The following is an 85,096-nucleotide window of genomic DNA, read 5'->3' as shown; positions in this document are numbered from 1 at the left end:
GGCGACGCCAACGACCACGACTCGCTGGGCCTGTTCCAGCAGCGCCCCTCCTCCGGTTGGGGCACCCCGGAGCAGATCACCAACCCGGAGTACTCGACGACCGCGTTCCTCAAGGGCCTGCGTCAGGTTGACGGCTGGCAGGACATGCCGCTGACCGAGGCCGCGCAGACCGTCCAGGTCTCCGCCTACCCCGACGCCTACGCCCAGTGGGAGCAGCAGGCCACCGACCTCGTCGGCCAGCACTGGAACAGCTGACCCACCGCACGATCCCGACCGACTGGCCGGCACCCGAACCCGGGTGCCGGCCAGCGGCATGCCCGGCCACCGGCCACTGACCTGCCGCCATCCCGAGCCCGGGACGTCGGCCACCGGCGCACCCAGCCCCAGCCCGCCAACCTGGCCGGCGCCTCGGCCTCGCCTTCCCCCAGATCTTGGACAGTTTCCGTCAGGGCCGAACGGAAAGTGTCCAAGATCTGAAGCACGCGACCACCTACGGCCGGCGTTTCTGAGACACGGGATGGGCTGGCGGCACACGAGCGGCGAGGGACCCACAGCAGAACTCGCAGCCGCCGGACCGGGGCCTCTCGAAATCGGCGGTAACCACGACACCGGCCCGGCGCTCGACGCGCTGCCTACCGGGGCCACGCAACGAGGCCGTCCCCGCACCGGAGGGGTCAGAAGAGGACCGTGGCGAGCGTGCCGACCGGCTGGAAGCCGCACCGCTCGTACACCCGGCGGGCCGGCAGGTTGAAGTCGTTGACGTACAGGCTGACGGTGGGGGCGACCCGGAGCAGGGCGTCACGTACGACTGCGGCCATCGCGGCGGCGGCGATGCCGCGGCCTCTCCACTCCGGCGCGACCCAGACGCCCTGGACCTGGGCGGTCCGTTTGGTCACGACTGCCAACTCGGCCTTGAACACGACCTTGCCGTCGACGAACCGGGCGTACGCGCGGCCGGCGCGGACCAGGTCGTTGACCCGGCGGCGGTAGCTGCGGCCGGCGTCCTCGGCGAGTGGGGAGACGCCGACCTCCTCGGTGTACATGGCGACGGCCGCAGGAAAGAGCCTGTCGACCTCGCCGGAGCGGACGCGGCGTACCTGCGGGTCGGCCGGTACGGGAGGCATCGCGTCGGTCGCCAGCAGTGGCTGGTTGGGGCGGACGTCGCGGGCGGGGCCCCACGTGGCGGAGAGCCGGTCCCAGAGGCCGAGGACGGCGTCGGCGCGGCCGACGATGGAGGAGCACAGCCGCTCCTCCCCGGCGAGCAGGTCGGCGAAGGCGGAGACGGCGGCGTCGGTGGCGAGCACCGGTGTCAGGTTGCCGCCGAGCCAGCACAGCGATTCGAGGTTGCGCCGGGCGCCGTACCCCAGGATCCGCCCTTCGGCCCGCCACCAGGAGAGCCCGCGCGCGGCGATGCGCTCGGCGACCTGCGCGCCCGCGAACGGGTCACGGTCGAGCAGGCGCTCGACCGCGCGGCGCTCCGATTCCCCCAGTTGCCGTACCGGCACCGTCAGCACGACTACCAGCCTGCCAGATCGACCCCCCGCCCCGCCGGCCGAGTGGCGAGCCCGCCGTCAGACGGTCAGCGGCTCGGTGACCGGGCTGGCCGGTCGGGTCCGGTCGGCCCACCGGACGACCGGGGGCACCAGGGCACCGAGCAGGAGGAACAGCCCGCCCAGCGCGAGCCATCCCGGTACGCCCCAACCGAGGGCGAGGCTGGTCACCACGACGGGCGCGAGCATCTTGCCCAGCTCGTAACCCATGCCGTACGTCCCCTGATACTGCCCCTGCGCGTCGGCGGGCGCCAGCCCGAAGGAGATGCCCCAGCCGGCGGCGGAGTGCCACAGCTCCCCGATCACGTGCGCGAGCGAACCGCAGCAGAGCAGGCCGATGGCGCCCGGTGTGGGCAGCGCGCCGCTGGCGGCGAACAGTACGCAGGCCAGGGCGATGACGACCCCCGCCCGGCGGGACGCGCGGGCGGCCCCCGGCAGGGTGACGGCGCTGCGTGCCGCGCGTACCTGCAGGAGCACCACCAGCGCGGTGTTGACAAGCGTCAACACCGAGATCATCCAGGCCGGCGCGGTGGTGTGCCCGACGATCCACAACGGCAGGGCGAGGGTGAGCAGGCTGAAGTGCATGGACATCAGCCCGTCGAGCAGGGTGAAGGTGAGGAACGGGCGGTCCCGTAGGGCGACCAGACGGGGTCCTCGCGTCGGGGCGGCGACGGGTGCGACGGTGGGCAGCCGGACGAAGATCGCCGCCGCGGCCAGCGACGCCGCCGCCGTGGTCAGGATCAGCGTGAGGTAGCCGGCGCGGGTGTCGGCGGCGATGGCGAAGCCGCCGAGGACGGCGCCGACGGAGATCCCGACGTTGGTGGTGGCCCGCAGGTAGGCGCGAGTGTGCACCCGCTGGTCGGCCGGGATCGCGCCGGCGATCAGCGCTCCGCGGGCACCGCGCTCGACCGCGTCGGCGAGTGCGGTGGCGGCGCCGACCAGCAGGAAGGCGGGGAACGATCGGACGGTGATCAGCCCGACGGTCAGGGTGCCGGCCGCGATCAGCCCGCCGACCTGTGCGCCACGGGGGCCGATGCGGTCGGCCAGATAGCCGCTCGGCGCGCTCGCGAGCACGCCAACGAGGGCCGAGATGGTGAGCCCGACACCGACCTGGGCGGCCGAGAGGCCGACCGAACGGGTGAGGAAGAGCGCGCTGGCGACCAGCCAGAGGCCCCGCCCGACGGTCTTGACCAGGGTGCCGAGGGTGAGGATCCGGGCCGGGCCGGGCGGTGGGAGCAGGCGCATGTCCGACACTCTAACAAGACGTACGTACGGTTTGGATGTAGGCCTTGTCGGCGATGCGTTGCCGATATATCGTTGATGCATCAGCGACAGTACGCAGAGAGGAAGAACCCCATGAGGTTCCAACGACAGCACCACCCGATGCACGAGGCCCGGATGCGTGGGTTCGGCTTCCCGCCGGTCCCGCCCGGCCCCCATGGCCCGCACGGTCACGAGCACGGCGGCCCCTGGGGCGGACGCGGTCGCGGACGAGGCAGGGGCCGACGCCCCAACGTCCGTGGTGCGGTGTTGGCCCTGCTCACCGAGCGGCCGATGCACGGTTACGAGATGATCCAGGAGATCGACTCCCGCACCGGCGGGGCGTGGCGACCGAGCCCCGGCTCGATCTACCCCACGCTCCAACTCCTGGAGGACGAGGGTGCGATCGTCGCCAGCACCGAGGAGGCCGGCGGCGGACGCAAGCGCTTCACGGTCACCGAGGCCGGTCAGGCCGAGGCCACCGAGGCGGCGCAGACCCCTCCGTGGGCGGACGTCGCCCAGGGCACGGTGAGCAGCTGGCACGACATCCGCGACTCCGGCGCGCAGGCGATGAACGCCCTGCGTCAGGTCATGATGAACGGCACCGACGACCAGCGTGAGCGGGCCGCCAAGGTGCTCGACGAGACGCGGCGCAAGCTGTACGCGATCCTCGCCGAATCGGAGTGACGCGCGAAGCCGGCACAGACGAAAGCGGCCGTCTCCCCGAGGGGAGGCGGCCGCTTTTCCGAATGGAGGATCAGTGCACGGTGACGGTCGGGCCGGTGACCAGCCCGCGCAGCTCCTCGGGAAGCTCGGCGCCCATCTCGTCGGCGATGCGGAGCGCCTCCTCGATCAGGGTCTCGACGATCTGCGCCTCGGGCACCGTCTTGACGACCTGACCCTTGACGAAGATCTGGCCCTTGCCGTTGCCGGAGGCGACGCCGAGGTCGGCCTCGCGGGCCTCGCCCGGACCGTTGACGACGCAGCCCATGACGGCCACCCGCAGCGGCACCGGCAGCCCTTCCAGGCCGGCGGTGACCTCCTCGGCGAGCTTGTAGACGTCCACCTGGGCGCGTCCACAGGACGGGCAGGAGACGATTTCCAGGCCACGCTCACGCAGGCCCAGCGACTCCAGGATCTGGTTGCCGACCTTGATCTCCTCGACCGGCGGGGCGGACAGCGACACCCGGATGGTGTCGCCGATGCCCTCGGCGAGCAGGGCGCCGAAGGCGACCGCCGACTTGATCGTCCCCTGGAAGGCCGGCCCGGCCTCGGTGACGCCGAGGTGCAGCGGGTAGTCGCACTGCTCGGCCAACTGCCGGTACGCGCGGATCATCACGACCGGGTCGTTGTGCTTGACCGAGATCTTGATGTCGCGGAAGTCGTGCTCCTCGAACAGCGAGCACTCCCACAGCGCCGACTCGACGAGCGCCTCGGCGGTGGCCTTGCCGTACTTGCTCAGCAGGCGCTTGTCCAGCGACCCGGCGTTGACGCCGATCCGGATCGGCACCCCCGCCGCGCCCGCGGCACGAGCGATCTCCTTGACCTTGTCGTCGAACTGGCGGATGTTGCCCGGGTTGACCCGGACGGCCGCGCAGCCGGCGTCGATCGCCGCGAAGACGTACTTGGGCTGGAAGTGGATGTCGGCGATCACCGGGATCTGCGACTTCTTGGCGATCGCGGGCAGCGCTTCGACGTCGTCCTGAGACGGCACCGCCACCCGGACGATCTGGCAGCCGGACGCGGTCAGCTCGGCGATCTGCTGGAGCGTGGCGTTGATGTCGGAGGTGAGGGTGGTGGTCATCGACTGCACGGACACCGGCGCACCACCACCCACCGGCACCGAACCGACCATGATCTGGCGGCTGGCCCGGCGGGGAGCGAGCGGCGGGGGCGGCACGGCGGGCATACCGAGACTGATAGCTGTCACTTCAGGCACTCACCTTGAGAAGAGCGTGATCGGGTTGACGACGTCCGCGGCGATGGTGAGCAGCGTGAACGCGCCACCGATCAGGATCACCGCGTACGTGAAGGGCATCAGTTTGAGGTAGTCGACCCGGCCCGGGTCGGCCCGACCGATCCGCGCGTAGACCCAGGAGCGGGCCCGCTCGAACCAGGCGATGGCGATGTGCCCCCCGTCCACGGGAAGCAGCGGCAGCAGATTGAACACGCCGATGAAGAAGTTCAGCGACACGAACAGCATGAAGAAGACCAGCCAGGCGTCGTTCTGCACGGCCTCCCCGCCGAGCCGGCTGGCGCCGACGACGCTGATCGGGGTGTCCACGTCCCGCTCGCCGCCGGTGAGGGCGGTCCACAGGGCGGGCACCTTCTGCGGGATGCGCTGCAACGCCTGCGCGGTGCCGACGGCCAGTTGGCCGGTGAAGTCGGCGGTGGCCCCGAAGGCGCCGACCGGGCCGTACGTCACGCGGGTGGGCGTACTGGGCACCACACCGACGCCGAGGGCGGCCACCGGCCCGACGGCGCCCTTCGGATCGTCCAGGGGCGGACGCTGGGTCTGCGCGAGCACCGTGCTGGCGCTGGCCGTCTGACCGTCGCGGACGTACTCGATCCGTGCGGTCTCCCCCGGCTTGAGATTGCGCAGCGTGGTGAGCAGGTCGCCGTAGGTGCCGATCGGGGTGCCGTTGACCGAGGTGATCCGGTCCCCGCTGCGCAGTTGCCCCTGGGCGGCGGGGCTGGCGGCGTCGCCGGGCCTGCACTCCCGCACCGCGTTCTCCGGCACCACGCACGGCCTGAGCTCGATGACGGCGGGCTCCTTGCGGGCCTGCGCCTCGGTGGTCGGGAAGTCCGGGTTGGGCAGGCCGGCGGAGACGGCGAGAATCCAGATCGTGATCAGAGCGAGCGCGAAATGCGTGATCGACCCGGCGGCCATCACGATCGTCCGCTTCCACACCGGGTAGCGCCACATCACCCGCGACTCGTCGCCCGGCTCGACGTCGTCATCCTGCGGTGTCATCCCGACGATCTTGCAGAAACCGCCGAGCGGAATGCCCTTGACGCCGTACTCGGTCTCGCCCCGCTGGAACGACCAGATGGTGGGGCCGAAGCCGACGAAGTACTTGGTGACCTTCATCCCGAACATCTTGGCGGTCAGCAGGTGCCCCGCCTCGTGCAGACTCACCGAGATGAGGATGGCCAGGGCGAAGAGGACCACCCCGAGCAGGTACGACATCAAGCTCCTTCCACCGAACCCGCGATGATCTTCTGCGCGTGTGCGCGCGCCCACGACTCGGCCGCGAGCACGTCCTCGACGGTACCTGGTTCGGTGAAGTCCGGAGCGTCCTCCAACACGCGTTCGAGGGTGTCGACGATGCCGAGGAACGGCAGCCGGCCCGCCACGAACGCGGCCACGCATTCCTCGTTGGCCGCGTTGTAGATCGCCGGTCGGCAGCGCCCCGCCTCCCCGGCGGCCTTGGCCAGGGCCACGGCCGGGAACGCCACGTCGTCGAGCGGCGCGAACTCCCAGGTGTGCGCCGCCGTCCAGTCGACGGCGCTGGCGGCCTCGGGCACCCGGTCCGGCCAGCCGATGCCGAGCGCGATCGGCAGCCGCATGTCCGGTGGGCTGGCCTGGGCGATCGTCGACCCGTCGACGAACTCGACCATCGAGTGGATCACCGACTGCGGGTGCACCATCACTGTGATGTCGGCGTAGGGCACGTCGAACAGCTCGTGCGCCTCGATCACCTCCAGCGCCTTGTTGACCATGGTCGCGGAGTTGATCGTGACGACCGGCCCCATGTTCCAGGTCGGGTGCGCGAGCGCCTGCTCCGGTGTGACTCGCGTCAACTCGTCGCGCCGCCGACCCCGGAACGGACCGCCGCTGGCCGTCACGATCAGCCGCCGCACCTCACCGCGCGACCCGGACCGCAGGCACTGGGCCAGCGCCGAATGCTCCGAGTCGACAGGCACGATCTGCCCCGGCCGCGTCACCGCGGCCCTGACCAGCGGGCCGCCGGCCACCAGCGACTCCTTGTTGGCCAACGCGAGAGTACGACCACCACGCAGCGCGGCCAGCGTAGGAGCGAGGCCCAGCGAGCCGACCACGCCGTTGAGCACGATGTCGCACGGCCACTGCGCCAACTCGGTCATGGCGTCCGGACCGGCCACGATCTTGGGAAGTTTGAAGTCGCCGGTGGCCCAGCCACGCCGACTCGCCTCGGCGTAGAACGCGAGTTGCAGGTCCTGCGCGGCGGACGCCTTGGCCACCCCGACCGCCTCGACGCCCAGTTCGAGGGCCTGCGCGGCGAGCAGCTCGACGTTGCCGCCACCGGCGCCGAGCGCCACCACCCGGAACCGGTCCGGGTTGCGCCGGACGATGTCGATGGCCTGCGTGCCTATCGAACCGGTGGACCCGAGCAGGACGAGGTCGCGGGGTGAAGTCACGAAGCCATTCTCCCCCACCGTCACTGAGCGCCCGCTGGGAGCCTCAGCCCTCCCCGCCCACCGCCCGCGCCGCGCGCCGATGATCGACTCGCCTTCAAGGAAGTCGCGCTATCCCCGGCACCCGGACAGCCCGACTTCAACGAACCCGTGTCGATCAAGCGCCTGAGGAAGAAGGGCACTCTGACGGCTGCGTACTCACGAGGGCGGTCGATCGCGTCCTCGCGCCTTTCGTCCGCCGAAACGATCTCCCCCAACAACACCGTGCCTGATGCTCATCGCCGTTCGCCTGCCGCCGGGGACCTTCAGCACGGTAATCGCCGGAATGAACAGGTCGTCATCCGAGACGACGTTCACCTCGTGACAGGACCACAGCCCTGCCCGTCAGGCTGCCTGTTTCAGCAGGTAGCCAAGCTCCCGCTGAACCGTCCGGCCCGACGCCGACCATGGCTGACCGTCATGATCATGCGCCTGATCAACGGATGGCCCGGGCTGTCCTGTTCCGCGAGCATCAGCGGCGATCACGGTCAAACACGGAGGGGACCACATGAACCAGAAGCTTCAGACCCGCGCGTTCGAGCGGGTGGCGTCGATCCTGCAACCCGGGGAACAGCCGGTCACCGCGACCCGGGCGTTGGTCGGGAGCTTCTCGGCCGGTCGACTCGGAACAGTCGTGTCGCAGGGACTGATCACCGCGGGTGCCGGGGCGGTGGGCCACGCGCTGACGCGGACCAAGAAGCAGTTCGTCGTCCTCACCGACCGGCGACTGATCTTCCTGCCGCAGACCTTCCTCGGCGGGCCCGGCACCGGTGTGCTCGCCGAGGTGCCTCGGGAGCAGGTCGCACTCGCCGAGGCGAAGATGGGCATCGTGAGCCTGCTGCGCATCGCCTTCGGCGCCGCGGGAGACGGCGTCGCACTGACCTTTCCCCGGGTGGACAAGAAGAACGCCGAGGCCCTCGCGGCGGCCCTGGTGCCGGTGCCGACCGCCTGACCGGCCCCACCCCGCCGGGCCGGGCCGCGCCACGACGGGCCGCACCAGGCCGGGCCGCACCAGGCCGGGCCGCACCAGGCCGGGCCGCGCCAGGCCGGGCCGGGCCGCGCCACGATGGGCCGCGCCACGACGGGCCGCGCCACGACGGGCCGCGCCACGACGGGCCGCGCCACGATGGGCCGCGCCAGGCCGGGCCGCGCCAGGCCGGGCCGGGCCGGGCCGCGCCACGATGGGCCGCGCCACGACGGGCCGCGCCACGATGGGCCGCGCCAGGCCGGGCCGCGCCAGGCTGGGACCGCGCCAGGCCACGGTGATCGACTCGGGTTCATGGAAGTCGGGGTGTCCGCGGCCTGCGGACACCCCGACTTCACTGGAACCGTGTTGATCAAGCGGTGACCGGGATCAGCCGCCGTTGATGACGAACTGTGAGCCCGGCTGGATGACGATGTTGCCGTCGGCCGAGTTGGTGATTGTCACGTTCGTCAGGTTGGCGTTGCCGCGCGCCCCGCTCATCGCGAGGATGCCGGCACCGTTGTTCGACCTGTCGATGCGTACGTTGGTGATGGCGACGTTCGGCATGTTGCCGCCGCCGTTCTTGAACTGGATGCCGTCGTACGTGGAGTCGATGATGTCGGTGTCGCGGATCGTGACCCCGGTGATGTCCCTGGTCGAGGGGAAGAGCGTGATGGCGCCGAACTCCTGGTCCTCGTTCCAGAACGCGCCACCGGTGCGGTAGAGGCCGTTGTTGGCGATCAGCGTCGTTCCGGAGAACGGCAGCGGGTCGTGGTCGGTCGCCAGCATGATGCCCGGGTAGTTGGCGGTGTCGTAGATCAGGTTGTTCTCGATCGAGTTGTCGTAGCCGCCGTAGATGGCGATGCCGTTCGCCCGCCAGGGCAGCTGGATGGTGTTGTTGACGAAGTGGTTGTCGTGGGCGATGTCGACGCTGCGATCCTTGACGTACGGGTTGGCCCAGACGGCCAGCGCGTCGTCGCCCGTGGTGCGGAACGACGAGTTGAAGACCCGCGAGTTGCGCGTGCCGTTGCTGAAGTTGATGCCGTCGGCGTACGTGTCGCGGATCCGCATTCCGGTGAACTCCAGCCCGTCGGCCGGCCCCCACAGGTCGGGGATGTTGTCGTAGTCGCGGCCCACCCAGACGCCCACGTTGGCGTGCTCGATCCAGACGTTACTGATCTTCGTGCCGGTGCCGAAGCGACCGTTCAGACCCACGCCACCCTCGGCGTTGCCGTCACCGCCGCGGATCCGGCCGGAGCCGAAGATGGCGATGTCGGAGATCTGGGTGTTCTTGTCGATGTCGAAGCCGAAGTTGCCCTCGTGCGGGTGGTTGATGCCACCCACCACGTTCTGCGGCTCGGTGAGCGTGTAGAGCTGCGAGTGCCACATGCCGGCGCCCCGGATGGTGACGTTGCTGATGCCGACCTGGTTGTGCGTACCCCGGTTCAGCGGGTCGTCGGTCAGGATCTTCTGCTCCTGCCGCCACTGACCGGCGGGGATCCAGACGCAGCCGATGACACCGTTCTGGTCGTCGGTCACCGCCCGCTGGATGGCGGCGGTGTCGTCGAGCCCGTCGTTCGGGATCGCGCCGTACGCGGTGATCGAGGTGCAGCCGGCCGGCTGGCCCGCCGCCGGTGCCACCTGCTCCAGGTCGATCATGTCGATGACGTAGAAGGAGGCGGTGTCACCCGAGTCGCGCTGCAACTTGAACCGGGTGCCGGCCGGGTACGACTGCGCCAGCAGCGCGTTCGACTCGTCGAAGAGCCGTCGGGCGTCGGCCTGCGGGGTGTTGGTCAGGGCCTCCGGCCCGTCGGTGTTGCCGTAGAGCCAGCTGTGCTTCGACGACAGCGTCAGCTTGCGGGAGAAGACGTCGTTGACGTAGAGGCTGATGGTCGCCTCGATGCCGCCGCCACCGGGCGCGTCCGGGATGGAGTTGCGCACCACGATGGAGTTGGCCTGGTTGGCCGAGGTGAACTCGACGAACTGGCCGGTGCTGGTGAGCCGTACCGACTTGCGACCCGACGACTCGCTGGCGAAGTTGGTGTGCCCGAAGGTGCGCAGCGCGTCGGGCTCCAGCAGCGTGCCCTGGTAACGGCCGGCCTCGGCCTCGTAGGAGACGAACGGGACGGCGGCGCCACGGCCGACCACTATCGCCTGGCTGAACGCGTTGTTGCTCTCGTTGGTCTCGGTGACCACATTCGTCGCGTCGGCGGTGGCGGTGATGGTGGCCCCGCCGCTGGTGGCGGTCCAGCTACCGGTGACGGCCACGGTGGCCGTCGCGCCGGCCGCGATCGAGGCGGTGCTGGTGTTGAGCGTGGTGCTGCCCACCACCAGCCGGGTGACGGTGGTCGCCCCGGTCGCGGTGGTGCCCCGGTTGCGGACCGCCACGGTGAAGGTGACCAACGCCCCGACGGCCGGGTTCGGCGGGTTCGACGCGATGCTGAGCACCTGGAGGTCCGGCCCGGGGGCCTGCGTCACCACAAGCGGCGACGCCGCCGTGAGGCTGTTGTTGCCGTTGTTCTGCTCCACGATCGTGTTCGTCGGGTCGACCACCGCCGAGACGGCGTAGCTGCCCATCGGCCGCGTACCGGCATTGAACGACACGGTGGTCGAGCCGCCCGCGGCGAGCGCGCCCACGGTGGCGCTGCCGACGACCGCGCCGGCCAGGCTGAAGTTGACTGTGGTCGCGGCGGCGGACGCCGAGCCGATGTTCTGCACCACTGCGGAGAGCGTGACCGCGCTGGCCTCACTGGGCGACGTGGGTGACCAGGTCACCGAGCTGACGACCAGGTCCGGGTTGGGCGCCGGCGTGCCGCACACCTCCAGCTCGGCCACCTGGCCGGACGGTGCGCCGGTGTTGCCGGTGAAGCGCAACTGCACGTCCGCGGTGGTGGCGCTGACCGGGATGGTCACCGCGTTGGTGCCCTGGACGAACTGGTAGGCCGCCGTCGACACCAGACTGGTGTACGCGGACGACGCCTGGTCGCGGCCGAGGACCTGGATGGTCTGGGTACGGGTGCCCCACGACGAGTCCGGGTTGAGCTTCACGGTGACGGCGGAGATGGAGTGGTTCGCGCCCAGCGCCACGGTCAGGTTCTGCGGGTAGCTCGCCGCGCCCTCCCAGTAGGTGGCGAGCTGCCCGTCGTTCGCCTTGTCGGGGGTGAAGCTGAACGTGGAGCCGCTCGCCGTCATGCTCTTGCCCTGCGCCACGTTGGTGCAGGCGGGCGGGTTGCTGCCGGTCCGGGTAACGGTGTTGCTGGTGCCGGACAGGTTGCCCGCGCCGTCGCGTGCCCGGACGTAGTACGACACGGTCGCCGTCGCCGGCTGGGTGTCCTGATAGGTCAGGACCGTGCCCAGCGTCGCGATCAGGCTGCCGCCCCGGTAGACGTTGTAGCCCGCGAGCCCGCTGCCGCCGGAGTCGGTGGAGGCCCCCCAGGTGAGCGTGATGGTGCTGCCCGACGTGCTCTGCGACAGCGTCCCCGGCACGCTCGGCGCGGTGGTGTCGCCGCTGCCCGTACGGGTGACCGTGTTGCTGTTGCCGGAGAGGTTGCCGGCGGCGTCGCGGGCCCGGACGTAGTAGGAGACGGTGGCCGTGGTCGGCTGGGTGTCGTTGAAGGTGGTCACGTTTCCGACGGACTGGAGGAACGCGCCATTGCGGTAGACGTCGTAGCCGGCGATGCCGCTGCCGCCCGCGTTGTCGGTCGACGCGACCCAGTTCAGGCTGATGGTGCTGCCCGACTGGGTGTACGACAGGTTGCCCGGAACGCTCGGCGCGGTGGTGTCCGGGGTGGTGGTGCCGCTGCCGTACACCTCCAGCTCGGAGAGCTGCCCGGCAGGCCAGCCGCTGTTGGCGGTGACGGTGATCCGGACGTAGCGGGTGGAGGTCGCGCTGACGTTGATCGTGACCGTGTTGCCGCTGGCCGGGTTGAAGGTGTACGTCTGCGACCCGACCAGGTCGGTGAACGACGACCCGTTGGCGCTGCCCCGCACGCTCAACGTCTGCGTGCGGGTGCCCCAGCCGGAGGTCGGCAGCTTCAGCACGACCTGGTTGATCGACTGTGACGAGCCGAGGTCGACCTGCACCCACTGGGGGAACGAGTTGTTGAGGCTCTCCCAGTAGCTGCCCGCGTTGCCGTCGACGACCTTCGACGAGTCGTACACGTCGGCGTGGCCGCTCTCCTGGGTGGGACGACCCTGGGCGAGGTTGGTGGCGGCAGCCGCGTAGGCGCTGCCGGACGCGGCGGTCGTCTCGACGGGGCGGGCGGCGGCCGGTGTCGCCACGGCCGTCGCGCCTGCCGCCGCGATCATCGTGGCCGCGACTGTCGTCGCCACCATCCGGAACAGATTCGTTCGTCTCATGACTGTCCTGTCGTTGGGGGACGGCGCCGCGGGTGGCGGGACCACGGGGTAGAGCAGGTGGTGGGTGCGGGGGCACCACGAAAGCGGTTCACGGGGTTTTCCGAGCAGATGCAAGAAACCAGACACGCGATTGTCCAAATCTTGCATGACTTTGGCCAAAGGTTACTGACGTGCTACGGGAGCGTCAACACTTCGACAGCCGTGACTATTGGCGGCCCTTGTTACGTACGGCCCCGGTCGCCGGGCGACCGGGGCCGTCGCCTCCGCGAGAACTCAGCCGCTCGGCGCCGTCAGGACGAAGGTCTCCAGCAGCTCGCCGCCGTACCAGTCGGTGCGTCGGCCCACGTGGGTCATGCCCAACCTCCGAGCGACAGCCATCGACGGCTCGTTGCCCGGCGACACGACCGCGTAGATCTCCCGGGTACCGGTGGCGAACTCCCGTGCCAGGAGCGCACGAGCGGCCTCGGTGGCGTAGCCGTGACCCCACGAATCCGGGTGCAGGTGCCAACCCGTCTCGATGTCCTCGGTACGCACCGCCTCGTCGCGCCCCGGCAGCGGCTTGAGCAACGCCGTCCCGGCCACCAGGCCTGTCTCGCGAACCTCGATCGCCCAGGTGCCGTACCGTCCGTGGTCGGCGGCGTGCCGCTCCCGCCACAGTCGCAACCTGTCGACGGCCTGCGCCGGGTCGGTCAGCGGCAGGCCCGGTGCCGCGCCCAGCCAGCGGGTGATCTCCGGGCGTCGGTAGATGTCGTAGATCCGGGCCAGGTCGGCCGGATCGTCGGTCCAGTCCCGCAGGATGAGGCGTTCGGTGGTGAGAACAGTCATGGGCGGCGATCTTAAGGAGTGACCGCCCCGACGACGGGGAAGGAGGTCACGATGGGCAGCGGATGGCAGCGCGCGAAACGGATCATCAGTGCCGCGTTCCGTCCGGTGCGTGGGCGGGATCTGTCGCTGCACGCCGCCGCGATCACCTTCTACGGGGCGATCGCCGTGGTCCCGGTGGCGCTGCTGGCCCTCTGGCTCACCTCGCTGATCGCCGGAGCCGATCGGGTACGCCGGCTCACCTCGTACGCCGTGGACGCCCTTCCGACGGCGATCGGCGCGCCCCGGGCGGTGGCCGCGCTCGTCGACGCCGGGGTGGAGTTGACCCCGGTGCTGGCCCTCGCCTCGCTGCTGCCCGCGTCGCTGTACGGCGAGGGGCTGCGCCGGGCGTTCGTGTCGGTGGCGGCCCCGCGCAGCGACGAGCACCTGGTCGGTTGGCGAGGTCGCCTGCTGCTGCTGCCGCTGCTCGCGCCGGCGCCCGCGCTGCTGTTGTCGATCCTGCTGGCGCTCCCGGTCACCACCCACCTGGTCACCCAGGGCGGCTGGGTCGGCGCGCTGGGCGTGGTGCTGTCGTTCCTGGCCGTGTGGCTGGTGCTCACGCCGGTGCTGGTGTGGGTGTTCCGGGTGGTGGGGCCGGCCTCGCCGGACTGGCTCTCCACCCTCGGGATCGGGTCGTTCACCGCGGCGAACCTGTCCGGGTTCCTGCACGGCTTCGTGCTCTTCGCGTCCCTGCCGCTGGACCTGGGCGTGCCGTTCGGCGGCTTCGACGAGATCGGCGCCGGTGTGGCAGTGCTCCTGTGGCTGTACCTGTTCCACGTGATCGTCCTGGCCGGCTACTCGGCGACCCTGGCGCTCTCCCGTTGGCGCGCCCAACGGGCGGCCTCACGGGGCGGCGAGGGCGTCGGTGGGAGTTAGGCGGGCGGCCCGGATCGACGGGTAGACACCGGCCACCATGCCGACGAGCAGCGCGCCGCCGATGCCGCCGGCAACCGAGGTCACCGGGATCGTCGGCGGCCAGCCCTGATAACCCGCGTAGCCGGTCGTCGCGAGCACACCGAGGAGCGCCCCGGCCGCGCCACCGAGCACGGACAGCAGCACCGACTCGGTGAGGAACTGCACCCGGATCTGGCCCCGGTTCGCGCCGAGCGCCCGACGCAGACCGATCTCCCGACGGCGCTCCAGCACCGAGATGACCATCGTGTTGGCCACCCCGATCCCGCCTACCAGCAGGGCCACGGCGGCCAGCCCGAGAAACAGGGCGGAGAAGGTGCTCTCGGTGGCCCGTTTCGCGGCGAGCGCGTCGGAGGGGCGGCTCACCTGGACCATTCCCGGTAGCTGCGGGTCGAGGGTGGCCGGCAGCACCGCCCGGACGTCCTCCAACGCGTCCTCGCGGGCCCGCACGTACACGACTGTGGGATGGCCGTCGAAGCCGAGCAGGTCTCGGGCGGCCTCCCAGCCGACAAGCACCGACCGGTCGAGATCCGGGGCGATGGGCGACGGCTCCAGTACGCCGATCACGGTGAACCACCGCTCCGCGATGAGCACCTGGGGTGGCCGAGCCGGGTCCACGGTGGCGAACCCGAGCCGGCTCGCGGCCACGTAGCCGAGGACGGCGGTCGGGAGGCTCGCCGTTCCGGAGTCGAGGAACCGGCCGGTGCGGACCCGGCCGTTGACCGTCTCCAGCAGGTCGGGGCGCGCGGCCAGCGTGCTGAGTCCCGCCGTGTCGTACCTGTCCACCAGGTCGTTGCGGCGGACCGTGGCGTGGGTGTTCGCCACCGCGCTCACCGTCTCGACCGGGCCGATCCGGTCCACCATCGCGACGGAGTCCTCCGGCAGAAGCACCGGCGGGTCCCGATCCGGTACGGGCTCGGCGCGCAGCAGATTGGTGCCGAGAGCCGAGAGCTGGTTCATCAGGTCACGCTGGCTGGACGCCGGGATGCCCACCACGACGATCATCGTGGCGATGCCGATGGAGATGCCCAGGGCGGACAGGACCGCCCGCATCCGCCGGCTGGTGAGCCCCAGCAGACCGAGCCGGAGTACGTCGGTCGGGGCGAGCCGGGGCAGCCGACCGCCGGATGCCTGCTTCGGTGTGCTCATCATCGACTCCTGTCAACGGTGTCGGAGACGATCCGCCCGTCGCGGATCTCCACCTGTCGGGCCGTCCGGGCGGCGAGGTCCCGGTCATGGGTGATGACGGCGATGGTCGTGCCCTCCGCGTGCAACGCCAGCAGGAGCGCCAGGACCGCCTCCCCGTTGGCGGTGTCCAGAGCGCCGGTCGGCTCGTCGGCCAGGACCAACGCGGGGTCGTTGACAAGTGCGCGCGCTATCGCCACCCGCTGCCGCTCCCCACCGGAGAGCTGGTGCGGCAGGTGGCCGACCCGGTGCGCGAGGCCGACCCGGGCCAACGCGTCGGTCGCCGTCTGCCGTCGGCGACGACGGGGCACGCCGGCGTAGAGCAGCCCGGTGGCGACGTTCTCGGCGGCGTCCAGCCCGCCGACGAGGTGGAACTGCTGGAACACGAATCCGAGCCAGCGGCCGCGCAGCGCCGAGAGCCGACGGTCGGACAGTTCGGTCACCTCCTGCCCGGCGACGCGTACCCGCCCGCTGGTCGGCAGGTCGAGCGTGCCCATGATGTTCAGCAGTGTCGACTTGCCGGACCCGGACGGTCCGACGATGGCGAGCAGCTCACCGGCGCGGACGGTCAGCGAGACGTCGTCCAACGCGGTGACACCGCCCGGGTACGTCCGGCTCACCCTCTCCAGGTGCAGGACCGGTTCCGCGTACACCGGGATCACCTCGGTCGGCGCGTTCCGGGCCCGGAAGGGGATGACGGTGCTCACGCCGCGGTCACCACCGTGAGGCCCTCGGTGACGCCGGTACCGCTGACCTCGACGAGCCCTCGGGAGAACATCCCGGTCTCCACGGCCAGCAGCCCGCCGTCGGGCAGTTGGAGGGCGTGGCCGCCCTCGCGGAGCGCCACCAGCGCGCCGACCGGCACCGTGAGCACGTTCTTCCGGGTGCTCGTGGTGAACGTGACCTGGACCGACGCCGCGTCCAGTTTCGCCACGTCCACCGCCCTGGCCGGTGTGACGAGGACGTCCACCGTGGGCGGGCCGCTCTGACCGGCCCCCGCGTCCGGGCCGCCACCCTGCACGGTGTGGGAGATCGACGCAATCCGGCCGGGAATCTCCGAGCTGTCCGGAAGGGTGACCGTCACGGGTGCGCCCACCCGGACGGTGCCGACCTCGGTCGCCTCCACCGCGACGGTCACCAGCTTGACCTTCTCGGTGACGGCCAGCAGCTCGCCGGCGACCGGGTCACCGGGCACCGCCTTCACCGCGCTGACCCGGACCGGCCCGGTCAGCACCACGGCCTGCCCGACCTCGATGCGGCCGGAGGCTTCCAGGCCGAGCGCCTGCTGCCACTTCTTGATCGCGGCCATGAGGGTGTCGGTGAGCAGGGCACGGCCCGCGCCGATCTTGGTGCCGTCCTTGGCCCGGGTCGGCTGCGACCCGGTGTGGTAGCCGAGCGCCGTCAGGTTGTCCCACACGATCCGCACGTCGCTGCCGACCAGGCCGGGCTTGTCGAGCGTACGGAAGAGCGGGGTGTCGCCGAACAGCACAGGTACCGGACGGTCGTCGACCCGGTAGAGCGGCTTGCCCCGGGCCACCGTGTCGCCGACCTTGGGCAGTCGGGTGACGACGCCCTCACCCGCCCCCTTGACCACCCGCTCCGGACCGAAGCCGAGCGTCCCGCCCAGCGACCGGCTGTCCGACAGGTCGGTACGGGTCACAGTCGTCGTGGTCACCGGCGGCGGGGCGCTCGCCGCGTCGTCCGCGCCGTCGCGACGCAGCGTCAGCACCGCGACCCCGGCACCGACGGCGACCACCACAGTCACCAGCGCCACCAGGATCGCGGTCCGCGGGGTCGGCTTACTTCTTGCCACGGAACGCCTCCATCGTGCATTCCTTCTCGGCCTTGTCGTACGCCGCACCCTGGAGACCGCCCGACGGGTCCGCGACGCCGTCGTCGTACGTCCAGCCGGAGCCGTCCGGCAGCGAGTGGATCTTCATCCCACGTCCGCGCAGGCACTGCACGTAGTCGTTCCACTGGGCCGCGTAGTTCGGGTTCTTCTCCTCGTCCAGCTCGGGCGGCTGGAGTGGCAGCTTGTCGGCGCACGCCACGTACGCCGCCTTCGGTTCGCCACTCTGGTCGAGGGAGATGATGCGCTTGCCCTCGGCGGCGGCCCCGGCCGAGCGCTCCTTGAACTCCTTCACGCCGTTGTCCCGAAGACAGACTTGGTACGTGTACCAGAACCGCTCCTCCTCCTCCTCGGTCATGTCCAGGCGCAGCTGCGGACGACCGGTCGCGGTCCCGCCGGAGGCGGACGCGGTGGGCGCGGCGGAACCCGTGGCCAGGGACGCGACATCGGCCGTGCGTGCGGCGTCGTCGGACTCAGCGCCGCCGCAACCGCCCAGTGCGGTGGTGATCAGAGTGAGCGCGGCCAGTCCGACTCGTCGTGCGTTCGTCATGCCGGAAGCGTCACGGCCAGTTGTCAGAGACCTGTCAGGAACCGATGCTCATCCGGTAGTCCCAGCTCAGCGGCACCGTCGGCGGCGACCCGTCGACGTACAGTCGCTGCCGTGGGTGCGCTGGTGCTGATAGCCGAGGACGACGAGAAGCAGGCCGAGTTGGCACGCCGCTACCTCGAACGGGAGGGCCACGCGGTCGTCGTCGTCGGCGACGGGCGGGCCGCCCTGGAGCAGATCCGTCAACGCCCACCGGCGCTGCTGATCCTCGATGTGATGATGCCGAAGGTCGACGGCCTGGACGTCTGCCGCATTCTGCGCCGCGACTCCGACCTGCCGGTGCTCATGCTGACCGCCCGGTCGACCGAGGACGACCTGCTGCTCGGCCTCGATCTCGGCGCCGACGACTACATGACGAAGCCGTACAGCCCGCGCGAGCTGGTGGCCCGCGTGCGGACGCTGCTGCGACGGGGCCAGCGGTCGGCGCACGTGGCCGACCCGGTGCTTCGCGTCGGCGCCCTGCACGTCGACCCGATCCGCCACGAGGTACGCGTCGACGGACGACGCGTCGACTGCACGCCCGGCGAGTTCCAGCTGCTCCAGGCGATGGCCGCCCAGCCCGGACGGGTCTTCACCCGCGACCAGCTCCTCGGCTGCCTGCACGGTTTCGACAGGTACATCACCGGCCGGACCGTCGACGTCCACGTCATGAACCTGCGCCGGAAGATCGAGCCCAGCCCCCGCAAGCCGACCCGCCTGGTGACCGTCTACGGCGTCGGATACAAGCTGGCCGAGCAGGGTCACCATGCGGCGTGAGGTGCCGCTGCGCCGCAGCCTGCTGCTCCGGCTGCTGACGCTGGCCGTCCTCATCGCCGTCGGCTCGATCGCGTCCACCGCCTGGCTGGCCGTCCGCACCACGACCGGGGCGATCCGACAGGAACAGGGGCAGGCGCTCGCCGACGACGCGCGCATCTACGACACGCTGATCGGCTACGCGGCGACCCACCCGAGCTGGGACGGCGTCGACGCGACAATCCAACCGCTCGCCGCGCAGGTCGGCCGGCGCATCGCCCTGATCACCGGAACCGCCACACCGGTCGCCGACTCCGCCCCGCAGGCCGGTCCGCTGCCCTCGAAGCCGTCCGCCACCGTCGACGCCCTCTCCGTGGACACCGCCCTGACCCCGGGATTCGCCACTGTCGGCGGCGGCGCTGGAAACGCCCGCATCGATCCCCGCGCCGCAGGCCCGTACCTGCTCCCACCCGACGAGCGCCGGACGCTGCACGACAGGGCGATCAAGGCCGTCAACTGCCTGACGGCGCGGGCGAAGGTCGAGGCAGCCGTCGCGGACGGCCCCACCGGCCGTCCACGCATCGACACCCCCGGCACCGACCTGACCGACACCATCGCCTGTCTCCAGTACCGATCCGACCTGGCGGTCCCCACGGCAACCGAACGCAAGGCGCTGGCGCAGCTCAACGCACTGGTGAACACCTGTCTGGCTCGCCGCCAACTGCCCGCCGTGCGGGTCGCGGGAGACTGGACCTGGGCACGGCAACCGACCGCCGGACGCGACGACTCCCGGGACGCCGCCGAGGTCGACCAGGACCACAATCGCGCGGCCAGCGCCTGTGTCGGCACCAGCCGGCGCGAACAACTCCTTCCGTACGTCGCCCCGGCGGCGACCCTGTTCGTCGCCGATCCCGGTGGTCGCCCCACGAGCACCTTCGACCTGTCCCGGACCAACCAGGCCCGCATCGCGGCGGTCGCCGGTCTCGTCCTGCTGGTGACGGTCGGCGTCACAGTGCTCGCCGGCATCCGACTGACCCGGCCGCTGCACGCGCTGACCGGGGCCGCGCAACGGATGCGCGACGGCGACGGATCCGCCCGCGTCCGGGTCACCGGCCGGGACGAGATCGCCCGGCTGGCCGAGGCGTTCAACGACATGTCCGAGCGGCGCGAACGCCTGGAACAGCTGCGCCGGGCGATGGTCAGCGACATCGCCCACGAGATGCGGACCCCGGTCACCAACATCCGGGGCTGGTTGGAGGCCGCCGAGGACGGCGTCGCCGCCCTGGACCAGCGGTTGGTGTCGTCGCTGCTGGAGGAGGCCACGCTGCTCCAACACGTCATCGCCGATCTGCAGGACCTCGCACAGGCCGACGCCGGCGCCCTGCGTCTGCACCCGGAACAGGTCTACCTCGCCGACCTGCTGCCGCAGGTGGCGGAGGCCCACCGCGTCCAGGCCGACCGTGCCGCCGTCGACCTCTCGGTGCGGATCGACGCCGACCCGCGGGTGTACGCCGACCCGGTACGACTGCGGCAGGCCGTCGGCAACCTCGTCGCCAACGCCGTACGCCACACGCCTGCGGGTGGCAGCGTGACGATCAGCGCCCGGACGGCGAACGGCGAGGTGACCATCGCGGTCGCCGACACCGGCAGCGGCATCAGCGCCGAGGACCTGCCCCGGGTGTTCGACCGCTTCTGGCGGGCAGAGAGGTCGCGTAGTCGCCAGACCGGAGGCAGCGGCTTGGGCCTGGCCATCGTCCGCAAACTGGCCGAGGCCCACAACGGCACGGTGAACGCCGCCAGCACCCCCACCCAAGGCACCACATTCACGCTCCACCTCCCCGCCGACCCTTGGTGATCAAGAGGTTTGCGTCGTCCCGACGGCGTCTGCTGACGCAAGCCTCTTGATCACCGCGGGCAAGGGCGGCACGGACTAGGCTGCGGCGGCATGAGCAGCGAACTTCCTGGCCGGGTCGATGTCGTCGTCGTCGGCGCCGGGCACAACGGTCTGGTCTCCGCGATTCTGCTGGCCCGCGCCGGCCTCGACGTGCTCGTGCTGGAGGCGGCCGACGTCATAGGCGGCGCGACCCGCACCGAGAACCCGTTCCCGAAGGTGCCGGGGCTGCGCCACTCCACCGGGTCGTACCTGCTCGGGCTCATGCCCCCGGAGCTGCTCGCCACGCTCGACGTGCGGATCCCGGTGCTGCGCCGCGACCCGCACTACTTCCTGCCCACGCCCGGCGGCCTCGGCTCGCCGTACCTGCTCTTCGGCCGCGACACCGCCGCCACCCGGGCGCAGCTCGCCGAGTTCTTCTCCCCCGCCGACGTGGCCGCCGACGACGCCATGCAGGCCGAGCTGGCCGCGCTGCGCGAGGACCTCGCCCCCGCCTGGCTGGCCGAGCCGCTGACCGCCGAGGAGACCGCCGAGCGGCACGTCCGCCCGGCGCTGCGGCAGGTCTTCGTCGACCTCGTCCGCGGCTCGGTCGCGGACTACCTGGCCCGGTTCGAATTCCGCTCCGAGCTGCTGGTCAGCATGTACGCGGTCACCGACGGGCTGTCCGGCCTGAACGCGGGCCCGGACGACCCCGGCACCGGCCACAACTTCCTCGTGCACAACATGTGCCGGCTGCCCGGCTCCGGCGGCACCTGGATGATCGCCGAGGGCGGGATGGGCACCGTCTCCCGCACGTTCGCGGACGCCGCGCGCGCCGCCGGGGCCACCATCCTGACCGGTACGCCGGTGAGCGCGGTGACACTCGACGGCGGCGCGGCCAGCGGAGTCGTGCTGGCCGACGGCCGAGAGGTCGCCGCGCGTGTGGTGCTCGGCGCGTGTGACCCGTACCGGCTGATGGACCTGGTGCCCGACGGCGCGCTCCCGGCACGACTCGGCGAGCGGATGGCGGCGGTCCGCCGGCCCGGCACCACCCTCAAGCTCAACCTGGCGCTCACCGGGCTGCCGACGTTCTCCTGCCTGCCGCCCGGCACGCCGAGCCCGTTCGGCTCCACCATCCACCTGCTGCCCGGGTCCGCGTCGCTTGTCGGTGGGGACACCACCTCGCCGATGACCGCCCTGCGCGACATGTGGGCCGACGTGCGGGCCGGGCGACTGCCGGCCGAGCCCACCATCGAGTGGTACCTGCACACCACAGTCGACCCGTCGCTCTCCGACGCCGCCGGGCACCACTCGTCGGCGCTGTTCGTCCAGTCGGTCCCGTACGAGCTGGACGGCACCACCTGGGACGCGGAACTGCCCGGCTACGTCGACCGGCTCGTCGAGATCGTCGAGCGGTACGCCCCCGGCACCGCAGACCTGATCGCCGACGCGGTGCCGCTGCCCCCGCCGGGCATCGAGGCGCACTTCGGCATCACCGGCGGGCACATCCACCACGTCGACAACACCGTCTCGTTCACCGACCGCATGCCGTACGCCACAGGCATCGACGGCGTGTACGCGGGCAGCGCCGGCTGCCACCCGGCCGGCAGCGTGATCGGCGCCGCCGGCCACAACGCCGCCCGCCGAATCCTGGCGGACCTGTCGACCTGACCCCCACCCACCCCAGACCCCGTTGATAATGAAGTTATTGCCTGCCGCAGCGGCGTGTCGCGGCAATAACTTCATGATCAACGGGGTGGGTGGGGGTTAGATCACGGCCTCGCCTGCCGGGGCCGGAGACTCCGCGTCTACGCGGTGGGCTCGCACCTTGTGGCCCACGCTTGTCAGGCAGCGGCCAGAGGGCAGGTCGAAGCGCCAGCCGTGCAGTTGGCAGGTGAGCTGGTCACCCTCGACGATGCCGAACCGGGTCAGGTCCGCCTTCAGGTGCGGGCAGCGCCGCTGCACCACCCAGTCGCCCAGCGTGATGTCCTCGGCGTCGGTGCTGCGCTCGTGCTCGTCGTACCAGCCCTCGGCGTACTGGAGGCGCTCCTCCGAGAGGCACTTGAAGAACGCGTAGACGAACTCGTTGTACTGGCCGATCCGGGCCGCCGAGAACCGGCAGGACAGGAAGAGCGAGTTGACCCAGTCCACCTCGTCGATGAAGAGCAGGTGCTCGATAAGCGACCGCTCGGTCCGGAAGCGGTAGCGGACCTTCTCGTCCGCGTACGGCCGGACCTCCTTGCCCGGGAAGTCCACCACGATGGACTCGACGCTTTCACCGTCGTACCCCACCAGGTCGAAACGGACCGGGCCGCCCACGCCCTTGGCCAGGTAGATCGACTCGTCGAGCAGCGGCTCGATCCGGCGCTTCATCTCGCCCAGGACGTCCACCTCGGGGTGCCGCCAGGACGCCTTCTCCGCCTCGATGATCGGGCGCTTGCGCTCCCGCATCTCCTCCAGGTGGGCGACCTTGTTGGCGAAGAACTCCTCCACCGGCACCGGGTGGGTCGTGCTCGCGCCCTCGGTGGTGACCTCGGCGACGCTGCCCGGCAGCAGCACGATGCCGTTGGTGCCGCCGACCTTCGCGTACTCGCTCAGGAAGACCGACTGGTCCGGGAAGATGTTGCCCTCATCGCCGTGGATGTCGTTGAACTGCCACAGCGCGTCATCGAGGAAACACGGCGGGCCGGCGATCGGGAAGACGTGGTCGGCCTTCAGGTCGTCGATGTAGCGCCACGTCCGGTCGAACTGCCGGTCGCGCTTCTGCTTGCCGAACGCGGTCTTCGCCGCCTGCGGAAGCTCGTAGACCATCGGGTACCAGATGGCGCCGGAGAACTGGAGCAGGTGCGCGTGCACGTGCCCCAACTCGGCGAAGACGCTCAGGTCGGTGGGGCGGGCGTCGTTCTGGTTGAGCAGCCGCACCCCGTCGTACTCGACCCAGAGCGAGGAGTCGCCGATCGGGCCGTCGGTGGGGCTGGTCAGCGCCTGGATCATGATCTTCAGGCCGCCGTCGAGCTCCACGACCTGCTCGTTCGGCGCCTTCAGGAACTTCGTGAAGCCCAGCGCCCGGAACTCGTCCTCCATCTCCGAGGTCGGGAACTCGGGGAGCAGGACTGTGGCGTCCTTCGAGACGAAGTCCCGCAGGTGCTTCGCGTCGAAGTGGTCCCGGTGCAGGTGCGAGACGTACAGGTAGTCGACCTGGCCCAGGGTCTCCCAGTCGAGCAGGGAATTGTCCGGGAAAGGGAACCAGGAGGCGAAGTAGGCCGGGTTGACCCACGGGTCGCACAGGATGCTGCCCGCGGCCGTGTCGATCCGCATGCTGGCGTGCCCGGTTCCGGTCACTCGCACCGCACAGTCCCCCTCAAACAGACAATCAGGTGTACGCCAAACGCTACCGGAGGCAGTCTGACCGCCACCCCGCGACGCCCGTAGTGCGTTCCGCCCGGCCCGGCGGGACGAACCCTTGGACCCGGCCAGGTCAGGTAGTGGCCGGGAACGCCCAGCTTCGCACTGTCGGGGCGGCCGCACACCAACCATCCAGGAGCCGGGGAACCTCGTCGACCGGGGCCGCCACGTTGACCTGCTGCCCGCCACCGACCTGGTGGTCGCGATCCTGCCGCACGCTGCCCTCACTACAGCAGGAGCAGATGATCCGCACACCGCTGGCCGGCTCGGCCGCGTACCCGTGCTCGTCGAACAGCTCGGCCAGCGCCCGGACGTCCTCCGGGGTCGCGGCCGTGACCTCGACCGTCGTGGTCGGCAGCGTCGAGGCGCGGAACAGCAGCAGCTCGTCGAAGACCGAGTACGCCTGCCCGTTCACCTCCCGCTCCCCGTTGGGCGCTCCGTCGTGCACCACGACCTCGCCGAAGCGGCGGCCCGACTCGGGGGTCGGCACGTTCAGCACCCGCGCTCGGGCCGGACACAGCCGCTGCGCCCAGACCACCTCACCGGTACCGGCCGGATCGAGCCGGATCGGCGTGACGCCGAAGTCGGCGACGATCTCGCCGTCGCCGTCCGGCACGGTCAGTCCGAAGCCGCGCCACGCGGCCCGGGCGGTCTCCCAGTCCTCCATGATCGTCGCCGCGATGCCCAGGTTCCAGAACGCCGGGTCCTGCGCGTTCGGGTCGGCACGGGCGGCAGCCTCGCGGCCCAACTCGTACGCCTTGGCCCAGTTACGCAGGAACTTGTACGCCAGCGCCGCGTCGTACCACCAGACACCGGCCCTGGGGTGGTCGGGGTGCCGCCGCGCCAGTCGTTCCAGCAGCTCGCCCGCCAGCGGCCACTTCTCCGACTCCCACGCCTCGTACGCCGCCTTCAGCAGTTCCCGGTCGTCCTCGCGGGTCATGCCGTCCCCCATCTGGTCGGACCCTGCGCCGGGCTCGGCACGAGGCGTGCCAGACTAACCAAAGATCCGATCGCGAGGGAAGGACCGACAGTGGCAGGAAGCGAGCCGGTAACGTCGCCGGACCAGCACAAGCCCGGGCACCGCAAGTCGGGGCGCATCGGCGCCGTGCTGTCCGCGCTGGCGCTGGTCGTCATGGCGTTCTGCGGCAACCACGAGGGCAGGGTCGAGGACATCTGGCTGGTCGGCCTGGCCGCGCTGCTGCTGGTCATCGTGATCGGCGACACCGTGCTGCGGCGCAACGGCCTGCGCTCCTGACCCGACCGGCCGCCGAACGACCGGCCGACGTACGCCGAGGGCCCGCCCCCACCCGGGGACGGGCCCTCGTTCGCGTCCGTGGCGGGGTCAGCGCCCGAAGAGAATGTCCTGCACGTCCTTGAGCGCGGCGTCGACCTCGGCCTCGAAGTAGCCGCCGGGCACCAGGCCGAACCGAAGCGTGTCCAGATCCTTCGGGTCGACAGGCATCGGGTTGCGGCGCTGCATACCGCCGAGCAGGGTGTCGAAGAACCGGTCCACCTGATCCGGGTCGTACCCGCTGCCGAACCGGCGTACCTGGAAGCTACGGCGGATCTGGTCGACCCGGTACAGGTCGCTGCCGGGCGGGCCGGCCATCGGCGGGCCGACCATCGGAGGACCGCCCATCGGCGGGCCAGCCACGGCGGGCGGGCCAGCCATCGGCGGGCCACCCATGCCCTGCTGCGGCATCGGGGGCGGGCCGGCCGGGCCACGGCGCAGGTCGCGCAGGTCCCGCTCGGGCATCCGGATCTCGGCGGTCATGTCCGCGCGGCCGTGCCGACCGGCCTCGAAGCCGTCGAAGCGGGGCTCCTCCGGCGGGTAGCCGCCGCCGGGCCCACGCTGGTCGTCGGGCGGGCCGTAACCGCCGGGCATGCGCTGGTCGTCGGGCGGACCGTAACCGCCAGGCCCACGCTGATCGTCGGGCGGACCGTAACCGCCAGGCCCACGCTGATCGTCGGGCGGACCGTAACCGCCAGGCCCACGCTGGTCGTCAGGTGGACCGTAACCCCCCGGACCGGCGGGCAGGCCACGCGGCGGGACGCCGTGGCCACCCATCGGACCGCCGGGCCCCATCGGAGGAGGGCCGCCGGGGCCGCGCTGCGCGTCATAGCCGCCGCGGGGAGCGTCATACCCGCCGGCGAAGGCGCCGGTGGGCTCGTCGTACCGGCCGTACCGGTCGGCGGGCGGACCGGCCTGCGCCGGCATCGGCCGGGGTGGCATCGGCTGCGGAACCATGCCCCCACGGTCGTCGCGCAGCGGCGGGCCCAGCCGGTCCGGCGGACCCAGCCGGTCACCCATCCGAGGGTCGCCGCCGCGCCCGGCGCTCGTACGCTCCTCCAGCTCGGCCAGCTGTCGCTCGACCCGGTCCAGGTGCAGGTCGACCTGCCACTCGTCGTAGCCATTGAACCGGACCCGGAAGACGACGTCGTGGACCTCCTGGGAGGCCACCGGCGCACCCACCTGCCGGCCGTCGAGCGTCGCCTCGACACGGTCGAGGAAGGCATCCACCTCGTCGACCTTGTATCCCCGGCGGAGCGCCTTGCGCCGGAAACGCTGACCCTGACTCGCCACTATGTCTCCTGGTCTCGTTCGCCACGCCCGGTCACGCCGGTGCCTCTCCGGCGCGGTCGGTGAAGGTGTCGGTGTCCTCGGCGGCGGCGAGCTGGCCACACGCGCCGTCGATCTCGCGACCCCGGGTGTCCCGTACGGTGGTGGACACTCCCGCGTCACGCAAGCGCCGGACGAACTCCCGCTCGACCGGCTTCGGGCTCGCATCCCAGCGGCTGCCCGGCGTCGGATTGAGCGGGATGAGGTTCACGTGCGCCAACTTGCCGGCCAACAGCCGCCCGAGCAGGTCAGCTCGCCACGGCTGGTCGTTCACGTCCCTGATCATTGCGTACTCGATGGACACGCGACGGCCCGTCCGGGCGGCATAGTCCCACGCTGCGTCCAGCACCTCGGCTACCTTCCAGCGCTGGTTTACCGGCACGAGTTCGTCGCGCAGATCATCATCGGGCGCGTGCAACGACAACGCAAGGGTCACAGAGAGGTCTTCGCTGGCCAGTCGGCGGATGGCCGGAACCAGGCCGACCGTGGAAACGGTGATGTGCCGCTGGGACAGACCCAGGCCCTCCGGAGCGGGGCTGACCAGCCGACGGATCGCCGCGATGACCCGGTTGTAGTTGGCCAGCGGCTCACCCATGCCCATGAACACGACGTGCGACAGCCGCGGCGGCGAGCCGGCGACAGCGCCGGAGGCCGCCACCCCCGCCAGGTAGACCGCCTGGTCGACGATCTCGGCCGTGGACAGGTTGCGGGTCAGCCCCGCCTGGCCGGTGGCGCAGAACGGGCAGGCCATGCCGCAACCCGCCTGGCTGGAGATGCAGACCGTGACCCGGTCCGGGTAGCCCATCAGCACGCTCTCCACGAGCGCGCCGTCGTGCAGCTTCCAGAGCGCCTTGCGGGTCGCGCCGTCGTCACAGGCCAGCTCGCGCACCGGGTTGAGCAGCTTGGGCAGCAGCTGGTCGGCCAGCCGCTCACGTGTCGCCGCGGGGAGGTCGGTCATCGCCTGCGGGTCGCGAACCAGCCGCCCGAAGTAGTGGTTGGAGATCTGCTTGGCACGGAATGCGGGCTCACCCAACCCGGCGACCAGCGCCTGGCGGCCGGCCAGATCCAGGTCGGCGAGGTGCTGCGGCGGCATGGAGGCCCGGCGTGCGGCGGGGGCGTCCGAGAGGGCGGGGATCAACGGCAGGCTCGTCATGGCTGGTCCAGTGTGTCACGCCTCCGGCGTCGGACACCCGTCCGGAGGTGTGGAACCGGCCCCGGCCGTCGGTCGGGAACGCTCCGGCCACGGTGATCCATGCCTCACCCCACCACCGGCACGAAGATCGCCAACAGCAGGTACGCGGTCGGCACCGCGAACAGGATCGAGTCCAGACGGTCCATCAGGCCACCATGCCCGGGCAGCAGGTTACTCATGTCCTTGATTCCGAGGTCCCGCTTGATCATCGATTCGGCGAGGTCGCCGAGGACCGCCGCGCAGGAGACGGCCACCCCGAACACGGCACCCCACCAGGGGGCCACCTCGAACATCAGCCACAGCAGCAGGGCACTGCCCAACGCCGCCGCGGTGACCGAGCCGGCGAAACCCTCCCAGGACTTCTTCGGGCTGATCGACGGGGCCATCGGATGGCGGCCGAAGGAGACTCCGGCCGCGTACCCGCCGGTGTCGGAGAGGACCACCGCGATCAGCGTGGCCAGGATGCGCAGCCGGCCGTCGTCAGGGGCCGCCGCCAGCAACGCCGCGAAACCGCCGAGGAACGGCACGTAGACCGCGATCAGGGTGGCCGCGGTGAGATCCCGCTGGAAGCCGGCCGGGCCGTCGCCCAACCGCCAGATCATCGTGCCCAGCACGGTGACCAGCAGGCCCAGGCTCAGCGCGTCCGGGCCGGCGAACCACGCCAGCCCGATCGTCAGCACGCCACCGGCGAGCAGTGGCAGCAGCGGCGGGTGGGCGCCGCTACGGCGGACCGCCCGGGCCATCTCCCAGATGCCGACCGCGATGGCCGCGGCGATCACCGGCAGGAACGCCAGCGGGTAGAAGACCAGCGGAACCACGATCAGGACGCCGAGGCCGAGCCCGACCCCGATCGCCGCCGGCAGGTTCCGGCCGGCCCGCCCGGTGCCCACCTGCTGGGTCGCCGGCCGGTCGAGGCTGGCCCGTCGCCGGCCCTTCGGCCGCCGGCCGGCCGGCGGCTCCGGCTCGACCACCGGGTCATCGTCCGGCAGAATCTCGGCGCCGATCGGCGCGAGCTGCGCGGTCGGGTAACCGGCGTCGTCGTCGAAGCGCGGCGGGGCGTCACGGTCGTCGAAGCGGGACGGCGCGTCACCGTTGTCGAAGCGCGACGGCGCGTCCCGGTCGTCGTAACGCTGGCCTATACCGGGGTCGGCGTAACGGGGCGGGGCGTCACCCGCCGCCGGGCCGTCGCCGTAGCGGCCGGGGCGACCCCGATCGTCGTACCGGTCGGGTTGGTTCCGATCGTCGTCGTAGCGGTCCCGGTCGTCGAATCGGTCGCGCCGCTCCCGGTCCTCGAAGCGGTCCCGGTCGTCCGGGCGGACCGCCCGGCCCCGCTCGTCGTACGGGTCTGCCGGGTACGGCTCGGCGTACGGGCGGGTGCGTGGCTCGGCGTACAACTCCGGCCCGGCGGCCGGACGGCGGCTCCACTGGCCCGCCTCAAGCTCCTGCTCGGGCCAGGGCAGGGCGACCGGACGCTCGGGCCGGTCCCAGCCGCGCGGCTCGTCGGTGTAGGGGTCGGGGTGGGACATCACGCACCGCGACGCGGCACGAGTACCACCACATGACGCAAGACCACAAGCATCCCCTACAAGCGCGACTGTGTTCCTCCGGCTCGACCGGCCCGACGGCCGGTCGATTCCCGGTGTGCACCGCCCGGTGGCCGGGAATCCTGCCGAGCCTACTGCACCCGCCGCCGGGGCGAGGCGGACGCTGGCGCCCCTGACCGTCAGGGCTCCTCCGGGGTCGCTGTGGACGAGATCCGGCGAGTTGCCGCGCTGCCGTGACGGCGGTGGCGGGCCGCCGGGCACGAGGATCTCGGCCGCCGCCCGCACGAGCGCCGGCGGCGCACCGACGCCTATCCGACCGCGCATCCGGGCGAACAGGGGATGACTCGCGCCGCCCATCGATGGTCGGCTGTCGGTGTGCCGGCATCCGCCGGCGGCTTGCACCACATCAACGGGGAAGGAGCGCTCGTGCGCAGAATCAGCCTGGCGGTGTTGACGATGGCCGCACTCGTCCTGGCGGTGGCCTCACCAGCCACCGCGGCGACACGGAACGCCAGCATCAGGATCGACCACCGCACCAGCGAGATCTACCTGTACGACGGAAGCCCTGACGGAACCGGGCCGGCGTTCCCGGCCACGATCGCCCGGGGGGAGGTGCGCAACTGCCCGGCCGGCGTGTACTTCCTGTCGGCGTCACTGACCCAGGACGGCCTGCCGACCTACTGGGCCACCGGCGGCCTCGGCGCCGGCGAGATCGTCTGCGACGGCGGCACGGCCAGCATCTCGATGGGTTTCTACCGGGGTGGCCCGGTGCTGCACCCGGGTCGGGCGACAGTGCGCTTCGAACTGCACGACGCGTACGTCGGAACGACCCTGACCGAGACGACCCGGAGCGTCCGGATCCCCCGCTGACGCGCGGACGGCACGAGGCCCGTCCCCGGATCGGGGGCGGGCCTCACGTCGGCTGCTGCTCACCCGGCGTACGCCGGGTGCGGCCTCAGACCTCCAACAGCTCGGTCTCCTTGTGCTTGACCAGGTCGTCGATGTTGGCGACGTACCGCTGGGTCAGATCGTCGAGTTCCTTCTCGGCGCGGCGGCCGTCGTCCTCGCCGGCCTCGCCGTCCTTGACGATCCGGTCCAGCTCCTCCTTGCCGCGGCGGCGGACGTTGCGGATGGCCACCTTGGCCTCCTCGCCCTTGTTCTTGGCCACCTTGATCATGTCGCGGCGGCGCTCCTCGGTCATCTGCGGGAGCAGGATGCGCAACTGGTTGCCCTCGTTGTTCGGGTTGACCCCGAGGTCCGAGTCGCGGATCGCCTTCTCCATCGCGTTGATCTGCGAGTTGTCGTACGGCTTGATGATGGCCATCCGCGGCTCGGGGACCGCGATCGACGCCATCTGGGTCAGCGGCGTGGGCGTGCCGTAGTAGTCGATGATGACCTTGGAGAACATGGCGGCGTTGGCGCGACCGGTACGGATGGCGCCGAACTCCTCCTTGGCGTGCTCAACCGCACGCTCCATCTTCTCCTCGGCCTCGAGGAGGGTGTCGTCGATCACCGGTCTCCTCGCCTCCTTCTGTGCTCGTCGTGGGCTCTGCTGAAAGTCGTCAGGACCGCCGTGGCCGTCGCCCCGGGCGGGGCGGGCTCAGGCGGTGATCAGGGTGCCGATCTTGTCGCCACCCACCGCGCGGATGATGGTGTCGTCACCCTGCGCACCGAAGACCAGCATCGGCAGGCCGTTCTCCATGCAGAGGCTGAACGCTGCGGCGTCGGCCACCCGCAGGTTGCGGCGCAGCACCTCGGAGAAGGTGATCGAGTCGAGCTTGCTGGCGGTGGGGTCGATCCGCGGGTCGGCGGTGTAGACGCCGTCCACCCCGTTCTTGCTCATCAGCACCACGTCGGCCCGGATCTCCAGCGCCCGCTGGGCGGCCACGGTGTCGGTGGAGAAGTACGGCATGCCCGCGCCAGCGCCGAAGATGACCACACGGCCCTTCTCCAGGTGCCGGATCGCCCGCAGCGGGATGTACGGCTCGGCGACCTGGGCCATCGTGATGGCGCTCTGCACCCGGGTCTCGATGCCCTCCTTCTCCAGGAAGTCCTGCAGCGCGAGGCAGTTCATCACGGTGCCGAGCATGCCCATGTAGTCGGCGCGGGCGCGGTCCATCCCGCGCTTCTGCAGCTCCGCGCCGCGGAAGAAGTTGCCCCCACCGACCACCACGGAGACCTGCACCCCGCGACGGACCACGGTGGCGATCTGCCGGGCGATGGCCTGCACGACATCCGGGTCGACGCCTATCGCGCCACCACCGAACACCTCACCGGAGAGCTTCAGCACCACCCGGCGGGCCCGCCCCGGCGGCGGCGCCGTCGGATCGTCCACCGCCAGCGTCCGGTCACTCACAACCTGCGTCATCCGCCCCGCCTTCCCCCACGCGCACGCCCCGCGCGACGCGTTACCGCGAACCTGCCGCTGCCGACCCTATGTGACGAGGAGGCCGCGGTGCCTGTCACGTACACCGGCGGCCTCCTCGTCGACGTCTCCTGCCCACGGGCGCACGCGGCGCCCGGTGGCGGCTCAGGCCTGGCCGACCTCGAACCGCACGAAGCGGGTGACCTCGATGCCGGCCTCGGCCAGCACCTGCTTCACGGTCTTCTTGTTGTCGGCCACGGACGACTGCTCGACGAGGACGTAGTCCTTGAAGAAGGAGTTCACCCGACCGTCGACGATCTTCGGCAGGGCCGCCTCGGGCTTGTTCTCCTCGCGGGCGGTCTGCTCGGCGATGCGCCGCTCGGACTCGACGACCTCGGCCGGAACCTCGTCCCGGGTGAGGTACTTCGGCCGCATGGCGGCGATCTGCATGGCGACCCCACGGGCGTCGGCGTCGCCCGCCTCGTCGGACTTGCCGGTGTACGACACCAGCACGCCGACGGCCGGCGGCAGGTCCTGCGCCTTGCGGTGCAGGTAGACCGCGGTGGTGCCCTCGACCTTGGCGAACCGGTTGAGCACCAGCTTCTCGCCGATCTTGGCGGACTGCTCCTGGACCAGGTCCGCGACGACCTTGCCGTCGAGCTCGGAGGCGAGCAGCTCCTCGGCGCTGTTCACGCCGGTACGCTCGCCGTGCTCCACCAGCTGCTGGGCCAGCGCGATGAACGAGTCGGTCTTGGCGACGAAGTCGGTCTCGCAGTTGAGCTCGAGAAGCGCCTTGCCGGAGTGGGCGACCAGGCCGTTGGCGGCCGTACGGCCGGCCCGCTTGCCGACGTCCTTGGCGCCCTTGACGCGCAGGATCTCGATGGCCTTGTCGAAGTCGCCCTCGGCCTCGGTCAGCGCCTTCTTGCTGTCCATCATGCCGGCGCCGGTGAGGTCGCGGAGCTTCTTGACGTCCGCGGCGGTGATTTGGGACATGGCTCTCTCTTCGGTGTTGAGACGGCGTGTGGATGGTCAGAGGTGCCGGTTACCCGGATCCGGGCGGATCGTGCCCGGCGTACCGCCACTGCCCGCCGTTCGCGAAAACGGACGGCGGGCAGCGACGGTACGGGTCACTCCGCGGTGGCGGCCGCCGGCTGCTCGGTGGCGGCCTGCGCCGGCTGCTCCGGGGTGGCGGCCTGCTCGGCGGCGGGCTGCTCGGCGGCGGCAGCGGCGGGCTGCTCGGCCGGGGCGGCCGACTCGTCAGCCTTCTTCGGCTCCAGCAGCTCGCGCTCCCACTCGGTCAGCGGCTCGTCGCTCGCGACACCCTCGGGCTTCTCGTCGTTGCCCCGGCGACGGCCGGAACGCGCGATCAGACCGTCCGCGACGGCGGCAGCGACGACCTTGGTCAGCAGCTCGGCCGAGCGGATCGCGTCGTCGTTACCCGGGATCGGGAAGTCGACCTCGTCCGGGTCACAGTTGGTGTCGAGGACGGCGATCACCGGGATGCCCAGCTTGCGGGCCTCGTCGACGGCGATGTGCTCCTTCTTGGTGTCGACGATCCAGACCGCGGCCGGCAGCTTCTGCATGTCCCGCAGACCACCCAGCGTGCGGGTCAGCTTGATCTTCTCGCGGGAGAGCTGCAGGGTCTCCTTCTTGGTGTAACCGGCGGCGGTGCCGCTGAGGTCACCCAGACCCTCCAGCTCCTTCATCCGCTGGAGCCGCTTGTACACCGTCTGGAAGTTGGTCAGCATGCCACCGAGCCAGCGGTGGTTGACGTACGGCTGACCGACCCGGGTCGCCTGCTCGGCGATGGCCTCCTGGGCCTGCTTCTTGGTGCCGACGAAGAGGATGCTGCCACCCTCCGCGACGGTTCCACGCACGAACTCGTACGCCTTCTCGATGTAGTCGAGAGTCTGGCGCAGGTCGATGATGTAGATGCCGTTGCGCTCGGTCATGATGAAGCGCTTCATCTTCGGGTTCCAGCGCCGGGTCTGGTGCCCGAAGTGGACACCGCTCTCCAGCAGCTGACGCATGGTCACGACGGCCATGGGTGGGTACTCCTCAAGATCCCTGGTTGTCACGCCCGGCCGGTGGCCGGGCGTCCTGGCGCCTGGTCGCCGACCCATGGTGGACCCGATCAAGATCGGGACCAGGGAGGCCGTCGCTCCACGACGATTCGTGAAGAGGGCGCGCGAGGTCGACCGCGCGAGGCGGTCGCCAGTTGGCCAGTGTACGCCCCTTCCCCGCCCCCCGACCTCCGGGTGCGCGCGGCGGGGTGGTGGCGCGGGGATGAGGCGCCGGGCCGGCTGCGCGGGGTCAGCCGGCGGGTCGTCCGCGCGGGGTCAGCCGGTGGGTCGCTGCGCGAGGTCGCCCGGCGGGTCGTCCGCGCGGGGTCAGCCGGTGGGTCGCTGCGCGAGGTCGCCCGGCGGGTCGTCCGCGCGGGGTCAGCCGGCGGGTCGGCCGCGCGGGGTCAGCCGGCGGCGAGGGCGGCGGCGACGAAGAGCACCAGGCCGACGGTCAGGTACGCCGTCGGAGGGCGCAACCAGCCCCGCCCGCTGTCGGAGAGCGCCAGTCCGCCGGTTCTGAGCCCGTACAGCCCCGATGCGAAGATCGGCAGCCCGGCGACCAGGCAGATCCCCACCACGACGTTGCCGGAGTCCAGCGGGTCGCCTGTCACGCCCGCCAGCAACACCCGCAGCGCCGGAACCTCGAAGATCAACGCCAGCAGGGCGAAGAGCGCGGCCAACGCCGGCCGGCGGGTCCGGTAGACACCGTCGGCCGGCGAGGGGTACGCCGGAGGCTCGCCAACGGGCAGGTCGGGACGGGGGCCGATCCCCGGCATCGGGCCGGTCGGCATCTCCAGCGGGTGCGGTTGCTCCCCACCGCCCCGGGTCGGCTCGATGATCGGATATCCGGCGAGCGGGGCGGGCCGGGCCGGGTCGGCGAGCATCCCGGCTGCCGGCCCGGTGTCTCCGGGGGCGGCTGGCACGGTGTCTCGGAGGGCCGCTGGCCCGGTGTCTCGAAGGGCCGCTGGCCCGGCGTCTCGAGCGGCTTCCGGCGTTGCGGTGGTCAGCGACTCTCGGGCGGCCCGACGACCGGGCAGCTCACCCGAGATCTCCGAGGGGTCCCGATCCGCTCGGCGCGAGCGCGTCGCCCGGTAACCGTCCCCGTCCGTACGCGCGTCACCCAGCGGGTCGACCGCGCCGAAGCGTCCCGAGTCGGGCTCGGTGCCGCCGAACCTCCCGGGCTGGGCGTCGACGGCGCGAAACCGCCCGGAGTCCGACTCGGGCCGGCCCACCTCCCGCGCGCTCAGACGACCCGAGTCCGACTCCGGCCGGCCTACGTCCAGCGCGCTCAGACGACCCGAGTCCGGCTCCGGCCGGCCCACGTCCAGCGCGCTCAGACGACCCGAGTCCGACTCGGGCGTACCGCCGAAGCGGCCCGCGTCCACCGCACCGAAGCGGCCCGAGCCCGGCTCCGGCGTACCGCCGAAACGCCCCGAATCCGGCTCCCGGCGTCGGCCGGCGCCGGTGTCCTCCAGGGACCGGCTGTCGTCCACGCCGCGCTGGTCGGGGATCTCGCTGTCCCGGTATCGCGGCTCACCCGCACCGCGCCACTCGGAATCGCCGTAACCGCGAGCCCGCTCGTCGGAGTACCAGCGCGACTCCTGATCTTCCGGAAAGCTCCGTCGTCCGTCCACGTCAGGCACCGTATGCGACAGCCCACGCCCGCGCCATTTCAGCCCGCCCGGCCGCCCGCCGAACGCCCGGAAGCGTGGGGCACGAGGTGCCTTCGGATAGCGCTGCGGCGCTGCGGTGCCTTGATCAGGTGATGAAAAGTAGGTCGGCAGCGGTCCTGACACCTATTTCTCATCACCTGATCAAGGCGGGCCCAAATGGAGCGCGGCCAGCCCGTGCTGCCGCCCTCGGTCCGAGGCTCAGGCCCTAGCACAGCGCGGGCTTGATCGTCCGGTTGTCCACAGGTCACCCGTCGTCCACAGCCGGGCCGTCGCCGGGTCGCGACGCGCGTACCCGGACGGGCAGCGTCGCGGCCATGACGAAGCGGAACCAGGCGGTCGGCGCGTACGGCGAGCGGTGCGCCGCCCAGCACCTGAGCGAGGCGGGGCTACGCCCGATCGTCCGGAACTGGCGCTGCCCGCAGGGCGAGATCGACATCATCGCCTGGGACGGGCCGGTGCTCGCGTTCTGCGAGGTGAAGACGCGTCGGGGCGACATGTTCGGCACACCGGCCGAGGCCGTCGTACCGGCCAAGGCCCGTCGCCTGCGCGGGCTCGCCGCGCGCTGGCTCGCCGAGACCGGCACGAGCGCCGACGAGGTGCGGTTCGACGTGCTGTCGGTACGACTGCCCGACGCCGGTCCCGCGCAGGTCGACCACCTGAAGGGCGCGTTCTGAGATGCGCCGCCGACGGATCGGTGACGCGCCGTGAGCTACGCGAAGGTGCTCTGCGTGGGGCTGGTCGGCGTCACCGGCCACCTCGTCGAGGTCGAGGCGGATCTGGCCGCCGGCCTGCCGGCCGTGGTGATCTCCGGCCTGCCGGACACCGCCCTGCACGAGGCCCGCGACCGGGTCCGCGCCGCCGTCGTCAACTCGGGTCAACGCTGGCCGAACCGGCGGATCACGCTGAACCTGCTGCCCGCGACGCTGCCGAAGTTCGGCTCGGCGTTCGACCTGGCCATCGCCGCCGCGCTACTGGGCGGCTCGGGTGAGCTGCCGCTGCTTCCGCTGGAGGGTGTCGTGGTCCTCGGCGAGCTGGGCCTGGACGGGACGGTCCGACCGGTGCGCGGGGTGCTGCCGATGGTCGCCGCTGCCGCCAGGGCCGGCGTCGAGCGGGTCATCGTGCCGACCGGCAACGCCGCCGAGGCCGCGGTCATCCCCGGTGTACGGGTGCGAGCGGTGGACACGCTGCACCGGTTGGTCGCCTTCGTGCGCGACGGCACTCCGCTGATCGAACCACCGCCGGACGCCCCGGCACCGGCTCCCGTCGGCCCGGACCTCGCCGAGGTCGCCGGGCAGGCGCTGGGCCGGCGCGCGCTGGAGGTCGCCGCGGCGGGTGGGCACCACATCGCTCTGCTCGGCCCTCCCGGTGCGGGCAAGACGATGCTTGCCGAGCGGCTGCCGTCACTCCTGCCCGAGCTGGACGACGACGCGGCGCTGGAGGTGACCGCGCTGCACTCGATCGCCGGGCTGTTGCCGCCGGGCGGTCGACTGCTGCGCCGCCCGCCTTTCCAGGCACCGCACCACACCGCGACGGTCCCGTCCCTCGTCGGCGGCGGTTCCGGGATGGCCCGCCCCGGCGCGGTGTCCCTGGCCCACCGTGGGGTGCTCTTTCTGGACGAGGCGCCGGAGTTCAGCAAGGGCGCGCTGGAGGCGCTGCGCCAGCCGCTGGAGGACGGTCGCATCCTCCTCAGCCGCAGCGGGGGCGGCACCGAGTACCCGGCCCGCACCCAACTGGTGCTGGCCGCCAATCCGTGCCCCTGCGCGAAGCCGTCCGGCGACTCGTACTGCGAGTGCTCGCCGCTGGCCCGCCGCCGCTACCTGGGCAAGCTCTCCGGGCCGTTGCTCGACCGGATCGACGTGCAGGTGCGGCTGATGCCCGTGCGGGCGGCAGAGCTGATGGCGTCCGGTGGCGACGCCGAGTCCTCGGCCACAGTCGCCACCCGGGTCGCTGCGGCCCGTCGCGCGGCGGCCAGCCGCTGGGCCGGCCTCGGACGGCGACTCAACGCCGAGGTGGACGGCCCGCTCCTGCGCCGCCCGCCGTGGCGACTACCGGCGCTGGTCACCGCCGAGCTGCGCGGCCGGCTCGACTCGGGCTCGCTCTCGGCGCGGGGCTTCGACCGGGTGATCCGGATGGCGTGGACCATCGCGGACCTGGACGGCCGGGACCGGCCCGACCGCGAGGACGTACGAGAGGCGATCCAACTACGGACAGGGGAGGCGGCGTGAGCGCCGACAAGGAGAGCAGGCTGGCCCGGGTGGCGTTGACCTGGTTGGCCGAGCCGGGCACCCGTGCGGTGCACCAGTTGGTCGACCGGCTGGGTCCGGTGGCGACACTGGAGCTGTTGCTCGACGGCGGCAGCCCCGATGGCTGGCTGCACAGCACGGTGGCCGCCCGGTCGGCCGCAGGTGACGCGCGGGCGGTCGCCGCCGAAGCGTTGGAGAGGGCCGACCGGCTCGGCGCCCGCCTGGTCACCCCCGACGACGAGGAGTGGCCGGCCCGGGTCGACGGTCTGAAAACGCTCCGATTGCCGGACGGCACCCGCCGGGTGGACGTTGAGACCGCGCCGCCGCTCTGCTTCTGGGTACGCGGTGCCTGGCCGCTGGGCGAGGCGTTGGAGCGCTCGGTGGCGGTGGTCGGCGCGCGGGCGGCCACCGGTTACGGTCAGCACGTCGCCACGGAACTGGGGTACGGCCTGGCCGAGCGGGACTGGACAGTCGTCTCCGGTGGCGCGTTCGGCATCGACGCCGCCGCGCACCGGGGTGCCCTCAACGCCGGCGGGTTGACCGTCGCGGTGCTGGCCTGCGGGGTGGACCGGCCCTATCCCATGGGCAACACCGCGCTCTTCGACCGGATCGCCGACACCGGGCTGCTGGTCAGCGAGTGGCCACCCGGTGCCGAGCCGCTACGCCCCCGGTTCCTGATCCGCAACCGGGTCATCGCCGGGGGCACCCTCGGCACCGTCGTGGTGGAGGCGTCGGCACGCAGCGGCGCGACGCAGACCGCCCGGCGGGCCATCCACACCGGGCGGGTCGCGATGGTGGTGCCCGGGCCGGTGACCTCGGCGATGTCCGTCGGTGCCCACGAGCTGCTACGGGAGTGCTCCAAGGCGCGGCTGGTCACCGGGTTGGCGCACGTACTCGAGGAGGTAGGCCGGATCGGCGCGGACCTGGCCCCGCTGGCCCGTGGCCCGCAACGGCCCGGCGACGACCTGGACGACGACGCTCGGTCGATGTTGGAGGCGCTGCCCCGCCGGGGCGTACGGGGTGTGGACGCGCTCGCCGCACGCGCCGGCCTGAACGTGCGTACCGCGCTGCGCAAGCTGTCGTTGCTGGAGGAACTGTCCATGGTGGTGCGCCGCGACGACGGCTACGCCCTCGCCCCGACCACCAAACCGAAGGGCGGTGCATGAGCGGTCACGGATGGCGACACCGGCACCAGAGTGACGCCGACGCTGGCGTGGCCGGCTATGCGGGACTCTCGGCCGTACGCTGGTGCCGTGCCAGCTGTCAGTGAGGGTGCACAGGCCGCGGGGCGGACAACCACCGCGCCGCCCCCATCGGCGCGGCAGCCGTGAGCCGGCCCAGCCGGGGCACCCGGGTCACTCACCAGGAGCTACCGCCGGCGCTGCGGGACGCGGTCGACGACTTCGCCGAGCACCTCGCCCAGGTCCGCAACCGGTCGGCGCACACCGTCCGCGCGTACGTGACCGACGTGGTCGCGATGCTCGACCACGCCGTGCGGATGGGCTGCCTGGAACTGGCCGAGCTGGACCTCTCGGTGCTGCGGAGCTGGCTGGCCCGGCAACGAACCACCGGCGCCGCCCGTACGTCGCTGGCCCGCCGGGCCGCCTCGGCACGGGCGTTCAGCGCGTGGGCGCACCGCGCCGGGCTGCTCCCCGCCGACGTGGGCGCCGCACTGGCCAGCCCTCGTGCCCACCGGGAGCTGCCCGGCGTCCTCCGCGCCGACCAGGCCGCCGCCCTGATGGAGGCACCGGCCCGGAAGCCGACGACCGCACACGGCACGACCTCGACGGAACCGCCCGCCTACGGCACCACCCCGACCGGAACGACCGCCCATGACACGGCCGCGACGGGTGCGCCCACGGATGCCACGGCCACGGCGGGGAAGACCGCAGACGCCACGGCCACGACGGGAAAGACTGCGGACAACACGGCGACAACGGATGCGGCGCCGGCCGGGGCAGCGACGACGGGAGCCGCCGTCGACGCGACGGATACGGCGGCCGCCGAGGCGGTGCTGTTGCGCGACCGGGTGCTGCTGGAGCTGCTGTACGCGACAGGCGTGCGGGTCAGCGAGGCGTGCGGGCTGGACGTCGGGGACGTCGACCACGGCCGCCGGGTGATCCGGGTGTTGGGCAAGGGCGGGCGGGAGCGTGCGGTGCCCTACGGCGTGCCCGCGCAGCGGGCGTTGGACGACTGGCTGCGCGGGGGCCGACCGGTGCTGGCGATCCCCCGCTCCGACGACGCGCTGCTGCTCGGGGCCCGCGGTGGCCGGCTCAACCCGACGACGGCGCGACAGATCGTCGGTGGGTACGCCGAGACGGCCGGCCTCCCACGCACCAGCCCGCACGGGTTGCGCCACTCCGCCGCCACCCACCTGCTGGAGGGCGGCGCCGACCTGCGCGCCGTGCAGGAGCTGCTCGGCCACTCGTCGTTGGCCAGCACGCAGATCTACACCCACGTCTCGGTGGAACGGTTGCGCGCCGCCTACCGGCAGGCACACCCCCGCGCCTGATCAGAGGCCGAGAGGTCGGGCCGCTCGACGGTTACGATCATCGGGTGAGCGTCCCGCAGCCCCCCGAGCCGATCCCGGGCGCCCGCCTGCTCTTCTCCCTGGACCCGGCGGTCAGCCATCTCAACCACGGCTCGTTCGGCGCGGTGCCGATCGGCGTGCAGCGCGCTCAGCAGCGGCTGCGCGACGAGATGGAGGCGAACCCGCTGCGCTTTTTCACCCAGGGGCTCGTCGACCGGATCGCGCACACCCGCCGGCATCTCGCCGGGTTCCTGGGCGCCGACCCGGACGGCAGTGCGCTGATCGGCAACACCACCACCGGCGTCGCCGTGGTGCTCCAGTCGGTGGGCCTGCAACCCGGTGACGAGGTGCTCAGCACCGACCACGGGTACGGGGCGGTGAGCCTGGCCATCCAGCGGGAGTGCCGCCGCACCGGCGCGGTCAGCCGCGTTCTGCCCATCCCGCTGGCCGCCACCGACGAAGAGATCGTGCAGATCATCCGGGCCGGCCTGCGCCCGGGGCAGACGCGACTGCTCGTCGTCGACCAGCTCACCTCCGCCACCGCCAAGCTCTTCCCGATCGCCGCCATCGTGGGGGTGGCCCACGAGAACGGCGTGCCCGTCCTGGTGGACGCGGCACACGCCCCCGGCATGCTCTCCACCACGGTCGCGAGCATCGGCGCGGACTTCTGGGCGGGCAACCTGCACAAGTGGGGCTACGCCCCGCGCGGCACCGCGCTGCTGGCGGTGGCCCCGCAGTGGCGGGACCGGATCGAGCCACTGGTGGTCTCGTGGGAGCAGGAAGCCGGCTTCCCGGCCCGAATCGAATGGCAGGCCACCCTCGACTACACCTCCTGGCTGGCGGCCCCGGCGGGCCTGTTCACGCTGCGCAGCCTCGGCGTCGACCGGGTCCGGGAGCACAACGCCGCGCTCGCCGCGTACGGCCAGCGGGTGGTGGGGGACGCCCTGGGGGTGGCGCCCTCCGATCTGCCCGACCCCGGCGGGCCGGGGGTGGCTCTGCGTCTCATCCCGCTGCCGGCCGGCACGGGCACCACGATCGACGCGGCGCGTGCGTTGCAGGCGCGGATCGGTGAGCGGCTCGCCGCCGAGGTCGCGGTGATGAGCTGGGCCGGCCGGGGATGGCTGCGGCTCACCGGCCAGGTCTACAACGCCGCCGACGAGTACGAACGGCTGGCCGTGCGGCTGCCGGCGCTGCTCGCCCAGCGCTGACCCGACCCCGCTCACCGAGCGGAAGCAGGCGCACCGGGCCGAGGCCGAGCAGGGCCAGCGGGTCGAGATATTCCTCGCCCCGCCGCAGGCCCCAGTGCAGGCACGCCTCGGCCGGGCAACCCGGATGCCCGGGCAGCAGCTCGCCCAGCGGCGTGCCGGTGGTGACCGGCTGGCCGGGGCGTACCGCCGGTTGAACCGGTTCGTGGGTGGTCCGAAGCCCGTTTGTGTGCCCCACGGTGACCACCGGGCGGCCGGCCACCAGGCCGGCGAAGAGCACGGTGCCCGGCCCGGCGCTGCGGACCACCGCTCCGGCCGGGGCGGCCAGATCGACGCCACGGTGCCCCGGCAGCCACGGTCGGGGCGGCGGGTCGAACCGGCGCACCGGACGAGGCGGCCCGTCGACCGGCCAGCGGAACCGTTCAGTGGGCATCGGGTCGGTGGTCGCCGGGTCGGCGACCGGGACGGTCCGGGCGGCGACCGGCACGATCGGCGTCGGTGGTTGGCCCGGCACCGCAGCCACCAGCACCGCCAGCCCGCAGAGCTGGACGGTCAGGGCGAACGGAAGCGCGGCGCAGAGCAGCAGTGTGCGGCGGATCGAACGGACGAATGGCTGTCGCATGACGGCAGCCTCCGGCCGAGGCGGGGCGTCCGCGACCCCGACCGAGGGAACTGTGGACAACCGGAGGTGCTGTGGACGACCACCCAACGGCTCCGGTGATCTGTTAGGTGGACGCTGTCCCCCGGCCCGACCAGCTCACCACCACTGGGCGGTCAGACAGGGCCTAGGCTGGGCCGGGTACGGCGGGTGCCGCCGTCTGCACCGGGGAGGCCGCGCATGACCACTGTCGATGACCGGACGCCGAGGGCGGCCGACGTGAGCGGCCCGTCGCGGCTCGCCGGCCCCGACGAGGCGATCAGTGCCGACGAGTTGCAGCTCGCCGCCCGCAACCACGGCCTTCCGCTGGAGGCGCTGCGCTACGACGTCACCCCGGCCGGGCTGCACTATCTGCTGATCCACTACGACATCCCGGAGGTGGATCCGGCGACGCACGCCCTGACGCTCGCCGGCGCGGTCGACAGGCCGCTGACCGTCACCCTGGCCGACGTGCGCGAGCGACCACGGGTAACCCACCGGGTCACCCTGGAGTGCGCCGGCAACGGCCGGGCTCTGCTGCATCCCCGGCCGGTGAGCCAGCCCTGGCTGGTCGAGGCGGTAGGCAACGCCGAGTGGACCGGCACGCCCCTCGCTCCGCTGCTGCGCGAGGCGGGCCTGGGCGCCGACGCGGTCGACGTGGTGTTCACCGGCGCCGACCACGGCGTCGAGCGCGGTGTCGAGCAGGACTACCAGCGGGCGCTGCCGGTGGCCGACGCGCTGCGCGAGGAGGTGCTGCTGGCGTACGAGATGAATGGCGCTCCCCTGCTGCCGCAGCACGGCGCCCCGCTACGGCTGATCGTGCCGGGCTGGTACGGCATGGCGCACGTCAAGTGGCTGCACTCGATCGAGGTCCGGACGGAGCCGTTCGAGGGCTACCAGAACGCGGTGGCGTACCGGCTGCGTCGCGACGCCGACGACCCGGGCGTGCCGGTCACCCGGATCGAGCCGCGCGCGCTGGTCCGCCCGCCGGGCTTTCCCGACTTCATGACGCGCCGCCGGGTGCTGCCTCCGGGACCGTGCACTCTGGACGGTCGGGCGTGGTCGGGGCACGCACCGGTGGTCGCGGTGGAGGTGAGCGTCGACGGCGGGGCGAGCTGGGCGCCGGCCGAGCTGGACCCGGCGACGGGCGGGGAGTTCGCCTGGCGGCGGTGGCGACACGAGTGGACGGCGACGCCCGGCCGGTACGTCCTCAGCGCACGGGCGACCGACGCGTCCGGGCGGACCCAGCCGGTCGAGCAGCCGTGGAACCGTGGTGGCTTCGCCAACAACCTGGTGCAGCGCGTCGAGGTCGTGGTGCCGGCCGAGTGACCGGCGCGGTGGGCAGCGCCACGGATGGGGGGACCGTGGCGTGGCCGAGGGTCGTCAGCCGCCGAAGCCGGAGTCGGCGGGCAGCGAGATGTCGGGCTTCTCCAGCTCCTCGACGTTGACGTCCTTGAAGGTCATCACCCGGACGTTCTTCACGAAGCGGGCCGGACGATACATGTCCCACACCCAGGCGTCGTGCATCTCGACCTCGAAGTAGACCTCGCCGTCGGAGTTGCGCACGTGCAGGTCGACCTGGTTGGCCAGGTAGAACCGGCGCTCCGTCTCCACCACGTAGGAGAACTGGCGGACAATGTCGCGGTACTCCCGGTAGAGCTGCAGCTCCATCTCGGTCTCGTACTTCTCGAGATCTTCCGCGCTCATCGCACTCCGCCTTCCATGACCACATCTTCCCCCACCGGCGCCGGAGGCCGAGCCTGCTCGCCCAACGCCACGCCGACGGTACCCCCTGACGCCCAGGAGCGCTCCATCGGCTCGTCCGACGCCGGGCCGACGGGCCGTCGGGCGCGCGGCGGTCGGCCGTCACGGCCGGAGACGGCGGCGACATTGACGTACGAGAAGCGGTGCTCCCGGCACGGTCCGTGCTCCCGCAGCGCCGCGCTGTGCTCCGGGGTGATGTAGCCCTTGTGCTCGGCGAAGCCGTACGACGGGAACACCCCGTCCAGCTCCACCATGATCCGGTCCCTGGTGACCTTGGCGAGCACGCTGGCCGCCGCCACACACGCGGCCACCCGGTCGCCCTTCCACACCGCGAGCCCCGGCACCCCGAGACCGTCCACGCCGAAGCCGTCGGTCAACACGTACTCCGGGCGGGTGGTGAGCGAGGCGAGCGCCCGGCGCATCGCGGCGAGGTTGCACACGTGCAGCCCCCGGGCGTCGACCTCGTCGGCCGGGATGACCACCACGGCGTACGCCAGGGCACGGTCCACGACCTCGGCGTACACCCGCTCCCGGCTGGCCGGGGTGAGCAGCTTGGAGTCGGCCAGCCCGTCGATCTCGCCGCGTCGCCCCTCCGGCAGCACCGCCGCGGCGGCGACCAGCGGGCCGGCGCAGGCACCCCGGCCGGCCTCGTCGGCGCCGGCCACGTGCCGGAAGCCGCGCCGTTGCAGCGCCCGCTCCAGCGCGTACAGGCCGGCTTCCCGGCGCACGACTGTGCGCGGCGGGGTCAGCACGGTCCCTCTTCGGAGCGTGCCTCGGCGGCCGGCGGCAGGAGCCGGGCCAGCAGGTCGGTCAGCTCGGGCGGGTAGTACCGGTCGCCGCTGGCGGCCAGCTCGGCCGGCAACCACCAGCGGTGACCGGCGATGCTGCGCTGCTCGACGTCGGTGAAGCCGACGGTGTCGACCTGCCACGACGGCACCCGCAGCAGAAAGAAGTCCTGCTCCTGGCGGTACCAGCCGCCGTCGAACGGAAACTCGGTCGTGTCGGAGAAGACGGGCTCGCCCAGGTCGGCGGGGGCGACCCGCAGCCCGGTCTCCTCGGTCAGCTCCCGTGCCGCGCCGGACGCCGGGGACTCCGCCTCGTCGAGCCCGCCGCCCGGCGTGAACCAGTAGCGATGCTCGGGGCGGGCCGGGTCGAAGCCCGCGAACAGCAGGACCCGACCGGCCCCGTCGACGAGCAGCACCCGGGCCGCGCGTCGAGGGGTGTAGACACGGTCGGCACTGTTCGCGCCTGCGGGGCTCGCAAGCTCACTCCTCGCGCTCACGGTCACCGCACCAGCCTGCCAGACGCGCGGTCGATCGCCCATGCCCCCGCCGGTTCTACGGCTTGGGGATGCCGTCGAACCCGTCGGGCACGGTGAGCCAGGTGGCCCTGTTCACGGGCCAGAAGACGGTGAACGCCCGCCCGACGACCTCACCCTCGGGGATGGTGGCCTCGGTGATGTTCTGGTTGGACTGCTGCCAGTGCTCCAGCGAGTCACCCGAGGCCGACCGGTGGTCGCCCATCACCCACAGCCGCCCCTTCGGCACGGTGATGTCGAACTCCTGGTCGGCCGGCTTGTCGCGGACCCCGTCGATCGAGAAGATGTACGGCTCGTCGAGCGACTTTCCATTGATCATCAACCGTTCCTGCGGGTCGCAGCAGACCACGTGGTCGCCGCCGACGCCGATCACCCGCTTGATGAAGTCCTCACCGTCGGGGTTGCCGCTCCACTCGGTGGGCGCCTTGAACACGATCACCTCGCCGCGATGCGGTGAGCGGAAGTCGTAGACCAGCTTGTTGACCAACACCCGGTCATCGATCTTGAGAGTGTTCTCCATGGACGGGGAGGGGATGAAGAAGGTCTGCAGCACGAAGGCGCGGACCAGCACCGCGACCAGGATCGCCACACCCAGCAGGATCGGCAGTTCCTTCCAGAAGGAGCTGCGCGGCTTGTCGGTCTGCTCGTCAATCACGCCAAGGAGCCTACGTTGCCGGACCGGACGGCACCGTCCGGAACGCGCGGGAACCCCTCAGCGCGGCCACCAACGGGAGTATCAGCAGCACACCGCCCTGTGGGGACGGCCGGACCGGAGGCGCACCGGAGGCGGCCGTGGCCGGCGCGGCCACGTCGTCGAAGGTCGACGGCACCGACAGCCCGGCCCAGCGCGACGACGGCCAGACCACCATGAACGCCCGGCCGACCACGTTGTCGATCGGCACCGGCCCCTGGCAGCGCGCGTCCTGGGAGACCTCGCGGTGATCGCCCATCACGAAGATCTGCCCCGGGGGTACGACCACCTCGTCGAAGCGCCGGGACCGGCACTCCTGCGGATTCGGTGGCAGATCCAGCGGGGAGTCGCGCAGCACGTACGGCTCGTTGAGCGGGGTCCCGTTCACGGTGACCCGGCCCTGGGAGTCGCAGCACTTCACCCGGTCACCGGGCACGCCGATCACCCGCTTGATGAAGTCCTTCTCGCCGGGACGGCTCACCCCGACCAGATCCCCGACGGTGCGGGCCACCTTGCCGGCGAACCCGGGCTCCGGCTGCTCGTCGACCTGCGGCGCCCAGCGGTCGGTGCCCCGGAACACCACCACCTCGCCGCGCTCCGGATCCCGAACGTCGTAGACGACCTTGTTGACCAGCACCCGATCGCCGATCAGGAGGGTGTCCTCCATCGAACCGGACGGGATGAAGAACGCCTGGAGCAGGAACGTGCGGATCAGCACCGCGAGGCAGAACGCCACCACCAGTAGCAGTGGAAGCTCCTGCCAGAGGGGCATCTGGCGGCGGCCGCGGCGCACCCGCCGGCGCCACGGATCGACGGTGCCGTCCTCGTCAAGCGTCTGCACCACGCCACTCCCCGGTCCACAGAAACACCACCGCCCGGGAGCCTCGTCGAGGCTCCACGGGCGGTAGTGGACGGCTGCCCGCCACATTGGCGGGGTCGCCGCCTGGCTGCGCCCGTACGACCAGGGTAGTGCGGTCCGGTCGGTACGGCATACGCGCAGCTCAGGCGGCGTGGCGAGCGGGAAGTCAGCTGGGCTGCTTCTCCCGCTTCTCCTTGATCTTGGCCTTCTTGCCGCGCAGCTCGCGCAGGTAGTAGAGCTTGGCGCGACGCACGTCACCGCGGGTCACGATCTCGATCCGGTCGATGCCCGGGCCGTTGAGCGGGTAGGTCCGCTCGACGCCGACGCCGAAGCTGACCTTGCGGACCGAGAAGGTCTCGCGCAGACCGTCACCCTGGCGGCGGATCACGACGCCCTGGAAGATCTGGACACGGGACCTGTTGCCCTCGACGACCCGCGCGTGCACCTTGACGGTGTCACCGGCACGGAAGTCGGGAAGGTCGGTCCGCTTCGACTGGGCGTCAAGGGCGTCCAGGATGTTCATCGCTGCGTCCTCGTAAGGCTCACGGCGCACCGTCACTCGGTGCGCGGGTGGGTGATTCTGATTCCCGGGTGGTGGTCGGCGAACCGACCCCGGTCGGGGATCCTCGCAGCCGCCCGCGGGCGCGGACGGATGCGGCAACCCCCCTACTTTGCCACATCCCCCGGTGGTGGCTGAAATCCGGCCCGTTCCAGCGCCGCGATGTCCCGTTTGTCGAGCCGCTCGGGCGGCAGCGCGGCCAGCAGGTCCGGGCGCTGGGCCGCGGTCCGCAGCAGCCCCTCCTCGCGCCGCCAGCGCGCGATCTTGCCGTGGTCGCCGGAGCGGAGCACCTCCGGGACGTCGTGTCCGCGCCAGCTCGGCGGCTTCGTGTAGATCGGGGCCTCCAGCAGCCCGTGCGCGTGCGACTCCTCGTCCAGCGAGCCGGCGTTGCCCAGCACCCCGGGCAGCAGCCGGGTGACCGCCTCGAGGATCACCAGCACCGCGACCTCGCCGCCGAAGAGGACGTAGTCGCCGAGCGACACCTCGGTGACCGGCATCCGGGTGGCGGCGTGCGCCAACACCCGCTGGTCGATCCCCTCGTACCTGCCGCAGGCGAAGAGCAGGTGCGGCTCGGCGGCCAGCTCGTGCGCCATGGCCTGGGTGAACGGGACGCCCGCCGGGGACGGCACGAGCAGCCGGGGTGGCGGGGCCTCGGCCGGGGCGAGGGCGTCCAGCGCCGCGCCCCACGGCTCGGGGCGCATCACCATGCCCGGGCCGCCGCCGTAGGGGGTGTCGTCGACCGTGCGGTGCACATCGTGGGTCCAGGACCGCAGGTCGTGCACGGCGAGCTGGAGTACGTCGTTGGCCCGGGCACGACCGATCAGCGACAGGTCCAGTGGGGCGAAGTACTCCGGAAAGATCGACACGACGTCGACGCGCATGCGGGGTGGTCCTAAAGGTCGAGCAGTCCGGCCGGCGGGTCGACGATCACGCGTCCACCGGCCAGGTCGACCTCCGGGACGATCGCCCGGACGAACGGGATCAACGCGGTACGCCCCTCGGGGCGCCGCAGCACCAGCAGGTCGGACGAGGGCGCGTGGTCGATCCGGGCGACCTCGCCGAGCTGCTCGCCGGCAGGGGTGACCACGGCCAGACCCACCAACTGGTGGTCGTGGAACTCCTCCGGGTCCTCCGGAGGCGCCACGTCGGCGCTGTCCACCACGAGCAGGGTCCCGCGCAGCGCCTCGGCGGTGTTGCGGTCCAGGATGCCCTCGAAAGCGATAAGCACCCGACCCTGGTGGAAGCGGGCTTCCTCGATGGTCAGCTTCGCGGGAACCCGGAACGGCACCCCGGGCTCGTCGGTGGTGGGAGGGGGTGTCGCCCCCGGCTCGGTGCGCAGCACCGCACCGGGGGCGAACCGTGCTTCGGGTTCGTCGGTCCGCACTTCCACGGTGACCTCACCGCGGACACCGTGCGGCTTGCCGATCCTTCCGACGACGAGCTGCATCAGTACGAGTCGACGATGTCGACGCGTACCCCGCGCCCGCCGATGGAGCCGATCACCTGACGCAGTGCCTTGGCGGTCCGGCCGGACCGCCCGATCACCGTGCCGAGGTCCTCGGGGTGCACGCGGACTTCCAGCCGCTTGCCCCGACGGGAATCGACCATCCGGACCCGGACGTCATCCGGGTGATCGACGATGCCCTTGACCAGGTGCTCCAACGCCGGACGCAGAGGCATGTCAGGCCTGCTCACCGGCGTCGGCAGCGGGGGTCTCGGCCGGAGCCTCGGTCGCCGGAGCGGCCTCGGCCTTCGGGGCCTCGGCCGGAGCCTCGGCAGCCTTGGCGGCCTTCTTGGCCGGCTTGGCCGGGGTCTCCGGGGCGAGACCGGCGGCGGCCTTCGCCTCAGCCTCGTACGCCGCCTTGCGGTCGGCCCGCTCGGGGGCGACCTTCAGCGGCGGCGGGGCCGGCAGGCCCTTGTACTTCTGCCAGTCACCGGTCAGCTCCAGCAGCCGCTGCACCGCCTCGCTCGGCTGAGCGCCGACGGACAGCCAGTACTGGACCCGCTCCGACTTGACCTCGATGATCGAGGGGTCTTCCTTGGGCTGGTAAACCCCGACGAACTCGATCGCCCGGCCGTCGCGCTTGGTGCGCGAGTCGGCAATGACGATGCGGTACTGCGGGTTGCGGATCTTGCCCATCCGCAGGAGCCGGATCTTTACGGCCACAGTTGTTTCGCTCCTGTTGCGATCTCACCAGCCCGCTATGGGCGGTGTGCGTGGGTGAGCGCCGACCGGACCCGTGGGGTTGGGCCGGAGACTACTCGGTGGACTAGCGACGTGCCCGGGTTAGAGGGCGCCGGACGCGCGCCGGATACCAGCGACCCATTCTGCCAGATCCGATGCCGATGTCTCGCATCGGACCCGGACACCGCGCCGCCGGTGACCCGGAACACCTCTCAGCGCACCGGCGGACGGGCCCAGCCGGGCGGAAGTTCGTCCGGTACGTCCCACTCCGCCGGCGGGGTGAAATCGCACCAGGTGCCGTCGAACGGAAACTCACCCGCCTCGGCGAGCGCGATCACCCGCTCCCCCTCGGCGCGGACCGCCTTCTCGTCGGTCACCCAGTAGTCCTCCGGGAAGGCGAGACGTTCGACGAACTCGTCCTCGTCCTTCCACTGCCAGGTGCGGTCCGGGGTGACCACCACGTCCAGGTCCTGGTCGATCACGTCGACGCCGGCCACCGGTCCGTCGTCCCAGCGGACGCCGGGCTCCTCCAGGTTGACGTACCAGTGGCTGAACCGGCCCGCCGCGTCGCGGAACCACCAGACGGAGTGCGCCGCGCCGGTGGGCAGGAACTTCAACAGCGGCGGCCCGTTCCAGCGCCCCTGCGCGAGCTGGTAAGTAGGCGTGATCCAGTCGGCGAACGGCAGCCCCCGCATGGTCCGGCCGACCTCGTTCACCTCGTGCGCCACCGGCGAGCCCTCCGCGACCCATAGCAGCAGCCCCCGCTCGTCGTCGAGGACGACCCGCGCCGGCCGGACCCACCCGATCCGCCCCCGCCGCACGTTCCGGTGCAGGATCAGCCGGCCTGACTCGAAACGGTCGGCGGTCACCTCAGTAGGCGCGGGCGAGGATGGCGACCAGGTCGGGCTCGTCCTCCGAGTCCGGTACCGAGCCGTCGGCGCGCAGCAGGCAGCGCACCGTCACGCCCTGAGCGTTCGCCTCGGCCTCGCCGGCCACGCCGACAGCCGACCACGGCACCCGCGCCCAGCCGGTCGCGGCCGCCTCGATCGCCTCGGCCAGGGTGGCCACCTCGACCGTGCGCGACAACCGGTGGGCGAGCGCCTGGTCGTGCAGCACCTGCTGATCGGCCTCCAACGCCGCCAGCACCGCGCCGACCACGTCGGCCACCGGCGTCGGCGACTTCGACCCGTCGGTACGACGGACCACAGTCGCGTTGCCGACGGCCAGGTCACGGGGGCCGACCTCCACGCGTACCGGATAGCCGCGCAGCTCGGCGTCGACGGCCCGGCGGCCGAACGCGGTGTCGGTCCGCTCGTCGAGCGCGACCCGGACACCGGCGTCGCGCAGGCCGTCGCGCAGCTTGGCCGCCGCCTCCGCGACGCCCTCGCCGTCCTTGACGATCATGATGTACGCCTGGATGGGGGCCAGCCTGGGCGGCACCCGCAGGCCGTTGTCGTCGCCGTGGGCCATGATCAGACCGCCGAGCATCCGGGTCGACGTGCCCCAGGAGGTCGTCCACGCGTGCTCGCGACCGCCCTCCTTGGCGGAGTAGCTGATGTCGAACGCCTTGGCGAAGTTCTGACCCAGCTCGTGGCTGGTGCCCAACTGCAGCGCCTTGCCGTCGCCCATCATGCCTTCGCAGGTGTACGTGGCGGTGGCCCCGGCGAAGCGCTCACGGGTCGTCTTCAGGCCCACCACCACCGGAATGCCGAGCACGTTGACCATCAGATCCTCGTACGCCTCGTGCAGGATCCGCCGCGCGTAGGCGCGGGCGTCCTCGCGGGTGGCGTGCGCGGTGTGCCCCTCCTGCCAGAGGAACTCGCTGGTGCGCAGGAAGATCCGCGGACGCAGCTCCCACCGGACCACGTTCGCCCACTGGTTGAGCAGCAGCGGCAGGTCCCGGTACGAGTCGATCCACTTGGCCATGAACTCGCCGATCACCGTCTCGCTGGTGGGGCGCACCACCACCGGCTCGGCGAGCGGCTTGCCACCACCGTGGGTGACGACCGCCAGCTCCGGCGAGAAGCCCTCGACGTGCTGGGCCTCACGCTTGAGGTAGCTCTCCGGGATGAACAGCGGGAAGTACGCGTTCTCCGCCCCGGCGGCCTTGATCCGGGCATCCATCTCGAGCTGCATGCGCTCCCAGATGGCGTAGCCGGCCGGACGGATGACCATGGTGCCGCGGACTGGGCCGTTGTCGGCCAGCTTCGCCTTGGCGATCAGGTCCTGGTACCAGCGGGGGAAATCCTCCGCACGGGGAGTGAGCACGCGTGCCATGACCGCACATCCTATGCGCCACGCGGGGCGCCCCGCGCCCGGGAGTCGCCACGCCGCGCAACGCGCCCTCCGGGCAGCGCTCACCCCGCACCCCGCACCCCGCACCCCGCACCCCGCACCCCGCACCAAGATCCGCGCAACTTCCCGGATGTTGCTGCCTCGGGCGCGCGGGAGGCAGCAACATCCCCGATGTTGCGCGGATCTTCCTGATTGGCCCGCCGTTGGTCTCGCCGCCCATCACGATCGTGCTCGATCCTGGATGTAGTGGTCTCCCCTCGATGCCGAGGCCACTACATCCTGGTTCGGGCGCGATCTTGCGCCGCACACGGCGCGGCGTGACCCGACCCGGCGCGGCGTGACCCGACCCGGCGCGGCGTGACCCGACCCGGCGCGGCGCGACCCGACCCGGCGCGGCGCGACCCGACGCGGCGCGACCCGACGCGGCGCGACCCGACGCGGCGCGGCGCGGCGCGGCGTGACCCGACCCGGCGCGGCGCGACCCGACGCGGCGCGGCGCGGCGCGGCGTGACCCGACCCGGCGCGGCGCGCCACTCCTGAGGATCAGCGGACGACGCGACCGCGCAGGATCGTGCGGGACGGGGCACGGACGACGCGCAGGTCGTGGCGGGGGTCCTCGGGGTAGACGGTCAGGTCGGCGAGGCCGCCCTCGACCAGGCCCGGGAAGCCGAGCCATTCGCGGGCGCCCCAGGAGGCGGCGGCGAGCACGTCGATCGGCGTCATGCCGGCCCGGTCGTGCAGCAGCAGCATCTCCTCGGCAGCCAGCCCGTGGTCGATGCCACCACCGGCGTCGGTGCCCACGTAGATCGGTACGCCCGCCTCGTGCGCGGCCCGCACCACCTCGGGAAAACGGTCGCGCAGCGCGAGCATGTGCTCGGCGTACCCGGGAAACTTGGCGCGCGCCTGCTCGGCGATGCCCCCGAAGGTCGCGATGTTGATCATCGTGGGGACCAGCGCGGTGCCCTGGCGAGCCATCTCGTCGATCAGGTCGAGACTCAGGCCGGTGCCGTGTTCCACCGAGTCCACCCCGGCGCGCACCATGATCTCGACGGCCGACTCGGAGAAGGTGTGCACCGCGGCGCGTACCCCGGCGTCGTGCGCCGCCCGCACGGCGGCGGTGAGGGTGTCGGCGTCCCAGGCCGGCGCGAGGTCGCCCACGCCCCGGTCGATCCAGTCGCCGACCAGCTTGACCCAGCCGTTGCCGGCCCGCGCCTGCGCGGCCACCGTCGCGGCCACCTCGGCCGCGCCGACCTCGACCCCGATATCGCGCAGGTAGCGCTTCGGGGGCGCGACGTGCCGGCCGGCGCGAGCCAGTCGCGGCAGGTCCGGTTCGTCGTCCAATTCGGGGTACGGGTACGGCGAGCCGGCGTCGCGGATCGCCAGCACCCCGGCGTCCCGGTCGACGTGGGCCAGCTCGCGGGCCTGGTCGAGCGAGGTGATCGGGGCGCCACCGCGGGCGATGCCGATGTGGCAGTGCGCGTCGACAAGCCCCGGCAGCACGTAGCCGCCGTCCACGACGGTCTCCGCGCCGGCCACGGGGGTGAAGGTCACCCGGTCGCCGACCAGCCAGAGATCCCGGACCTCGTCGTCGGGGAGCAGCACACCGCGCACATGAAGAGCCATGCGCACAGTCCTACCCGATCACCTCTTCGCCCGTTCGAGGACCTCCTGTCGGCGGCGCGACATGACCCTAAGCAACGAGCACGTCGCCCACCGTCACCGACACGCGTCAGCGCGGGCCCTTGTCGCCGCCCTTGCCGAGCTTGTTGAAGTCGATCTTCGGAAGCTTGAAGCCGGGCGGCAGGCCCTGGCCGCCAGCGAGGTCGTTCGGGTCCATTCCCGGCGGGAGCTGCGGCATGCCACCTGGGAACCCGCCCGGAAGGCCGGCGCCGGCGCCCGTACGCGGACGACCGCCGCCCTTGGTGCCCTTGCGCTTGTTCTTCGGGGACTTGGTCGCCTTGCGCCGGCCGCCGCCGGGCAGGCCCATCATGCCGCCCATCTGCTTCATCATCTTCTGCGCGTCGGCGAAGCGGTTGAGCAGCTGGTTGACGTCCATCACTGTGACACCGGAGCCGTTGGCGATGCGCGCCCGGCGGGAACCGTTGATGATCTTCGGGTTGGTGCGCTCGCCCGGGGTCATCGACCGGATGATCGCGGTGACCCTGTCGAAGTGGCTGTCGTCCAGCTCGGCGAGCTGGTCCTTCATCTGCCCCATGCCCGGCATCATGGCCAGCACGTTGGCGATCGGACCCATCCGCCGCACCGCGATGAGCTGATCGAGGAAGTCGTCAAGCGTGAACTGCTCGCCGCCCATCAGCTTGGCGGTCATCTTCTCCTTCTGATCGGAGTCGAAGGCCTGCTCGGCCTGCTCGATCAGAGTGAGGACGTCGCCCATGCCGAGGATCCGGCTGGCCATCCGGTCGGGGTGGAAGACGTCGAAGTCCTCCAACTTCTCACCGGTGGACGCGAACAGGATCGGCTGCCCGGTCACCTCGCGCACGGAGAGCGCGGCGCCACCACGGGCGTCGCCGTCGAGCTTGGAGAGCACCACGCCGGTGATGCCGACGCCGTCGCGGAACGCCTCGGCCGTGCGGACGGCGTCCTGACCGACCATCGCGTCGATGACGAAGATGACCTCGTCCGGGTTGACGGCGTCGCGGATGTCGGCGGCCTGCTGCATCATCTCGGCGTCGATGCCGAGGCGGCCGGCGGTGTCGACGATGACGATGTCGCGGGCGGCGCGCTTCGCGTGCTCGATCGAGGCGCGGGCCACCTGCACCGGGTCGCCGGTGCCGTTGCCGGGCTCCGGGGCGTACACCTCGACGCCGGCCCGACCACCGAGCACCTGGAGCTGCCCGACGGCGTTGGGGCGCTGGAGGTCGGCGGCGACCAGCAGCGGCTGGTGTCCCTGACCCTTGAGCCAGCGGGCCAGCTTGCCGGCCAGGGTGGTCTTACCGGAACCCTGGAGACCGGCCAGCATGATCACGGTCGGCGGCTGCTTGGCGAACTGGAGCCGCCGGCCCTCACCGCCGAGGACGTTGATCAGCTCTTCGTTGACGATCTTGATGATCTGCTGGGCGGGGTTGAGCGCCTGGGAGACCTCGGAGCTGCGGGCCCGCTCCTTGACGGCCGCGATGAAGCCCTTGACCACCGGCAGCGCGACGTCCGCCTCCAGCAGCGCGAGGCGGATCTCGCGCGCGGTGGCGTCGATGTCGGCGTCGGTGAGCCGCCCCTTGCCGCGGAGCTTGGTGAAGATCCCGGACAGGCGGTCACTCAAGGTGTCAAACACGCGAACATCCCGTTTGTCAGTGTTCCGGCGGGCACAACGCGGCCGGCACTGCGGAGTCCGACCACCGCTAGGGTAACCGCCCAGCCGCAGGGCCGCTCTCGCCCGGCCCGGCCCGCTTCCCGGGCCTTATTCCACGACCAGACCCGACTGGTACGCGAAAACCACGAGCTGGGCCCGGTCCCGGGCTCCCAGCTTGCCCATCGCCCGGCTGACGTGGGTCCGCGCGGTCGCCGGGCTGACCACCAACCGGGCGGCGATCTCCTCGTTGTTCAGGCCCTCACCGACCAGGCCGACAACCTGACGCTCCCGATCGGTGAGGGTGTCCAGCCGCGGGTGCGGCCGGGGCGCCCGCGACGGCCTGGTGGCGAACTCCCGCACCACCCGCCGGGTCACCGACGGCGACAGCAGCGCCTCCCCCTCGGCGACCAGCCGGATGGCGCGCAGCAGCTCCGGCGGCCGGGTGTCCTTGGTGAGGAACCCGCTCGCGCCGTGCCGCAGCGCGTCGAAGACGTACTCGTCCAGCTCGAAGGTGGTGAGCACCACCACCCGCGTACCGGTCAGGTCGGGATCGGCGACGATCCGGCGCGTCGCCTCGATCCCGTCGATACCGGGCATCCGGATGTCCATCAGCACCACGTCCGGCCGAATCTGGCGGGCCAGCTCCACGGCTCGCAGCCCGTCGGCAGCCTCACCGGCGAGCGCCAGGTCGTCCTCGCTCTCCACAAGCGCGCGCAGACCGAGGCGGACCAGGTCCTGGTCGTCGGCGATCAGCACCCGGATCACGCGGGCGGCTCCACGGGCAGCCGGGCCAGGACGCGGAACCCGCCGTCCGGACGCGGCCCGATCGTCAGCCGCCCGCCCAGCGCGGCCACCCGCTCCCGCATACCGGCCAGGCCGTGCCCCCCGCCCTCCTCGTCGGTCGCGTCGAACGAACCGGCAGGGACCCCGACGCCACGGTCGGCGACCTCCACCGTCACCTCGTCGGCCCGGTAGCCGACGGTCACCTCCGCGCGGGCCACCCCGGCGTGCCGCAGCACGTTGGTCAACGCCTCCTGCACCACCCGGTACGCGGCCAGGTCCACCGCCGCTGGCAACTCCCGAGGCTCGCCGTCGTGGCGCAGGTCGACGGCGAGACCGGCGCCGGCCAACCGGTCGCACAGCGCCGGGAGCCGGGCCAGCCCCGGCACCGGCTCGCGTTCCGCGCCGCGGCGCACCGCGCCCAACGTGACCCGGAGCTCGTCGAGCGCCTCCCGGCTGGTGCGACCGATCGCGGTCAGCGCGACCTCCGCCTGCTCCGGCCGTTTCGGCAGCAGATGCAGGGCGATCTCCGCCTGCATGCTGATCGCGGCCAACCCGTGCCCCACCACGTCGTGCACCTCCTGTGCGATGCGCAGCCGCTCCTCGTCGGCCTGCCGCCGGGCCTGCGCGACACGATCACGTGCCTGCTCGGCGCGGCTGCGAGCGGCGGCCTCGCGGTTGACCCGCACCACCACGCCCGCAGCGAACGGTACGACAGCCCAGGCCGACGCGGGGAGCACTCCGGTCCAGCCCGGCGCCGGGCCTCGGGACCAGAAGACGTGCGCCAGCAGCACCACGAACGCGCCGACGGTGGCGAGCGCCGCCGGGCGCACCGGCAGCCGCAGGGCCACGGTGAACACCGCGACCAGGAACGTGAGCAGGATCGGCCCGTACGGATAGCCGAGCACCAGGTACGTCGTGGTGGCCAGGGTGACCACGGCGAGGACGGCGACCGGTGCGCGCCGCCGACCGACGAGCGCCAGCGCCGCGACGGCGATCAGCACCCGACAGACGGCGTCCACAGGCCTCGACCCCGGCTGGTTGGCCCCCGCGAGCCCGCTGGCGAGTTGGCCGAACCCGAGCAGCGCCAGGGCGAGCACGGCGTCACCCGCCACGTCCGGCCACGCCCGCCACCCGTTCCATCGCATGGCCGTCATTCTGCCCGCGGCCACGCCCTCTGACGTGCGTCCACGAGCGGCACCGCCCGTACGCCCCCGGGCGTACCACCCACTCAGACGGCGGCGAGGATGGCCGCCTCCAGGCGGGCCCGGGTGGCGTCGTCCGGCCAGCCACCCACCAGGTAGAACGCGTCGACCACGTCGGCGCCCAGCGTGGAGATGCGCGCCGCGCGGACCAGGGCGCCCGCCTCGTCGAGCGCGCAGGCGACCCGGTAGAGCAGCCCGGCGGCGTCGGCCGCGCGAAGTTCGAGCAGCACGGCGTCGGTGGCGGCCTCGCGGTGCCAGACGACCCGGGGGGCGGCACCGCTGCCCCGGGCGGCGAGCGCTCGACCGCGCAGCCGTTGGGTGACGGACACGTCGCCGGCGACCGCGCGACGGAGGTCGGCGCGCAGCGGGACCGGATCGGCCGGCAGGCCGTAGCGGGGTTGCACCCGGCACTCGACCAGGGCTCGGCCGTCGACCACGGAGGCGTCCGCGGAGAGCACCTCCAGTCGGTGCAGGGCCAGGCATCCGGCCACCGTGGCGAGCAGGCCCCGTCGGTCGGCGGCGGCCACCGCCACCCGGTCCCCGGTCAGGTGGACGACAGGCAACGGGCCGGCCAGCAGCGCCGGATCCGGGGCGGGTGGCTCGGGCAGCACGCCGGTGTCCAGGGCGGTGCGGACGCGGGCGACAAGCTCGGCGACCAGCCGGCCCTTCCAGTCCGACCAGGCGGCCGGTCCGGTGGCCGCGGCGTCCGCCCGGACCAGCGCGTGCAGCAGGTCGAGGGTGCCGGTGTCGCCCACCGCCTCGGCGACCGACGCGATGGTGACCGGGTCGCCGAGGTCCCTGCGGGTGGCCACGTCGGGCAGCAGCAGGTGCAGCCGGACCAGCGTGCCGATCAGCTCGACCTCAGGGGCGGGCAGCCCGACCCGGGTCGCCACCGTCTCGGCCAGCGGCACCCCGACGGTGCTGTGGTCACCGGGCAGGCCCTTGCCGATGTCGTGCAGCAGAGCGCCGAGCAGCAGCAGGTCGGGGCGGTCCACCTCGCGGGCGTGCCGGCTGGCCTCGTGGGCGGCCTGCACGAGATGCCGGTCCAGGGTGTAGCGGTGCACCGGGTTGTGCTGGGGCAGGCTGCGCAGCCTGGTCCACTCGGGCAGCCAGCCGTCCACCAGCCCGTACCGGTCGCAGGTCTCCCAGGCCGGGACCAGGCCGGGACCGGCGCCGAGCAGCGTGGTCAGCGCGGCCCGGGCCTCGGCCGGCCAGGGCGCGGGCAGCGGCGGGCAGTACGCCGCCAGCCACTCGCAGGTGGCCCGGGCGATCGGCAGCCGGGTCGTGGCCGCCGCGGCGGCCACCCGCAGCGACAGGCTCGGGTCGGGGCGGGCGCCGATCGCCGTACGGGCCAGCACCAGCTCTCCGTCGTGTTCGACCACGTCCCGGGCCACGGGCCGGCGCACGGGAGGGCCGTTCCCGCCCCGGGATCGGCCGGAGCGCAGCCGGTCGGCGGCGCGGAAGGCGTCATCGAGGGCGTGGCTGACCGTGCGCGCGTCCCCGGCCACCCGACGGAGGAGTGCGTCGCCGTCCTCCACGCCGAGCAGCGCGGCGACACCCTCGCGTTCCTGGGCGACCAGCCGGTCGACCCGGCGACCGACCTGCTGGTGCAGGGCGTCGCGAGTGTCCAGCAGGCGCAGGTGGGCGGCGCGGACGGCGGGGCGCAGCGCGTCGGTGATGCCGGCTGCGGAGATCGCGCGCAGCAGTCCCACGTCGCGCAGCCCGCCGGCGGCCTCCTTCAGGTCACCTTCGAGGAGGAAGGCCAGTTCGCCGTGTGCCTGCCAGCGGGCGACGGTGACCTCCCGCAGGCCCGGCAGCTGCCGGACGGCGGTACGCCGCCAGTGGTCGGCGGCGGTGCGGATCAGGGCGTCCGCGAGCGCCTGGTCGCCGACCACCAGGCGGGCGTCGAGCAGCCCGAGGGCGACCTTGACGTCGTCCTGGGCCACCGACAGAGCCTCGGAGACGGTCCGCACCGAGTGGTCCAGGCGCAGGCCGGCGTCCCAGATCGGGTACCAGACCGAGGCCGCCAACTCGTCCGTGCCGGGCACCCCGGCGTGCAGCAGCACCAGGTCGAGGTCGCCGTAGGGGGCGCACTGCCGCCGCCCCAACCCCCCGACCGCCATCAGCGCGACCCCGTCGCGCGCCGGCAGCAGGCCGCGCAGAAATTCGTCGTACGCGGCCGCCCGCGCCCGGCGGGCGGCCTCCCCGATCCCCCCGGGTACGCCGACGACCTCGTTGATCAAGAGGTTCGCGTCGCCGTCACCGGCGTGCCCTGACGCGTCCTTCTTGATCAACGAGGTCATGTCGTCGTGGCCCGGATCAGAGGGCGTCGAGGCCGCGCTCGCCGGTACGCACCCGGACGACCTCCTCGACACCCGTGACCCACACCTTGCCGTCGCCGATCTTGCCCGTACGGGCGGCGCCGACGATGGCGTCCACGATCTTTTCCACGTCGATCTCGTCGGTGAGCACCTCGACCCGGATCTTGGGCAGGAACTCGACCGTGTACTCGGCACCCCGGTAGACCTCGGTGTGCCCCTTCTGCCGTCCGTACCCCTGGACCTCGCTGACGGTCAGCCCGGCGACGCCCAGGGCGTGCAGAGCCTCCTTCACCGCGTCCAGCTGGTACGGCTTGATGACCGCGGTCACCAGCTTCATGTCCAACCCCTCCATCCCAGGAACGTTAACCGGCGACCTTGGCGCTGACCGGCTCGGTGGGCTCGGCCTCCGGCGTGGCACTGCTCGGCGTGCCACCACCGGGGGTGCCGATGCCGGCCATCGCGAACGCGCCGCCCGTGCCGCCGCCGGCCGGGGACAGGTCGTAGCTGCTCTCGGCGTGCTCGGCGATGTCGATGCCCTCGACCTCGGCCTCACCCTTGACGCGGAAGCCGATCGTCTTCTCGATGACGAAGGCGAGCACCCAGGCGATACCGAACGACCAGGCGGTGACGATCAGGCCGGCGAGGGCCTGCCGACCGAGCTGGGTCGCCCCGCCGCCGTAGAACAGGCCGTCGGAGCCGCCCACCACGTCGCTGATCGCGGCGTTCACCGAGTTGGTGGCGAACAGGCCGAGCCAGAGCGAGCCGATCCAGCCGCCGACGAAGTGCACGCCGACCACGTCGAGGGAGTCGTCGTAGCCGAGCCGGTACTTGAGGCTTACCGCGAGCGCGCACACGACCCCGGCGACGATGCCGAGCAGCACGGACGCCCACGGGGCGATGAAACCACAGGCCGGGGTGATCGCGACCAGACCGGCTACCGCGCCGGAGGACGCGCCGACCATTGTCGGCTTGCGGTCCTTGAACCACTCGACCGCGATCCAGCCGAGCACCGCGGCGGCGGTGGCGAGCTGGGTGTTGATGAAGGCGAGACCGGCGACCGAGTCGACGGTCAGCTCCGAGCCGGCGTTGAACCCGAACCACCCGAACCACAGCAGGCCGGCGCCGAGCGCGACCAGCGGGATGTTGTGCGGCTTCATGCCCTCGCGGGGCCAGCCGAGCCGCTTGCCGAGCACCAGCGCCACGGCCAGGGCCGCCGCACCGGCGTTGATGTGCACCGCGGTGCCACCTGCGAAGTCCAGCGCGTGGATGTCGGCGCCGATGAAGCCGCCGCCCCACACCCAGTGGGCGACCGGGAAGTAGACCAGGGTGGCCCAGCCGAACGCGAACAGCAGCCAACCGGCGAACTTGGCCCGGTCGGCGATGGCGCCGCTGATCAGCGCGACGGTGATCACCGCGAAGACCATCTGGAAGGCCATGAACACGTAGAGCGGAATCCCGATGCCGCTGGGGTTTTCCGTCGTGGCGCCCCACAGGTCGGTCTCGGCGAGGAACGTCTTGGTGCCGAGGTACGCGCCCGGGTCACCGATGATGCCGTTCTGATCGGTGCCGAAGGCGACGCTGAAGCCGTAGAACCACCACAGAACAGAGATGAGCCCGATTGCCGAGAAGCTCATCATCATCATGTTGAGTACGCCCTTGGCCCGGTTGAGGCCGCCGTAGAACAGCGCCAGTCCGGGGGTCATGAGCAGCACGAGCGCGGTCGAAACCAGCAGCCATGTGGTATTGGCGCCGTCGATCGTCGGTGCTTCAGGCACGCTGGCCTCCTAAAGGTGAAGTCCTCCTTCGCGGCTTTCCGGGGCAGCGTCGCCCGTAGGCCGGTTGCGCGGAAGCCTCGCGGCCGGCTGTTTCACCCAGGGTCCCGTGCGGGTTTCCGTTTCGTGACCAGTTGTTTCGGACGTGTCACGAACTCCGCACAGTCATCAGCATGGACGATCGTGGATCGACCGGACGGCGAACGTCGATGACTGACCGGCCAGCGGCATCGACCGGTGCGCGTGAGGGGCCCGGCCGAGCATCGACCGATCGGCGCTCAGCGGAGGGCGTTCTCCAGCGCGTGCCGCTCGTAGTCGAGCAGCCGCAGATCGCGCATCGGCCGCCGCAGGTGCCCCTTGTGCACGATCCGCACGAACGCCGGCTCACCGGCCGCGGCCATCCGGCGGATGCCCTCGACGTGGTCCACGATCCGCTTGCGGATGGTGCGGATCAGCCGGTGCCGGTCCCGCGGGATCAGCCCGTACGCGTCGGCGAAGAGCCGCAGCCGGCGCGGCCGGTCCGGACGCTTCCAGCCCAGCGTGATCGAGTCCCGGTCGGCGAAGATCGGCACCCACGTCCACGCGGCGTACGCCACGTCGTAGATCCGGGCGCCGGGCGAGGCGAGGTCGAAGTCGATCAGCCCGAGGGTGCCGTCCGGCCGCCAGATCACGTTGTGCGGCGCGGCGTCGTGGTGGCAGATCACCTCGGTGTCCGGCGGCGGAGGCCCGAACGAGCGCCAGACCGCATTCGGCGGCGGGGCGAAGCCGTACTGCGCGTCGTGGAACATCCGCAGCATGGTGGCGACGGTGACCAGCGCCTCGTCGGTCACCCAGTGCGGGGCGAGCGGGTACTCCCCGCACTCCCCCTCCAGGTACGACAGCACCTCGCGGTTGCGCTCGTCCATCCCGAGCGCCCGGGGAGCGCCGGTGAACCCGACGTACTCCAGGTGCCGCAGCAGAGCGTGCACGGAAGGGGTCCACGGGCCGGCGTTACGACGGACCGTGTCACCGACCCGGACCACGGTGCTCACGTTGCCGCCGTGCAGCGGGATCTCCTGCGAAGTCACGTACGGTCTCCCGAGGCGCTGCGAGGGGTGGCCGGGGTCGCGCCAGCCCGTGTACGCGCGATCGTCAGTGGTCACCCGAGACTACGCGTCCCGTCCGGCGGGTTCGGTGCCCAGCAGCGCGTCGACGAACTGCGCCGGGTCGAACGGTGCGAGATCGTCCTTGCCCTCACCGAGGCCGACGAGCTTGACCGGGATGCCGAGCTTGCGCTGCACGGCGATCACGATGCCACCCTTCGCGGTGCCGTCGAGCTTGGTCAGCACCACGCCCGTCACGTTGACGACCTCGGTGAACACCCGAGCCTGCTCCAGACCGTTCTGGCCGGTCGTGGCGTCGAGGATGAGCAGCGTCTCGTCGATGGGCCCCTGCTTCTCCACCACGCGCTTGACCTTGCCCAGCTCGTCCATCAGGCCGACCTTGTTCTGCAGGCGGCCTGCGGTGTCGATGAGCACGGTGTCCACGCCGGTGTCGATGCCCCGTTTGACGGCGTCGAAGGCGACGCTGGCCGGGTCGGCGGCCTCGGGCCCCCGGACGGTCTCCGCGCCGACCCGCTCACCCCAGGTCTGCAACTGGTCGGCGGCGGCGGCCCGGAAGGTGTCGGCGGCGCCGAGCAGCACGGTACGGCCGTCGGCGACCAGCACCCGGGCGATCTTGCCGCAGGTGGTGGTCTTGCCGGCGCCGTTGACGCCGACGACGAGCACCACCGCCGGCACGCCGTCCTTCGGAGCGGTCCGCAGCGAACGGTCCATGCCGGGGTCGAGGGCGTTGACCAGCTCGGCGGCGAGCAGCGCCCGCAGCTCACCGGCCGAGCGGGTGCCCAGCACCCGGGTGCGCTCACGCAGCCGGTCGACGATGTCGCGGGTCGCGTCGACGCCCACGTCGGCGGTGATCAGGCTGTCCTCGATCTCCTCCCAGGCGTCCTCGTCGAGGTGGTCGCGGGCGAGCAGGCCGAGCAGGCCCTTGCCGAAGACGTTCTGCGAGCGCGACAGCCGCGAGCGGAGCCGGACCAGGCGGCCGGCGGTCGGCTCGGGCACCTCCACGGTCGGGGCGGGCGCCTCGATGACAGGTGGCGGCTCGACCAGGACGCCTGTGGATAGATCGGACTCCGGTGCCTCGACCGGCGGGCCGGCGAGATCCTCCTCGGCGCGGGTGTCGACCTCGGTGTGCGGCAGCGGGGGCTCGGGCCGCCGCCGCAGGCGCGGCACGACCAGCCCGACTGTGCCGGCGATCAGCACACCGAGCAGGACCAGAGCGAGGACGAGATATTCGGCCATGCCGGAATCCTGTCAGATGCCGGCGGCGGCGTCCCAGCCACCGCACCCCGGGCGTTGCCCGGAGTCTCAGCCACCGCACCCGGCTGGTCTCACGAACCGGCGGTAGGCTCGCCGCATGCCCGCCGCACACCTCCTGATCGGCCCACTTCTGCGGCGAGTGGTCGACACCCGGGCGACGATCTGGGTGGAGACCGCCGCGCCCGCCGTGGTCACCGTCCGCACCGCCCACGGCGCCACCGGCACCGCACCCACCTTCTCGGCGTACGACCACCACTACGCCCTCGTCGTGGTGGAGGGGCTCACCCCGGACAGCGCGACGACCTACGAGGTGCTTGTCGACGACGAGCTGGTCTGGCCGGTTCCGAGCAGCGGGTTCCCGCCCAGCGTGATCCGCACCCGGGCGGTCGACGACCTGGACCAGCCGGTCAACCTGATCTTCGGGTCCTGTCGGGAGACCACCCAGCACGCCACCACCCGCAAGCTGCCGCCGGACGCGCTGGACGCGTACGCCCGCCGGTTGATGGCCGACCCCGAGTCGAACGCTCTGCCCGACCTGCTGGTGCTGCTCGGTGACCAGGTCTACGCCGACGTCACCTCGCCGACGGTACGGCGGCTGCTGCGCCGACGGCGGCGGCGTCCCAAGGGCGCACCGGCCGACCAGGTGGTGAGCTTCGACGAGTACACCAAGCTGTATCTGGAGTCGTGGCGTGATCCGGAGATCCGCTGGCTGCTCTCCACCGTGCCGAGTGTGATGATCTTCGACGATCACGAGATCATCGACGACTGGAACACCTCGGCGGCGTGGCGTGCCGAGATGCGCGAAGAGCCGTGGTGGGCCGAACGGATCGGCAGTGGGTTGGCCTCGTACTGGGTCTACCAGCACCTGGGCAACCTCTCCCCGGACGAGATCGCCGCCGACCCGGTCTTCGCCAAGGTCGCCGCCGCGGAGGACGCCACGAGCGTGCTGCGCGAGTTCGGGCACCGGGTCGACCAGGAATCCGACCTGGCGCACGACACCGAACGCTGGCGCGCGGTGCAGTACCAGTGGAGTTACGCGCTCGATCTGGGGCGTACCCGGCTGGTCATGCTCGACAACCGGTGCAGTCGGGTGCTGGAGTCGGGCAGCCGGGCCATGCTGCCGCCGGGTGAGTGGTCGTGGTTCCTGGACCAGGCGCACGGGGTCTACGACCACCTGGTGGTCGGCGCCTCGCTGCCCTGGCTGCTGCCGCAGGGCATCCATCACATCGAGGCGTGGAACGAGAAGCTGGCCGACTCGCGCCGGCCCTGGGTGGCCCGGGGGGCCGAGAAGCTGCGCCGCGCCCTCGACCTGGAGCACTGGGCGGCGTTCCGGCGCTCCTTCGAGGCGCTCGGGGAGACCTTCGCCCGGATCGGCACCGGCACCCCGAGGCAGTCCGGCGCCCGGGTCGGCGCCGGGCCGGCGTACGCCCCACCGGCGTCGATAAGCGTGCTCTCCGGGGACGTGCACCACTCGTACGTGGCCCGGGCCCGGTTCGCCGATCCCGCGGTGGTCACCCCGGTGCACCAGCTCACCTGCTCACCGATCCACAACCAGGTGCCGGCCGGCATCCGTCCGTTGATGCGGTTGGGCTGGTCGTCCGGGCCGGCGGGCGCCACCCGGGCGCTGGCCCGTTCGGCGGGTGTCCGCCGCCCGACGGTGCGCTGGCGCAAGCTGGCAGGTCCCTACTTCGGCAATGCCGTGGCCACCCTCACCCACCGGGGCCGGCGGGCCGAGGTGACCATCGAGGGCACCACGAGCGACGGGCACCTACGGCCGGTGATGAGCCGCCGCCTCTCCGGCGACGACTGACCGGGCCCCGCCGTACTCTCTAGCCCGTGGACGAGCACCTGCCGGAGCCGATCCGGGCCGTCGAGCACGAGCTGACCGCGTTGCTGCGCCGGGGACGGGCGGTTTCCTGGGAGATCGCCCGGGAGGTGCACCCGCACCTCGAACCGAACACGTACGGGCTGCTGCTGTGGTTGCGGCGCAGCGGATCGATCCGGTTGACCGAGCTGGCGGCGCGGCTCGGCGTCGGCAAGGGGACGCTGAGCCGACAGATCAACGGCCTGGAGGCGCTCGGTCTGGTGCACCGCGACCCCGATCCGAGTGACCGGCGGGCGGCGCAGATCAGCCTCACCGAGGAGGGCCAGCGCCGATTCGACGTCGCCCGCTCCGCCCGGCTGGGCGAGTTCCTGCGTGCTCTGGACGACTGGCCGGTCCGGGACGTCGAAGAGTTCGCCCGGCTGCTCGGCCGGTTCAACGAATCCTGGAGATGACCTCGCGAGGGTGGGGAATGTCCCAGTCGTCCGTCTGGTTGTTGCTCAGGGCAACCAAAAACGTACGGTTGCCTCGGGCAACTCCCAGGCGGGACCCGCAGTGCGGGACGCCGCCCCACCACCTCTACTCCGCTCGGAGGCACTAAACGATGAGCCAGGCGACAGCGTCTCGAGCGCCCGCCGTCGACATGACCCACCGGCAGATCCTGGAGGCCCTCTCCGGCCTGCTGCTGGGCCTGTTCGTCGCGATCCTCTCGTCCACGGTCATCTCGAACGCGCTGCCGCGCATCATCACCGAACTGCACGGCGGCCAGTCCGCGTACACCTGGGTGGTCACTTCGGCCCTGCTCGCGACCACCGCGACCACCCCCATCTGGGGCAAGCTCGCCGACCTGACCAGCAAGAAGACCCTGGTCCAGCTGGCCCTGGGGATCTACGTGCTGGGCTCGGTGCTGGCCGGCCTCGCCCAGGGCACCGGCGAGCTGATCGCGTGCCGGGTGGTCCAGGGCATCGGCGCCGGTGGCCTCACCGCACTCGCCCAGGTAATCATGGCGACGATGATCGCGCCGCGCGAGCGGGGCCGCTACAGCGGCTACCTCGGCGCCGTGATGGCCGTCGGCACCATCGGCGGACCGCTGATCGGCGGCGTTATCGTCGACACCTCGTGGCTCGGCTGGCGCTGGTGCTTCTACGTCGGCGTGCCGTTCGCCATCGCCGCGCTGGTAGTGCTCCAGAAGACCCTGCACCTGCCGGTGATCAAGCGCAAGGCGCAGATCGACTGGTGGGGCGCCACCCTGATCACCGCGGCCGTCTCGGTGCTGCTGATCTGGGTCTCCCTCGCCGGCGACCAGTTCGCCTGGGGCTCCTGGCAGACCGTCGCCATGGTCCTCGGCGCACTGCTCCTCGGCGCGCTCGCCATCCGGGTGGAGACCCGGGCCGCCGAGCCGATGATCCCGCCGCGACTGTTCCGCAGCCGCACGATCACCCTCGCCGTCGTCGCCAGCGTCGCGGTGGGCGTGGGCCTGTTCGGCGCGTCGATCTTCCTCGGCCAGTACTTCCAGATCAGCCGGGGCGAGTCCCCGACCATGGCCGGCCTGATGACCCTGCCGATGATCCTCGGCCTGCTGGTCGCCTCGACCGTCGGCGGGCGGATCATCACGAGGACCGGCCGCTGGAAGCGCTTCCTGGTGCTCGGCTCGGCGCTGCTCACCGTCGGCTTCGCGCTCATGGGCACGCTGCGCGCGGACACCAGCTTCACCCTGCTCAGCGTCTACATGGCGCTGATCGGCGTCGGCCTGGGCCTGACCATGCAGAACCTCGTCCTCGCCGTGCAGAACACGGTCGGCCCGCAGGAACTGGGCGCGGCCAGCTCGGTGGTGGCGTTCTTCCGCAGTCTGGGCGGCGCGATCGGTGTCTCCGCCCTCGGCGCGGTGCTCGCCCACAAGGTCAAGGACTACACCGCCGACGGGCTGGCCCAGCTCGGCATCCCGGCGTCCAGCTCCGGCAGCGGCGGCACACTGCCCGACGTGCACGCCCTGCCCGGTCCGCTGCGGGCGGTGGTGGAGAGCGCGTACGGCCACGGCGCCGGTGACATCTTCCTGGCCGCCGCTCCCTTCGCGCTGATCGCGCTGATCGCGGTGAGCTTCATCAAGGAGGTGCCGCTGCGGCAACACAGCGGCAACCCGGTTTCCGCTGCGGCCGACGGGGAATCGAACCTCGTCTCCGGTGTGGTCCGGGCCGGCGAGCAGAGGTGAGGTAGAGCCATGAGCGTGGGAGCGCCGGACCGCGAGGAGTACGGCCCTCGGATCAACCCGCTGCCCTTCGAACGGGGCACGGACGGCCCGCGGGTGGTCATGGCGGGCGTGGACGGCACCCGTACGTCCGCGCGGGCCGGTGCCTACGCCGCCGGGCTGGCCCGTCGGCAGGGCGCGACCCTGGTGGTGGTCTTCGTCGGCTCGTCGAGCGGGATCACCTCCCTCGTGCCCGGCATGGACGCCGGCGCGGTCCAGCGCACCCACGACGAGTTGGCCGACGAACTACGCCGGGAGTGCCGGCGTGCCGCCGAGCAGTTGGGCATCCCGGTGACCTTCCTGTGCCGGCGCGGCGACGCGTACGCCGAGCTGTGCGCGGCGGCCGACGAGTTCCAGGCCGACATGGTGGTCGTGGGCGCGTCCGAGCAGGCCGGTCACCGGTTGGTCGGCTCGGTCGCCACCCGGCTGGTCCGTAAGGGTCACTGGCCCGTCGTCGTGGTGCCCTGAAATCCGGTCGCCACTGTCGTACCCGAGCCGCAGGATGGCCGGATGACGACATGGAAAGCACCGGCCATCGACCGCACCGAGGAGCCGCTGGTCGCCGATGAGCGCACCATGCTGGAGGGCTGGCTCGGCTACCACCGCGACACCCTGCTGCACAAGTGCGCCGGCCTGACCACCGAGCAGTTGCGCGTGGCGAGCGTCGAGCCGTCCGGCCTGAGCCTGCTCGGGTTGGTCCTGCACATGACCGACGTGGAGCGGTCCTGGTTCCGCCAGCGCTTCGCCGGCCAGGACCTGCCCGACCTCTACGACTTCGACGCCGACAACGACGCCGATTTCCACGCCGCGGCCGACGCCGACGCGGAGGCCGCCTTCACCGCCTTCCGCGCCGAGGTCGACGCGGCCCGCGCGGTCACCGACGGACGCTCCCTGGACGAGACGTTCACGCTGAGCCGCCGCGACGGCACCCGCACCTTCAGCCTGCGCTGGGTGTACGTGCACATGATCGAGGAGTACGCCCGGCACAACGGGCACGCCGACCTGATCCGGGAGCGCATCGACGGCGTCACCGGCGACTGAGCGGTCTCAGTAGTTGAGCGCCGCCCGCAGGTAACGCAGGTCGGCGTGGCCGCCCCAGCGGTGCGCCGACAGCCCTGCGGACCGGGCGCCCCGTACGGCCCAGTCCTCGTCGTCGACGAAGAGCACCCGGGCCGGCGGGGTGGCCAGCGCCTGGCAGGCGGCCTGGAAGTACTCCGGGGCCGGCTTGTGCACCCCGAGCGCCGAGGAGTTGACCACCACGTCAAGTTCGCCGACCAGGCCGAGCGTGGTGAGGTCGGCGTCGAGCAGGTCGGTGGCGTTGGTGGCCAGCCCGACCCGGACACCGGCGGCGCGCACCTCCCGGACGAAGTCGAGCACCTCGGTGTCGACCTCACCCCGGTAGCGCTGCCACTGCTGCACCGCCGACCGGGCGCGGTCCGGGCCACCGGCCGGCTCGGCCAGGGCCTCGGCCACACTGCTCATCCAGTCGGCGTGGCTGACCTGGCCGGTGAGCACCGGCTGGAGACGGCCCCACTGCATGGCGATCTCGCTGAGCACACCGTCGGCGAGGCCGTACTCCCGCTCCACTCCGGCGGCCACCGCCGGGTCGAACCGACGCAGTACGCCGTCCAGATCCAGCAGGAGCGCCGTCGCGCGTTCCCGAGCCACTACCCGTTCTCCTCGCCGCGGCGGTGCCGCCTGTCGTCCTCGTCGGCCCGGTTGAGCCGTTGGCTGATCACCTGGGTGACCCCGCTGCGCATGGTCACCCCGTAGAGCGCGTCGGCGATCTCCATCGTCCGCTTCTGGTGCGTGATGACGATCAGCTGACTCTTCTCCCGCAACTGTGCCAGCAACGTGATCAGCCGGCCCAGGTTCACGTCGTCCAGGGCCGCCTCCACCTCGTCCATGATGTAGAACGGGCTCGGCCGGGCACGGAAGATCGCCACCAGCATGGCCACCGCGGTCAACGACCGCTCGCCACCGGAGAGCAGCGACAGCCGCTTGATCTTCTTACCCGGCGGGCGGGCCTCGACCTCGACGCCCGTGGTGAGCAGGTCCTCGGGGTCGGTGAGGATCAGCCGCCCCTCACCGCCGGGGAAGAGCACGGTGAACACCTGCTCGAACTCCCGGGCCGTGTCCTCGAACGCGCTGGCGAAGACCTCCAGGATCCGCTCGTCGACGTCCTTGACCACGGTGAGCAGGTCCCGGCGGGTCGCCTTGAGGTCCTCCAGCTGCTCGGAGAGGAACTTGAAACGCTCCTCCAGCGCGGCGAACTCCTCCAGCGCGAGCGGGTTGACCTTGCCGAGCAGAGCCAGTTCGCGTTCCGCCTTGGCGGCCCGCTTCTCCTGCACGGGCCGCTCGTAGCGGACCGGCTCGGGCACCGGCAGCCCGTCGCGCTCGGCCGCCGCCACGTCCGCCTGGGTCGGCGGAACGGGCTGGGTGGGGCCGTACTCGGCGACAAGCGTCTCCACGTCCAACCCGAAGTCCTCGGCTGCCTTCGCCTCCAACTGCTCGATCCGCAGGCGCTGCTCCGCGCGGGCCACCTCGTCGCGGTGCACCTGGCTGGTCAGCCGCTCCAGCTCCGCGCCGAGCCGCTTGGCGGCTCCGCGTACCTCCTGGAGCTCGGCCTCGCGGGCGGCGCGCTCCCGCGCGACGGCGTCGCGGTGCTCCTCGGCCGCCGCGATCGACGTGGTGAGTCGGGTGAGCGCCTCGCGGGCGCCGCCGGCGACGGCCCGGGCGATGCCCGCCCCACGGGTGCGCGCGGCCCGCCGGGCCGCGGCGCGTTCCCGCGCGGCCCGCTCCGCGGTGGCTTGCCGGGCCAGCGAGTCGGCCCGACCGGCGATCGAGGAGACCCGCTCCTCGGCGGTACGCACGGCGAGCCGGACCTCCATCTCGTTCTGCCGTGCCTGCGGCACCATCGCGGCGAGCTGGTCGCGCTCCTCGGTGGAGGGCTCGGCGTCGATCGGGGTGTCCTCAGCCAGTCGCAGCCGCTCCTCCAGCTCGTCGAGCGTGGTGAGGTCCCGCTGCCGGGCAGCCTCGGCGCGGGCCCGGGACTCGCCCAGCCGGTCGGTCTCCGCCTTGGCCGAGCGGGCTGCCGCGCCCAGCTCGGCGAGCCGGCGGGCGGCCGCGTTGCGGTGGCTCTCCGCCTCGCGCTTCTCGGCGGCGGCGTGCTGCACGGCCTCCTTGGCTGCGGCCACCTCGGCGCGCGCCTCGACGAGCTGGTCGCGCAGCTCCGCGCCGGAGCGTTCGGCGGCGAGCCGGTTGGTGCGGGCCTCCTCGACGGCCGCCTGCACCTCGATGTAGCTGGGGGCCTTGGCCGACCCGCCGGCCGCCGCGTACGCCCCGACCACGTCCCCGTCCGGGGTGACGGCCCGCAGCTCGGGGTTGCCGGCGACCAGCTCGGCCGCGGCGGCGAGATCGTCGACCAGAGCCACGTCCCGCAGCGCCCGGTGCACGGCGGGGCGCAGCTCGGCACCGCACTCCACGAGGTCGGGGGCCCAGCGGGCGCCGTCGGGCAGCTTCGGGCGCAGCGCGTCGGCGGAGCCGGTCATGCCCGGTCCGGCTGGGCTGCCGACCAGCAGACCGGCCCGGCCGGCGTCGGAGATCTTGAGCAGTCGCATCGCCTCGACGGCCTCGTCGACCCCGCTGACGGCGACCGCGTCGGCGAGCCCGCCGAGCGCGGCGGCCAGCGCGGCCTCGTGCCCCGGCGCGACGGTGAGCAGCCCGGCGAGACTGCCGAGCAGGCCGGGTACGTCGCCGGCTCGGGCGAGCAGCGCTCCCGCGCCGTCCTTGCGCCGCAGCCCGAGGGCGAGCGCCTCCTCGCGGGCCTTCCAGGTGGCGGCGTCCTTCTCGGCGGCGCGCTCGGCGTCGGCCAGCGACCGAACGGTCGCCTGCGCCCGCTCCTGGACGGCGACCGCCTCGGCGTGCCGGGCATCCAGGTCGGCGTTGTCCCGGTCCGCCTCGGTGGACTGCGCGGCCACCGCGTCCAGGTCGGCCTGCGCCTGCTCGGCGCGGCCCAGCGCGTCGGCGTGCGCGACGGCGAGGCGTTCGATCTCCTCGCCGGCGCTCGTGGTCCGGGCGCGGGCCGAGTTGACCTGGCCGGTGAGGCGAGCCATGCCCTCACGCCTGTCGGCGATGGCCTTGGCGGCGGCGACCAGCTCCCGTTCGGCGGCGGCGAGCTGCCGTTCCAGCTCCTGGCGGTGCTCGACCGCCTCGGCGAGGCGGATCTGGTCGTCGGTCAGCGCCGCGCGCAGCTCCTCCTCCTGCTCGCGGACCCGCTCGGCCTCGGCCTCCAGCTGGTCGGGGTCGCGGCCGGGCCGCTCGTCGTCGCCGGTCGCGCTGAGGTGCCGCAGCCGCTCCCGGGCCAACTGCTCGATGGAACGGAAGCGCTCCTGGAGGGCGGACAACCTGTACCAGGTGTCCTGGGCGGCGGCGAGCAGCGGAGCGTCCTCGGCGAGGGCGGCCTCCAACTCGCCGAGCCGGCCCTGCACCTCGGCGTGCTCGCCCTCGAACTGCTCGCGCCGCTCCCGCAGCGCGGTCTCGTCGGCGATCTCCCGGTCCAGGGTGGTGCGCAGGGTGGCCAGGTCGTCGGCGAGCAGTCGCAGCCGGGCGTCACGCAGGTTGGCCTGGATGGCGGCGGCACGCCGGGCCACCTCCGCCTGCCGGCCCAGCGGCTTGAGCTGGCGGCGCAGCTCGGCCGTGAGGTCGGTGAGCCGGTTGAGGTTCACCTGCATGGCGTCGAGCTTGCGCAGCGCCTTTTCCTTGCGCTTGCGGTGCTTGAGGACGCCTGCCGCCTCCTCGATGAACGAGCGGCGGTCCTCCGGCTTGGCGTGCAGCATGCCGTCGAGCCGGCCCTGCCCGACGATGATGTGCATCTCCCGGCCGATGCCGGAGTCGGACAGCAGCTCCTGGATGTCGAGCAGGCGGCAGGAGTTGCCGTTGATCTCGTACTCGCTCTCGCCGGAGCGGAACATCCGGCGGGTGATGGAGACCTCGGTGTACTCGATGGGCAGCGCGCCGTCGGTGTTGTCGATGGTGAGGGTGACCTCGGCCCGGCCCAGCGGCGCACGGCCTGCGGTGCCGGCGAAGATGACGTCCTCCATCTTGCCGCCGCGCAGCGCCTTGGCACCCTGCTCACCGAGCACCCAGGCGATGGCGTCGACGACGTTGGACTTGCCGGAGCCGTTCGGGCCCACCACGCAGGTGATCCCGGGCTCCAGCTTCAACGTCGTGGCGGAGGCGAAGGATTTGAAGCCCTTCACCGTCAGGCTCTTGAGATACACCTACTCGATCCTCGTCCGGTGGCCGCCGTACCGTCGCCGGCTGCGGGGACCTGGGTGAACCCGCAGACTAACCCGGTGGCGGGACCGACCCGGCACGCGACCCGCCCCGGGCCGTGTCGGCGGCGGGCACGGGCCGAGCGCGGTGTTGTCGCGGCGACGACGAGAAAGACAAACGCCTTTCATGATCGGCCCACCGGTCGGCGCGATTCGGCGAAACCCTGGGTGCGGTTATCGCGAGGCCAGCCACAAGATCACAAATGGTCGGGCGCGAAAGGCGCCGGACAGCGTTGCGCGCCGGCACAGAGGTGTCGGCGCGCATTTTTGCGGTGGTGCTGCGATTCAGTTTTCCGACCCGAAGATCAGGTCAGCGCCGGCTCGGCGAGACGGAGCAGATCGTCCGCTTCCGCCGCAGCCGCCGCGAGCCGATCATTGTCGGCACGCAGACGCGTGATCTCGAACTCCAGTGCCTGAACCCTGGCACGCAGTCGGGTGACCTCGTCGAGCAGACGCCGGTCGGGCGCTGCACCTACGTGGCCGTAGAGGGCCTTCGCCATGCTGACTCCTTGATATGCGCTGCCGGAAAGGCCGGCCAAACGCGCGCCCAATTTTGTACGCGGCTGTCATTCCAGCTGTATCTGGGCATGACCGGGCGCGACTGGCGACACCTATATATTGAGCCGCAAACCCCTCCTTCGTCAAGTTCTCGCAGGCCGTAGATCATCTCTACGTCGACCTGTCCACTTGTCGGGGGGCTGCCGCAAGGCACGGACACGCTCTGTCCGGACACCTTTACTGTACGCCCGGATTCGGGGAAGTCAGCGCCTTGACGTCCGACTTGCTCTTAACTCTTCCTTAGCCACGTTGCCGCAGGTCGCGGGCGAGTCGTAGCGTCACCCCGGCCCGCAACCGACCCGTGGAGGCAAAGGCGTGTACGGCTGGACCGACCCGATGGACCCGAACGGCGCCCCCCGGCGCGCCGAGCGGCCGACCGACGAGCCGGACTGGCTGCGCGACCGCCCGGAGCCCCGCTCGGCCTACCTCTTCGGGGACGACCCCGACCAGCCCGGCGACGAGTGGCACCGCGCGGAGCCCACCTCCCGCTGGCAGCCCGCGCCCCCGGCCGCGCCGGTCGAGGCGCCCCGCACCGGCTGGCCGGGCCACGAACGCGGTGACGAGGCGACCGGCGGCTGGCGCGCCGACCCCCGGCCCGCCGAGATCGACGACGCCTGGCGCAACGAGGCCGACGCGCAGCCCACCGACGGCTGGCGTACCGAGACCGCGCAGACGGGCGGCTGGCGTACCGAGGCCGACGCGCAGCCCACTGGCGGCCGGAGCGGTGCCGGTCGGGCCGGCGAGGGGCGACATCGCTCGCCCCGGCGCTGGCGTCGGCCGTTCATGATCGGCGGCGCCGCCGCGGCAGCCACCCTCGTGGTGAGCGTCGGCGTCGGCGCGCTCGCGATGCCCCGTGGCGACGGCCCGGCCGACGAGCCGACAGCCGTCGACGACACCGTCGCCGCCGCGCCCGCGGTCCCGACCGACCAGCCGGCGGGCGACACACCGGTCGCACCCTCCCCGACCGGCTCGCCCAGCCCGGCACGGCCGAGCCCGTCGCCGAGCAAGGTGGTCAAGCCCACCCCGGCCGCCTCACGCACCACCGCCACGTCCCGGCGCACCGCCGCGCGCAGCAAGGCACCGAACACCACAGGTGGCTCCGGGGGCACCGTCAGCACCCAGGCCCAACAGGTGGTGGACCTGGTCAACGCCGAGCGGGCCAAGGCCGGCTGCAAGGCGCTGAGCGTCGACGACAAGCTGATGACCGCCGCCCAGCGGCACAGCCAGGACCAGGCCGACCACCAGACCATGACGCACACCGGCAGCGATGGCAGCGACACCGGCGTCCGGCTGGACCGCGTCGGCTACGCCTGGCGCACCTACGGCGAGAACGTGGCGTGGAACCAGAAGACGCCGGCCGCCGTGATGGACGCCTGGATGAACAGCTCCGGGCACCGCGCCAACATCCTGAACTGCGCGTTCACCGAGATCGGCGTCGGCATCGCCAACAGCAACGGGCCGTACTGGACGCAGGTCTTCGCGGCGCCGCGCTGAGGGCGCGTCTCCCGCGCTCGCGCGCTCGTTGGACCCGGTGAGGTACGCCGGACCGGACGTGGGGGCGGCGTACCGGTGAGGGTGGCGACGGGCCGCCCGGGACCCGGGAGCTGCCGATGCGGATCCGGCCGCGGCGACGTGCCGCCGTACGCCCGCTGCGCCGGATCGTGTCGGCCGGCGTCGCGCTCGTCCTGGTGGTGCCGGCGTACGGATGCCGGCGCGAGCTGACCCCGCCGGGCGCGCCCACCCCGTGGCCAGCCACGCAGGCCCGCCACTGGCGGTGGCAGTGGCAGCTCGACGGCCCGCTCGACCCGACTGTGGACGCCGACGTCTTCCTGCTCGACCCGGTGGCCACCACCGCCGCGCAGACGGCCGAGCTGCGCTCTCGTGACCGGCGGCTGATCTGCCGGGTGCCCGTCGGCTCGCTGCGCGCGACCGACCCGGACGCCAGCCGGGTGCCCGCCGCCGTGCGGGGCGCGGCGGGCCCACAGCCCGGCAGCCGGTGGCTGGACGTGCGGCTGTGGGACGCGTTGGAGCCGGTGCTGGCCGACCGGTTCCGGCTGTGCCGGGGCAAGGGTTTCGGCGCGGTGGCGCTGGCCGACGCCGACGGGTACGCCCACCACACCGGATTCCCCCTCGGCTTCGACGACCAACTGCTGTTCAACCGCCGACTGGCCCAGTTGGCGCGCTCACTGGAGCTCTCCCCCGGGTTGGTCAACGACGTGCCGCAGCTCGCGGCGCTGGCGCCGGACTTCGACTTCGTGGTCAACGAGGAGTGCGTCCGGCTGGACCAGTGCGCGAAGCTGCTGCCGTTCGTGGACGCGGGCAAGCCGGTCTTCCACGTCGAGTACACCGGGTCGACCGACGACTTCTGCGTCACCACTGTCGGCTACGGCTTCGCGTCGATCCGCAAGGAGCGGGCGCTGGACGCCTGGCGGGAACCCTGCGCGCTGCCGTGACCCGCGATCGCGTCGAGCACGCGGTGGGGGCGACGCGGTGGTGCCCCCGTCCGCGTCACGAACGGGGGCACCGACGGTGAGGTCAGCCGGTGGTGGGGTCAGCCGGTGGTGGACGGGCTGCGCTCGGCCGGCGTGCGGGGGGACGGCACCTCGGCCTGTTCCGCGCTGAGCGGGGTGGCCAGGTTCTCCAGTGACTGCCCCTCGGCCCGGACGCCGAGCGCCATCTCGACGAGCCCACCGATGATCATCACGATGGCGCCGATCACGAAGGCCAGCACCGTGTCGTCGACCTTGCCGGTGCCGACCAGCTTCGAGAAGAGCAGCGGGCCGGTGATGCCACCGGCGGCCGTGCCGATCGCGTAGAAGAACGCGATGGCCATGGCGCGGGTCTCCATCGGGAAGATCTCGCTCACCGTCAGGTACGCCGCGCTCGCGCCGGCGGAGGCGAAGAAGAGCACGATCCACCAGCAGGCGGTCATCGTGGTGGCGCTGAGCGAGCCGTTGTGGAACAGCCACGCGGTGCCCAGCAGCAGAAGGCCGGAGAGCACGTACGTGCCGGCGATCATCGGCACCCGGCCCACCGTGTCGAAGAGCCGACCCAGCAGCAGCGGACCGGCCAGGTTGCCCACCGCGATCACGGCGAAGTAGTAGCCGCTGTTGCCCGGCTGCACGTCGAAGAACGTCTCCAGGATCTGGGCGAACCCGAACGTGATCGCGTTGTAGAGGAACGCCTGCCCGATGAACAGCGAGAAGCCCAGGATCGCGCGCTTCGGGTAGCGGGCGAAGAGCGTCCTCGCGATCGACACGAAGTTCGTGCTGCGACGCTGCCGGACGGTGATGTAGTCGTCCGCCTCGGTGAGCTCCCGGCCGGTCTCCCGGCGCACCTCGGCCTCCACGGAGTCGACCAGCTCGTTCGCCTCGTCCGCCCGGCCGTGGATGAACAGCCAGCGTGGACTCTCCGGAACGTGTCGGCGGACCAGCAGGACCACCACGCCGAGGATGGCGCCCAGGCCGAAGGCCACCCGCCAGCCGAGATTGGTCGGCAGGCCGTTGAGCAGTGGCACCGTCAGCAGGGCCCCCATCGCGGCGCCCAGCCAGAAGGTCCCGTTGATGATGATGTCGATCCGGCCGCGGTGCCGGGCCGGGATCAGCTCGTCGATCGCGGAGTTGATCGCCGCGTACTCGCCGCCGATGCCCATGCCGGTCAGGAACCGGAACAGGAAGAACCACCAGGTGTCGAAGGAGAGCGCGGTCAGCGCGGTGGCGACCAGGTACAGCCCCAGGGTCAGCAGGAACAGCTTCTTGCGACCGAACCGGTCCGTGAGCCAGCCGAAGAAGAGCGCGCCGGTGCAGGCGCCGGCCACGTAGAGCGCGGCGGCGAGCCCGGTGACCTGGCTCTGGGTGATGTCCAGGCCGCTACCGGGCTCGGCGAGCTTGCCGGACAGGTTGCCGACGATGGTCACCTCGAGGCCGTCGAGGATCCACACCGTGCCCAGACCGATGACGATCATCCAGTGCCAGCGGGACCACGGGAGGCGGTCGAGCCGGGCGGGAACGTTTGTGCGTACGGTGCCGGTCTGCACGGTGCTCATGGCGTACTCCGGCGGGGTTCGGTATCCCCCGGCGCGTCGGCCCGCGGGAGGGCCGCCGGGGTGCGCTGTTCGTCCATGCGGGGCCAGATGCCCCGCTCCACGCCGGGTTAATCCTGCGGTTCCGGTGCGCCGGCTGAGGCCGGGCCGCGGTCGCGGCCCGGCCTCAGCGGGGTGAATCAGGACACCGGCACCAGCTCCGGCGCGGGCGCCGGCGGCTCGGTGGGGGCGGGCGCCGGGCGTCGCCGCAGGAACCGCGGGGCCCACCAGTTGGCGTCGCCGAGCATGGTCATCAGGGCCGGCAGGACCACTCCCCGGATGATCGTGGCGTCCAGCAGGATCGCCGCCGCCAGGCCGATGCCGAGCTGCTTCATGTCGATGGTGCTCAGCGTGGCGAAGATCGAGAACACCCCGACCATGACGATCGCCGCGCTGGTCACCACCCCGGCCGACGAGGTGATGCCGTACGACACCGCGTCGCGGTTGGACATGCCGGCCCGGACCCCCTCGCGGATCCGGCTCACCACGAAGACGTGGTAGTCCATCGAGAGGCCGAAGAGCACCACGAACAGGAACAGCGGCAGCCAGGAGACGATCGCGCCCATCGACGTGAAGCCCAGCAGTCCCTCGGCCCACTCCCCCTGGAAGATCAGCACCAGCAGCCCGTACGCGGCGCCGGCGGAGAGCAGGTTCAGCGCGATCGAGCTGGCCGCCACCACCACCGAGCGGAACGTGAAGGTCATGACCAGGAACGTGAGCACCAGCACGAAGCCCATCACCAGCGGCAGCTTGTCGCGCACGTGCGACGCGTAGTCCTCGCTGTCCGCCACGCTCCCGCCGACCGCGTACTCGATCCCGGGAATCCCCCGCAGCTCGGCCGGGACCAGGTCGGCCCGCAACTTCTCCAGCGACTTCACCGACCTGTCGTCCCGGCTGGCGTACGGGGTGGCGACGTCCAGCACCGACACCCGCCGGTCCGCCGACACCTTGATCTTCGGGCCGTCCGCCTCGATGGGGGCGAACAGCGGGTCGCCGCCGGCACGGGCGGCCAGGTCGGTGAGCGCCGCGTTGACCCGATCGGCCTGCTCGGCAGGTGCCCGGACGGCCACCACGTGGTTGGTGCCGGTGCTCGGGAAGGCCGCGGTGAGCCGGTCGTACGCCTGCATGGCAGGCGTGGTGCGCGGCAGGTCCTCCATGCCGGGGAACTTCAGCTTCATGCCGAGCGCCGGCGCGGCCAGCGCGAGCAGCAACCCGACCGAGATGACGAGCGTGACGACCGGGGCGCGCAGCGCCGGCCTGAGCAGCGCCGGCCAGAGCCGGGGCGTACGCGGCTCGCCGTGCCGGCCGGTGCGCGGCGCGGTCAGCCGCCAGAGCAGCGGCACCCGGGGCCTGTCGACCCAGCGGCCCAGCCTGGCCAGCAGGGCCGGCAGCACGGTCAGCGAGCCGGTCACCGCGACGGCGACCACCAGGATCGAGCCGACGGCCAGGGACGAGAAGACCACGTCGCCGGCAAGGAACAGGCCGGCCATCGCGATGATCACGGCGAAGCCGGAGACGACCACGGCGTGCCCGGAGGTCTCCGCGGCGATCTCCACCGCGTCCAGACCGGAGCGGCCCTTGGCCCGCTCCTCGCGCTCCCGGCGGATGTAGAACAGCGAGTAGTCGACCCCGACCGCCATGCCGATCAGCAGGATCACCGGTGACGTCGTGTCGGTGGCCGGCACCAGGTGCGAGGCGAGGGTGGACAGACCCATCGCGGCGGCGACCGAGGAGAGGGCCAGCAGCACCGGCACGCTGGCCGCGATCAACGCGCCGAACGCGATGATCAGGATGGCCAGGGTGACGGGCAGGCTCAACAGCTCGGCGCGCTCGAAGTCCTTGCCCAGGGTGTCGTCGAGCGCCTGGCCGATCGACGCCCCGCCGACCTGCTCGACGCGGAGCTGCGGGTGCGCGCCCTGCACGGTGGCGGTGGCGTCGCGCAGCGGCTGCACCCGGTCCGACGCGGTCTCCGGATCGCCGGACATGGTGATCGGCAGCAGCAGCGCCGACCCGTCCCGCGCGGTGACCGGCGGGCCGACCTCGGCAACCCCGGTGACCGTACGCAGTCGGGCCGCCGCGTCGTCGGCGGCCGCCTTCGCCGCCGCCGGGTCCAGGGCGCCACCGCGGGGGGTGATCAGGACGTTCTCCACGGCCGGGTCGTCGAAGGCCCCACCGTCCACGATGATGCTGGCCCGCCCGGCCTCGCCGATCGCCTGGTCCCCGCTGGTGGCCTCGCTGAGGCCGGCGGCGTTGCCACCGACGAAGCACACCGCCACGAACACGACCCACATCGCGATCGCCCGCCACGGATGCTCGGCGCTCCACCGTGCCATCCGCACCGTCACCGGTCTGCTGCCCATCTCGTGTCCCCCTGTCACGTCGACCCCCTGTCAACGTTGCTGACGTTAGGGGCGTGACGAGGCGGTCACATCAGGGAACGGCCCCCGTCCACCCCGGAGTCGGTCCGCGGAGGGCGGCGGGTCCGCCGGACGGGCATCAACCGGCGATTCGGGCGTACGCCGGGGTGTGGCCCGGAGGGTTCGGCAGCGACCCGCCGGTGCCGACCCGGAGTCGACTCCGGGTCATCCCCGAAGGGCACCCCGAGGCCGGGGCTGGCAGCGCGGGCAGCTGTACGAGGAGCGGTTCATGAACGACTCGCGACGGATCGGCGCTCCGCACCGCCGGCACGGCTCGCCCTCGCGGCCGTAGGCGTTCAGAGCCCGGTCGAAGTAGCCGCTCTCGCCGTTGACGTTGACGTAGAGGGCGTCGAAGCTGGTGCCGCCCTCCCTGATCGCCTCACCGAGCACGTCGCGGACGTGGCCGAGCAGACGCTGCGCGGCCGGGCCGGTAAGCGCGTCGGTGGGGCGCGCGCCGTGCAGGCCCGCACGCCAGAGCGCCTCGTCGGCGTAGATGTTGCCCACGCCGGAGATCAGCGTCTGGTCGAGCAGTGCCCGCTTCACCTCGGTCCGGCGGCGGCGCAGCGCGGCGACGAAGGCCGCGTCGGAGAACTCCGGGTCCATCGGGTCGCGGGCGATGTGCGCGATCTCCTCGGGCAGGTCCGCGCCGCCCTCGCTGACCGCGAGCCCGCCGAACGTCCGCTGGTCGACGAAGCGCAGTTCGGGCCCGTCGTCGGCGAACCGGAACCGGACCCGCAGGTGGGTCTCGTCGGGAGTGCCGGGCGGCTGAAGCAGCATCTGGCCGGACATCCCGAGGTGCCCCACGATGGCGTCACCGCTGTCCAGCGGCAGCCACAGATACTTCCCGCGACGGCGGGCGTCCAGCACTGTGCGGCCGACGAGCACGTCGGCGAAGTGCGCGTCACCCGGGATGTGCCGGCGGACCGCGCGTGGGTGACGGACCTCGACCGTGGCGATCCGCCGGCCGGTGACCCACTGGGCCAGCCCCTGCCGGACGGTCTCCACCTCGGGCAGCTCAGGCACGACGCAGACCCGTCGCGCGGCCACCGGTCGCGGCCTCGGCGTCGCGCTCCTCGCTGGTCGGGACCGCACCGTCGCGATCGGCGGTCGGGGCGTCGCCGTTGGCCGAGGCCGGCGGCTCGGGCGCAGTCTGCTGGTCCGCGACGTCGGCCGGCATGACCTGCGCCAGGTGGTCGGCCTCCTCGGTCCGGGCCGCCTGCTCGGCGCTCTCCAGCGGCCCGAACGACTCGCTCTGGTTGTTCCCGTCCTGCTGGTCCTGCTGCTTGTTCTGCTCGTGCTGGTCCGTGAGCATCCGCCAGGCCGCCTCGGCGGCCCGCTGCTCGGCCTCCTTCTTGCTGCGCCCCTCCGCGCCGCCGTACCGGTTGCCGGCCACCACCACCCAGGCCGTGAACGTCTTGAGGTGATCCGGTCCGGTGCCCTCGATCCGGTACTCGGGCACGCCGAGACCGAGCGCGGCGGTCAACTCCTGCAGGCTGGTCTTCCAGTCCAGGGCCGCACCCCGGCCGGCCGACTCGGCCATCAGCGGGTCGAAGAGTCGATGGATCACGATTCCGGCGGTGTCCAGCCCGTACTGCAGGTAGATCGCGCCGAGCAGCGCCTCCAGGGTGTCGGCGAGGATGCTCGCCTTGTCCCGGCCACCGGTGGTCTCCTCACCCTTGCCGAGCAGCAGGTACGCGCCGAGGCCGTCCGGGCCCAGGCCACGGGCCACGTCGGCGAGGGCCCGCATGTTGACCACGCTCGCCCGCAACTTCGCCAACTGTCCCTCGGGCAGGTCCGGGTGGTTGCGGAACAGCGCCGTGGTGACCACGACGCCGAGCACCGAGTCGCCGAGGAACTCCAGCCGCTCGTTCGTGGGCAGACCGCCGTTCTCGTACGCGTACGAGCGGTGGGTCAGCGCGCGTTGCAGCAGGTCCGGTTCCAGGCTGACGCCGAACGCGGCTTCCAGGTGACCGACGGACGCCCGCCGCCGCTTGTCGTTGCTCATGTGCGTACCTCGGTATCGGTGGAGCGGTCGGTGCGGTCCGTCGCGGCGTCGCCGTCGAGCAACGCGGAGACCAGTTCGGTGGCGCGCCGCCGCCACAGGTGGGCGGCGAGAGCGATGCCGGAGGCGACGTCGTCGGCGCGAGCGGAGCCGTGACAGACGACTACCGTTCCGGCGACGCCGAGCAGGGCGGCGGCCCGGGGCGCGCCGCCACCGACGGGTGGGCCGCCGGCCATCGCGTACGCGCCCTCGATCGCCTTGAGCAGCACGTTACCGGTGAAGCCGTCGGTGACCACCACATCGGCGCGCGCGCCGAGGGCCACGTCGTACCCCTCGACCAGGCCGACGTAGCGTGCCCCGCGGGGCAGCGGTTCGACGGCGAGCAGGGGATCGGTGGCGCGGCGTACCCGGTCGCCCTTGCCGGCCTCCGTGCCGACCGAGAGCAGGCCGACCCGCGGCGCGACGACCGAGTGGGCCACCGCGGCGTACGCGGCGCCGAGCACGGCGTGCCGGGCCAGCGTGGCGGGGCGGGGCTCCAGGGAACCGCCCACGTCGAGCAGCACCACGGGCCCGGCGACCGCGGGCAGGGTGGCGACCAGGGCGGGTTGGCGGATCTCCGGCCAGCGGCCGAGACCGAGCACGGCGGCGGTGACCGTGGCACCTGTCGCGCCGGCCGAGACGAGGGCGTCGGCGGTGCCGTCGCGGACGGCGGTGACGGCGGCCCGGACGGTGCTCTCCGCGCGGGCGGCGCTGGGATGGTCGGCCATGCCGACGGCGGAGCGGACCGGGCGGACCGTGATCCGGGAACGCTCGGCCGGGGCGAGGGCAGCGATGAGCGCCTCGGCGACCTCGGTCGGGCCGACGAGTAGCAGGTGCAGATCGGGGTCGGCGCGCACGGCCCGCAGAGCGCCGTCAACCACGACGGCGGGAGCGTCGTCCCCGCCGAGGAGGTCAACGGCGATCCGCGCGGTGCCCGGCTCCATCGGAACACCGGCCGGGTTGGGCCGGCCGGTGTCGGAGGGAGCCGGGGCACCGGGCGAATGCCAGGGTGCGCGCGCCGCCCGACCTGGGGTCGGGGGCGTCACTCGGCGTCCAGGTCAGACCTCGAGAACCTGGCGGCCGTTGTAGGTGCCGCAGACGGAGCAGGCAGCGTGCGGCAGCTTCGGGGACTTGCACTGCGGGCACGCGACGGTCGCGACCACTGTCGCCTTCCAGTTCGCCCGGCGGGACCGGGTGTTGCTGCGCGACATCTTGCGCTTCGGGACGGCCACGGTTCTTACTCCTCTGTAACGGTCAGTTGCGACAGGCCCGCCCAACGCGGGTCGATCTGCTGGTGACTGTGGTCGGCCGGCAGATCGTCCCAGTGCGCCCCACATTCGGGGCACAGTCCTGGGCAGTCCTCCCGGCAGAGCGGGTTGGTCGGCAGCGTGAGCACCAACGCGTCCCGCAGCGCCGGCTCCAGGTCGATCAGATCGCCCTGCATCCGGCCCACCTCGTCCTCGTCGGTCGTGGCGTCCGTGGTGCTGTTCTCGTACGCGTACAGCTCCTGGAGCGTCACGGCCATCGATTCGTTGATCTCGCGCAGGCAACGCCCGCACTCGCCCCGGATGGGACCGGTGATGGTCCCGGAGACGAGCACGCCCTCGGACACCGACTGCAACCTCAGATCGAGGTCGAGGTCCGCGCCCTCCGGCACACCGATCAACTCCACGCCGAGGTCCGCCGGTGCCGGCACGACCCGCTGGACCTCACGCAACGCGCCAGGGCGACGCGGCAGGTCCCTCGTGTCGAGGACCAGCGGCGCCCTGGGGTCGAGTGTCGATGGCGAGTGCTTGGGCATAGTCAGACTCCGGCCGGTGAGAGGCCGACAAAAAAGGTTACCTGGGCGACCGCCGGACCGTCGAACCGGGGGGACGCCTGCGGTGAGAATGTCGGCTGGTGAGGTGCCGCTCAGAAGGGTAGCGGGCGTTCCGCCTCATCCCCACCGAAGGTACCGATCTCCCGCAGCGCATGCATCTTGTCCCGGCCACGCTCTATCGAGGCGAGGGCCCGGGTGAGGAACTGCTCGAAGTTGGCCAACGCGGTGTCGACGTAGTCGTCGACCTCCTCGCGCAGGCGCTGCGCCTCGGCGCGGGCCTCGGCGATGATCCGGGCGCCCTCGTGCTCGGCCGACACAGTGATCTCGTTCACCGACACGAGGCGGGCGTGTTCTGCCTCACCCTCGCTGATGATCCGGTCCGCCTCGCGCTTACCAGCGTCCATGATCTTGTCCCGCTCGTCCAGGAGCGCGGCAGCCCGACGCAGGTCGGCGGGCAGGTCGGCGCGCATCTCGTCCAGGGCGGCGATCACCTCACCCCGGTCGACCATGCAGTTGTTGCGTGACATCGGGACGGAGCGCGCCTGCTCCACCATGGCGATCAGTTCGTCGATGCGGTCGAGCGGGTCCACCGGTACCTCACTCCTGTCGTTCGTCGGCCGACCTCCATGATGCGGGCCACGGCCGGGTTCCTGCTCGACCAATCATGTCGTGCCCGCCCCACCCACGCCCCCCTCACCCCAACCCGGCGAGTCGCGACATAGTCACTCCCCGCCGATCACGCACTTCCGATCGCGCCAAACTATCCGGAAAGGGACACTCGGGAGCGGTGGGCGCACGATCGAGGGTCAGGGGCGGGGGCCCAGGCGGGCCTGGAGGGCCTCGCGGACCGGATCCGGGACGTGGGCGGAGATGTCGCCGCCCCACTTGGCCACGTCCTTGACGAGGCTGGAGGAGAGGAACGAGTAGAGCGGGTTGGTCGGCATGAAGAGCGTCTCGACGCCGGCCAGCCCGATGTTCATCTGGGCCATCTGCAACTCGTAGTCGAAGTCGCTGACCGCCCGCAGCCCCTTGATCAGCACGCTCGCCTGCTGGGCGCGGCAGAAGTCGACAAGCAGCCCCCGGAACGACTCGACCCGTACGTTGCCGTACGAGGAGGTCACCTCGCGGAGCATGTCGATGCGCTCCTCGACGGTGAACAGGCCGCTCTTCGACTGGTTCACCAGCACGCCGACGATCACCTCATCGAACAGCCGACTGGCGCGGCCGATGATGTCGAGGTGTCCGTTGGTGACCGGGTCGAACGAGCCGGGACACACCGCACGTCTCATGATCGGCGACCG

General features: G+C 72.1%; 76 protein-coding genes and 2 pseudogenes (1 of these 78 only partly in view). 22 read left to right on the top strand and 56 right to left on the bottom strand.

Annotated features, from left to right (window positions below; genetic code table 11):
- Nucleotides 1-255: pseudogene (locus AB0K10_RS03480) on the top strand (hypothetical protein); the annotation flags it as partial.
- Between the two features lie 419 nt (nt 256-674).
- Here the strand turns inward: AB0K10_RS03480 and AB0K10_RS03475 are convergent.
- Both AB0K10_RS03475 and AB0K10_RS03470 read right to left on the bottom strand, forming a co-directional pair.
- The gene (locus tag AB0K10_RS03475) at nt 675-1,514 is read right to left on the bottom strand and encodes a GNAT family N-acetyltransferase (RefSeq protein ID WP_363679522.1); all 840 of its coding nucleotides are present in this window, start codon (nt 1,512-1,514) and stop codon (nt 675-677) included.
- Nucleotides 1,515-1,571: 57 nt separating this feature from the next.
- Nucleotides 1,572-2,795 carry an MFS transporter gene (locus tag AB0K10_RS03470; RefSeq protein WP_363679520.1) on the bottom strand — a complete coding sequence of 408 codons (1,224 nt, stop codon included), beginning with the start codon at nt 2,793-2,795 and terminating at the stop codon, nt 1,572-1,574.
- Nucleotides 2,796-2,906: 111 nt separating this feature from the next.
- On the opposite strand from AB0K10_RS03470, the gene AB0K10_RS03465 reads away from it, so the two are divergent.
- Entirely contained in the window at nt 2,907-3,497 is a 591-nt protein-coding gene (locus AB0K10_RS03465; protein ID WP_363679518.1) for a PadR family transcriptional regulator, read from the top strand.
- A gap of 70 nt (nt 3,498-3,567) precedes the next feature.
- On the opposite strand, the gene ispG is transcribed toward AB0K10_RS03465, so the two are convergent.
- The 3 genes from ispG to dxr are packed head-to-tail and all read right to left on the bottom strand — an operon-like array spanning nt 3,568 to nt 7,211.
- Nucleotides 3,568-4,740, bottom strand: coding sequence for a flavodoxin-dependent (E)-4-hydroxy-3-methylbut-2-enyl-diphosphate synthase (ispG, locus tag AB0K10_RS03460; RefSeq protein WP_363679516.1), 1,173 nt, complete (start codon nt 4,738-4,740; stop codon nt 3,568-3,570).
- Between the two features lie 9 nt (nt 4,741-4,749).
- On the bottom strand, nt 4,750-6,000 hold the full coding sequence (locus tag AB0K10_RS03455; protein WP_363679514.1) for a site-2 protease family protein: 1,251 nt from the start codon (nt 5,998-6,000) through the stop codon (nt 4,750-4,752).
- Nucleotides 6,000-7,211 (bottom strand): 1-deoxy-D-xylulose-5-phosphate reductoisomerase, encoded by a 1,212-nt coding sequence (dxr, locus tag AB0K10_RS03450; RefSeq protein ID WP_363679512.1) that lies wholly within the window; start codon nt 7,209-7,211, stop codon nt 6,000-6,002. Before dxr ends, AB0K10_RS03455 begins: the two co-directional genes overlap by 1 nt.
- Before the next feature lie 544 nt (nt 7,212-7,755).
- Here dxr and AB0K10_RS03445 point away from each other — a divergent pair.
- Nucleotides 7,756-8,199, top strand: coding sequence for a hypothetical protein (locus tag AB0K10_RS03445; RefSeq protein ID WP_363679510.1), 444 nt, complete (start codon nt 7,756-7,758; stop codon nt 8,197-8,199).
- A 402-nt stretch (nt 8,200-8,601) separates the two neighbouring features.
- On the opposite strand, the gene AB0K10_RS03440 is transcribed toward AB0K10_RS03445, so the two are convergent.
- Together AB0K10_RS03440 and AB0K10_RS03435 are read right to left on the bottom strand one after the other, a co-directional pair.
- Nucleotides 8,602-12,570, bottom strand: coding sequence for a CARDB domain-containing protein (locus AB0K10_RS03440; RefSeq protein WP_363679508.1), 3,969 nt, complete (start codon nt 12,568-12,570; stop codon nt 8,602-8,604).
- Nucleotides 12,571-12,843: 273 nt separating this feature from the next.
- On the bottom strand, nt 12,844-13,395 hold the full coding sequence (locus AB0K10_RS03435) for a GNAT family N-acetyltransferase (RefSeq protein ID WP_363679506.1): 552 nt from the start codon (nt 13,393-13,395) through the stop codon (nt 12,844-12,846).
- Between the two features lie 51 nt (nt 13,396-13,446).
- On the opposite strand from AB0K10_RS03435, the gene AB0K10_RS03430 reads away from it, so the two are divergent.
- A complete protein-coding gene (locus AB0K10_RS03430; RefSeq protein WP_363679504.1) occupies nt 13,447-14,307 on the top strand; it encodes a YhjD/YihY/BrkB family envelope integrity protein in 861 nt (286 codons plus the stop codon).
- On the opposite strand, the gene AB0K10_RS03425 is transcribed toward AB0K10_RS03430, so the two are convergent.
- From AB0K10_RS03425 to AB0K10_RS03410, 4 genes are read right to left on the bottom strand one after another with little or no spacing between them, the layout of a single operon-like run.
- Nucleotides 14,275-15,492: an ABC transporter permease gene (locus tag AB0K10_RS03425; RefSeq protein WP_363679502.1), complete on the bottom strand. Its 1,218-nt coding sequence runs from the start codon at nt 15,490-15,492 to the stop codon at nt 14,275-14,277. The genes AB0K10_RS03430 and AB0K10_RS03425 overlap by 33 nt on opposite strands.
- The gene (locus tag AB0K10_RS03420; RefSeq protein ID WP_363679574.1) at nt 15,492-16,181 is read right to left on the bottom strand and encodes an ABC transporter ATP-binding protein; all 690 of its coding nucleotides are present in this window, start codon (nt 16,179-16,181) and stop codon (nt 15,492-15,494) included. Before AB0K10_RS03420 ends, AB0K10_RS03425 begins: the two co-directional genes overlap by 1 nt.
- A gap of 50 nt (nt 16,182-16,231) precedes the next feature.
- The gene (locus tag AB0K10_RS03415; RefSeq protein ID WP_363679500.1) at nt 16,232-17,341 is read right to left on the bottom strand and encodes an efflux RND transporter periplasmic adaptor subunit; all 1,110 of its coding nucleotides are present in this window, start codon (nt 17,339-17,341) and stop codon (nt 16,232-16,234) included.
- Nucleotides 17,328-17,927, bottom strand: coding sequence for a hypothetical protein (locus AB0K10_RS03410; protein WP_363679498.1), 600 nt, complete (start codon nt 17,925-17,927; stop codon nt 17,328-17,330). Before AB0K10_RS03410 ends, AB0K10_RS03415 begins: the two co-directional genes overlap by 14 nt.
- Nucleotides 17,928-18,038: 111 nt before the next feature.
- On the opposite strand from AB0K10_RS03410, the gene AB0K10_RS03405 reads away from it, so the two are divergent.
- The 3 genes from AB0K10_RS03405 to AB0K10_RS03395 all read left to right on the top strand — a co-directional run bounded on the left by AB0K10_RS03405 (nt 18,039) and on the right by AB0K10_RS03395 (nt 22,257).
- Nucleotides 18,039-18,740, top strand: coding sequence for a response regulator transcription factor (locus AB0K10_RS03405; RefSeq protein WP_363679496.1), 702 nt, complete (start codon nt 18,039-18,041; stop codon nt 18,738-18,740).
- Nucleotides 18,730-20,571 carry a HAMP domain-containing sensor histidine kinase gene (locus tag AB0K10_RS03400; RefSeq protein WP_363679494.1) on the top strand — a complete coding sequence of 614 codons (1,842 nt, stop codon included), beginning with the start codon at nt 18,730-18,732 and terminating at the stop codon, nt 20,569-20,571. Before AB0K10_RS03405 ends, AB0K10_RS03400 begins: the two co-directional genes overlap by 11 nt.
- A 90-nt stretch (nt 20,572-20,661) precedes the next feature.
- Nucleotides 20,662-22,257 carry an NAD(P)/FAD-dependent oxidoreductase gene (locus AB0K10_RS03395; protein ID WP_363679492.1) on the top strand — a complete coding sequence of 532 codons (1,596 nt, stop codon included), beginning with the start codon at nt 20,662-20,664 and terminating at the stop codon, nt 22,255-22,257.
- 96 nt (nt 22,258-22,353) lie between these two features.
- Here AB0K10_RS03395 and AB0K10_RS03390 read toward each other — a convergent pair whose 3' ends face one another.
- On the bottom strand, nt 22,354-23,934 hold the full coding sequence (locus tag AB0K10_RS03390; RefSeq protein ID WP_363679490.1) for a Rieske 2Fe-2S domain-containing protein: 1,581 nt from the start codon (nt 23,932-23,934) through the stop codon (nt 22,354-22,356).
- 130 nt (nt 23,935-24,064) lie between these two features.
- On the bottom strand, nt 24,065-24,931 hold the full coding sequence (locus AB0K10_RS03385) for a tetratricopeptide repeat protein (RefSeq protein WP_363679488.1): 867 nt from the start codon (nt 24,929-24,931) through the stop codon (nt 24,065-24,067).
- Between the two features lie 90 nt (nt 24,932-25,021).
- Here AB0K10_RS03385 and AB0K10_RS03380 point away from each other — a divergent pair, with 90 nt between their 5' ends.
- Complete coding sequence (locus tag AB0K10_RS03380) at nt 25,022-25,246, top strand: DUF2631 domain-containing protein (protein WP_363679486.1); 225 nt, start codon at nt 25,022-25,024, stop codon at nt 25,244-25,246.
- A gap of 87 nt (nt 25,247-25,333) precedes the next feature.
- Here the strand turns inward: AB0K10_RS03380 and AB0K10_RS03375 are convergent, their stop codons facing one another.
- The 3 genes from AB0K10_RS03375 to AB0K10_RS03365 all read right to left on the bottom strand — a co-directional run bounded on the left by AB0K10_RS03375 (nt 25,334) and on the right by AB0K10_RS03365 (nt 29,329).
- On the bottom strand, nt 25,334-26,575 hold the full coding sequence (locus AB0K10_RS03375; protein WP_363679484.1) for a DivIVA domain-containing protein: 1,242 nt from the start codon (nt 26,573-26,575) through the stop codon (nt 25,334-25,336).
- Nucleotides 26,576-26,606: 31 nt separating this feature from the next.
- Entirely contained in the window at nt 26,607-27,764 is a 1,158-nt protein-coding gene (rlmN, locus tag AB0K10_RS03370; RefSeq protein WP_363679482.1) for a 23S rRNA (adenine(2503)-C(2))-methyltransferase RlmN, read from the bottom strand.
- Nucleotides 27,765-27,868: 104 nt separating this feature from the next.
- Nucleotides 27,869-29,329, bottom strand: a complete 1,461-nt coding sequence (locus AB0K10_RS03365) for a phosphatidate cytidylyltransferase (protein ID WP_363679480.1) — start codon at nt 29,327-29,329, stop codon at nt 27,869-27,871.
- A gap of 444 nt (nt 29,330-29,773) precedes the next feature.
- Between AB0K10_RS03365 and AB0K10_RS03360 the strand changes: the two genes are divergently transcribed.
- Nucleotides 29,774-30,217 (top strand): hypothetical protein, encoded by a 444-nt coding sequence (locus tag AB0K10_RS03360; protein ID WP_363679478.1) that lies wholly within the window; start codon nt 29,774-29,776, stop codon nt 30,215-30,217.
- 85 nt (nt 30,218-30,302) lie between these two features.
- Here the strand turns inward: AB0K10_RS03360 and frr are convergent, their stop codons facing one another.
- The 5 genes from frr to AB0K10_RS03335 form a co-directional block, all read right to left on the bottom strand.
- Nucleotides 30,303-30,860, bottom strand: coding sequence for a ribosome recycling factor (gene frr, locus AB0K10_RS03355; RefSeq protein ID WP_007456584.1), 558 nt, complete (start codon nt 30,858-30,860; stop codon nt 30,303-30,305).
- A gap of 87 nt (nt 30,861-30,947) precedes the next feature.
- Entirely contained in the window at nt 30,948-31,715 is a 768-nt protein-coding gene (gene pyrH / locus AB0K10_RS03350) for a UMP kinase (protein ID WP_151490294.1), read from the bottom strand.
- A gap of 162 nt (nt 31,716-31,877) precedes the next feature.
- Nucleotides 31,878-32,705, bottom strand: a complete 828-nt coding sequence (gene tsf / locus AB0K10_RS03345; RefSeq protein ID WP_363679475.1) for a translation elongation factor Ts — start codon at nt 32,703-32,705, stop codon at nt 31,878-31,880.
- 134 nt (nt 32,706-32,839) lie between these two features.
- Nucleotides 32,840-33,757 (bottom strand): 30S ribosomal protein S2, encoded by a 918-nt coding sequence (gene rpsB / locus AB0K10_RS03340; protein ID WP_363679473.1) that lies wholly within the window; start codon nt 33,755-33,757, stop codon nt 32,840-32,842.
- 422 nt (nt 33,758-34,179) lie between these two features.
- Nucleotides 34,180-35,409, bottom strand: coding sequence for a hypothetical protein (locus AB0K10_RS03335; protein ID WP_363679471.1), 1,230 nt, complete (start codon nt 35,407-35,409; stop codon nt 34,180-34,182).
- A 353-nt stretch (nt 35,410-35,762) separates the two neighbouring features.
- Between AB0K10_RS03335 and AB0K10_RS03330 the strand changes: the two genes are divergently transcribed.
- From AB0K10_RS03330 to AB0K10_RS03310, 5 genes are all read left to right on the top strand, one after another.
- Nucleotides 35,763-36,122 (top strand): YraN family protein, encoded by a 360-nt coding sequence (locus tag AB0K10_RS03330; RefSeq protein WP_363679469.1) that lies wholly within the window; start codon nt 35,763-35,765, stop codon nt 36,120-36,122.
- Between the two features lie 30 nt (nt 36,123-36,152).
- Nucleotides 36,153-37,673 (top strand): YifB family Mg chelatase-like AAA ATPase, encoded by a 1,521-nt coding sequence (locus AB0K10_RS03325; RefSeq protein WP_363679467.1) that lies wholly within the window; start codon nt 36,153-36,155, stop codon nt 37,671-37,673.
- Nucleotides 37,670-38,857 (top strand): DNA-processing protein DprA, encoded by a 1,188-nt coding sequence (dprA, locus tag AB0K10_RS03320; protein ID WP_363679465.1) that lies wholly within the window; start codon nt 37,670-37,672, stop codon nt 38,855-38,857. Before AB0K10_RS03325 ends, dprA begins: the two co-directional genes overlap by 4 nt.
- Nucleotides 38,858-39,018: 161 nt before the next feature.
- On the top strand, nt 39,019-40,203 hold the full coding sequence (locus AB0K10_RS03315) for a tyrosine-type recombinase/integrase (RefSeq protein ID WP_363679463.1): 1,185 nt from the start codon (nt 39,019-39,021) through the stop codon (nt 40,201-40,203).
- Between the two features lie 44 nt (nt 40,204-40,247).
- Entirely contained in the window at nt 40,248-41,429 is a 1,182-nt protein-coding gene (locus AB0K10_RS03310) for an aminotransferase class V-fold PLP-dependent enzyme (RefSeq protein ID WP_363679461.1), read from the top strand.
- Here the strand turns inward: AB0K10_RS03310 and AB0K10_RS03305 are convergent.
- Nucleotides 41,350-42,048 (bottom strand): M23 family metallopeptidase, encoded by a 699-nt coding sequence (locus AB0K10_RS03305; RefSeq protein ID WP_363679459.1) that lies wholly within the window; start codon nt 42,046-42,048, stop codon nt 41,350-41,352. The genes AB0K10_RS03310 and AB0K10_RS03305 overlap by 80 nt on opposite strands.
- A gap of 216 nt (nt 42,049-42,264) precedes the next feature.
- On the opposite strand from AB0K10_RS03305, the gene AB0K10_RS03300 reads away from it, so the two are divergent.
- A complete protein-coding gene (locus AB0K10_RS03300; protein ID WP_363679457.1) occupies nt 42,265-43,392 on the top strand; it encodes a sulfite oxidase in 1,128 nt (375 codons plus the stop codon).
- A 54-nt stretch (nt 43,393-43,446) separates the two neighbouring features.
- Here AB0K10_RS03300 and AB0K10_RS03295 read toward each other — a convergent pair whose 3' ends face one another.
- From AB0K10_RS03295 to ftsY, 21 genes are all read right to left on the bottom strand, one after another.
- Nucleotides 43,447-43,770, bottom strand: a complete 324-nt coding sequence (locus AB0K10_RS03295) for a DUF2469 domain-containing protein (protein WP_007075222.1) — start codon at nt 43,768-43,770, stop codon at nt 43,447-43,449.
- Nucleotides 43,767-44,579, bottom strand: a complete 813-nt coding sequence (locus tag AB0K10_RS03290) for a ribonuclease HII (RefSeq protein ID WP_363679455.1) — start codon at nt 44,577-44,579, stop codon at nt 43,767-43,769. Before AB0K10_RS03290 ends, AB0K10_RS03295 begins: the two co-directional genes overlap by 4 nt.
- Complete coding sequence (locus AB0K10_RS03285) at nt 44,573-45,115, bottom strand: NUDIX domain-containing protein (protein ID WP_363679453.1); 543 nt, start codon at nt 45,113-45,115, stop codon at nt 44,573-44,575. The genes AB0K10_RS03290 and AB0K10_RS03285 overlap by 7 nt, the downstream gene beginning before the upstream one ends.
- Nucleotides 45,116-45,164: 49 nt before the next feature.
- A complete protein-coding gene (lepB, locus tag AB0K10_RS03280; RefSeq protein ID WP_363679451.1) occupies nt 45,165-45,800 on the bottom strand; it encodes a signal peptidase I in 636 nt (211 codons plus the stop codon).
- A gap of 10 nt (nt 45,801-45,810) precedes the next feature.
- Nucleotides 45,811-46,680, bottom strand: coding sequence for a signal peptidase I (lepB, locus tag AB0K10_RS03275; protein WP_363679449.1), 870 nt, complete (start codon nt 46,678-46,680; stop codon nt 45,811-45,813).
- Nucleotides 46,681-46,861: 181 nt separating this feature from the next.
- Nucleotides 46,862-47,218: a 50S ribosomal protein L19 gene (rplS, locus tag AB0K10_RS03270; RefSeq protein WP_007456548.1), complete on the bottom strand. Its 357-nt coding sequence runs from the start codon at nt 47,216-47,218 to the stop codon at nt 46,862-46,864.
- 143 nt (nt 47,219-47,361) lie between these two features.
- Nucleotides 47,362-48,135, bottom strand: coding sequence for a tRNA (guanosine(37)-N1)-methyltransferase TrmD (trmD, locus tag AB0K10_RS03265; RefSeq protein ID WP_358155257.1), 774 nt, complete (start codon nt 48,133-48,135; stop codon nt 47,362-47,364).
- A gap of 11 nt (nt 48,136-48,146) precedes the next feature.
- A complete protein-coding gene (gene rimM, locus AB0K10_RS03260; protein ID WP_363679447.1) occupies nt 48,147-48,701 on the bottom strand; it encodes a ribosome maturation factor RimM in 555 nt (184 codons plus the stop codon).
- Complete coding sequence (locus AB0K10_RS03255; RefSeq protein ID WP_172862164.1) at nt 48,701-48,961, bottom strand: RNA-binding protein; 261 nt, start codon at nt 48,959-48,961, stop codon at nt 48,701-48,703. The genes rimM and AB0K10_RS03255 overlap by 1 nt, the downstream gene beginning before the upstream one ends.
- Nucleotides 48,936-49,421: a 30S ribosomal protein S16 gene (gene rpsP, locus AB0K10_RS03250; protein ID WP_344353339.1), complete on the bottom strand. Its 486-nt coding sequence runs from the start codon at nt 49,419-49,421 to the stop codon at nt 48,936-48,938. The genes AB0K10_RS03255 and rpsP overlap by 26 nt, the downstream gene beginning before the upstream one ends.
- 230 nt (nt 49,422-49,651) lie before the next feature.
- On the bottom strand, nt 49,652-50,308 hold the full coding sequence (locus tag AB0K10_RS03245) for a DUF402 domain-containing protein (RefSeq protein ID WP_363679444.1): 657 nt from the start codon (nt 50,306-50,308) through the stop codon (nt 49,652-49,654).
- Between the two features lies 1 nt (nt 50,309).
- Complete coding sequence (gene proS, locus AB0K10_RS03240; protein WP_363679442.1) at nt 50,310-51,716, bottom strand: proline--tRNA ligase; 1,407 nt, start codon at nt 51,714-51,716, stop codon at nt 50,310-50,312.
- Between the two features lie 561 nt (nt 51,717-52,277).
- On the bottom strand, nt 52,278-53,357 hold the full coding sequence (locus AB0K10_RS03235) for an amidohydrolase family protein (protein WP_363679440.1): 1,080 nt from the start codon (nt 53,355-53,357) through the stop codon (nt 52,278-52,280).
- 106 nt (nt 53,358-53,463) lie between these two features.
- Complete coding sequence (gene ffh, locus AB0K10_RS03230) at nt 53,464-55,023, bottom strand: signal recognition particle protein (RefSeq protein WP_363679438.1); 1,560 nt, start codon at nt 55,021-55,023, stop codon at nt 53,464-53,466.
- 126 nt (nt 55,024-55,149) lie between these two features.
- Nucleotides 55,150-55,806: a response regulator transcription factor gene (locus tag AB0K10_RS03225; RefSeq protein ID WP_363679436.1), complete on the bottom strand. Its 657-nt coding sequence runs from the start codon at nt 55,804-55,806 to the stop codon at nt 55,150-55,152.
- Nucleotides 55,803-56,969 (bottom strand): sensor histidine kinase, encoded by a 1,167-nt coding sequence (locus tag AB0K10_RS03220; protein ID WP_363679434.1) that lies wholly within the window; start codon nt 56,967-56,969, stop codon nt 55,803-55,805. The genes AB0K10_RS03225 and AB0K10_RS03220 overlap by 4 nt, the downstream gene beginning before the upstream one ends.
- Before the next feature lie 83 nt (nt 56,970-57,052).
- A complete protein-coding gene (locus AB0K10_RS03215; protein ID WP_363679432.1) occupies nt 57,053-59,329 on the bottom strand; it encodes a [protein-PII] uridylyltransferase in 2,277 nt (758 codons plus the stop codon).
- A gap of 16 nt (nt 59,330-59,345) precedes the next feature.
- Nucleotides 59,346-59,684 carry a P-II family nitrogen regulator gene (locus AB0K10_RS03210; RefSeq protein WP_007456507.1) on the bottom strand — a complete coding sequence of 113 codons (339 nt, stop codon included), beginning with the start codon at nt 59,682-59,684 and terminating at the stop codon, nt 59,346-59,348.
- Between the two features lie 25 nt (nt 59,685-59,709).
- A complete protein-coding gene (locus AB0K10_RS03205) occupies nt 59,710-61,122 on the bottom strand; it encodes an ammonium transporter (RefSeq protein WP_363679430.1) in 1,413 nt (470 codons plus the stop codon).
- Nucleotides 61,123-61,397: 275 nt separating this feature from the next.
- Complete coding sequence (locus AB0K10_RS03200; RefSeq protein WP_363679428.1) at nt 61,398-62,261, bottom strand: aminoglycoside phosphotransferase family protein; 864 nt, start codon at nt 62,259-62,261, stop codon at nt 61,398-61,400.
- Nucleotides 62,262-62,267: 6 nt separating this feature from the next.
- Nucleotides 62,268-63,458 carry a signal recognition particle-docking protein FtsY gene (gene ftsY, locus AB0K10_RS03195; protein WP_363679426.1) on the bottom strand — a complete coding sequence of 397 codons (1,191 nt, stop codon included), beginning with the start codon at nt 63,456-63,458 and terminating at the stop codon, nt 62,268-62,270.
- 115 nt (nt 63,459-63,573) lie between these two features.
- Here ftsY and AB0K10_RS03190 point away from each other — a divergent pair, with 115 nt between their 5' ends.
- The 5 genes from AB0K10_RS03190 to AB0K10_RS03170 all read left to right on the top strand — a co-directional run bounded on the left by AB0K10_RS03190 (nt 63,574) and on the right by AB0K10_RS03170 (nt 68,584).
- The gene (locus AB0K10_RS03190; RefSeq protein WP_363679424.1) at nt 63,574-65,286 is read left to right on the top strand and encodes an alkaline phosphatase D family protein; all 1,713 of its coding nucleotides are present in this window, start codon (nt 63,574-63,576) and stop codon (nt 65,284-65,286) included.
- Between the two features lie 26 nt (nt 65,287-65,312).
- Nucleotides 65,313-65,753: a MarR family transcriptional regulator gene (locus tag AB0K10_RS03185; protein ID WP_363679422.1), complete on the top strand. Its 441-nt coding sequence runs from the start codon at nt 65,313-65,315 to the stop codon at nt 65,751-65,753.
- A gap of 149 nt (nt 65,754-65,902) precedes the next feature.
- Nucleotides 65,903-67,507, top strand: coding sequence for an MDR family MFS transporter (locus tag AB0K10_RS03180; protein WP_363679420.1), 1,605 nt, complete (start codon nt 65,903-65,905; stop codon nt 67,505-67,507).
- Nucleotides 67,508-67,516: 9 nt separating this feature from the next.
- Nucleotides 67,517-68,011: a universal stress protein gene (locus AB0K10_RS03175; RefSeq protein WP_363679418.1), complete on the top strand. Its 495-nt coding sequence runs from the start codon at nt 67,517-67,519 to the stop codon at nt 68,009-68,011.
- 42 nt (nt 68,012-68,053) lie between these two features.
- Complete coding sequence (locus AB0K10_RS03170) at nt 68,054-68,584, top strand: DinB family protein (protein WP_363679416.1); 531 nt, start codon at nt 68,054-68,056, stop codon at nt 68,582-68,584.
- Between the two features lie 6 nt (nt 68,585-68,590).
- Here the strand turns inward: AB0K10_RS03170 and AB0K10_RS03165 are convergent, their stop codons facing one another.
- The 3 genes from AB0K10_RS03165 to AB0K10_RS03155 all read right to left on the bottom strand — a co-directional run bounded on the left by AB0K10_RS03165 (nt 68,591) and on the right by AB0K10_RS03155 (nt 73,379).
- Nucleotides 68,591-69,211 (bottom strand): HAD-IA family hydrolase, encoded by a 621-nt coding sequence (locus AB0K10_RS03165; protein WP_363679414.1) that lies wholly within the window; start codon nt 69,209-69,211, stop codon nt 68,591-68,593.
- Entirely contained in the window at nt 69,211-72,825 is a 3,615-nt protein-coding gene (gene smc, locus AB0K10_RS03160; protein WP_363679412.1) for a chromosome segregation protein SMC, read from the bottom strand. Before smc ends, AB0K10_RS03165 begins: the two co-directional genes overlap by 1 nt.
- Nucleotides 72,826-73,184: 359 nt before the next feature.
- Nucleotides 73,185-73,379, bottom strand: a complete 195-nt coding sequence (locus AB0K10_RS03155; protein ID WP_007456482.1) for a hypothetical protein — start codon at nt 73,377-73,379, stop codon at nt 73,185-73,187.
- Nucleotides 73,380-73,752: 373 nt separating this feature from the next.
- Here AB0K10_RS03155 and AB0K10_RS03150 point away from each other — a divergent pair, with 373 nt between their 5' ends.
- Together AB0K10_RS03150 and AB0K10_RS03145 are read left to right on the top strand one after the other, a co-directional pair.
- Entirely contained in the window at nt 73,753-74,931 is a 1,179-nt protein-coding gene (locus AB0K10_RS03150) for a CAP domain-containing protein (RefSeq protein ID WP_363679410.1), read from the top strand.
- Nucleotides 74,932-75,047: 116 nt separating this feature from the next.
- On the top strand, nt 75,048-75,890 hold the full coding sequence (locus AB0K10_RS03145) for an endo alpha-1,4 polygalactosaminidase (RefSeq protein ID WP_363679408.1): 843 nt from the start codon (nt 75,048-75,050) through the stop codon (nt 75,888-75,890).
- A gap of 98 nt (nt 75,891-75,988) precedes the next feature.
- Here the strand turns inward: AB0K10_RS03145 and AB0K10_RS03140 are convergent, their stop codons facing one another.
- The 10 genes and pseudogenes from AB0K10_RS03140 to rsmD form a co-directional block, all read right to left on the bottom strand.
- Nucleotides 75,989-77,482, bottom strand: a complete 1,494-nt coding sequence (locus tag AB0K10_RS03140; RefSeq protein WP_363679406.1) for an MFS transporter — start codon at nt 77,480-77,482, stop codon at nt 75,989-75,991.
- 176 nt (nt 77,483-77,658) lie between these two features.
- A complete protein-coding gene (locus AB0K10_RS03135) occupies nt 77,659-79,878 on the bottom strand; it encodes an MMPL family transporter (RefSeq protein WP_363679404.1) in 2,220 nt (739 codons plus the stop codon).
- 222 nt (nt 79,879-80,100) lie between these two features.
- Complete coding sequence (gene mutM / locus AB0K10_RS03130; RefSeq protein WP_363679402.1) at nt 80,101-80,958, bottom strand: bifunctional DNA-formamidopyrimidine glycosylase/DNA-(apurinic or apyrimidinic site) lyase; 858 nt, start codon at nt 80,956-80,958, stop codon at nt 80,101-80,103.
- 274 nt (nt 80,959-81,232) lie between these two features.
- A pseudogene (rnc, locus tag AB0K10_RS03125) lies at nt 81,233-81,940 on the bottom strand (ribonuclease III); the annotation flags it as partial.
- Nucleotides 81,937-82,920 carry a phosphate acyltransferase PlsX gene (locus AB0K10_RS03120; RefSeq protein ID WP_363679400.1) on the bottom strand — a complete coding sequence of 328 codons (984 nt, stop codon included), beginning with the start codon at nt 82,918-82,920 and terminating at the stop codon, nt 81,937-81,939. The pseudogene rnc and the gene AB0K10_RS03120, both read right to left, overlap by 4 nt.
- Before the next feature lie 114 nt (nt 82,921-83,034).
- Nucleotides 83,035-83,208 (bottom strand): 50S ribosomal protein L32, encoded by a 174-nt coding sequence (rpmF, locus tag AB0K10_RS03115; protein ID WP_030335284.1) that lies wholly within the window; start codon nt 83,206-83,208, stop codon nt 83,035-83,037.
- Between the two features lie 5 nt (nt 83,209-83,213).
- Entirely contained in the window at nt 83,214-83,777 is a 564-nt protein-coding gene (locus tag AB0K10_RS03110; protein WP_363679398.1) for a YceD family protein, read from the bottom strand.
- Between the two features lie 110 nt (nt 83,778-83,887).
- Entirely contained in the window at nt 83,888-84,385 is a 498-nt protein-coding gene (locus AB0K10_RS03105) for a hypothetical protein (RefSeq protein WP_363679396.1), read from the bottom strand.
- 216 nt (nt 84,386-84,601) lie between these two features.
- Nucleotides 84,602-85,084: a pantetheine-phosphate adenylyltransferase gene (coaD, locus tag AB0K10_RS03100; RefSeq protein WP_110562457.1), complete on the bottom strand. Its 483-nt coding sequence runs from the start codon at nt 85,082-85,084 to the stop codon at nt 84,602-84,604.
- Nucleotides 85,081-85,096, bottom strand: the 3' portion of a protein-coding gene (gene rsmD, locus AB0K10_RS03095; RefSeq protein WP_363679394.1) for a 16S rRNA (guanine(966)-N(2))-methyltransferase RsmD. 548 nt of this gene lie beyond the right edge of the window; 16 of the gene's 564 nt are visible here — the last part of the coding sequence; its start codon lies beyond the right edge, outside the window; the stop codon is at nt 85,081-85,083. Before rsmD ends, coaD begins: the two co-directional genes overlap by 4 nt.

The sequence above is a fragment of the Micromonospora sp. NPDC049274 genome (assembly GCF_040678875.1).
Taxonomy (GTDB): domain Bacteria; phylum Actinomycetota; class Actinomycetes; order Mycobacteriales; family Micromonosporaceae; genus Micromonospora.
The sequence above is the reverse complement of the archived record's forward strand: the minus strand, read 5'-3'. Positions and strand labels throughout refer to the sequence as shown.

What these genes read in the sequence shown, in the direction of transcription:
- AB0K10_RS03470 (WP_363679520.1), bottom strand. Translation starts at nt 2,795, where the DNA reads ATGCGCCTGCTCCCACCGCCCGGCCCGGCCCGGATCCTCACCCTCGGC.
- AB0K10_RS03465 (WP_363679518.1), top strand. Translation starts at nt 2,907, where the DNA reads ATGAGGTTCCAACGACAGCACCACCCGATGCACGAGGCCCGGATGCGT.
- AB0K10_RS03455 (WP_363679514.1), bottom strand. Translation starts at nt 6,000, where the DNA reads ATGTCGTACCTGCTCGGGGTGGTCCTCTTCGCCCTGGCCATCCTCATC.
- AB0K10_RS03445 (WP_363679510.1), top strand. Translation starts at nt 7,756, where the DNA reads ATGAACCAGAAGCTTCAGACCCGCGCGTTCGAGCGGGTGGCGTCGATC.
- AB0K10_RS03440 (WP_363679508.1), bottom strand. Translation starts at nt 12,570, where the DNA reads ATGAGACGAACGAATCTGTTCCGGATGGTGGCGACGACAGTCGCGGCC.
- AB0K10_RS03435 (WP_363679506.1), bottom strand. Translation starts at nt 13,395, where the DNA reads ATGACTGTTCTCACCACCGAACGCCTCATCCTGCGGGACTGGACCGAC.
- AB0K10_RS03430 (WP_363679504.1), top strand. Translation starts at nt 13,447, where the DNA reads ATGGGCAGCGGATGGCAGCGCGCGAAACGGATCATCAGTGCCGCGTTC.
- AB0K10_RS03425 (WP_363679502.1), bottom strand. Translation starts at nt 15,492, where the DNA reads ATGAGCACACCGAAGCAGGCATCCGGCGGTCGGCTGCCCCGGCTCGCC.
- AB0K10_RS03410 (WP_363679498.1), bottom strand. Translation starts at nt 17,927, where the DNA reads ATGACGAACGCACGACGAGTCGGACTGGCCGCGCTCACTCTGATCACC.
- AB0K10_RS03400 (WP_363679494.1), top strand. Translation starts at nt 18,730, where the DNA reads ATGCGGCGTGAGGTGCCGCTGCGCCGCAGCCTGCTGCTCCGGCTGCTG.
- AB0K10_RS03395 (WP_363679492.1), top strand. Translation starts at nt 20,662, where the DNA reads ATGAGCAGCGAACTTCCTGGCCGGGTCGATGTCGTCGTCGTCGGCGCC.
- AB0K10_RS03385 (WP_363679488.1), bottom strand. Translation starts at nt 24,931, where the DNA reads ATGACCCGCGAGGACGACCGGGAACTGCTGAAGGCGGCGTACGAGGCG.
- rlmN (WP_363679482.1), bottom strand. Translation starts at nt 27,764, where the DNA reads ATGACGAGCCTGCCGTTGATCCCCGCCCTCTCGGACGCCCCCGCCGCA.
- AB0K10_RS03365 (WP_363679480.1), bottom strand. Translation starts at nt 29,329, where the DNA reads ATGTCCCACCCCGACCCCTACACCGACGAGCCGCGCGGCTGGGACCGG.
- pyrH (WP_151490294.1), bottom strand. Translation starts at nt 31,715, where the DNA reads ATGACGCAGGTTGTGAGTGACCGGACGCTGGCGGTGGACGATCCGACG.
- tsf (WP_363679475.1), bottom strand. Translation starts at nt 32,705, where the DNA reads ATGTCCCAAATCACCGCCGCGGACGTCAAGAAGCTCCGCGACCTCACC.
- rpsB (WP_363679473.1), bottom strand. Translation starts at nt 33,757, where the DNA reads ATGGCCGTCGTGACCATGCGTCAGCTGCTGGAGAGCGGTGTCCACTTC.
- AB0K10_RS03330 (WP_363679469.1), top strand. Translation starts at nt 35,763, where the DNA reads ATGACGAAGCGGAACCAGGCGGTCGGCGCGTACGGCGAGCGGTGCGCC.
- AB0K10_RS03305 (WP_363679459.1), bottom strand. Translation starts at nt 42,048, where the DNA reads ATGCGACAGCCATTCGTCCGTTCGATCCGCCGCACACTGCTGCTCTGC.
- AB0K10_RS03300 (WP_363679457.1), top strand. Translation starts at nt 42,265, where the DNA reads ATGACCACTGTCGATGACCGGACGCCGAGGGCGGCCGACGTGAGCGGC.
- AB0K10_RS03295 (WP_007075222.1), bottom strand. Translation starts at nt 43,770, where the DNA reads ATGAGCGCGGAAGATCTCGAGAAGTACGAGACCGAGATGGAGCTGCAG.
- rplS (WP_007456548.1), bottom strand. Translation starts at nt 47,218, where the DNA reads ATGAACATCCTGGACGCCCTTGACGCCCAGTCGAAGCGGACCGACCTT.
- trmD (WP_358155257.1), bottom strand. Translation starts at nt 48,135, where the DNA reads ATGCGCGTCGACGTCGTGTCGATCTTTCCGGAGTACTTCGCCCCACTG.
- rimM (WP_363679447.1), bottom strand. Translation starts at nt 48,701, where the DNA reads ATGCAGCTCGTCGTCGGAAGGATCGGCAAGCCGCACGGTGTCCGCGGT.
- proS (WP_363679442.1), bottom strand. Translation starts at nt 51,716, where the DNA reads ATGGCACGCGTGCTCACTCCCCGTGCGGAGGATTTCCCCCGCTGGTAC.
- AB0K10_RS03235 (WP_363679440.1), bottom strand. Translation starts at nt 53,357, where the DNA reads ATGGCTCTTCATGTGCGCGGTGTGCTGCTCCCCGACGACGAGGTCCGG.
- AB0K10_RS03220 (WP_363679434.1), bottom strand. Translation starts at nt 56,969, where the DNA reads ATGCGATGGAACGGGTGGCGGGCGTGGCCGGACGTGGCGGGTGACGCC.
- AB0K10_RS03215 (WP_363679432.1), bottom strand. Translation starts at nt 59,329, where the DNA reads ATGACCTCGTTGATCAAGAAGGACGCGTCAGGGCACGCCGGTGACGGC.
- AB0K10_RS03210 (WP_007456507.1), bottom strand. Translation starts at nt 59,684, where the DNA reads ATGAAGCTGGTGACCGCGGTCATCAAGCCGTACCAGCTGGACGCGGTG.
- ftsY (WP_363679426.1), bottom strand. Translation starts at nt 63,458, where the DNA reads ATGGCCGAATATCTCGTCCTCGCTCTGGTCCTGCTCGGTGTGCTGATC.
- AB0K10_RS03190 (WP_363679424.1), top strand. Translation starts at nt 63,574, where the DNA reads ATGCCCGCCGCACACCTCCTGATCGGCCCACTTCTGCGGCGAGTGGTC.
- AB0K10_RS03180 (WP_363679420.1), top strand. Translation starts at nt 65,903, where the DNA reads ATGAGCCAGGCGACAGCGTCTCGAGCGCCCGCCGTCGACATGACCCAC.
- AB0K10_RS03175 (WP_363679418.1), top strand. Translation starts at nt 67,517, where the DNA reads ATGAGCGTGGGAGCGCCGGACCGCGAGGAGTACGGCCCTCGGATCAAC.
- AB0K10_RS03170 (WP_363679416.1), top strand. Translation starts at nt 68,054, where the DNA reads ATGACGACATGGAAAGCACCGGCCATCGACCGCACCGAGGAGCCGCTG.
- AB0K10_RS03155 (WP_007456482.1), bottom strand. Translation starts at nt 73,379, where the DNA reads ATGGCGAAGGCCCTCTACGGCCACGTAGGTGCAGCGCCCGACCGGCGT.
- AB0K10_RS03145 (WP_363679408.1), top strand. Translation starts at nt 75,048, where the DNA reads ATGCGGATCCGGCCGCGGCGACGTGCCGCCGTACGCCCGCTGCGCCGG.
- AB0K10_RS03140 (WP_363679406.1), bottom strand. Translation starts at nt 77,482, where the DNA reads ATGAGCACCGTGCAGACCGGCACCGTACGCACAAACGTTCCCGCCCGG.
- AB0K10_RS03135 (WP_363679404.1), bottom strand. Translation starts at nt 79,878, where the DNA reads ATGGGCAGCAGACCGGTGACGGTGCGGATGGCACGGTGGAGCGCCGAG.
- AB0K10_RS03120 (WP_363679400.1), bottom strand. Translation starts at nt 82,920, where the DNA reads ATGGAGCCGGGCACCGCGCGGATCGCCGTTGACCTCCTCGGCGGGGAC.
- AB0K10_RS03110 (WP_363679398.1), bottom strand. Translation starts at nt 83,777, where the DNA reads ATGCCCAAGCACTCGCCATCGACACTCGACCCCAGGGCGCCGCTGGTC.
- coaD (WP_110562457.1), bottom strand. Translation starts at nt 85,084, where the DNA reads ATGAGACGTGCGGTGTGTCCCGGCTCGTTCGACCCGGTCACCAACGGA.